The organism is Bradyrhizobium sp. HKCCYLRH3059 (assembly GCF_051168035.1).
Taxonomy (GTDB): Bacteria; Pseudomonadota; Alphaproteobacteria; order Rhizobiales; family Xanthobacteraceae; genus Bradyrhizobium.
Genome location: NZ_JBNPUF010000008.1, coordinates 283,630 through 397,515 on the forward strand (window position 1 = coordinate 283,630; position 113,886 = coordinate 397,515).

Annotated in this window: 101 protein-coding genes and 2 pseudogenes (1 of these 103 only partly in view); 49 read left to right on the plus strand and 54 right to left on the minus strand. The window is 65.7% G+C overall.

Annotated features, from left to right (window positions below; all coding sequences use genetic code 11):
• Positions 1–146 precede the first annotated feature (146 nt).
• Positions 147–446: a hypothetical protein gene (locus tag ACQR13_RS25445; protein WP_315717208.1), complete on the minus strand. Its 300-nt coding sequence runs from the start codon at positions 444–446 to the stop codon at positions 147–149.
• 254 nt (positions 447–700) lie between these two features.
• Here ACQR13_RS25445 and ACQR13_RS25450 point away from each other — a divergent pair, with 254 nt between their 5' ends.
• On the plus strand, positions 701–1,159 hold the full coding sequence (locus ACQR13_RS25450; protein ID WP_315717209.1) for a DUF4279 domain-containing protein: 459 nt from the start codon (positions 701–703) through the stop codon (positions 1,157–1,159).
• 53 nt (positions 1,160–1,212) lie between these two features.
• Here the strand turns inward: ACQR13_RS25450 and ACQR13_RS25455 are convergent, their stop codons facing one another.
• Positions 1,213–2,742, minus strand: a complete 1,530-nt coding sequence (locus ACQR13_RS25455) for a DUF1254 domain-containing protein (protein ID WP_316187346.1) — start codon at positions 2,740–2,742, stop codon at positions 1,213–1,215.
• 357 nt (positions 2,743–3,099) lie between these two features.
• Between ACQR13_RS25455 and ACQR13_RS25460 the strand changes: the two genes are divergently transcribed.
• Positions 3,100–4,359, plus strand: a complete 1,260-nt coding sequence (locus ACQR13_RS25460) for an HlyD family secretion protein (protein ID WP_434863358.1) — start codon at positions 3,100–3,102, stop codon at positions 4,357–4,359.
• 245 nt (positions 4,360–4,604) lie between these two features.
• Entirely contained in the window at positions 4,605–4,982 is a 378-nt protein-coding gene (locus ACQR13_RS25465) for an Ig-like domain-containing protein (protein ID WP_315717213.1), read from the plus strand.
• Between the two features lie 62 nt (positions 4,983–5,044).
• Here ACQR13_RS25465 and ACQR13_RS25470 read toward each other — a convergent pair.
• A pseudogene (locus ACQR13_RS25470) lies at positions 5,045–5,206 on the minus strand (transporter); the annotation flags it as partial.
• Positions 5,207–5,421: 215 nt separating this feature from the next.
• A complete protein-coding gene (locus tag ACQR13_RS25475; protein WP_316159425.1) occupies positions 5,422–5,865 on the minus strand; it encodes a CBS domain-containing protein in 444 nt (147 codons plus the stop codon).
• Positions 5,866–6,604: 739 nt separating this feature from the next.
• Between ACQR13_RS25475 and ACQR13_RS25480 the strand changes: the two genes are divergently transcribed.
• The gene (locus tag ACQR13_RS25480; RefSeq protein WP_316167499.1) at positions 6,605–7,123 is read left to right on the plus strand and encodes a protein phosphatase CheZ; all 519 of its coding nucleotides are present in this window, start codon (positions 6,605–6,607) and stop codon (positions 7,121–7,123) included.
• A gap of 118 nt (positions 7,124–7,241) precedes the next feature.
• On the opposite strand, the gene ACQR13_RS25485 is transcribed toward ACQR13_RS25480, so the two are convergent.
• Positions 7,242–8,399, minus strand: a complete 1,158-nt coding sequence (locus ACQR13_RS25485) for an IS481 family transposase (protein WP_434863359.1) — start codon at positions 8,397–8,399, stop codon at positions 7,242–7,244.
• A 129-nt stretch (positions 8,400–8,528) separates the two neighbouring features.
• Positions 8,529–9,863 (minus strand): dihydroorotase, encoded by a 1,335-nt coding sequence (locus tag ACQR13_RS25490; protein ID WP_315717367.1) that lies wholly within the window; start codon positions 9,861–9,863, stop codon positions 8,529–8,531.
• A 198-nt stretch (positions 9,864–10,061) separates the two neighbouring features.
• Here ACQR13_RS25490 and ACQR13_RS25495 point away from each other — a divergent pair, with 198 nt between their 5' ends.
• From ACQR13_RS25495 to ACQR13_RS25525, 7 genes are all read left to right on the plus strand, one after another.
• Positions 10,062–10,946 (plus strand): YgfZ/GcvT domain-containing protein, encoded by an 885-nt coding sequence (locus ACQR13_RS25495; protein ID WP_315826951.1) that lies wholly within the window; start codon positions 10,062–10,064, stop codon positions 10,944–10,946.
• Between the two features lie 9 nt (positions 10,947–10,955).
• Positions 10,956–11,585 (plus strand): DNA-3-methyladenine glycosylase I, encoded by a 630-nt coding sequence (locus ACQR13_RS25500; RefSeq protein ID WP_316172769.1) that lies wholly within the window; start codon positions 10,956–10,958, stop codon positions 11,583–11,585.
• Positions 11,582–12,199: an HD family hydrolase gene (locus ACQR13_RS25505; protein ID WP_315717218.1), complete on the plus strand. Its 618-nt coding sequence runs from the start codon at positions 11,582–11,584 to the stop codon at positions 12,197–12,199. The genes ACQR13_RS25500 and ACQR13_RS25505 overlap by 4 nt, the downstream gene beginning before the upstream one ends.
• 1 nt (position 12,200) lies before the next feature.
• Positions 12,201–12,440: a hypothetical protein gene (locus ACQR13_RS25510; RefSeq protein WP_434863360.1), complete on the plus strand. Its 240-nt coding sequence runs from the start codon at positions 12,201–12,203 to the stop codon at positions 12,438–12,440.
• Positions 12,437–12,661 (plus strand): hypothetical protein, encoded by a 225-nt coding sequence (locus ACQR13_RS25515; protein WP_434863361.1) that lies wholly within the window; start codon positions 12,437–12,439, stop codon positions 12,659–12,661. Before ACQR13_RS25510 ends, ACQR13_RS25515 begins: the two co-directional genes overlap by 4 nt.
• A gap of 101 nt (positions 12,662–12,762) precedes the next feature.
• On the plus strand, positions 12,763–13,269 hold the full coding sequence (locus tag ACQR13_RS25520) for a tyrosine phosphatase family protein (RefSeq protein ID WP_315717221.1): 507 nt from the start codon (positions 12,763–12,765) through the stop codon (positions 13,267–13,269).
• A 188-nt stretch (positions 13,270–13,457) separates the two neighbouring features.
• Complete coding sequence (locus ACQR13_RS25525; RefSeq protein WP_434863362.1) at positions 13,458–16,139, plus strand: DUF2339 domain-containing protein; 2,682 nt, start codon at positions 13,458–13,460, stop codon at positions 16,137–16,139.
• A 12-nt stretch (positions 16,140–16,151) separates the two neighbouring features.
• On the opposite strand, the gene ACQR13_RS25530 is transcribed toward ACQR13_RS25525, so the two are convergent.
• The 5 genes from ACQR13_RS25530 to ACQR13_RS25550 form a co-directional block, all read right to left on the minus strand.
• Positions 16,152–17,840: a methyl-accepting chemotaxis protein gene (locus tag ACQR13_RS25530; protein WP_315717223.1), complete on the minus strand. Its 1,689-nt coding sequence runs from the start codon at positions 17,838–17,840 to the stop codon at positions 16,152–16,154.
• Positions 17,841–18,499: 659 nt separating this feature from the next.
• Positions 18,500–18,733 carry a DUF6894 family protein gene (locus ACQR13_RS25535; protein ID WP_315717224.1) on the minus strand — a complete coding sequence of 78 codons (234 nt, stop codon included), beginning with the start codon at positions 18,731–18,733 and terminating at the stop codon, positions 18,500–18,502.
• A 176-nt stretch (positions 18,734–18,909) separates the two neighbouring features.
• On the minus strand, positions 18,910–19,578 hold the full coding sequence (locus tag ACQR13_RS25540) for a hypothetical protein (RefSeq protein WP_434863363.1): 669 nt from the start codon (positions 19,576–19,578) through the stop codon (positions 18,910–18,912).
• Positions 19,579–19,692: 114 nt separating this feature from the next.
• Positions 19,693–20,679 (minus strand): acrylyl-CoA reductase (NADPH), encoded by a 987-nt coding sequence (acuI, locus tag ACQR13_RS25545; RefSeq protein WP_434863364.1) that lies wholly within the window; start codon positions 20,677–20,679, stop codon positions 19,693–19,695.
• A gap of 64 nt (positions 20,680–20,743) precedes the next feature.
• The gene (locus tag ACQR13_RS25550; RefSeq protein WP_316200687.1) at positions 20,744–21,991 is read right to left on the minus strand and encodes an MFS transporter; all 1,248 of its coding nucleotides are present in this window, start codon (positions 21,989–21,991) and stop codon (positions 20,744–20,746) included.
• Positions 21,992–22,349: 358 nt separating this feature from the next.
• Here ACQR13_RS25550 and ACQR13_RS25555 point away from each other — a divergent pair, with 358 nt between their 5' ends.
• From ACQR13_RS25555 to ACQR13_RS25565, 3 genes are all read left to right on the plus strand, one after another.
• Positions 22,350–23,948, plus strand: coding sequence for an L-aspartate oxidase (locus ACQR13_RS25555; RefSeq protein ID WP_434863365.1), 1,599 nt, complete (start codon positions 22,350–22,352; stop codon positions 23,946–23,948).
• Between the two features lie 850 nt (positions 23,949–24,798).
• The gene (locus ACQR13_RS25560; RefSeq protein ID WP_434863366.1) at positions 24,799–25,692 is read left to right on the plus strand and encodes a hypothetical protein; all 894 of its coding nucleotides are present in this window, start codon (positions 24,799–24,801) and stop codon (positions 25,690–25,692) included.
• A gap of 152 nt (positions 25,693–25,844) precedes the next feature.
• On the plus strand, positions 25,845–28,190 hold the full coding sequence (locus ACQR13_RS25565) for an ABC transporter substrate-binding protein (RefSeq protein WP_434863382.1): 2,346 nt from the start codon (positions 25,845–25,847) through the stop codon (positions 28,188–28,190).
• A gap of 4 nt (positions 28,191–28,194) precedes the next feature.
• Here ACQR13_RS25565 and ACQR13_RS25570 read toward each other — a convergent pair whose 3' ends face one another.
• The 3 genes from ACQR13_RS25570 to ACQR13_RS25580 all read right to left on the minus strand — a co-directional run bounded on the left by ACQR13_RS25570 (position 28,195) and on the right by ACQR13_RS25580 (position 33,340).
• A complete protein-coding gene (locus ACQR13_RS25570) occupies positions 28,195–29,676 on the minus strand; it encodes a cell wall hydrolase (RefSeq protein ID WP_434863367.1) in 1,482 nt (493 codons plus the stop codon).
• 438 nt (positions 29,677–30,114) lie between these two features.
• Positions 30,115–33,078, minus strand: coding sequence for a pyruvate, phosphate dikinase (gene ppdK / locus ACQR13_RS25575; protein WP_315826960.1), 2,964 nt, complete (start codon positions 33,076–33,078; stop codon positions 30,115–30,117).
• A 106-nt stretch (positions 33,079–33,184) separates the two neighbouring features.
• Positions 33,185–33,340: a DUF3096 domain-containing protein gene (locus ACQR13_RS25580; RefSeq protein WP_012042558.1), complete on the minus strand. Its 156-nt coding sequence runs from the start codon at positions 33,338–33,340 to the stop codon at positions 33,185–33,187.
• 248 nt (positions 33,341–33,588) lie between these two features.
• Between ACQR13_RS25580 and ACQR13_RS25585 the strand changes: the two genes are divergently transcribed.
• Positions 33,589–33,942, plus strand: coding sequence for a DUF1236 domain-containing protein (locus ACQR13_RS25585; RefSeq protein WP_315717233.1), 354 nt, complete (start codon positions 33,589–33,591; stop codon positions 33,940–33,942).
• A gap of 170 nt (positions 33,943–34,112) precedes the next feature.
• On the opposite strand, the gene ACQR13_RS25590 is transcribed toward ACQR13_RS25585, so the two are convergent.
• The 8 genes and pseudogenes from ACQR13_RS25590 to ACQR13_RS25625 all read right to left on the minus strand — a co-directional run bounded on the left by ACQR13_RS25590 (position 34,113) and on the right by ACQR13_RS25625 (position 41,250).
• A complete protein-coding gene (locus tag ACQR13_RS25590; protein ID WP_316175987.1) occupies positions 34,113–34,706 on the minus strand; it encodes a class I SAM-dependent methyltransferase in 594 nt (197 codons plus the stop codon).
• Between the two features lie 2 nt (positions 34,707–34,708).
• A complete protein-coding gene (gene glyS / locus ACQR13_RS25595; RefSeq protein ID WP_434863368.1) occupies positions 34,709–37,027 on the minus strand; it encodes a glycine--tRNA ligase subunit beta in 2,319 nt (772 codons plus the stop codon).
• 3 nt (positions 37,028–37,030) lie between these two features.
• A pseudogene (locus tag ACQR13_RS25600) lies at positions 37,031–37,462 on the minus strand (endonuclease domain-containing protein).
• 285 nt (positions 37,463–37,747) lie between these two features.
• Entirely contained in the window at positions 37,748–38,695 is a 948-nt protein-coding gene (locus ACQR13_RS25605; protein ID WP_434863369.1) for a glycine--tRNA ligase subunit alpha, read from the minus strand.
• 128 nt (positions 38,696–38,823) lie between these two features.
• Positions 38,824–39,015 (minus strand): hypothetical protein, encoded by a 192-nt coding sequence (locus ACQR13_RS25610; protein WP_315717238.1) that lies wholly within the window; start codon positions 39,013–39,015, stop codon positions 38,824–38,826.
• Between the two features lie 105 nt (positions 39,016–39,120).
• Positions 39,121–40,023 carry a S49 family peptidase gene (locus tag ACQR13_RS25615; protein WP_315717239.1) on the minus strand — a complete coding sequence of 301 codons (903 nt, stop codon included), beginning with the start codon at positions 40,021–40,023 and terminating at the stop codon, positions 39,121–39,123.
• Between the two features lie 242 nt (positions 40,024–40,265).
• A complete protein-coding gene (locus ACQR13_RS25620; RefSeq protein WP_315750427.1) occupies positions 40,266–41,030 on the minus strand; it encodes a tRNA1(Val) (adenine(37)-N6)-methyltransferase in 765 nt (254 codons plus the stop codon).
• Entirely contained in the window at positions 41,023–41,250 is a 228-nt protein-coding gene (locus tag ACQR13_RS25625; protein WP_006613556.1) for a DUF2007 domain-containing protein, read from the minus strand. Before ACQR13_RS25625 ends, ACQR13_RS25620 begins: the two co-directional genes overlap by 8 nt.
• 153 nt (positions 41,251–41,403) lie before the next feature.
• Here ACQR13_RS25625 and ACQR13_RS25630 point away from each other — a divergent pair, with 153 nt between their 5' ends.
• On the plus strand, positions 41,404–42,414 hold the full coding sequence (locus tag ACQR13_RS25630; RefSeq protein WP_315717243.1) for a polyprenyl synthetase family protein: 1,011 nt from the start codon (positions 41,404–41,406) through the stop codon (positions 42,412–42,414).
• A gap of 263 nt (positions 42,415–42,677) precedes the next feature.
• On the opposite strand, the gene ACQR13_RS25635 is transcribed toward ACQR13_RS25630, so the two are convergent.
• From ACQR13_RS25635 to ACQR13_RS25645, 3 genes are all read right to left on the minus strand, one after another.
• Complete coding sequence (locus tag ACQR13_RS25635) at positions 42,678–43,580, minus strand: 4-(cytidine 5'-diphospho)-2-C-methyl-D-erythritol kinase (RefSeq protein ID WP_315826965.1); 903 nt, start codon at positions 43,578–43,580, stop codon at positions 42,678–42,680.
• A 162-nt stretch (positions 43,581–43,742) separates the two neighbouring features.
• Positions 43,743–45,539 carry a tetratricopeptide repeat protein gene (locus ACQR13_RS25640; RefSeq protein WP_434841221.1) on the minus strand — a complete coding sequence of 599 codons (1,797 nt, stop codon included), beginning with the start codon at positions 45,537–45,539 and terminating at the stop codon, positions 43,743–43,745.
• A gap of 241 nt (positions 45,540–45,780) precedes the next feature.
• Entirely contained in the window at positions 45,781–47,439 is a 1,659-nt protein-coding gene (locus tag ACQR13_RS25645; RefSeq protein ID WP_316188118.1) for an electron transfer flavoprotein-ubiquinone oxidoreductase, read from the minus strand.
• Positions 47,440–47,744: 305 nt separating this feature from the next.
• On the opposite strand from ACQR13_RS25645, the gene ACQR13_RS25650 reads away from it, so the two are divergent.
• Positions 47,745–48,563, plus strand: coding sequence for a uracil-DNA glycosylase (locus tag ACQR13_RS25650; protein WP_316167476.1), 819 nt, complete (start codon positions 47,745–47,747; stop codon positions 48,561–48,563).
• A 111-nt stretch (positions 48,564–48,674) separates the two neighbouring features.
• Here the strand turns inward: ACQR13_RS25650 and ACQR13_RS25655 are convergent, their stop codons facing one another.
• The 4 genes from ACQR13_RS25655 to ACQR13_RS25670 all read right to left on the minus strand — a co-directional run bounded on the left by ACQR13_RS25655 (position 48,675) and on the right by ACQR13_RS25670 (position 52,970).
• Positions 48,675–50,183 carry a glycosyltransferase family 39 protein gene (locus ACQR13_RS25655; RefSeq protein ID WP_434863370.1) on the minus strand — a complete coding sequence of 503 codons (1,509 nt, stop codon included), beginning with the start codon at positions 50,181–50,183 and terminating at the stop codon, positions 48,675–48,677.
• Positions 50,184–50,392: 209 nt separating this feature from the next.
• A complete protein-coding gene (locus ACQR13_RS25660) occupies positions 50,393–51,247 on the minus strand; it encodes a ribonuclease HII (protein ID WP_316193413.1) in 855 nt (284 codons plus the stop codon).
• A 75-nt stretch (positions 51,248–51,322) separates the two neighbouring features.
• Complete coding sequence (locus ACQR13_RS25665) at positions 51,323–51,772, minus strand: VOC family protein (RefSeq protein WP_315826969.1); 450 nt, start codon at positions 51,770–51,772, stop codon at positions 51,323–51,325.
• Between the two features lie 19 nt (positions 51,773–51,791).
• On the minus strand, positions 51,792–52,970 hold the full coding sequence (locus tag ACQR13_RS25670) for a PA0069 family radical SAM protein (protein WP_434863371.1): 1,179 nt from the start codon (positions 52,968–52,970) through the stop codon (positions 51,792–51,794).
• Between the two features lie 190 nt (positions 52,971–53,160).
• Between ACQR13_RS25670 and ACQR13_RS25675 the strand changes: the two genes are divergently transcribed.
• From ACQR13_RS25675 to ACQR13_RS25690, 4 genes are all read left to right on the plus strand, one after another.
• Positions 53,161–55,578: a phosphoketolase family protein gene (locus ACQR13_RS25675; RefSeq protein WP_316193414.1), complete on the plus strand. Its 2,418-nt coding sequence runs from the start codon at positions 53,161–53,163 to the stop codon at positions 55,576–55,578.
• A 176-nt stretch (positions 55,579–55,754) separates the two neighbouring features.
• Entirely contained in the window at positions 55,755–56,327 is a 573-nt protein-coding gene (locus tag ACQR13_RS25680) for a glycosyl transferase (RefSeq protein WP_316167468.1), read from the plus strand.
• A 64-nt stretch (positions 56,328–56,391) separates the two neighbouring features.
• A complete protein-coding gene (locus ACQR13_RS25685; protein WP_316226369.1) occupies positions 56,392–57,321 on the plus strand; it encodes a bifunctional helix-turn-helix transcriptional regulator/GNAT family N-acetyltransferase in 930 nt (309 codons plus the stop codon).
• A gap of 119 nt (positions 57,322–57,440) precedes the next feature.
• Entirely contained in the window at positions 57,441–57,863 is a 423-nt protein-coding gene (locus ACQR13_RS25690; protein WP_316171363.1) for a hypothetical protein, read from the plus strand.
• A 40-nt stretch (positions 57,864–57,903) separates the two neighbouring features.
• Here the strand turns inward: ACQR13_RS25690 and moaB are convergent, their stop codons facing one another.
• Together moaB and ypfJ are read right to left on the minus strand one after the other, a co-directional pair.
• On the minus strand, positions 57,904–58,467 hold the full coding sequence (gene moaB, locus ACQR13_RS25695) for a molybdenum cofactor biosynthesis protein B (RefSeq protein WP_315739947.1): 564 nt from the start codon (positions 58,465–58,467) through the stop codon (positions 57,904–57,906).
• 9 nt (positions 58,468–58,476) lie between these two features.
• Positions 58,477–59,397 carry a KPN_02809 family neutral zinc metallopeptidase gene (gene ypfJ / locus ACQR13_RS25700; RefSeq protein ID WP_315717256.1) on the minus strand — a complete coding sequence of 307 codons (921 nt, stop codon included), beginning with the start codon at positions 59,395–59,397 and terminating at the stop codon, positions 58,477–58,479.
• Between the two features lie 384 nt (positions 59,398–59,781).
• Between ypfJ and ACQR13_RS25705 the strand changes: the two genes are divergently transcribed.
• On the plus strand, positions 59,782–60,915 hold the full coding sequence (locus ACQR13_RS25705) for a site-specific DNA-methyltransferase (RefSeq protein WP_315717257.1): 1,134 nt from the start codon (positions 59,782–59,784) through the stop codon (positions 60,913–60,915).
• Positions 60,916–60,918: 3 nt separating this feature from the next.
• On the opposite strand, the gene ACQR13_RS25710 is transcribed toward ACQR13_RS25705, so the two are convergent.
• The 6 genes from ACQR13_RS25710 to ACQR13_RS25735 form a co-directional block, all read right to left on the minus strand.
• Positions 60,919–61,947 (minus strand): hypothetical protein, encoded by a 1,029-nt coding sequence (locus tag ACQR13_RS25710; RefSeq protein ID WP_316193416.1) that lies wholly within the window; start codon positions 61,945–61,947, stop codon positions 60,919–60,921.
• Between the two features lie 295 nt (positions 61,948–62,242).
• Entirely contained in the window at positions 62,243–64,774 is a 2,532-nt protein-coding gene (locus tag ACQR13_RS25715; RefSeq protein ID WP_316193417.1) for an HWE histidine kinase domain-containing protein, read from the minus strand.
• On the minus strand, positions 64,771–65,364 hold the full coding sequence (locus ACQR13_RS25720; RefSeq protein ID WP_315826973.1) for a biliverdin-producing heme oxygenase: 594 nt from the start codon (positions 65,362–65,364) through the stop codon (positions 64,771–64,773). The genes ACQR13_RS25715 and ACQR13_RS25720 overlap by 4 nt, the downstream gene beginning before the upstream one ends.
• A 161-nt stretch (positions 65,365–65,525) precedes the next feature.
• Positions 65,526–66,146 (minus strand): glutathione S-transferase family protein, encoded by a 621-nt coding sequence (locus ACQR13_RS25725; RefSeq protein ID WP_315750418.1) that lies wholly within the window; start codon positions 66,144–66,146, stop codon positions 65,526–65,528.
• Between the two features lie 870 nt (positions 66,147–67,016).
• Positions 67,017–67,340 carry a hypothetical protein gene (locus tag ACQR13_RS25730; protein WP_316171360.1) on the minus strand — a complete coding sequence of 108 codons (324 nt, stop codon included), beginning with the start codon at positions 67,338–67,340 and terminating at the stop codon, positions 67,017–67,019.
• A gap of 108 nt (positions 67,341–67,448) precedes the next feature.
• On the minus strand, positions 67,449–67,994 hold the full coding sequence (locus tag ACQR13_RS25735; protein WP_316171359.1) for a hypothetical protein: 546 nt from the start codon (positions 67,992–67,994) through the stop codon (positions 67,449–67,451).
• 283 nt (positions 67,995–68,277) lie between these two features.
• Between ACQR13_RS25735 and ACQR13_RS25740 the strand changes: the two genes are divergently transcribed.
• Positions 68,278–69,099, plus strand: coding sequence for a hypothetical protein (locus ACQR13_RS25740; protein WP_316171358.1), 822 nt, complete (start codon positions 68,278–68,280; stop codon positions 69,097–69,099).
• 318 nt (positions 69,100–69,417) lie between these two features.
• Here ACQR13_RS25740 and mutY read toward each other — a convergent pair whose 3' ends face one another.
• Positions 69,418–70,521 (minus strand): A/G-specific adenine glycosylase, encoded by a 1,104-nt coding sequence (gene mutY, locus ACQR13_RS25745; RefSeq protein WP_316171357.1) that lies wholly within the window; start codon positions 70,519–70,521, stop codon positions 69,418–69,420.
• Between the two features lie 125 nt (positions 70,522–70,646).
• On the opposite strand from mutY, the gene ACQR13_RS25750 reads away from it, so the two are divergent.
• The 9 genes from ACQR13_RS25750 (at position 70,647) to ACQR13_RS25790 (ending at position 80,966) form a co-directional block, all read left to right on the plus strand.
• Positions 70,647–71,126: a DUF721 domain-containing protein gene (locus ACQR13_RS25750; protein ID WP_315717265.1), complete on the plus strand. Its 480-nt coding sequence runs from the start codon at positions 70,647–70,649 to the stop codon at positions 71,124–71,126.
• A gap of 118 nt (positions 71,127–71,244) precedes the next feature.
• Complete coding sequence (locus ACQR13_RS25755) at positions 71,245–71,901, plus strand: DsbA family protein (protein WP_315717267.1); 657 nt, start codon at positions 71,245–71,247, stop codon at positions 71,899–71,901.
• A gap of 242 nt (positions 71,902–72,143) precedes the next feature.
• Positions 72,144–75,608: a chromosome segregation protein SMC gene (smc, locus tag ACQR13_RS25760; RefSeq protein WP_434863372.1), complete on the plus strand. Its 3,465-nt coding sequence runs from the start codon at positions 72,144–72,146 to the stop codon at positions 75,606–75,608.
• 64 nt (positions 75,609–75,672) lie between these two features.
• The gene (locus ACQR13_RS25765) at positions 75,673–76,662 is read left to right on the plus strand and encodes a small ribosomal subunit Rsm22 family protein (RefSeq protein ID WP_434844150.1); all 990 of its coding nucleotides are present in this window, start codon (positions 75,673–75,675) and stop codon (positions 76,660–76,662) included.
• A 144-nt stretch (positions 76,663–76,806) separates the two neighbouring features.
• Positions 76,807–77,235, plus strand: a complete 429-nt coding sequence (locus ACQR13_RS25770) for a COG4315 family predicted lipoprotein (protein WP_315750410.1) — start codon at positions 76,807–76,809, stop codon at positions 77,233–77,235.
• 189 nt (positions 77,236–77,424) lie between these two features.
• Positions 77,425–77,982, plus strand: coding sequence for a LemA family protein (locus ACQR13_RS25775; RefSeq protein ID WP_315750409.1), 558 nt, complete (start codon positions 77,425–77,427; stop codon positions 77,980–77,982).
• Between the two features lie 33 nt (positions 77,983–78,015).
• Positions 78,016–79,215: a M48 family metalloprotease gene (locus tag ACQR13_RS25780; RefSeq protein ID WP_315717272.1), complete on the plus strand. Its 1,200-nt coding sequence runs from the start codon at positions 78,016–78,018 to the stop codon at positions 79,213–79,215.
• A 264-nt stretch (positions 79,216–79,479) separates the two neighbouring features.
• Entirely contained in the window at positions 79,480–80,241 is a 762-nt protein-coding gene (locus tag ACQR13_RS25785) for a hypothetical protein (protein WP_009025709.1), read from the plus strand.
• 56 nt (positions 80,242–80,297) lie between these two features.
• The gene (locus tag ACQR13_RS25790) at positions 80,298–80,966 is read left to right on the plus strand and encodes a hypothetical protein (protein ID WP_315717273.1); all 669 of its coding nucleotides are present in this window, start codon (positions 80,298–80,300) and stop codon (positions 80,964–80,966) included.
• Between the two features lie 16 nt (positions 80,967–80,982).
• On the opposite strand, the gene ACQR13_RS25795 is transcribed toward ACQR13_RS25790, so the two are convergent.
• Together ACQR13_RS25795 and ACQR13_RS25800 are read right to left on the minus strand one after the other, a co-directional pair.
• On the minus strand, positions 80,983–81,522 hold the full coding sequence (locus tag ACQR13_RS25795) for an adenine phosphoribosyltransferase (RefSeq protein ID WP_172133418.1): 540 nt from the start codon (positions 81,520–81,522) through the stop codon (positions 80,983–80,985).
• A gap of 135 nt (positions 81,523–81,657) precedes the next feature.
• Complete coding sequence (locus tag ACQR13_RS25800; protein WP_315717274.1) at positions 81,658–83,820, minus strand: anthranilate synthase component I; 2,163 nt, start codon at positions 83,818–83,820, stop codon at positions 81,658–81,660.
• Between the two features lie 1,015 nt (positions 83,821–84,835).
• Here ACQR13_RS25800 and ACQR13_RS25805 point away from each other — a divergent pair.
• Positions 84,836–86,260 (plus strand): tetratricopeptide repeat protein, encoded by a 1,425-nt coding sequence (locus tag ACQR13_RS25805; RefSeq protein ID WP_434841230.1) that lies wholly within the window; start codon positions 84,836–84,838, stop codon positions 86,258–86,260.
• Between the two features lie 62 nt (positions 86,261–86,322).
• Here the strand turns inward: ACQR13_RS25805 and ACQR13_RS25810 are convergent, their stop codons facing one another.
• The 3 genes from ACQR13_RS25810 to ACQR13_RS25820 form a co-directional block, all read right to left on the minus strand.
• A complete protein-coding gene (locus ACQR13_RS25810; protein ID WP_434863373.1) occupies positions 86,323–87,159 on the minus strand; it encodes a DUF3658 domain-containing protein in 837 nt (278 codons plus the stop codon).
• Positions 87,156–87,383: a hypothetical protein gene (locus ACQR13_RS25815; RefSeq protein WP_315750406.1), complete on the minus strand. Its 228-nt coding sequence runs from the start codon at positions 87,381–87,383 to the stop codon at positions 87,156–87,158. Before ACQR13_RS25815 ends, ACQR13_RS25810 begins: the two co-directional genes overlap by 4 nt.
• A gap of 177 nt (positions 87,384–87,560) precedes the next feature.
• Entirely contained in the window at positions 87,561–88,133 is a 573-nt protein-coding gene (locus ACQR13_RS25820; protein WP_315717278.1) for a TetR/AcrR family transcriptional regulator, read from the minus strand.
• A gap of 133 nt (positions 88,134–88,266) precedes the next feature.
• Here ACQR13_RS25820 and ACQR13_RS25825 point away from each other — a divergent pair, with 133 nt between their 5' ends.
• Positions 88,267–88,683 carry a 4-oxalocrotonate tautomerase gene (locus tag ACQR13_RS25825; protein WP_315750405.1) on the plus strand — a complete coding sequence of 139 codons (417 nt, stop codon included), beginning with the start codon at positions 88,267–88,269 and terminating at the stop codon, positions 88,681–88,683.
• 61 nt (positions 88,684–88,744) lie between these two features.
• On the opposite strand, the gene ACQR13_RS25830 is transcribed toward ACQR13_RS25825, so the two are convergent.
• From ACQR13_RS25830 to petA, 5 genes are all read right to left on the minus strand, one after another.
• Entirely contained in the window at positions 88,745–89,797 is a 1,053-nt protein-coding gene (locus ACQR13_RS25830) for a hypothetical protein (protein ID WP_315717280.1), read from the minus strand.
• A 635-nt stretch (positions 89,798–90,432) separates the two neighbouring features.
• Positions 90,433–91,107 carry a dienelactone hydrolase family protein gene (locus ACQR13_RS25835; RefSeq protein ID WP_434863374.1) on the minus strand — a complete coding sequence of 225 codons (675 nt, stop codon included), beginning with the start codon at positions 91,105–91,107 and terminating at the stop codon, positions 90,433–90,435.
• Positions 91,108–91,300: 193 nt separating this feature from the next.
• Positions 91,301–91,633, minus strand: coding sequence for a YnfA family protein (locus ACQR13_RS25840; RefSeq protein WP_316193426.1), 333 nt, complete (start codon positions 91,631–91,633; stop codon positions 91,301–91,303).
• A gap of 128 nt (positions 91,634–91,761) precedes the next feature.
• Positions 91,762–93,834 carry a cytochrome c1 gene (locus ACQR13_RS25845; RefSeq protein WP_315717284.1) on the minus strand — a complete coding sequence of 691 codons (2,073 nt, stop codon included), beginning with the start codon at positions 93,832–93,834 and terminating at the stop codon, positions 91,762–91,764.
• A gap of 60 nt (positions 93,835–93,894) precedes the next feature.
• On the minus strand, positions 93,895–94,425 hold the full coding sequence (petA, locus tag ACQR13_RS25850; RefSeq protein ID WP_315717369.1) for a ubiquinol-cytochrome c reductase iron-sulfur subunit: 531 nt from the start codon (positions 94,423–94,425) through the stop codon (positions 93,895–93,897).
• 280 nt (positions 94,426–94,705) lie between these two features.
• Here petA and ACQR13_RS25855 point away from each other — a divergent pair, with 280 nt between their 5' ends.
• The 5 genes from ACQR13_RS25855 (at position 94,706) to ACQR13_RS25875 (ending at position 97,957) form a co-directional block, all read left to right on the plus strand.
• Positions 94,706–95,191: a tRNA (cytidine(34)-2'-O)-methyltransferase gene (locus ACQR13_RS25855; protein ID WP_316183790.1), complete on the plus strand. Its 486-nt coding sequence runs from the start codon at positions 94,706–94,708 to the stop codon at positions 95,189–95,191.
• Entirely contained in the window at positions 95,188–95,820 is a 633-nt protein-coding gene (queE, locus tag ACQR13_RS25860) for a 7-carboxy-7-deazaguanine synthase (protein ID WP_316193427.1), read from the plus strand. Before ACQR13_RS25855 ends, queE begins: the two co-directional genes overlap by 4 nt.
• A 17-nt stretch (positions 95,821–95,837) precedes the next feature.
• The gene (locus tag ACQR13_RS25865; protein ID WP_315750453.1) at positions 95,838–96,206 is read left to right on the plus strand and encodes a 6-pyruvoyl trahydropterin synthase family protein; all 369 of its coding nucleotides are present in this window, start codon (positions 95,838–95,840) and stop codon (positions 96,204–96,206) included.
• Between the two features lie 103 nt (positions 96,207–96,309).
• Positions 96,310–97,197, plus strand: a complete 888-nt coding sequence (gene hemF / locus ACQR13_RS25870) for an oxygen-dependent coproporphyrinogen oxidase (protein WP_315717287.1) — start codon at positions 96,310–96,312, stop codon at positions 97,195–97,197.
• Positions 97,198–97,228: 31 nt separating this feature from the next.
• Positions 97,229–97,957, plus strand: a complete 729-nt coding sequence (locus ACQR13_RS25875) for an HAD family hydrolase (RefSeq protein WP_315826985.1) — start codon at positions 97,229–97,231, stop codon at positions 97,955–97,957.
• 18 nt (positions 97,958–97,975) lie between these two features.
• Here ACQR13_RS25875 and ACQR13_RS25880 read toward each other — a convergent pair whose 3' ends face one another.
• Positions 97,976–98,890: a LysR substrate-binding domain-containing protein gene (locus ACQR13_RS25880; protein ID WP_434863375.1), complete on the minus strand. Its 915-nt coding sequence runs from the start codon at positions 98,888–98,890 to the stop codon at positions 97,976–97,978.
• 119 nt (positions 98,891–99,009) lie between these two features.
• On the opposite strand from ACQR13_RS25880, the gene ACQR13_RS25885 reads away from it, so the two are divergent.
• The 3 genes from ACQR13_RS25885 (at position 99,010) to ACQR13_RS25895 (ending at position 101,141) form a co-directional block, all read left to right on the plus strand.
• Positions 99,010–99,639: a DsbA family protein gene (locus ACQR13_RS25885; protein WP_315717290.1), complete on the plus strand. Its 630-nt coding sequence runs from the start codon at positions 99,010–99,012 to the stop codon at positions 99,637–99,639.
• Positions 99,640–99,747: 108 nt separating this feature from the next.
• Positions 99,748–100,647, plus strand: coding sequence for an MBL fold metallo-hydrolase (locus ACQR13_RS25890; RefSeq protein ID WP_315717291.1), 900 nt, complete (start codon positions 99,748–99,750; stop codon positions 100,645–100,647).
• Positions 100,648–100,733: 86 nt separating this feature from the next.
• Entirely contained in the window at positions 100,734–101,141 is a 408-nt protein-coding gene (locus tag ACQR13_RS25895; protein WP_434863376.1) for a diguanylate cyclase, read from the plus strand.
• Between the two features lie 10 nt (positions 101,142–101,151).
• Here ACQR13_RS25895 and ACQR13_RS25900 read toward each other — a convergent pair whose 3' ends face one another.
• The 5 genes from ACQR13_RS25900 to ACQR13_RS25920 are packed head-to-tail and all read right to left on the minus strand — an operon-like array spanning position 101,152 to position 104,702.
• The gene (locus tag ACQR13_RS25900; RefSeq protein ID WP_434863377.1) at positions 101,152–101,928 is read right to left on the minus strand and encodes a TSUP family transporter; all 777 of its coding nucleotides are present in this window, start codon (positions 101,926–101,928) and stop codon (positions 101,152–101,154) included.
• Positions 101,925–103,175, minus strand: coding sequence for a CCA tRNA nucleotidyltransferase (locus ACQR13_RS25905; RefSeq protein WP_316187341.1), 1,251 nt, complete (start codon positions 103,173–103,175; stop codon positions 101,925–101,927). The genes ACQR13_RS25900 and ACQR13_RS25905 overlap by 4 nt, the downstream gene beginning before the upstream one ends.
• Positions 103,172–103,435, minus strand: coding sequence for a DUF6111 family protein (locus ACQR13_RS25910; RefSeq protein ID WP_315717295.1), 264 nt, complete (start codon positions 103,433–103,435; stop codon positions 103,172–103,174). Before ACQR13_RS25910 ends, ACQR13_RS25905 begins: the two co-directional genes overlap by 4 nt.
• The gene (locus tag ACQR13_RS25915; RefSeq protein WP_409977949.1) at positions 103,432–104,091 is read right to left on the minus strand and encodes a CoA pyrophosphatase; all 660 of its coding nucleotides are present in this window, start codon (positions 104,089–104,091) and stop codon (positions 103,432–103,434) included. The genes ACQR13_RS25910 and ACQR13_RS25915 overlap by 4 nt, the downstream gene beginning before the upstream one ends.
• 8 nt (positions 104,092–104,099) lie before the next feature.
• Positions 104,100–104,702, minus strand: a complete 603-nt coding sequence (locus ACQR13_RS25920) for a DUF1285 domain-containing protein (protein WP_315757019.1) — start codon at positions 104,700–104,702, stop codon at positions 104,100–104,102.
• 264 nt (positions 104,703–104,966) lie between these two features.
• On the opposite strand from ACQR13_RS25920, the gene ACQR13_RS25925 reads away from it, so the two are divergent.
• The 7 genes from ACQR13_RS25925 to ACQR13_RS25955 all read left to right on the plus strand — a co-directional run.
• Positions 104,967–105,965, plus strand: coding sequence for an AAA family ATPase (locus ACQR13_RS25925; RefSeq protein WP_315717298.1), 999 nt, complete (start codon positions 104,967–104,969; stop codon positions 105,963–105,965).
• A complete protein-coding gene (locus ACQR13_RS25930; protein ID WP_434863378.1) occupies positions 105,965–106,921 on the plus strand; it encodes a DUF58 domain-containing protein in 957 nt (318 codons plus the stop codon). Before ACQR13_RS25925 ends, ACQR13_RS25930 begins: the two co-directional genes overlap by 1 nt.
• Positions 106,918–109,740: a DUF4159 domain-containing protein gene (locus ACQR13_RS25935; protein ID WP_316193429.1), complete on the plus strand. Its 2,823-nt coding sequence runs from the start codon at positions 106,918–106,920 to the stop codon at positions 109,738–109,740. The genes ACQR13_RS25930 and ACQR13_RS25935 overlap by 4 nt, the downstream gene beginning before the upstream one ends.
• 2 nt (positions 109,741–109,742) lie before the next feature.
• Positions 109,743–109,889 (plus strand): hypothetical protein, encoded by a 147-nt coding sequence (locus ACQR13_RS25940; RefSeq protein ID WP_316175826.1) that lies wholly within the window; start codon positions 109,743–109,745, stop codon positions 109,887–109,889.
• Positions 109,886–111,949, plus strand: a complete 2,064-nt coding sequence (locus tag ACQR13_RS25945) for a hypothetical protein (RefSeq protein ID WP_434863379.1) — start codon at positions 109,886–109,888, stop codon at positions 111,947–111,949. The genes ACQR13_RS25940 and ACQR13_RS25945 overlap by 4 nt, the downstream gene beginning before the upstream one ends.
• Before the next feature lie 187 nt (positions 111,950–112,136).
• On the plus strand, positions 112,137–112,508 hold the full coding sequence (locus tag ACQR13_RS25950; protein ID WP_316201122.1) for a DUF2946 family protein: 372 nt from the start codon (positions 112,137–112,139) through the stop codon (positions 112,506–112,508).
• A gap of 157 nt (positions 112,509–112,665) precedes the next feature.
• Positions 112,666–113,886 carry the 5' portion of a TonB-dependent receptor domain-containing protein gene (locus tag ACQR13_RS25955; protein WP_434841390.1) on the plus strand. Its footprint extends 1,107 nt past the window's final position, so 1,221 of the gene's 2,328 nt are visible here — the first part of the coding sequence; it begins with the start codon at positions 112,666–112,668; its stop codon lies beyond the right edge, outside the window.

A 113,886-nucleotide genomic window follows, 5' to 3' on the forward strand; every position in this document is an offset into this window, starting at 1 on the left:
CGATCACGTTGAGACAATACGCAAAATTGCCGTTTCGGCACAGGCGTTTCGTGTAGTTGCGGCGAGCCAGAACGACGGCGTTGCAGACAAGATCGCGCGACTGATTCGCCCGACGGGCTTTCTTGCTTGGCGTTTCTTGCGGCGCTTCAGTCCCAATCCATTCCGCCAATGACGCCAAGAAACCAGCCGCCGATAAAAGCAGCCGTAAGCGCCATGAGATGGATCGTCGCGGAGGGACCAAGTTCCTGGTTGTCTTGAACATGACTGAGTCCAATCAACCCAAGCTCAAAAATTGCCGCGCAGAATACAGGCCAAAGCGCCCGCCGCCGCGCTGCCAGCCGCTGGGCCGGGCCAGCCCCCCGAGCGTTCCGTGATAGAGTCATGGATCGGCGAAGCGACACTACGGCAGTCAAGACGACCACGATCATAAAGGCGATGAAGTACACCGGACATTGTCCTTGGGGCCAACCTTACCGTCTTGAAGGTCACAGGCGAATAGCGCGAACCGGTTTCCTCAACCCTAAGAAGACAGCAAAATACAGCCGAGTCGGAGCGCTGTTCCCGGGCCCCTGCTTCCGGTTGAGCATCAGAAGCAGACCTTCACGCGAAGCCGGCGACCAGATCCGTTATGGGCCGAAGCGGAAATTGACACTTCCAGCTACATACGACTATGCAGGCCGCACTGCCCGTGGAGCTTGCCGTGGCCGACCAATCATCCAACCTCCCAAACTACCGATTCTTTCTGGGACTATTCATTGTGCATCCAACTTTGACTCCGGAAGAAATCAGTAAAGCCCTTGGAATGGAGGCTGACGTCGCTCACTGCGTCGGTGCTCTTCGAAGAACACCAAAGGGCACGCCTCTTTCCGGGACTTATGCTGACACGCGATGGCGACATAGCACGGAACATGTCATTGAAGATCAATGGTTTGCGTCTGAAGTATCGAGGCTGATCGATAAGCTGCAGGCTCACAAAACCTTCTTTGGTGACGTCAAATCAGCCGGCGGAAAGGCAAGTATCGTCATCCAATTCATGGATGGTTTTCTCGCGGATGAATTACCTACCGGGACCCTCGCGCGGCTTGTGGACCTCGACTTGTCCCTGGGGCTGGAATGTTTCGCAGGTATTCGGCAGGAGCTACCGGGGCATCCGCAATGACCGCTTCGGGGCCATAAGCGGAAATGAAGAGGCGAGCTCGGACCTCCTTCTTGCTATATCGGCTCAATCTCGCCGGGACGCCAAGTTTTGTCGAACCACGGCTGAAGCGGGCCGTAGAGGCGCAGGAGCGTGTTCCATCCTTTGCCGGGGATGGTCTGCACCCAGTTGTTCTCCTTCCCAGCCGGAGCCTTGGGCCCGAAATAGACGTCCACTGACCCGTCCGCGTTGACCATGAGTTTCGGGTTCTGGCTGGTTGCGGCTGGCCAACGCTGGTCGGTCTGCAGCATGGAGCGGGTCTGATTGTCGTAGAGGATGACCGACCAGAACTGCTTGACTGGAATATTGGGCGGCAAGTGCAGCTTGTAGTTCTTTCCGCCGTCGAATGGCTTGTTTTGGCTGTCGACGAACGCGGCCATGTACTGCGATCCCTCGCCAACCGACTTGGAATCCATCGCTGGTGTCACGCCGGTCGCGTAGAAGAAGAATGCCGAGTAGGCATCGAGAATACGCGCGCCGTTTTCCTCGAACTTGTAGCCGCCGAAGAAGCCCGTTCGCCACGCGCTGTTGGGGTAATAGTAGCTTTCCTTGATCCGCAACCGGCCATTGATCGCACGGGCGGTCGCATCGCCTACCAGGGCGGCTTCGGTCAGAATTTTTTTCATCCGTGTATCGGGCGCGAAGGGCTTACCCTTGCGGATGCCGACCGATGCGTAGAGGCCGAGTGTGACCGGGTCGACTGTATCGGTCGGCTCCTCCTGCACAACCTGATTCAGATACTCCCAGAAGGGATAATCTCCCGGAGCCAGCGTGCTAAATGCTTTGCCGGAAACATGCACGAAATTGAGTTTCGGCGGATTCGCAGCATCTTTCAGGTGATAGATTTTCGTGTGCTCTTCGACCACGTCGACGCCGGGCTTCGGATCGCCATTGACCAAGAACGAGCGCCACGGAACCCAGACGCTGAACGTCGCCGGCTTCACGACAAAGAAGCCGGTCGGCACCTCGCCGTTGTAGCCGGGCGGCAAGATCAGGTACTTGCCGCCCTGACCCTTGTCCGGACCGACGAGTCCAACATCAGTGACAAAATTATACCACATGTCGTTGATGAGGCCGAGCACATTGGGTGGCACTTCGAGCACCAGAGGCCCGTCACGCAGGTCGAGCCAAAACCAAGTGTACGGCGTGTTGTTGTTCGGGGTGAGAAAAAGCGACTTCGAGTCCATCCTATCCTCGAAGATCGGCACCGTCAGATTGAATGGACCCAGCTCCGCCATTCCCTTTCGATTTGCCAATTGGTTCACTGGAGCTAAGGCCAACAGGTAAGCTTGGACGGCGTGTTGAAAATCCAGATTGTCGTAGAGCCTTTCAACGGTCGCATCGTCGGGAAAGCCGTCGAAGAAGTTCAGCGTCCCAAGGCGGGTCTCTACCTTGTCCGGGATTGCAACGCCCGGCGGTATCGGCGTTTGCATTTTGTATTGCTGAGCGTTGAGCGGAATTGCCGAGAGCGCCACAAGAGACAACGCAGAAACTACTGATGCCGCTAATTTCATGATACGGCCCTTCTTGTCAGATGTTGAATTCATAAAGCATCTCTTCGTAAGTCCCATGATTATCGGGACTTCGTGCAGGGCTACAAATCTCGCAGCTCGCAGAATGACCAATCAACGTCTGCCAGCGCGATTGACCGGGCCACCGCGATTTACCGTCCCAGCACCCACCACCGCCTGTCGTGCAACGGGTCGCGGCCTCAGAACTACGCCCGGCCGTACGACGCAATTGGCTGGATAGCCAACGTATGTGCAGTACACCACAGCGCTGGCTTTCTCAGTGCTCGCGGCTACGAACCCGGTTATCAGCAGCGTAGTCGCTATTGCGATTGAGAGCTTCATTTTCGCCTCCTCCGCCAAAGACGAATAGTTTCATTAGAAACGATCTTCGCGTTGATCCAGATCAACAGGCCAACTCAGAATAATTTGGATGAGAATGTTGCAGATGCTGTTTGCGAGAAGCCGAATCGTCCTTGGCAAACCGCCGTAATGCGGCCGGCTCAATTTTCGGCTGTCTCGCGGCATACGAAGGAGCGAAGCGCCATGGTCCTCGTGATGGTACTCTACATCGTCATGGTCTGGCTCCTGTTCTCGAAGCTGAAGCTTGTGAAGTGGGGATGGGGGGCCGGCACCATCACCGTTGTCATCGGCGCTTTCATCTTGATGGTCTTCCTTGGCCTGTTCAACTCGCTCACGCCCGCCGGCCGCTTTGTCGTGATCTCTAGGGTGGTCGAGGTCACACCCAACGTCTCGGGCCAGGTCGTAAGCATCCCCGTCCAAGTCAACGCCCCGGTGAAGGCCGGCGCCATCTTGTTCCAGATCGATCCGGCACCTTACAAATACAAGGTCAGCCAATTGGAGGCCTCGCTCGCTCAGGCGCAGCAGCAAGTCAAACAACTCAAGGCCAGCTATGATCAAGCCAAGGCGAACGCCGATGCCTTGAAGCAACAGCTCGTCTACCAGACCCAAAGGTTGGCCGACATTCGGAAGCTCGTCGCAACCGGCTCTCAGGCTGAGTTTCGTCTGCAGGACACGCAGGTGCAGTACGACACCGTGCAATACCAATTGCTCGCAGCGGAAGCCGCAGTAGAGAACGCCCGGCTCGCAATGGAATCCGAGATCGGAGGCGAGAATACCAACGTTGCACAACTCCAGGCTCAGCTCGAAAACGCCCGGTGGGAGCTGGATCAGACCACCATTCGGGCAACGGGCGACGGCTACGTCAGCAGCCTGGCACTGGCGGTTGGCGCTCGGGCATTGCAGACGCGTTCCGAGATGTCATTCATCCTCACCAACGACATCACCATTCTCGCGACGTTCAAACCGAACGCCTTCCAAACAGTGAAGCCCGGAGCAACCGTAAAGCTGGTCTTCGACGATAATCCCGGCGAGATATTCGGGGCGCGAATACTCGAAATCCCTCGCGGCATCGGTCAGGGCCAGATCGCGGTTTCCGGCCAATTAGCACGCGTCGGTTCGATCGGTGGCGCTCAGGGCTACCCGGCGACGATCTCGTTGCCAGATAATCTTGACAAGACGCGGCTGCGCCTCGGGATGCCCGGCAGCGCATGGGCCATCGCCGCAAACGCCGGCCCAATCGGAATGATCACGTCGATTCTCGTCTGGATAAGTTCGTACCTCGCATACTTGTGAGACTCTGCGTAGCTCAAATACACCGACGGCTCCGGCGAGGAATCAAGTCTCCGGTCTAATGACCGCTTTGGAGCGGACATATAGCTGTCTGAGCAGTCTTGGGTGCCACAGGAGTTGCGAATTTTCGCCAAGGGTCACACCTTGGCACGCATTTCAGCCAAGTGGGCGGTGTATGTTGATCCTGGTCAATATTGGAAACGCTGGGAGCGCGATCCTATTGTTACTCAAAAACAAGGGAGGCTTTCATGCGATGTTCGACAGCAGTTCTTTTAGCCCTCGTTGCCGCCGCGCCCATCTCGGCGTCGCTCTCGCCAGCGCGCGCAGCTTCGGAGTGTCCAGCTTCCGGAAGCTTATCGGACTGGGGTATCAATTCGACCGGCTACTTCAACGTCGCTTCTGGTGGAAGCTGCCTGTTTCCAATTCGGATAGCGGGCGTGATGAAAAGCTCGAGCATTTCACAGAAGCCGGCTCACGGCACCCTGAAGAAGCTAAATATTTCGACATTCCAGTACACGGCGAAAGCAGGCTACAAGGGCCCCGACAGCTTCGCCGTGACGGCAACTGGCAAGGGACCGACTGCCTCCGGAACGTCGGTGATCACCATGAACGCGACGGTTCAATAGGACTTCCTTTTTCGCCGATAGACAAAGGCCCACTTCCAACCGGAGTGGGCCGCTTTTGTTTAGCCGAGCACGCGCGAACGGAAACCGCCGAGCACGGCGGGCTGACTGAAATCATCGGTAGTCTGCTGGTAGGCGTAGCCGACGAAGCCGACAAAGACCTGCTTCGACAGGAATTGCGATACGCCCCAGTCGAAATGGAAGTCGATGCCGCTCTGGTACTGCGTAGCGGTAGCCTCGCAGACGTGCTGCCACACCTGCCGTCCATCAAATCCCCATAGAGCCTGCCGCACCAGTCCTGCCCACCAAGCGCGGTTTCCTCCCTTGGAGGCTTTCGGACGACGGCCGCCCGAATATGCCGCGCCATCAATCATGCGGCCGGCATCCGAAACCCTTCACAAAAGCAGACATAGGCGGAGGGCGACGGCACCACGTTCGTCCGTCAGCCCCCGGGGCCGTCCTTCATGATGTAGCCCATCAGGTCGTCGACGTTGTGCTCCAGATCCCGGATGATGTTCTTGACGACGTCTCCGATCGAGATCACGCCCACGACCTTGCCCGCGTCCAGCACCGGCAGATGGCGAAAACCACGCTGAGACATCATGGCCATGCAACTGTCCAGCCGGTGGTCCGGCTTGACCGTCACCGGGTTGCCCGTCATCACCTGGCCCACCGGCGTCTGCTTGGCGTCGAGCCCGGGCAGCAGCACTTTGATGGCGCAGTCCCCCTGCGTCACGATGCCGACCAGCGCGCCGTCGTCGATGACGAGCACCGACCGGACCCGGTTGTCGCGCATCTGGCGCAAGGCTTCGACGACCATGTCGTCGGAACGAACATGGATCACGGCGCCACTCTTCTGCGCCAGCGCGCTTCTTACTGTGCTCATCGATGTCCCCTCCTGGACCCCCGTCCTGCCCCGCCTTGATGGTCCACATGGCAGGATAGTCGAAATATCCGGCTTCGTCAGCGCCGCGCCGATGCCGCGCGCCTGGCCGTGAACCGAACGATGATCGGGGTCACAGGCGGCCCATCGATTCCTGGGATTGCAGAGGCCAGGTCGTCCCCGAGAGCGGAACCGTCGGGTGCCGGCAAGAATGTTGCTCGGCAAAACGCAAGTCGGTCGACTGATGGCGGTCAGGTGGAGCGCTCTGGGTCAAGAGGCGGCGTACTGGAATTTCTCCCCCACGTCCGCGTCGTCCCTGGCAGCGGACATTCGCATTCATTTTGGCCGGCCGCGCGCCGCCTGCCTCCTGTCGTGACGCCCGCCCGCTCATCCAGGCTCCAAGCGCTGTCCCCGCGTCGCGGAAACCGACAGCAGACCGAGCTCTGCCCAATGGCCTCCCCCGGCAGCCACGTCGGCTCGGAAACTCTTCACGAAGCAATTTGAAGGCTTTGACGTGAATGAACATGCGCCCTTAACGAAAACCGGCAAAAATAGGTCGCTGATCTTCACCTACCTGACCACAGTACCGTTTCGAGCTGACGTGAAATCTCGATAGCCGCGTCGCGAGCCGGTCACCGCCGAAGCGAAATCCGAAATGCCTTCACAGAAGAGCAGGCCGGGGTTTGCAACTGCCGCGTGAAGAATTGGTAAGGAAACGTTAAGGAAAATTCGGGGATTTCTGATGATTGCGCCGGAAGAAGAGAGATTGCTGAAGACGTACCTGGTCGAGATGTTCGGCCAGATCAGCAGCATGCGGCGCGAACTCGCCGCTCTTCAAGGCGACGGCAAGGGCAGTTTCGCGACGATGACCGACACCCTCGACGCTATCGTCGAGAATACGGAGACGGCCGGGAACGCGATCCTCGAAAGCATGGAGGCGATCGGCGCCAGCGTCGCGAAGTTGCAGAAAGTCAAAGACCCGACTGCCGCAGCGGTCTGCGACGAGATCGTCGACAGCACGAACAAGGTGTTCGAGGCGTGCGCGTTTCAGGACCTCACAGGGCAGCGGATCACGCGCGTGGTCAAGTCGCTGCAGTTCATGGAGGACCACATCAACAAGCTCGTCCGCATCTGGGGAAAAGAGGAGCTGGCGCGGCTGGCCACCGAGCTTGCTGCCCCAAGCGCCCCGGACTTGATGGAGGGCCCGAAGCGGCCGGGCGTGGCGATTTCCCAGGACGACATCGACAAACTGTTCGCGTGAACGACGGCCAGGCGTGATGCCCGCTCCGCGTCATTGCGAGGAGCAGAGCGACGAAGCAATCCAGGGCCGCGCTAAGGACTCTGGACTGCGTCGCTGCTGTTCAGCCCGGAGACATAGCTTACACCTGTTCGGGGACATAGTTGACAGTTTTGGGGTCGCGCAGATCAATCGATGCGATCTGATGTGCGGCAAAGAAAATTCCGAACTTTCCGTCGGCACTGAGTGGCCGGATAGCCAGCCGCTCACCTCGGAAGGCTTGCGGGACTTTCCAGAGCCGCCCCTCGAAACTGACGTAGGCCTTCGTGCTCGACACGGAACGGATGCTCTCACCCTCGTCGTATTCGACGATCGGAAGCCGGTCTGGCATCGCACGTTGGCTCGGTTGATAGCGGCTTGCCGGCACGTCGAAGTTCAAGGCCTCGTGCGGCCGGTCGAGATTGTAGATGGAGCGCCATCCGTCGAGTGCCCGCTGGACATCGGGAAGATCACGGTAGCGCCTGAAGGCAAACACCTCGGCCTTCAGACTACGGTGGAAGCGTTCGTTCTTGCCGCGGCTCTGAGGATGGTAGGGCCGGCTGTGGATCGTTCGAACGCCGAGCTTCAGAAGCCAGACCGTCAACGCGGTCCAGGGGTCTTCGAGGGTAAATCCCCAGGGGCCACCATTGTCGACGAACATCGCATCCGGCAGTCCATAACGGCGGAACGTCGTCTCCAAATGTCCTTTGACCGTAGAGCCGCGCTCGTTGTCACAAGCCGCCAGGCACAACGAGAAGCGGGAGTGATCGTCCAACGCTGTCAGCGGATGACAGGACACACCGTTCTCCAGCGCACTGTGCCCCTTGAAGTCCACCTGCCACAGCTGATTGGGCGCATCCTTCTCGAACCGCGTGTAGGGCTGTCCGGGCGCGCCTGCAGGCTCGACCACTCGATCGTAGCGGCGCAGGATGGTGTGCACGGTGGATATCGCCGGGACAGCTTGACCATCACGCTCAAGACACCGTGCGAGCTTGCGCGCGCCCCAGGCCGGGTGAGCATCGCGCAATGCGACAATCTGCTGCTCGGTCGCAGCCGCGGTGCGCTCCGGACTTCGATGAGGCCGCCGCGACCGATCCGCCAGCGCCGTGTCCCCAGCGTCATGCCGCTGGATCCATTTGTAGCCCGTCTGAGGGCTGATGCCGAACCGCCGACACAGCTCCCGCCGGTTCGCCCCTTCCTGCTTGGCAAGCATCACAAACTCTCGTCGCTGGTCCATGACAGACACCTCTCGCCACGGCATCGCTCGCCCCTCTGCTTGACGAATCGAGCCGATTTTGAAGTGTCAACCATCTCCCCGAACACCCGTCAGCTATGTCCCCGGGCTGAACACTGCGCTCGCAATGACGGAGCAAACTCACGCGCAGCGCCGTTACGGCCGCAGCGTCTCCATGAACCGCACCGGCTCGCCGGTCGCTGGCGTCAGCAGCTCGCCCTGCCACATCACGCGCTGGCCGCGGACGAACGTGCCGACCGGCCAGCCGGTGACGCGTAGGCCATCATAGGGCGTCCAGCCGGCTTTCGAAGCGACCCATTCGTTGGTGATGGTCTCGCTGCGCTTGAGGTCCACGATGGTGAGGTCGGCGTCGTAGCCGGCGGCGATGCGGCCCTTGCGGGCGATGTTGTAGATGCGGGCGGGGCCGGCGCTGGTGAGGTCGACGAAACGTTGCAGCGACAGCCGGCCGGCATTGACGTGGTCGAGCATGATCGGCACCAGCGTCTGCACGCCGGTCATGCCGGAGGGCGAGGCCGGATAGGTCTTGGACTTCTCCTCCGCGGTGTGCGGCGCGTGGTCGGAGCCTAAGATGTCGACGATGCCCTGGTGGACGCCCCACCAGATGACGTCGCGATGATCGGCCGATCGCACCGGCGGATTCATCTGCGCGTAGGTGCCGAGCCGCTCGTAGCACTCCGGCGCCGCCAAGGTGAGATGATGCGGCGTCGCCTCGACGGTGGCGACGTCCTTGTGGTCGCGCAGATACACGATCTCCTCCTTGGTGGAGATGTGCAGCACGTGGATGCGCTTGCCGGTCTCGTGCGCGAGGGTCACGAGACGTTGCGTGGCGCGCAGCGCAGCCTCCTCGTCGCGCCACACCGGGTGTGAGCGCGGATCGTTCTCGACGCGCAGGTCCTTGCGCTCGTTGAGGCGGTACTCGTCCTCGGCGTGGAACGCGGCACGGCGGCGGATCACCTGGAAGATGCGGCGCAGGCTGTCGTCGTCCTCGACCAGCAGCGAGCCGGTGGACGAGCCGACGAACACCTTGACGCCGGCGCAGCCCTCGGCGCGCTCCAACACCGGGAGCTGCTCGACATTCTCGCGGGTGCCGCCGATGAAGAAGGCGAAATCGCAATGCATGCGATGGCGGCCGGCAGCGACCTTGGCGGTGAACGCCTCCTCGGTCACCGTCAGCGGATTGGTGTTGGGCATCTCGAACACGGCGGTGACGCCGCCCATCACGGCGCTGCGCGAGCCGGTTTCAAGGTCCTCCTTGTGAGTGAGACCAGGCTCGCGGAAATGCACCTGGGTGTCGATCACGCCGGGCAGCACGTGCAGTCCCTTGCAGTCGATGATCTCGGCGGCCGAGGCGGCGCCGAGATCGCCGATCTCGACAATGCGTCCGCCTGACATGCCGATGTCGCGGACGCCCTCGCCGTCCTGATTGACCACGGTGCCGGATTTCAGAATGACGTCGAAGCGCGCGCTCATGAAGCCCTCATAGGATTTCATTCTCCTGACCGCCCCAAGACAGATCGATCATGCTGCGCGCCTGCCCATTTGCTGGCCTCCGGTGGCACGCGAGTCTCGATCTTTAGAATGAAGCCACCGCGCGGCGGCGTTTCAGCCTTGTGGTTTATGCCAGGGCGGCTTACGTTTCAGTGCGGCCTGTCGCAAGAGGTTTTTCGGATGAAGGCGACGTTTCTCGACGACCGGGGCGTGGTCCAGGTCAGCGGCGACGATGCACGCAAGTTCCTCAACGGTCTCTTCACCACCGACGTCACCAAGCTCACGCCTGGCGAGGCCCGGTTCGGCGCGCTGCTGACGCCGCAAGGCAAGATCATCGTTGATTTCCTGGTGGCGCAGGTGCCGGCGACGGACGCCGGCGAGCGCTTGCTGCTCGACTGTCCGCGCGCGCTGGCGCAGGCGCTCACCGACAAGCTCAACCTCTACAAGCTCAGGGCCAAGGTCGCGGTCAGCAATCGCTCCGGAGAGCTCGGCGTGATCGCGGTCTGGGATGGTGCCATCGGCGCCACGCCGGAGCCGAGCTTCGTCGATCCGCGTCATGAGCGCCTCGGCGCGCGCGTCATTGCGCCGCAGGAGGCGCTCGCGGAGATCGCCGCACGGCTCGGCGCCGAGATCGTCGATTCCGACGCCTATGAGGCGCATCGTATCGACTGCAGCGTGCCGCGCGGCGGGCTCGACTTCATGTATGGCGACGCCTTCCCGCACGAGACCAACATGGACCGGCTGCACGGCGTCGACGTCGGCAAGGGCTGCTATGTCGGCCAGGAGGTCGTGAGCCGCATGCATCATCGCGGCACCACGCGCACGCGCGCGGCGAAGGTGCTGCTCGACGGGCCGAGTCCCGAGCCGGGCACGCCGATTCTGGCCGGCGACAAGTCGGTCGGCACCATGGGCTCGGCCGCCGCGCAGAAGGGCATGGCGCTGCTGCGCATCGACCGCGCCGCCGAGGCGTTGGAGGCGGGAACGCCGCTCACCGCCGGCGGCCTCGTTCTGCGCATCGCTGATCCCGACGCGCTGCAGGGCGCGCCGAAACAGACGGTCGCCTGAGCCGGTCTCATGGGTCGCGCTGCTGTCGTCCATCCCGATGGCCTGACGCGCTGCCCCTGGCCGGGCAGCGATCCGCTCTATGTCGCCTATCACGACACCGAGTGGGGCGTGCCGGAATATGACGACCGCGCGCTGTTCGAGAAGCTGATCCTCGACGGCTTCCAGGCCGGGCTGTCGTGGATCACGATCCTGCGCAAGCGTGACAATTTCCGCCGCGCCTTCGATGATTTCCAGCCGGAGAAGATCGCGCGCTACGGCGACAAGAAGATCCACGCGCTGATGAACGATGCCGGCATCGTGCGCAACCGCGCCAAGATCGAAGGGACTATTCTCAGCGCGAAATCCTGGCTCGACATCCAGGACAAGGGTCCCGGCTTCTCCAAGCTGCTGTGGGACTTCATGGACGGCGCGCCCAAGGTCAATCAGTTCAAGACCACCGCGAGCGTGCCGGCCTCGACGCCGCTGTCGATCAAGATCTCGAAAGAGCTGGCCGCGCGCGGCTTCAAGTTCGTCGGTCCCACGATCGTCTATGCCTTCATGCAGGCGACCGGCATGGTCAACGACCATCTCGTCACCTGCTTCTGCCACGAGACCTGCAGCGGCAAGCGCCGCGCCCCGCGCCTCAAGCCTCCCAAATGACGACTGACAAGGCCCCGAGCGGGCACGACCGCGTCTGGCAGCGCATGCTGTCCGGCCGGCGGCTCAACCTCATCGATCCCTCGCCGCTCGATGTCGAGATCGCCGACATCGCCCACGGGCTCGCGCGTGTCGCGCGCTGGAATGGCCAGACCACCGGCGCGCACATCTTCTCGGTCGCGCAGCACACGCTGCTGGTCGAGACGGTGATGCGCGCGCGCAAGCCCAACATCGATGCGAAGCTGCGGCTCGCCGCGTTGCTGCACGATGCACCGGAATACGTCATCGGCGACATGATCTCGCCGTTCAAGGCGGTGCTCGGCGACGGCTACAAATCAGTCGAGAAGCGGCTGCTCGGGGCGATCCACATCCGCTTCGGGCTGCCGGCGGAGATTGCTCCGGAGATCGAGCGCCAGATCAAGGCGGCCGACCGCGGCGCCGCCTTTCTGGAGGCGACCCGGCTGGCCGGCTTCTCGGAGAGCGAGGCGAAGAAGCTGTTCGGTCGCGACCCCGGCCTGCCGGACGCCACCGTGACGGACTATCTGACGCCCTGGAGCGCGGCCAAGGCCGAGAAGCAGTTCCTGACCCGCTTCAACGCGGTGCTGGGGGCATGCTGAGATGCCGCTGACGCCGGACGAGCGCCGCAATGAACGGCTGAAGCTGGCCGCCAACTGGGTCAACACGCTGGCGACGGCCATCGTCACTGCCGGGACGTTCGTGCCGCTTGCCCAGTTCGTCTATGGAGTGCTGCCGCCCAGCACCCCCTCGGGCCTGATCTACGGGTCGGGGGGCGTTTGCATTATCACCGGAGTGCTCATACATTTGCTCGGTCAGTGGATCCTGGGAGGTCTTCGATGACCACGCACCAGCTCGTTGCCCTGAGCTTTCCGCTCCTGACCGCCTTGGCCGTCGCCATCGTGGCCCTGTTCGTGCGCCGTCCCTGGTCCGAGAAACCGGTCGAGATCGCCCCCCAGAACCGTGAGCGGGTGCTCGATCATCTCGAACGGCTCAACGCGGAGATCGAGGGCAAGGCCCATCTGGTCCGCCAGGAGCTGCGGCAGCTCAAGAACACGCGCTGAGGGCTGTCGGCGCACACATGCGCCAGCCCGACGGCTGACATCCAAAACGCGCTTTTGCCCTTGTGCCCCCATTCGTATAATCGGGCGCTCAAAGGCTCGCCATGATCCACGTCTGCTCACTCGCCGCCCTGCCCGAGACCGTGCGCCTGACCGGCGCCAGCCACGTGCTGACCATCATGGCCAATGTCGAGCAGGTGCGGCGACCGGAGACGATCCGCCCCGAGAACCATCTGCGGGTCTCGGTCGACGACATCACCGAGCAGCTTCCTGGCTTCATGGCGCCGAGCGAGGATCACGTCGCCCAGGTGCTGGAGTTCGTGCGCGGCTGGGATCGTGCGGCGCCGCTGGTGATCCACTGCTATGCCGGCATCAGCCGCTCCACGGCGAGCGCCTTCGCCGCGGCCTGCGCGCTCAACCCCAATCGCGACGAGCTCGATATCGCCTGGGCGATCCGCCAGGCCTCGCCGATCGCCTCTCCGAACCGGCTGATCGTCAGCCTGGCCGACAGGGCACTGGGCCGCCAGGGGCGCATGGTGCGCGCGCTGGACGCGATCGGGCCCGGCGCCATGATGGTCGACAGCGCGCCGTTCCGGATTGATCTGGACTGAGTTGCGGCGCTGCGTAGCCGCGTACCGGTGCGCTTTGAACTTATGTTCCACGGTTTGACACAGAGGGAACGACGGCCATCGTGCGGCCCGCCGGAGCGGTTGGCCGATTCGCCGGGGTCCGCAAGGGCTCGCAGCTTCCCTCCACCCGTGACGCCTCCCGGCGGCATCGATTTCAGGATTCCCGCGTGATGTTCGATTGGCCCCTGGATTGGATCGCCCTGCTGGTGGCGTTCGCGGCGCTCGCCTTCGCGCGCCGGACCTCCGACCGATTGGCCGAGGTGCAGGCACGGCTGGCCAAGCTCGAGGCGACACGCCCGATCGCGGTCGCGCCGGTGGTCGCGCCGCCGCTCAGCCCGCTTCAGGAGCCCGCTGAAGCCCCGCCAATGCCGCCCCCATTGCCGGAGGTGACCGAGGCTACCCTGCAGCCGGCGGCGATGGCGAGCGATGCAGCGGCCGAACAGCCGCCGCTCGCGTCGCCGCCACCCGTGCCGCAGCCCGCGGCCGGCTTCGAGGAGCGCATCGGCACCCGCTGGGTGGTGTGGATCGGCGGGCTGACCCTGGCGCTCGGCGGCTTCTTCATGGTGCGCTACTCGATCGAGGCCGGCCTCGTCGGCCCCGAGGTGCGCGTCGCGCTCGGCGCGCTGTTCGCCGCCGCGCTGCTCGCGGCCGGCGAATGGACACGGCGCAAGGAGAGCATCTCGCAGATCGCGGCGCTGCCGATCGCCAACATTCCGGCGATGCTCACCGCGGCCGGCACGGCGGTCGCCTTCGCCACCATCTACGCGGCCTACGCGCTGTACGACTTCCTGCCGCCCGCGATCGCCTTCGTGCTGCTCGGCATCGTCGCGCTGGGCACGCTGGCGGCGGCGCTGCTGCACGGCCCGGCGCTCGCCGGGCTCGGCCTCGTCGCGGCGTTCACGACGCCGGTGCTGGTGTCGACCGGCGAGCCGAACTACTGGGCGCTGTACATCTACCTCGCCATCGTCACCGCCGCCGCGTTCGCGCTGGCACGCGTGCGGCTGTGGCGCTGGCTCGCGATGACCACGATCGGGCTGTCGTTCCTGTGGACCTTGCCCGGACTCGACGCGGGCGTCGAGACGGTGGCGCCGCATGTCTTCCACGTCGCGGCTGGTTTCGCGCTCGCCGCGCTGATCGTGGTCTGCGGCTTCATGTTCGGACCCGCCGCCGAGAACGACGAGGTCGAGCCGATCTCATCCGTCGGCCTGGCGTTTTATCTGCTCGGCGCCATGCTGGTCGTGCTGGCGAGCTTCCATGACGGCCTGGCGCTGATCGGTTTCACGGTGCTGGTCGCGGCGACGCTGGCGGTCGCCTGGCGCGCGCCGAGCGCCGTCGGCGCGGTGGCCGCCGCCGCTGCGACCGTGTTCCTCGTGTTCGCCGAATGGGCGCTGCGCGACAATCCGGACCTGCTGGTGCTGCCCGGCGGCGCGCTGCCCGGGATGGGGCCGAACCCGCTCGGCGCGTCGGTCACGTCGCATCTGGTGACGGCCGCGATCTTCGCGCTGGGCTTCGGCGGCGCCGGCTTCCTGGCGCAGGGCCGCGCGCACAACGCCGTCGTGCCGGTGGTGTGGTCGGCGGCCGGCGTGTTCACGCCGCTGGCGCTGCTGGTCGCGCTCTATGCGCGCATCGCCCATCTCGACCGCTCGATCCCGTTCGCGATCCTCGCCGTCGTGCTCGCCGCCGGCTTTGCCGTCGCCACCGAGGCGCTGACGCGGCGCGAGGAACGTCCCGGCCTCAGTGCCTCGATCGCGCTGTTCGCGACCGGCACGCTGGCCGCGCTGGCGCTGGCGCTGACCTTCGCGCTTGAGAAGGGCTGGCTGACGATCGCGCTGGCGCTGATGTCGCTCGGCACCGCCTGGATCTTCGAGAGCCGGCCGATCCCGTTCCTGCGCACGCTCGCGGCCGTCTTTGCCGGGCTCGTGGTGCTGCGCATCGGCCATGATCCGCGCATCGTCGGCGCCGATGTCGGCACCACGCCGATCGTCAACTGGCTGCTGTGGGGCTATGGCGTGCCGGCGGCGTCGTTCTGGGGCGCGAGCTATCTGATGCGCCGCCATGGCGACGACGCGCCGCTGCGCGCGGTGGAGGCCGCGGCGATCCTGTTCACGACCCTGCTCGCCTTCCTGGAGATCCGCCACGCCGTCAATAACGGCGACATGCTGGCGGTGCCGTCGCTCGCCGAAGTGGGACTCGACGTCTGCGTGGCCCTGGCGCTGGCGATCGGGCTGGAGCGGCTGCGGGAGCGCAGCGGCAGCATCGTGCACAACATCAGCGCCGTGATCCTCACCGGATTCGCCGGCGGCGCCACCGTGCTCGGCCTGCTGCTATTCGAAAACCCGATGATCTCGGACGTCGCGATCAAGGGCGGCCTGCTCAACATCCTGATCCTGGCCTATGCGTTCCCGGCGGTACTGATGCTGCTGTTGTCCTACGCGGTCGCAGGCCGCCGTCCGCCGGCCTATGGCAATACGCTGGCCGCGGGCGCACTGATCCTGGCGCTGTCCTATGTCAGCCTCGAGATCCGCCGCATCTATCACGGCCCCGATCTGACGGCAGGACCGACCAGCGCCGCCGAGCAGTACACCTATTCGATCGCCTGGCTCGCCTTCGGCGTGATGCTGCTCGGGATCGGAATCATCGTGCAGTCGCAGCGCGCGCGCCTGGCATCCGCCATCGTGATCGCGCTGACGATCCTGAAGGCCTTCCTGGTCGACATGTCGGCGCTGACCGGCGTGTGGCGCGCCCTGTCGTTCATCGGCCTCGGGCTGGTGCTGGTCGCGATCGGCTGGCTGTACCAGAAGGTGCTGTTCCGACGGCAGCAGCAGGCGCCGCCGGCTCAGCCGGCGGCGTAGCGCCACGTCGGATTAGGCTGCGCGCACCGACTCCAGGAACGACGCCACTTCACGCTTCAGCCGGTCGCTGTCCGAGGCCAGCGATTGCGCCGCGGCCAGCACGTGCGTGGAAGCCGTACCAGTCTCGGTCGCGCCGCGCTGCACGTCGACGACGTTCACGGAAACCTGCTGCGTGCCCTCCGATGCCTGCTGGACGTTGCGCGAGATCTCCTGCGTGGCGGCGCCCTGCTCCTCCACGGCCGCCGCGATCGCCGACGAGATTTCCGACAGCCGCTCGATGGTCGTGGAGATCGCCCGGATGGCGCCGACCGATTCCTGCGTCGCGGCCTGGATGCCGGACACCTGCTGGCCGATCTCGTCGGTCGCCTTGGCGGTCTGCTCGGCCAGCGCCTTCACCTCGGAGGCGACGACCGCAAAGCCGCGGCCGGCTTCGCCGGCGCGCGCCGCCTCGATGGTCGCATTCAGCGCCAGCAGGTTGGTCTGGCCGGCGATCGTGTTGATCAGCTCGACCACGTCGCCGATGCGCGCCGCCGCCTTGCTCAGTTCGCTCACGCGATCATTGGTCATGCGCGCTTGGTCGACGGCCTCGGTGGCCATGCGGGCGGATTCCTGCACCTGGCGGCTGATCTCGGTGATCGACGACGATAGCTCCTCCGTCGCGGACGCGACCGACTGTACGTTGGTCGAAGCCTCCTCCGAAGCAGCCGCAACCGCGGTCGAGATCTCCTGCGAGCGCGTCGCGGTGGATGACAGCGCGCCGGCGGAATGCTCGAGCTCGGTCGAGGCCGACGACACCGTCTGCACGATCTCGCCGATCGTCGCCTCGAACTGGCGGGTGATATTGTCGACGCGCCGGCCGCGTTCGATCTTGACCTCGGCATCGTGTGCCGCAAGCTCGTCGGCCTCCTTCTTGGCGATCAGCGCCTCCTTGAACACCTGCAGCGTATCGGCCATGGCGCCGATCTCGGTCGGCTCGCCGCGATGCGTCACCTCCGCGCCGAGATCGCCCTTGGCGAGCTCCTGCATCGGCTTGATGATCGACGCAATGCCGGACGAGACGTTCTGCACGAGATAGAAACCGACGGCGACGCCGGCAATGACGGCCGCGACAATGATCGACACCACCAGCCAGATCGCACGCGTGAAGCTCTCGGCTGCCTGCCGCGTCGCGTTGTCGGCACCCTTGTTGTTGAACTCGATGTCCTGGATGAAATACTTGTCGGCGTCGCGCGCGATCGCCGCGGCCGATTTTTCCAGCATTTCGGTGGCTTCGCGCGGGATCTTTCCGACGCTCTTGTTGGATTCGTCCATCACCTGCTTGACCGCGACGACATACTTCTCCCAGGACTGCACCCAGTTGTTGTAGATCGCCCGTTCCTCGGCCGAGGTGATCATCGGCTCGTAGGTCTTGCGGTCCTTGTTGATCGTCTCAAGGATTCCGTTGACGCGCTTCTCCGCGCCCTGCTTGGCCTCGGCCGTCTCCGACATCACATGCGCGCGCAAGGCGATGCGCAGCAGATTGATGTCGGCGCGCAGCTCGCCGATCGCGCGCACGCTCGGCAGCCAATTGGTGGCGATGTCGACCGTGTTGGCATTGATCGACTGCATGCTGGTGACGGCGAGCACGCCGAGCCCGCACATGGTGACGAGCATGAAGGCGATGACCGATATGATCTTCGTACGGATGGACATCTTTGACACGGAGGACCCCAGCTGACTGCGTGGTTCGGCCGCGTTCTGCCAGCGCCAAAGACGGCCCGAACATCCAGGTCTGCGCTGCGCTGCGCGGTCGAGGTCAGAGGATCAGAGGGCTCCGAAAAATCCGAACCCGCATGTCGTCTCTGCCGACCTCATTGGGCGCGAAACAGGCTTATCAGAGGTTAATGCTGGAACCGTAAGATTACTGACAATGCCCATAAAATGATGGCGCGCAGGGATGACACGGTACCGTGAAACCGGCCACCGCCACACCTGGTCTCCCGATACCGCTGAAGGATCGCGTCGAAGCAAGACCTTTGGAGCGCGCACGGGGCAAAGGACGATTGCCGCCACGACCTGCGCCGGCAGGCGGCAGCACCGGAAGACGCTGATCACCGCGCGGATGAATCCGGAGATGAGGTGGGCCGGGCCAGGACCGACGTTCGGCAGCATCACAAGCGACTGAGCACGAGAAGCGTGACGGAGATCGGCGGCGCCGGGGCACGACGCGGAGCCTAGGCCGAACTCCATCAATCCCGACTGACGTGCCCGAGGCGGACGCAGACTTCATCAAAAGGCGCCTGCGCGCAGAAGATTGCCGCCACGGCAAACCGGACTCGAATCCGACGGCCAGCGGCGCAATCCCCCCGGACAGCTAGACCTCAGCCGACCGCTTCGGACACCAGGCGAATCCGGAACACCGGCTGCTTGGCTTCGTCGAGCAGCTCCATCTGCCACTCGGCCCCCTGCTGCAACGACCTCGAGATCCCGCCGATCAGGTCGGAGCAGACAGCCGTCAGCTCGTTCCAGGCGGTTTCCCGGTTGGCGAACTCATAAGGCTGATCAGCCGCGCCAGAATAGCGGCCCTGGCTGATCCGGAAGAAATAAAGCGACATAACGACCCTTTCTCGTGGGCCACCCCCCTGGTTGCAAACTGCACACGAGTCGCTACCGAGGCATGAATTTGAGATTCCGTACGACTACGGCGCAATGACCACTAACGTGCGGTCAGCTCAAAATATTACTCTATGATAATAGGGAACCGGTTTTTCAATGATCGGTGAACTAACAACTAATCGGTCGAGCGACGCAGCTCCGGCGCCGCATCCGACTTCGCGTTATCGGATTTGGTAATTTCAGTCTTCGCGTTTTCGGCCTTCATGTTCTCCGTCTTGGAACTTTCCGCCCTGGCGGCCTTCGCAGCATCTGCCTTCAAGGGGTCCACCTTGCTGCGTTCCACCCGCGGGGTCTCGACCCGTACCGCAACTTCGGTGTGGGAGCCGTCAGCCGCGGGTCCAGCAGCGCGTGCGGCGCGCGGCCGCGCCACGGCGCGCGCCATCAGCATGGTGGCTCCGCCCTGGTGCTGGAAGTCGCAATAGGCGAAGGCGCCGAGCCCGGAGACCGAACCGCGGAAGCTGCGATCGTCCTTCTTGTCGAGGTTGAAGCACGGTTCGAACGGCATGCCCTTGATGGCAGCGCAGACATTCTGGCCGCGAATCTGCAGGGTATTGCCCGGCAGGCGGATGTGACGCACCGGCCCCGAGCCGGAGAACTGCACCGCACCGGCCGCGCCCATGTCGTCAAGAATGCGGCCCGCGCCACGGGTGCCGTCGACGCAGGTGAAGGCGAACACCTTTCCGGCGACGAATTTGCGGGCCTCGTCGGCTGTCATCGACCCCGCCATCGCAGGACCAATCACGGCACCGGCAGTCACGGTCCCCAGCAATATACGCGCGAGCATGCATCAAACTCCCACTTAACCCCACGCAGCGGGTAAGGCGGTATCTTTACCCCATGCTTACCATACCAACCATGGCAACAATGGAGCAGCATGGTTTGAAAAGTCTGAACGTCCTCAGGATATTCTTACCACCGTACGGCCGCGGACCTGGCCGGCGAGGATCTGCGGCCCCAGCGACGCCACCTGGTCCAAGGCGATTTCGTGAGTGATTTCAGCTAGTTTTGCGCGATCCAGATCGGTCGCGAGGCGCTGCCAGGCCGCCTTGCGCGCCGGCAGCGGGCACATCACCGAATCGACGCCGAGGAGGCACACGCCGCGCAAAATGAACGGCGCCACCGACGTTGGCAAATCCATGCCGGAAGCGAGGCCGCAGGCGGCGATGGCGCCGCCATATTTGGTCATCGCCAGCAGATTGGCGAGCGTATTGGAGCCGACGCTGTCGATGCCGCCCGCCCAGCGCTCCTTCGCCAGCGGCTTCGCCGGTCCGGACAGCTCGTTGCGGTCGATGATCTCGGCGGCACCGAGCGACTTGAGATAGTCAGCCTCGGCCAAGCGGCCGGTCGAGGCGATCACATGGTAGCCGAGCTTGGCGAGCACAGCCGTCGCCACCGAGCCGACGCCGCCGGCCGCGCCCGTCACCACCACCGGCCCGCTCGCCGGCGTCAGCCCGTGCTTCTCCAGGGCGAGCACCGCAAGCATCGCGGTGAAGCCGGCGGTGCCGATCGCCATCGCGTCCCGGGCCGACAGCCCCTGCGGCAGGCCGACCAGCCAGTCGCCCTTGACCCGCGCCCTCTCGGCATAGGCGCCGAGATGGGTCTCGCCCATGCCCCAGCCGGTGCAGATCACGGCATCTCCCGGCTTCCAATCGGGATGGCTGGACTGCTCGACCGTGCCGGCGAAATCGATCCCCGCGATCATCGGGAAGCGGCGCACCACCGGCGCCTTGCCGGTCAGCGCCAGCCCATCCTTGTAATTCAGCGCCGACCACTCGACCTTCACGGTGACGTCGCCGTCCATCAGTTCGGCTTCATCGAACTGCGTCAGCGTCGCAGTCGTTCCCTTGTCCGCCTTGTCGATCCGGATCGCCTTGAACGTTCCCACAGCCGCACTCCCTGCACTTTCTTCGTCTCGCGCCATGTTTAGCCGATCGGATCGGCCGCGCAACTCACGTCGCGGGAACGGCGCGCGCCACCGGCTTCTCGACGATCGGCAGGTTGATCAGCGCCGACAGCACGCCGAACAGGATGGAGAGCCACCAGATCGGGGTATATGAGCCATAGCGCTCGAACACGAGGCCGCCGAGCCAGACGCCGAGGAAGCCACCCACCTGGTGGCTAACGAAGGCGAAGCCATAGAGCGTGGCGAGCCAGCGTGTGCCGAACATGATCGCGACCAGCGACGAGGTCGGCGGCACCGTGGAGAGCCAGGCGAGCCCGGAAACCGCGCCGAAGGCGATCGCGGAAGCCGCCGTGACCGGGAACGAGATGAAGGCGAGCGTCGCCAGCGCACGGGTGAAATAGATGAAGGACAGGATGTAGCGCTTCGGCAGCCGGCTCTGCAGCCAGCCGACACTGAGCGAGCCGATGATGTTGAACAGGCCGATCGCCGCGATCACCCAGCCGCCAACCTGCGCCGAAAGGCCGCGATCGACCAGGAACGCCGGCAGGTGCACGGTGATGAAGGCGAGCTGGAAGCCGCAGGTGAAGAATCCGAGCACCAGCAGCACGTAGGAGCGGTGGCCGAACGCCTCCATCAGCGCGGTCGTGAACGACTGCTGCTCGGCCTCCGACGGCTTGGCCTCGGCTGCCGGCGGCGTCGCCACGGCGAGCGACAACGGCACGATGAACAGCATCAGCGTTGCGAACACCATCAGCGCGCTCTGCCAGCCGAACTGGTCGATCAGCGCGACGCCGAACGGAGCGAACAGGAACTGGCCGAGCGAGCCGGCCGCGGTGCCGGCGCCGAGCGCGACGCCCCGGCGCTCCGGCGGCAGCAGCTTGCTGAAAGCCGACAGGATGAGATTGAACGAGCAGCCCGACAGGCCGAAGCCGACCAGCACGCCGGCGCCGATGTTCAGCGACAGCGGCGAGCTGGAATAGCGCATCATCAGCAGGCCGCCGGCATAGAGCAGCGCGCCGACACAGATGACGCGCATCACGCCGAAACGATCGGCGATCGCGCCGGCGAGCGGCTGACCGAGTCCCCACAACAGGTTCTGCACCGCCACCGCGAGGGCGAACACGTCGCGTCCCCAGGCGAATTCACGGCTCATCGGCTGCACGAAGAAGCCGAGGCTGGAGCGCGGACCGAAGCTCAGCAGCGCAATGGCGCAGCCGCACACGATGATGACCACCGGTGTGCGCCAGCCCTGATTGCGGGACACCGTACCGAGATCGCCTGCCTGTACCGACATCAGTGTCCTCCCCTGCCGCGGTCGCCGTCCGCCGCGCCTCTCCGGTTAATGCATTTGCATTGAACTCCCAAGCTCAAAAGCGGAACCCAGTCATGAAAAATTTCGATGCGGCGGCCAGCCATGAGCAGGTGTCATCCGAAGCGAGTTCCGGCAGCGGAACTCGCTCATGCGTCTTTGTCCCCGCGCGAAAACGTCCTGATGCGCGAGTCGCAAACGACGATTCATCCTGTGCGGGAGCGATCTTCAGAACGGCCGCTATTTGTCGCCAAACACCGATAAACAGCGAAGGAAGTCTCTGAAGAAGAACTAACAGGTACCGCGGTACACATGCGCACGGAATGTGGAATTTGGACAGCACATGGACCACGATCAGATCGAGACATCCGGCCACGTCGTGATCGTCGGTGCCGGAGTTGCCGGACTGTTCTGCGCGCTGAAGCTCGCCCCGCAGCCGGTCACGTTGATCTCCGCGACCTCATTGGGTGAGGCCTCGTTCGGCACGACGATGCAGGCCGACATCGCCGCAGCGGTGTCATCCGGCGACAGCCCCGATACCCATGCCGCCGACATGATCGCTGCGGGTGGCGGCCTGGTCGACGCGACGGCGGCGCTGGCGCTCGCGCGCGATGCCTCGGCTGCAATCGAGGACCTGGTCCGTCTCGGCGTGGCATTCGATCGTGATCACGGCGGCAGGCTCGCGACGTCTCGTGCGGCTGCGCACGCCGCGCGACGGATTCTCAGCGTTCGCGGGGACTTCACCGGACAGGCGATCATCACCGCGCTGTCGCAAGCCGTGCGCGCTACGCCCTCGATCCGCATCATCGAGGGCCATGTCGCCGACGCGCTGCTGACGGAAGACGGCGCGGTGCGTGGCCTGCAACTGCGGCCGACCGATGACGACGCGGCCGCGCCGATGCTGATCGCGGCGCCGGCAATCGTGCTGGCCACCGGCGGCATCGGCCGGCTGTTCGCGGCGACCACGAATCCGCCGCACGCCACCGGCATCGGCCTCGCCATCGCCGCGCGCGCTGGCGCGGTGATTGCCGATCCGGAGTTCGTGCAGTTTCATCCGACCGCGATGATGACCGGTCACGATCCGGCGCCGGTTGTGAGCGAGAGTCTGCGCGGCGCCGGCGCGATCCTGATCAACCGGCGCGGCCAGCGTTTCATGCTGCCGCGCCATCCGCTGGTCGATCTTGCCCCGCGCGACACGGTGGCCCGCGGCGTCATGGCCGAGATCATCGCTGGACGCGGCGCTTTTCTCGATGCGCGCGACGTGCTCGATGACGACGTCGCCGAGCGCTATCCGATGCTGCATCGGGCCTGCGTCGCCGCGGGGCTCGATCCGACCCGCCAGCCGATTCCAGTGGCGCCGGCGGCGCATTTCCACATGGGCGGGATCGCGGTCGACGCGCAGGGCCGCAGCTCGATCGAGGGGCTCTGGGCGGCAGGTGAAGTCGCCGCGACGGCAACGGATGGCGCCAACCACATCGCCGGCAACGCGCTGCTCGCGGCGCTGGTGTTCGCCCGGCGGATTGCCGACGACATCTCCGGCCGGACGTTGACCGCGTCCTCCACCCTGCAGCACGTTGCATTCGCCGATCCGGCCGGATCCTGCGCGGGCGCAGCGAAGGTGTCGCTGCGCGAGATGATGACGAGCCAGCTCGGTGTCATCCGCGACGAGGAGAGGCTCGCCGAGGCCATCGCCGCGATTGCCAGGATGGAGCGCGACGCCGGCAGCCCGAGGCTGCGCAACATGGCGAGCGCCGCGCTGCTGATCGCCACCGCGGCCTGGAGCCGGCGCGAGAGCCGCGGCGCGCATTGCCGCGCCGACTGCCCCGCGGAGAATCCGAGTTTCGCGCAGCGGACGATGACCACATTGGCCGTTGCCCGCGAGATCGCCGACGAGCTCGCGGCACGGCCGACGGCGCGGCAGTCGCGGCCGTTGAGCGCGTAGCAAGAGCTGATCCGACTGCGTCACGACGGAGCTCGGCAGTCGCGTTTTCACCGTCATTCGTGATCACCGTCATTCCGGGTTCAGGGCCTGCGGCCTTGTCCCGGAATAACGGTGTTCATGACGAAGCAGCCATCGTCGCCCAATACAGATATTACGACTCGTTGTTATTTGCTGCCTCGCCGGTATTTGGGGGCAGGCACGATGTAATTAGTGCGTGCCGTGTCGGCCGCGTGCATCCCTTGATCCGCGGGCGCTGGACGAACAAATCGGCCGTACCGTTGCGCTGGTGCTCGTAGTCATCACGCGCACGATCTGAGCGGCCCTCGCCAATGAGTTGGACGAGGCCTTTCGTCGAAGCAGATCACCGGCTGACGCTGATGCGACTCGCCGCACGGATCGAGCACATCCTCTACGCGCGCGACTAATTCGCATCGATCTGTGGGTATACGCCACATGCTCCTGCGCCATGGTTTCAGATCGTTCTCGGCCAGACGCCGCCGCACTATCTCGTGCGCCCCGGCGCCGACGGCATTTACCAGCACCAACTAAATGGCTGGACAGGTTCGCCATGATTTCGGCAAAAGAACCGCGGAACCTGTACAAATAAGAAAAAGAGATGGTCGAAATTTAGCGGTGCTCAAGTAGTAGCGCGCGTTTTGTCCGTCCTGCTGACGAGGAAATGGGAATTCACGGCTGCCAGATCGCCGATTCACCGCTTGGCATGGCCATAGATTCGGTCATCGGTCTCGCCGCCGGTTTGGAAGCTGAGTCGCCGAGCAGAAAGGCGCCAAACGGTCCAGGGAGTGTTGCGGGGCGACGCGATGGCGCGTGTCCGCAGGAGTAGTTGAGGATGAGTTCCTTATTGCGGAGTAGCGGATCGCGGATCACCGTGGGTGATGCGCAGAGCGAACGTTGGCGCCCGGCAAAGCCTGCCGCTTTGTCCAACAGCCTCGCGCATGCGACGTCTGAGCCTGATGAGGATGCGGCCACCGATCTCTCCCGGCCGTGGTGGCAAACCGCTTCAGCGGTTGACGATGCGCCGATGCCAATGGCGCCAGCAGAAGCGGACCGATCCTGGCAGATCCCTTCACTCGATCCCGTCGTGATGCCTCCACCTCCGCCCGAACGGCTCGAATTCGATTCTGTTTTCCGGTTCGGTGCCGCAGCGGCCGCGCTTGCGTGCCTCGCGTTCTTTGCGGTGCGCATCATGGAGGCTCCGAACATTGAAACAGTTACGAAGTCTGAAGCGACCGCTTCATCGTCTCCCCGAAACTTCGGGACGGCGGGGAAATCGAAATCCGATGACGGCCAAGCATCGCTGGACGCCGCGGCGCACACGATCGGACGGGCCGATTCGATCGTGGCGTCGGTCCCGATCGTCAAGCCGGCTCCGGGCGGAGGCGAGACCCCGCAGTCAATTCCGCCGAAAGCATCTCGGACCATCGCGACCAGGAGCCCTGCACCGGCGGCCGCGTCTGCGCTGACCAAGAACGAGATCAGCGAAATGCTGAAGCGCGGACGCGATCTCATCGGCGCGGGCGACGTTGCGAGTGCCCGCCTGATCCTGGCGCATGTCGCGGAAGCGGACGCCGAAGCATCACTGACGCTGGCCGGCACCTATGACCCCGCGATCTTGTCCAGCCTGAAAGCCGTTGGCGTCGCGCCCGATCCGGCCAAGGCCCGCGCCTGGTACGCGAGAGCCGCCGAACTCGGGTCACTCGAGGCTCGACGGCGGCTCGAGTGACCCGGGCTTCGAAACCGGGTGATCCAGCGCGGTCTCACGCCGGTCGCTGCGCAGGAATTGCGGCGGGGCGCGGACCGCCGGATCCTGGTCGATGGTGTCGTGCGGGCGACGCGCGTCCCCGCAAAGTGTTGTGTTGCGTGATGAGGTCCATGATGGGAATGTTTGATCGTCTGTTGCAACCGGCCTTGTCGTCAGCGCCCCGTGGTCCTCGGCTGCTTGGCGCGCCGGGTTCTCCGACCGTGGCGTTGCTCCTCGTGCTTGCCGCCGTGCCAGGCCTGGCGCGTGCTGCCGAGGGCGAGATCCGGATCGGCAATACCACGCCCTACAGCGGGCCGGCGGCCGCCTACGGCAGCGTGAGCAAGGTCATCTCCGCCTATTTCCAGAAGGTGAATGACGAGGGCGGGATCAGGGGCCGCAAGATCACCTACATCTCCTATGACGACGGCTATAATCCGCAGAAGACGATGGAGCTGACACGACGGCTGGTGGAGGAAGACAAGGTCGACGTCATCTTTGCGAGCGTTGGAACAGCGACCAGCGCGGCGGTGCGGCCTTATCTCAACGCGAACAGGATACCGCAATTGTTCGTCGGCTCCGGCGCCTCGATCTGGGATCAGCCTCGCGACTATCCTTGGACCATGGGAGCGCAACCCAGCTACCAGATTGAAGCTCATATTCACGCGCAATATCTGCTCGAGCAACATGCCGGTGGCGCGCGCATCGGTGTGCTTTATCAAGACGACGAGTTCGGCAAGGACTATCTGAAGGGTTTGAAGGACGGGCTCGGCGGCAAGCTGCCGATCGTCGCGGAAGCGGCTTACGCGGTCACCGATGCCGACATCAATCAGCAGATCGCGAAGCTGAAGACCGCCGGAGCCAACATCCTGGTCGACGTCAGCACCCCGAAATTCACGGTGCTCGCGATCCGCCGCCTCGCCGAGCTCGGCTGGAGACCCGAGCACATCATCCCCACGGTTTCGGATTCGGTTGCCACCGTGCTGCAGCCTGCAGGCCTGCAGAACGCGGAAGGACTGCTTTCCGCCACCATCCTGTACGAGGGCGGTGTGCAGGGCGGCGATCCCGGCTTCGCCGAGTGGTCCGCGTTCATGGATCGCTACGCGCCTGCGATCAGCAAGAACAACAGCTTGGGAATCGTGGGCTACGCGCTTGCCAACCTGATGGTTGCGGTCCTGCGCAATTGCGGCGACGACTTCTCCCGCGACAACATCATGAGGCAGGCGCGTTCCTTGAAGGGGACGCCAATTCCCATGTTGATTCCCGGGATCGTCGCCAATACCAGCGCCAGCGACCACGCGCCGATCGAGCAGATGCAGATGAAGCGTTTCGTCGATGGCCATTGGGAACGGTTCGGGCCTGTGCGCAGCGGAATCGACCCGGGTGCGGTCAGCGATTCCTTCAAGGCGATCTTCCGCTATGCCTCGGCCAAGCGCGATCTCGCGAGCCAGCTCAACGCCAATACGGTGAGCCTGATGACGGGCTCGTATGGCAGCACCTATTCCCAGATGGGCGCCGACGTCGCCTCGGTCCTCAATGACGGCATCAACCTGCGGGTCATGCCGGTCCTCGGCAGCGGCTCGGTTCAGGCGGTGGCCGACATCCTCATGCTCAAGGGCGTTGACGTGGGAATCGTGCGCAAGGACACGCTGTCCTATCTCGAACGCAAGGACTTCGCGAGCAACATCCGCAATCAGCTCGTCTACGTCACCAAGATGTTCAACGAGGAAATGCATGTTCTGGCACCGCGATCGATCCGCACCATGCGGGAGCTCGACGGCAAGACCGTTGCGGTCGACCTGCCGGACGGCAGCACCTTCGTGACCGCGATCAACGTGTTCGAGCGGCTCGCGATCAAGCCGCATCTGCTCTATATCGAGCCGCGCATCGCGCTCGAAATGTTGCGCAAGGGGGAGATCGACGCGATGATTGCGGTCGACGGCAAGCCGGTGCCCTGGCTCAGCCAGATCACGGATGCCAATCTGCATCTCGTCCCGGTCGGCTACGACAAGACCTTGCGCGAGGATTACCTTCCATCCAAGCTCACCGCGGACGACTACCCCAACCTGATCTCCAATTCCGAGTCGGTGGAAACGATCGCAGCAGAGGCAATCCTGGCGTCGTATAATTGGCAGCCGGGAAGCGACCGCGATCGCCGGCTGTCGCTGCTGGTCGAGTCGCTGTTCTCGCGCATGTCGCAGCTGCAGCGGCCTCCCTTCCATCCGAAATGGCAGGAGATGGCGCCGCGCGCGCCGGTCGCCGGCTGGACCAGGTTCCGGGCCGCGCAGGAATGGCTCGATGGGACGACACGGATTCCGGCCGCCACTACGGCCACCGTTAAACCGTCGAAGCCGGTCGCGGCCGCCGCACCGTCCCCGCGCATTCCTGTCACGGCAAAGCCGGCGGCCGCAACGCCGCCGGACCAGGCGCGCCAGACCGAGTTGTATCGCCGCTTTCTCGAGTGGAATGCGACGCGTCGCTAGATGATTAGCGCCGCGTCCAGTTCGGATTGCTCTCGGCCTCGCTCTTGGCGGCCTCGGTGAGCTCGGCCGAAATGGCCGCGGTCTGCTGCGGCGTTCCCCAGCTCGGCGCATCGCTGCCGTCGCCCCACTTCTTCGGCCGATAGAAGGTGTGAACGCCGAACTTGTACATGCGCTTCATCTCGGCGACCCAGGACGGCCGCACCCAATAGGCATGATAGTGGGTCGATTTGCCGACTTCCGGCAGCCAGATCAGCCCGTCCAGCATGGCCTTCGCGATCTTCCTGGCGCGATCCCACATCTCGGGCTCGCGGATCACATCCGGATTGTTGTCGCAGGCGAAGGTGAACTGGCAGGCGAAGTGGCGGTATTTGTTCTGGTAGACGACGCCGCACACCGTCGTCGGATAATAGCCGGAGAACGCCCGGTTCAGCACGACCTGCGCCACGGCCATCTGGCCGCGCACCGCCTCGCCGCGGGATTCGAAATAGATCGCTTCGGCAAGGCACTTCTCGGACTTGAAGCGCGCCTTCTCGTCCGTGAGCCCCAACCGTTCGGCCGGAGTCCTGTCGCGCTGATTGTCGGCGTTGACCTCGCCTTTCGGCGCGATGCTCTCGCCGCCATTGCCGGCCTTGGCCGCATCGTCCGCCGGCGATGACAGCACCGCCATCGGCTTGAGGTCCGGATCCGGCATCACGATCAGCGGCGCCTCGCCCGGCAGCCATGTCTCCATGGTGCCGGCAGCACCGCCCAGCGACGACGTGCCGAAATAGAGGTTGGACGTCTTGATGTTGAGGCCGTCATAGCTGACGGCGCCGTCCACCCGGATTTGATCGGCTGCAGGCTTCAGTTCGCCCGATGGCTGGATCTCGGACTTCGCCGCGTCGTACTGCACGAGCGGCGGCGCGCTCAGCGCCTCCTGCAATTCGGGATCGAGTGCAGAACGCTGCGAGAGCGGCGCCTGCGGCGGCGCTTCCGTCGTCTTGGCGCCGAACACCGAGGAATTCGAATCCGGTTGTGTCGATGGCGTGGGTGCGGGCTCGGAGGGCGCCGGCTCGACGGGCGCGGCCGATTCGGTCGGCTGCGCCGACGGCGTCGGGGGACGCACGACGAGACGATCGCCCTTCAGTGTGCGATCGACCTTGGGAAAGTCGGAGGCCTGATAGCGCGGCGGAACCTGCAGCGCCGGATTGCGCGGCGTCGATCCGGTGATGTCGAGATCGCGCCCATCGAGGCTTGCGAGGCGGATGCTCACCGCCTGCGGCGCCGAGGTTCCGATCGGACGACTGAAACTATAGGTGGCGAGCTGAATGGAGGCCGCAGCCGAGAACACACGCTTCTGCCAGCGTTCGGCGACGCCCGGCTGGCGGGCGAGCAGAGAAGCGATGTCTTGATACCCGGTCTCTGTCGGCATCAGAGCGAAGACGCAGAGACCGAGTCCGAAGGACGCAAATCGCGCGCCCTTCGGATCGGGACGCAGAACTAACATCGATACGCTCAACGCAACGCTTACTGGATCGACCGAACGACAGTGCTTCCGTGCAATTCGATCTTCTCTCTTCGTATCGGGTTTAGGTTGCCGAGGAGTTAATCCGCGTTGCAATTGTGAAACAGGCAAGCGGGGAAGTTGCAGAGCGCCGAGCGATCGAGATGCTTGGTAAACGGCGCACCGACGAGAACGGGTGAACATTCAGTCAACAGATGCGGTGAATGAAAATCATCTGCACATCATGAGGCGGAGTGTTCCATCGGCCTGCGACGTTCGCTCTCTCCACTCGTCATTCCGGAGCGCCCCCGGAATGACGGCAGTGGTGGAGAAGAAGTGCACCTTGCGTCACGTGCGCGCCGCATCGCGACGAACCCTCACCAATGAAAAAGGCCGGCAACATGTGCCGGCCTTCGTCAGATCAGATCGATCGCAGCAGGATCAGGCTTGGCTCGCGATCTCCTTGCCGAGCGCGGATTGCGCAGCGGCCAGGCGGGCGATCGGCACGCGGTAGGGCGAGCACGACACATAGTTCATGCCGACCTTGTGGCAGAACGCCACCGAGGCGGGATCGCCGCCATGCTCGCCGCAGATACCGACCTTGAGGTTGGGTCGGGTGGCACGGCCGCGCTCGACGCCGATCTTGACCAGCTCGCCAACGCCCTCGCGGTCGATCGAGATGAACGGATCGATCTCGAGGATGCCCTTGGCGACGTAAGCGCCGAGGAAGCTGCCGGCGTCGTCGCGGCTGATACCGTAGGTCGTCTGCGTCAGATCGTTGGTGCCGAACGAGAAGAACTCGGCGGCCTCGGCGATCTGGCCGGCCATCAGGGCTGCGCGCGGCAGCTCGATCATGGTGCCGACCTGGTACTCCAGCTTGGCGCCGGTCTCGCGGATCACGGCCTGCGCCATCGCGTCGATGCGCGCCTTGACCAGGTCGAACTCGGCCTTGGTCGCGATCAGCGGCACCATCACCTCGAGGCCGACGGCCTCGCCGGTGCGCTTCTCGGCCTCGACCGCCGCCTCGAAGATCGCGCGCGCCTGCATCTCGGCGATCTCCGGATAGGCGATCGCGAGACGGCAGCCGCGGAAGCCGAGCATCGGGTTGAACTCCGACAGCTCGCGGGCGCGATCGGCCAGGCGGCGCGGATCGGTGTTCATCGCGCGCGCGACTTCCTCGACCTCGGCCTGGGTGTGCGGCAGGAACTCGTGCAGCGGCGGATCGAGCAGACGGATCGTGACGGGAAGCCCCTTCATGATCTCAAACAGCTCGACGAAGTCGGCGCGCTGCATCGGCAAGAGCTTGGCGAGCGCGGCGCGACGCTCCTGCTCATCCTCGGAGAGAATCATCTCACGCACAGTGCGGATGCGGGTCTCCTCGAAGAACATGTGCTCGGTGCGGCACAGGCCGATGCCCTCGGCGCCGAACTTGATGGCGGTGCGCGCATCCTCCGGCGTGTCGGCGTTGACGCGCACGCCGGTCTCGCGCACGGCGTCCGCCCAGCCCATCAGGGTGCCGAACTCACCGGACAGCTCCGGCTCGATCATCGGCATGCGGCCGGCCAGCACCTGGCCGACGGAGCCGTCGATGGTGATGACGTCGCCGGTCTTGAAGGTGCGCCCGCCGATGCTCATCGTGCCACGGCCGTAGTCGACGCGGATGGTGCCGCAGCCGGAGACGCAGGGCTTGCCCATGCCGCGCGCGACCACGGCGGCGTGCGAGGTCATGCCGCCGCGCGTGGTCAGGATGCCCTCGGCAGCATGCATGCCGTGGATGTCCTCCGGCGAAGTCTCGATGCGGACCAGGATCACCTTGCGACCGTCGGCCTGCAGCTTGGTGGCCTCGTCCGAGGAGAACACGATCTCGCCCGATGCCGCACCGGGCGAGGCCGGCAGGCCGGTCGCGACCACATCGCGCTTGGCGGCGGGATCGATGGTCGGGTGCAGGAGCTGATCGAGCGAGGCCGGGTCGACGCGGAGCACGGCGTCGTTCTCCGAGATCAGGCCCTCATTGGCGAGTTCGACCGCGATGCGCAGCGCCGCCTTGGCGGTGCGCTTGCCGCTGCGGGTCTGCAGCATCCACAGCTTGCCGCGCTCGACCGTGAACTCCATGTCCTGCATGTCACGGTAGTGCTTCTCGAGCAGCGTGTAGATCCGCGTCAGCTCCTTGAACGCGTCGGGCATCGCGACTTCCATCGACGGCTTGTCGGAGCCGGACTCGACGCGGGCGTCCTCGGTGATGTCCTGCGGGGTGCGGATGCCGGCGACGACGTCCTCGCCCTGCGCGTTGATCAGGAACTCGCCGTAGAGCTTGCTCTCGCCGGTCGAGGGATTGCGGGTGAAGGCGACGCCGGTGGCCGAGGTGTCGCCCATGTTGCCGAACACCATGGCCTGGACGTTGACGGCGGTGCCCCAGGATTCCGGGATGTCGTGCAGCTTGCGATAGGTCACCGCGCGCGCGTTCATCCAGGATGAGAACACCGCGCCGATGGCACCCCACAGCTGGTCGTGCGGGTCCTGCGGGAAGTCCTTGCCGGTCTCGTGGGCGACGGCGTCCTTGTACTTGCCGACCAGCATCTCCCAGTCCTCGGAGGAGAGGTCGGTGTCGAGCTGATAGCCCTGGGTGTCCTTGAAGCTGTCGAGGATGTCCTCGAAATGATGGTGCTCGAAGCCGAGCACGACATCCGAATACATCGTGATGAAACGGCGATAGCTGTCGAAGGCGAAGCGGCGGTCGCCGGACAGCTGTGCCAGCGCTTCCACCGTCTGGTCGTTGAGGCCGAGATTGAGCACGGTGTCCATCATGCCCGGCATCGAGGCGCGGGCGCCGGAGCGCACCGAGACCAGCAGCGGGTTCTCCGGATCGCCGAATTTCTTGCCGGTCAATTTGCCGATGTAGTCGAGCGCCTTGTCGACCTGCGACTGCAGCTCCTTCGGGTAGGTCTTGTCGTTGGCGTAGAAGTAGGTGCAGACCGAGGTCGGGATGGTGAAGCCCGGAGGCACCGGCAGGCCGAGATTGGCCATCTCGGCCAGATTGGCGCCCTTGCCGCCGAGCAGGTCGCGCAGGCCGGCCTTACCTTCGGCCTTGCCGTCACCGAAGGTGTAGACCCACTTGTTCGGCTTGATCGCGGTGACCGCGCTCTTGGCCGGGGCCTTGGCGGCCGACGCCTTCGCGGCCTTGGCGACCGGCTTGGCAGCCGTTTTGGCCGGCTTCTTCGGAGCGGTTTTCACTGGCGCTTTCGGTGCAGACCTGGGCGCGACCTTGGCCGGGGCCTTGGCCACGGGCTTCGACGCCGTCTTGAGCGCCTTGCGCGGTGGAGCGAGTGCTGCGGTCTTGGCCTTGCCGGGCTTGGAAGGCTTTGATTTCGCTGTAACTTTCTTAGACTTCGCTACCGCTTTGGCCATGAGGTGCTTCGATCCGCAAATGGGAGGAGAAATCGCGCGCCTTACACCACTTTGGGCGCTGCGGCGCAAGCTCGGGGGTTCCCGACCTTGGGACTAGAACCTGGGACTAGAAGTGGAGCCACTTCAGCAGGCCCATGCCGATCAGGCCGTTCAGGATGAGGAAGATCGCGACGATCAGGTTCAAGAGGCGCGGCATGATAAGGATCAGGACGCCGGCGATCACGGACATGATCGGCGAGATATGGGCAACGGTCAGGGTCATCGACGAGCTCTGAATGATTGAAGGACGAGGCTGGGGCGATTCGATTTGGCCGGACTTTATCCTGGCCCATCGTGGCGGAATAGGAGACGCACGGCACGAGTTCCGGTTCCCCCACCGCTGGATCTGCCGCAAAAATGCCGCCGGTTCCACGTGGCGTTGCGCGGAACGATGACCTGTTGCCGGCATTGGGAGCAGATGCCGGCGCGCGCCGGTCTCTCTCAGCGATCAACAGCTCAGGAGTCCCGTCCATGCGAACCCATCTCACCCTTGCCGCCCTCGTGGCCGCACTCGTGATTCCGGCGGCCGCACAGGCGCAATCCTACACCACGGGCGTCGGCCGCAGCGTCGTGGTCGAGGAGGACGCTCCAGTGATCACGGTCGAGCGACGGCCGGAGTTTCGCGAATATGTCGTCCGCGAGCGTGTTCCCAACTATGTGATCCCCGATCGCGTCGTTGTTGGCACCGTGCTGCCAGAGTCCGGTGTTACATATTACGACGTCCCGCAGCGCTTCGGTGCGACACCTTACCGTTACACCGTGGTCAACGGCGAAACTGTTCTGGTCGAACCGCGATCCCGGCGGATCATTCAGGTTGTTGAGTAGTTATAGAGCTGCATTTGGTCGCCAACGCCCCCGCAAGCGGCCAGATGTGAAAGGCCCTGCCCGGTTCCCCCCGCCGGGTGGGGCTTACTTTTTTCGCCGTCATCGCAAGCGTCGCGACGCGATCCAGGGCGACCGACGCCGCGTGCTGTGAGCCAGGGCGCAGTTTGCGCTCAGGCAGCCGTCTTCACCACCAGGCGATGGATGACCTTGCCCGAGGAGGCGCTGACCACATCCTCGTCGAGCAGGCTCGTATCAGCTTCAAAGAGTGCGCGGATGGTTGCGAGGTCGACCACCGCATAGAGCCGGCCGTGGGCATCGCGCTGATCGGCCCGCTCCGTCACCCGCCAGCTCAGATACAGGACGCCACCGGGCTTCGTGATCGCGCGCATCCGCCGCACTGACGGCACCACGTCGCTGCGATCGAGATGCATCAGCACGGTCTCGCACAGCACGTTGTCGAAGCTTGCATCTGCGATGTTGGCGAGAGCGGGCAGTTCGGCACGCGTGAACGACGCGTTCGGATAGCGCGTGCGCGCTTCAGCCAACAGTCCCTCCGACGCGTCGAAACCTTCCGCAGGATACCCGTTGGCATTCAGCCAGCCGACCTCGCGGCCGCTGCCGCAACCGACGTCGGCGGTGCGGCCACCGGCGATGAAGAAGCGGAGGATGATGTCGTGCAGATCGGCCGGTGCCGGCTGCGCGTGCCAGTCGGCGGCAAACGCCGCCGCCCCATGATCATAGGCGGCGAGCGTCACACGATCCATCCTCAGCCCTCGATCTTGGAGAAGTCGGCAACGGCGCGCGTGGCGCTGCGGATTTCGTTCAGGAGCTTCAGCCGGTTTTCGCGGCTCTTGGCGTCGTCGTCATTGACCTTGACCTTGTCGAAGAACGCATCGACCGCCGGCCGCAGCTTCGCCATCGCGCGCATCGCTGCGGCGAAATCCTCCTTGGCGACGGCTGCACCCGCTTCCGCAGAGACCTCGCCGATCGCCTTCGCCAGCGCCTTCTCCTCGTCGAGCTTGTAGAGCGCGGCATCGGGCGCTCCGTCGAACTTGCGCTTGTCCTTCTTCTCCTCGATGGCGAGGATGTTGGACGCGCGCTTGGTGCCGGCGAGCAGGTTCTTGCCGTCGTCCGTCTCGAGGAATTTTCCGAGCGCCTCGACGCGGCGCACGACCATCAGCAGGTCATCCTTCATCTCCTCTTCCGGCGGAGGCTCACGATCCAGGGCCTCCTGGCTGCCGGCTGCTTCGATGAGATCGAGTTTGGCTGCACCACTTCTCACGGCATCCGACCGCCACCAAGGGGAAGGTGATGTCGCGAAAACGGCATCGACAAGATCGTGCCGGGCGCCTTGCTCACGAAGTTGCACTTTCAGACGGTCGGCGAAGAATGAGATGAGATCGACAACTGCCACTGGGACGCTGCGTCTACCAAACGTTTGCGCATCCACCCGCACAACAAACGTAGTGAACCCAGGCTTCTCACTACTCTCCACCTGCTTCACTTCGTTCCCCACTTCGCGCGCGCGAATTGCCGTAGCCAGTTGGAAAAACCAAGGCCCGCAGATACTAGCGAGGTGAAGTCGGAGATTATTTTCCAAGATGATCCGGATCACACCTAAAGCCGCGCGACGCAGCGCATACGGGTCCTTCGATCCCGTCGGCTTTTCTTTGATCGCCCAGAATCCGACCAGCGTGTCGAGCTTGTCGGCGAGCGCCACGGCCACCGATACCGGATCGGTCGGCACGCGATCACCAGGTCCCTGCGGCTTGTAGTGCTCCTCGCAGGCTGCGGCGACGGAGGCGTCCTCGCCCTGGGCCAGCGCGTAGTACTTGCCCATCAGCCCCTGCACTTCCGGGAACTCACCGACGACCTCGGTGAGCAGGTCGGCCTTGGCGAGCTTGGCGGCGCGCGCGGTCTTCGCAGCATCGGCGCCGACCAGCGGCGCGATCTCAGCGGCGAGCTTCTCGATGCGGGCGATGCGTTCGGCCTGTGTGCCGAGCTTCTCGTGGAACACGATCTGCTCGAACTTCGGCAGGCGGTCCTCGAGCCTCGTCTTCAGATCCGTCTCATAGAAGAACTTCGCGTCCGACAGCCGGGCGCGGATGACGCGCTCGTTGCCGGCGATGATGGTCTTGCCGCCGTCGGTCGCCTCGATGTTCGCGGTCAGGATGAACTTTGGCGCCAGCCCGCCGGTCTTGGGGTCGCGCACCACGAAGCATTTCTGGTTGTTGCGGATGGTGGCGCGGATCACCTCGCCGGGGACCTTCAGATACTCCGGATCGAACGAGCCCATCAGCACCACCGGCCATTCGACCAGGCCCGCGACTTCGTCGAGCAGCACGGGGTCCTCGACCAGCTCATAGCCTTGCGCAAAAGCGAGCTGCTTGGCGTCGGTAACGATGGTGTCCTTGCGCCGGTCAGGATCGAGCACGACCTTGGCGTCGAGCAGCTTGGCCTCATAGTCCTCGAGGCGGCGCACCGAAATCGGCGACGGCGACATGAAGCGGTGGCCGAATGTTGTCTGGCCCGCCTCGATACCGTCGACGGCGAAGCTGACGACATCGGGCTCCTCGGTTTCCAGGCCGAAGGTCGCCGTGATCGCGTGCAGCGGGCGCACCCAGTTCAGCGCGCCCGGCTTTTCCGAGCGCTTGCCCCAGCGCATCGATTTCGGCCAGGGGAAGGTCCTGACGATCACCGGCAGCATCTCGGCGAGCACGTCGAGCGTGGCGCGGCCGGGCTTCTCGATCAGCGCGACGTAGAAGTCGCCCTTCTTCGGATCGCGCTGGATCGTGGCCTCCTCGATCGAGGACAGGCCGGTGGCCTTGAGGAAGCCTTGGATCGCGGCATCGGCGCCGCCGACGCGCGGGCCCTTGCGCTCCTCCTTGAGATCAGCCTGCCGCGCCGGGATGCCGTGCACGGTCAGCGCCAGCCGCCGCGGCGTCGCGAACGCCTTGGCCCCCTCATAGACGAGGCCCTCGGCGACGAGCTTGTCGGTCACCATGCGGCGCAGATCGTCGGCCGCCTTGGCCTGCATGCGCGCGGGGATTTCTTCGGAGAACAGTTCGAGGAGAAGATCAGGCATATCTCAAGTCTCTCTGCACGAAGAACCACCCTCCCCTGGAGGGGGAGGGTCGCCTGCCAAGGGCAGGCGGGGTGGGGTGACCGCGATCTCCGTGTGAATGGCTTCGAGCACCGCCTCAGTCCTGGTCATAACGTCGTTGTTCCAAAATCGCAAAACGCGATAGCCTTCCGAGTTGAGCCAGCGCGTCCGGGCCTGGTCGCGCTGGATGTTCGCATCCTCTCCGTGCTGCGAGCCGTCCACCTCGATGATGAGGCGACGGGCCAGGCAGGCAAAATCTGCAACGTAGGGACCGATGACGACCTGTCATCTGAAATGGGTCCCTTCGATCTCGAGGCGCCGCAGGTGACGCCACAGAATGTCTTCGGCCGCCGTCGTGTTTTCGCGCAGCCGTTTCGCGGTTCGGCGTTTGAAGTCGCTGATCGGCCGTTTGCCCATCTGGCACCTTCACCCCACTCCGCTCGCCTGCGATCAATCCTCCACCAAGTGAGGGTGATCACATCTTCCACCCACCAGCGCAGTGCCACCCTCCCCTGGAGGGGGAGGGTCGATTGCTCATGCGCAAGCATGAGCAATCGGGGTGGGGTGACAGTCTATCCATCATCAACAGTGCCCGAGCCGAGAGATCACCCCACCCCGGCACGCATCTCGCTTCGCTCGATCGCGTGCCGACCCTCCTCCTCCAGGGGAGGGTGAAGAGTCACTTCCCGCGTCGATATTGACTCAAACTCCCGCCCCGCCCGCTTCCGTATGCAGCCAGGCCTCGCCGCAGGCCTTGGCGAGCTCGCGGACGCGCAGGATGTAGCTCTGGCGCTCGGTGACCGAGATGACGCCGCGGGCGTCGAGCAGGTTGAAGACGTGGCTGGCCTTGATGCACTGGTCGTAGGCCGGCAACGCCATCTGATGCTCCCGGCGGTTACCCAGCTTTGCATTTTCTTGCCAGCCTGCGGCGAGATATTTGCGGCACGCGCCCTCGGCCATCTTGAACTGCTCGAACAGCATGTCGGTGTCGGCATGCTCGAAATTGTGCCGCGAATATTCCTGCTCGGCCTGCAGGAAGACGTCGCCATAGGTGACCTTGGTGTCGCCGTCGCGGCCGTTGAAGTTGAGGTCATAGACGCGGTCGACGCCCTGCACGTACATCGCCAGGCGCTCGAGGCCGTAGGTGAGCTCGCCCGCGACCGGCGCGCATTCGAAGCCCGCGACCTGCTGGAAATAGGTGAACTGCGACACCTCCATGCCGTCGCACCAGCACTCCCAGCCGAGCCCCCACGCGCCCAGCGTCGGGCTCTCCCAATCGTCCTCGACGAAACGGATGTCGTGCACGGCGGCGTCGATGCCGATCGCGCCGAGCGACTTCAGGTACAGCTCCTGAAGGTTCGGCGGCGATGGCTTCATGATCACCTGGAACTGGTAGTAGTGCTGCATCCGGTTGGGGTTCTCGCCGTAGCGGCCGTCCTTCGGCCGCCGCGACGGCTGCACGTAGGCGGCATTCCACGGTTTCGGCCCGAGCGCGCGCAAGGTCGTCGCCGGGTGGAAGGTGCCTGCCCCCATCTCCATGTCGTAGGGCTGCAGGATCACGCAGCCCTGCTCGGCCCAGAACCGTTGCAGGGCCAGGATGAAGCCCTGGAACGAACGTTCGGGGCGCATGTGCGGAGGCAGCGAGTCCATCGTCGATATCGGTCTTTCGCAGGCGTCGGAAAAGCGCGCGGACCGTATCGGCGGGACCATCAGGAATCAAGGCAATAGGGTCTCCGAACGGCGGCGACGTGCCGTCGTTCGAAGATCAGCGGCTCGCGTCAGCCCGGCCGGTAGGCGCCCGTGACGGGATCGCGGCGCAGAGTCTTGATCTCGGCAGCCTGTGCGGCCTCGGCGACGCGCGACAGCCGCGCCTCTTCGAGCTCGCGGTTGATCTTCTGCGCGGCCTTGTAGGCCCAGCGAACCACGGCAAGCCCGCCCAGCATACCCGCGAAAGCAACGAACGGCGGCATTGGTCGATCCTCGTTCATGAACAGAGCCACCCCGAATCCCATTGTCGCCGATCCCGGTTCCCCCCGCAATCCGGATTGCGAGGGGCGAAATGGCGCGCCCCCAGTCTAGAACCCAAAGCGGGCCCAGATCGCCCGGGTTTCGGCCGCGGAGATCACCTCCTCGGCCAACCCCGTCCAGCCGAATCCCAGGCTGCCGGCGCCCGCGGCGCGGCGGCCGAGCAGACCCGACAACAGGCCGGACGCCGGCGCCACGACAGGCGTTGCAACCTTGTCGCCGAAGCGGGTGCGCAGGACGGCGCGGAGGTCGCCGATGGCGTCCGCCAGCCCCAGCGTGACGGCGCTGTCGCCGGCCCAGTACTCGCCGGTGAACAGCACATCGTCGGCGCCCTTCAGCCGGGTCGCGCGGCTCTCCTTGACCAGCGAGATGAACAGCGCGTGGATCTCGCGCTGGATCTTCTTCAGCCGCGCCACGTCGTCGGGATTCTCCGGCAGGAACGGATCGAGCATCGCCTTGTGCTCGCCGGCCGTATACAGCCGGCGCTCGATGCCGATCTTCTTGATCAGGTCCTGCAGCCCGAACGAGCCGCCGACCACGCCGATCGAACCGAGGATCGAGGACGGATCGCAGAAGATCTCGTCGCCGGCGCAGGCGATCATGTAGCCGCCGGAGGCCGCGACATCCTCGACGAACACGAGCACCGGCAGCTTCTTCTCCGCCGCGAGCTGACGGATGCGCAAGTAGATCTGGCGCGACTGCACCGGCGAGCCGCCGGGCGAATTGATCACCAGCGCCACCGCCTTGGCGTTGCGCATGGAGAAGGCGCGCTCCAGCACCTTGGCGACGCCCGCAAGCGTCAGGCCCGGCCGCAGCGGCGTCACCGCGCCGATCACGCCGGACAGGCGGACGACCGGTACCACCGGTACGCCGCGCAGCCGCGCCGGAAGCAGCGCCTTCAGCCGATCGAAGAGCCCGGCTGCATCGCTGGGTTGTGTCAAATTGTCCACCATCCTGTTACCTCGGATTAACCACTTTTTATCGCGCCGCTGCCATTCAAAGGGCTGGAACGAGCCTTGCAATCTCCTGGGCAATCGCACGGCGAGCCAAGGTGCAGAGTGCGGCGGAGGAATCCATGAAGGTCTACCTGTTGATGCTGCTGATCGGTACTCTATTGACTGCGATCCGGTTCACGACGGTAACCGAACGCCAGTCCGAAGCTCAGACGCAATAACGCCCGACCACGACCAACCGTTCAGGGGGTGCTCAAGGCCAGCGCCCCCTGCCCCGACAGCACCCGCACGGCCTCGTCATTCGGCACGCCTGCCGCCTCATTCAGCACCACTCCGGCGAGAAGCTGGGTCGGCGCCCGCCCTCCCTTAACGGCCCTGACCAGGATACGGATCGCCGGCTTGCCCGCTTGGCCGTGAACCGGTTGAACGGCAAGACTGCCGAAGCCGCGCGCCAGCGCCGCGACAACCCCGCTCAAACCATCGGCCCGCCAGATCAAGGTCAGCACGCCACCGGATTTCAGCATCCGCCGCGCGGCATGCGTCCAGATCTCCAACGTCGTCGCCGTTGCCATGTGCGCGGTCGCGCGCGCGGCGTCGGGCGAGGCACGGTGACGCGCGGCATCGTGGAACGGCGGATTCATCAGCACGACGTCGACACTGTCGGGCCCGAGCCCTGCGGCCGCGAAAGCAGCCGCGTCCGCGGCGACGTCCAGCACCACGACCTCCGCGGGCAAGGCATTGGCGCGTGCGTTGTCGCGCGCGAGGCGCGCCAGATCCGGCTCGCGCTCGACCAGCGTCAAGCCGAGACCGCCCACGCGCCGGGCCAAGGCCAGCCCGGCCGTCCCCACGCCGGCACCGAGATCGACCACCCGCTCGCCCGAACGCGCGGCCGTCGCCGCCGCCAGCAGGATTGCGTCGTGGCCGGCGCGATGGCCCGTCGTGGGCTGCCGCAGCCGCAATTGGCCGCCGAGCACGGCGTCCTCGGAGATGTCGACAGCGTCACTCATCAGGGCGCAGCTCATGCGCCAGCCCGGCGTCGGTGAGAAGCCGCCGGGCCTGGAGATTGTCGTCCTCATGCACGAGGATCCGGCGCGGCAGGATGCCGAGCGAGCCCTCGATGATGCTCATGTTCTGATCGAGGACGAGGTGATGGATGTCGGCGCCATCGAGCAGCGCCCCGATCGCCGAAACCAGCACGATATCATTGGTCCGAACCAATTCCTTCAATCGTTATGTCTCCATGCGGGCTTGGGTCAAGAAGGGCTTGGGTCAAGAAGGGCTTCGGTCAACCAGGCTTGGGTCAAGGTTCCGTGTCTGCCCTTGCCGCCTGCGGCCGCAGTTTCTATTGTCGTTTCGAGCATAGCAAAATCGGAGACCAGAGTGGCGGTTATCGTACCTTTCGAGAGTCCATCGGGAGCCTCCATCGATGGGCTGGTCGCGCTGGTCGCAGCCGACATGGAACGGGTCAACGCTACGATTTTGTCGCGCACCGGCTCGGACGTCACGATGATCCCGGAGGTCGCAAACCACCTGATCTCCTCCGGCGGCAAGCGGTTGCGGCCGATGCTGACGCTGGCGATGGCGCATCTCACCGACTACACCGGCGACGGTCACGTCAAGCTGGCCGCGGCCGTCGAGTTCATGCACACGGCGACGCTGCTCCATGACGACGTGGTTGACGAGAGCGAAATGCGCCGCGGCAAATTGTCGGCGCGCATGCTGTGGGGCAACGAGGCCAGCGTGCTGGTCGGTGACTTCCTGCTCGGCCAGGCGTTCCGCATGATGGTCGAGGTCGGCTCGCTGCGTGCGCTCGACATTCTCTCGGCCGCCGCCGCCACGATTGCCGAGGGCGAGGTGATGCAGCTTGCCGCCGCCAAGAACACTGCAACCACCGAGGACGAATATCTCGCCGTGATCCGCGGCAAGACCGCCGAGCTGTTCGCCGCGGCCTGCGAGGTCGGGCCGGTGCTCGCCGATCGGCCCAAGGCCGAGCAGACCGCCTCGCGGTCCTTCGGCATGAATCTCGGCATCGCCTTCCAGCTCGTCGACGACGTGCTCGACTATGGCGGCAAGGCCGCCAAGCTCGGAAAGAATGTCGGCGACGATTTCCGCGAGGGCAAGATCACGCTGCCGGTGGTGCTGGCGTTCCGCCGCGGCAGCGACAGCGAGCGTGCCTTCTGGATCAAGGCGCTGGAGCGCGGCGAGATCAGCGATCACGATCTCGACCATGCGATCGGGCTGATGAACAAGCATCGCGCCTTGGAGGACACGATCAGCCGCGCGCATCACTACGGCGCCATGGCCGTCGACGCGCTGGCGCTGTTTCCGGCGTCACCGATGAAGACCGCGCTCGAGCAGGTGGTGGCGTTCTGTTTGGCCAGGTCGCATTAGTTGGCGAACCTGGGCCTGCCCTTCGTGATGTCATGCCCCGGCGCAGGCGGTGTGCGTTAATGCGCCCTCGCCCCTTGTGGGAGAGGGCATGCAGGACAGAGCAACAAGCTCGCTTGGGTGAGGGGTATGCCTCAGCAAGCGCGGCGTCCGCGGACAGATGCCCCTCACCCAACCCAGTACGTGGATGAGCCGGCGATGCCCTCTCCCACAAGGGAAGAGGGCGCTGTATCGGGAAGCCGCTCGCCGCTAGTAAGTAATTACGACTAACTCAACGTCCCCGCATGCACCCACCATTCGGGGTGCGCGACGGCGATCTCTGCGCCGGCGGCCTTCGCCTCGACCTCGCTGCCGTAGATCGCAAAGCATGTGGCGCCAGAGCCGGACATGCGTGCCAGCAGCACGCCTGAGCTCGCACGGAGAGCGTCGAGCACGGTGCCGATGATCGGCTGCACCTTCAAGGCTGGCGGCTCGAGATCGTTCTTCACCTGGTCGAGCGCGGCGCCCCAATGGGCGATGGTGGCACCGGCCTTCGGCCAGGACGGCGCCGTGAGAACATCCGTCACGCCGACCAGCAGATCGCCCGGCTTGAGGCCGAGCGCCTGGAACACGTCCTTGGTCGCCACCGGCACGCGCGGATTGATCATCACGCAGGGCAGGACGGGAAGCGCGAGCGGCTGCAGGTTCTCGCCGACGCCGGTCATGGTGCAGGCGCGCGAGGGCACGCAAACCGGCACGTCGGCGCCGGTCTTCAAGGCTACCGCAGTGAGGCGCGGGTCGTCCAGCGACAGGCCATTCAGCTTCGCCAGCAGCCGCAGCGCCGCTGCGGCATCGGCCGAGCCGCCGCCGATGCCGGCGGCGACCGGCAGCACCTTCTCCAGCGTGAAGGCGCCAAGCTTCAGGCCCGGAACGGCCTCCGCAAGCAGCCGCGCCGCCTTCAGCACCAGATTGTCCGTGGTCTCGCCGCAGGCCTCCGCGAGCGGCCCGGTTGTCGTCAGCCTCAGCTCCGGGCCCGGCACCAGCGTAAGCTGGTCCGCGCAGTCGGCGAAAGCAACGACGCTTTCGAGATCATGGTAGCCGTCGACCCTGCGGCCGACGACCCGCAGGGTCAGATTGACCTTGGCGCGCCCCTGCTCCTGCAGCGCACCGGTGACCGTGGACGCCAACATCGGCGCAATGCCCCCAGCATGTTCGGTGGCGGATCCGGTATCGCGCTCGGCCAGCGGCCGAAACGAACGTGGCCGGCACCGCCACACGCTTCATCAAAATCATCCGGGCTCCCCGGCAAGCCGAGGAGCCCGTGATGGCTCTCACCTCGTGATCAGGGCGACCTAGCCGCCCTTGCCGTCGTCCTTCTTGGCGTCGGACGGCGTGTCCTTGCTGTCGTTGCTCGCCGCGGCCGGCGCTGGATCGTCGGTCAGGCCGTTCTGGATCTTGGCCTCGATCTTCGGCAACTCCTCGGCCTCGGGCTTCAGGTCGCGGGCATGAGCCCACTGGAACTTGGCTTCCAGCTTGCGGCCGATCTTCCAATAGGCGTCGCCGAGATGGTCGTTGATGGTCGGATCCTCGGGCTTCAGATCGATCGCGCGCTCGAGGTTCTTCACCGCCTCTTCGTAGTTGCCGATGCGGAAATAGGCCCACCCGAGCGAATCGACGATGTAGCCGTCGTCCGGGCGCTGTTCGACCGCGCGCTTGATCATCTTCATGCCTTCGTCGAGATTGACGCCCTGGTCGATCCACGAATAGCCGAGATAGTTCAGCACGTGCGGCTGGTCGGGCTGCAGCTCGAGCGCCTTGCGCATGTCGGCCTCGGCCTTCGGCCACTGCTTGGAGCGCTCGAGACAGATGCCGCGATAATAGTAATAGACGCTGTTGGCCTTGTCGTTGTTGGCGGGCAGCGAATCGACGCCGAGCGAATAGGTCTTGGCGCAATCGGCGAACTTCTTGCGGCCGCGCTCGATGTTGCCGAGCGCCATGATCGCCTCCAGGTCCTTCGGATCCTGTGCAATCACGTCCTTGAGGATCTTGATCGCCTCGTCGCTGCGGTCGGCGCTGTCGAGATCGGTCGCCAACTGGATCTGCGCATTGCGCTTCAGCGGCGAGCTCGCCGGCACCCGCTCATAGACCTTGATCGCCATCTGCGGCTTCTTCACCGTCTCATAGAGATCGGCGAGCGACAGCAGCGCCAGCGGATGACTCGGCTGCAGGTGCAGCGCGAGCTGTAGATAGACCAGCGCCAGATCCTCGCCGCCGCGGCGGCTCAGCGTCGCGCCGATGCCGTACAGCGCCTCGGCGGCGCCAGCCTGCGGCGAATCGACCAGCGAGGGCAGCTTCTTGCCGGCCTTGGTGTCGCGCAGCCCCTCCTGCACCAGCGGATGGCGCGCGAGCTTCTTGTCGAAGGCTTCATAGATCGCGGTCGCCGCCGCCGCATCCTTGTTGCGCGACAGCCAATGCGCATAGGCCTCGGTGATGCGCAGCATCGAATCGTCGAGCTTGTAGGCGCGCTCGAACCGCGTGCCGGCGTCCTTCTCCTTGCCGGCCAGCTCCAGGATCATGCCGGCATGAAGATCCTTGAACAGCGGATACCATTCGGGACCGGTCAGCTTGTCGATATTGGCGACGGCGGCCTTCGAATCGCCCGCGCCCGCCGCGGCCCACGCCGACAGCAGGGTGGCGACGAGATCGGTGATCGGCCCGCGCACCGACTGGTTGATGTTGGTCTGGGCGGCAGCGTATTTCTTCTGCTTGATGTCCTGCACGCCGACCACGAGACGCGCGATGCGGTTGGACTTGTCGATCGTGAGCACGCGCTCGGCCAGCTTCACGGCCTCGTCGATATCGCCATCGGCGACCGAGGAGATGAAGGCGCGGTCGAGCAGCTCGTTGTTCTTCGGGTCGCTGCGTAGCGCCGAGCGGTAGAACGCCGCCGCCGAGGCCGCGTCGCGCTCGACGCTGGCGTGGCGGGCCGCCAGATAGCTGCCCGACGTGGTGAGCGACTTCAGATCGACGCCGGTCGGAAATTTTGCGGCGTTGTCCGCAGGATGATCCGGCGTCTGGGCCAGGACGGCACCGGGGATCAGCAAGGCAGAAACGGCAATTGCGGTCCAGCGATTGCGAATTGACAACATCACGGTGCGCTCTGGTTGTTGGAAATGACGGATCGGTACGGACACGAACCCGATCGGCAGCTCTTCAAGGCGCCGACAATGCCGCGTTTGGCGGCCAACCGCAAGGATCTGCAGGATATTCGGGTCAGCCGGGAGCCCCTTTGGCGAAGGTGACCTGCGTCAAACCGCGCCAGTATGGCCGTATCGTGGCCGGCTGCCCTCCCCGGAGCAGCCGACTCACGCAATCGTGCGTTATACGAGGCTACATCGCCTCGTAGTTCGGCCCACCGCCGCCTTCCGGAGGAACCCAGGTGATGTTGCCGTTGGGATCCTTGACGTCGCAGGTCTTGCAGTGGACGCAGTTCTGCGCGTTGATCACGAAGCGCGGGCTGGTGCCCTCCTCGACCCATTCGTAGACGCCCGCCGGGCAATAGCGGTTGGACGGCCCGGCATAGACGTCGTGCTCGGAGCTCTTCTGCAGCGCCATGTCGGCGACCTTCAGATGCACCGGCTGGTCTTCCTCGTGATTGGTGTTCGACAGGAACACCGAGGACAGCCGGTCGAAGGTCAACTTACCGTCCGGCTTCATCGCCGGCTTCGGCTTGTGCGCCTTGGCGGGATCGAGCGTGGCGCGATCGGGCTTGACGTGCGACTGGGTGCCAAACAACGAGAAACCGAGCGTGTTGCACCACATGTCGAAGCCGCCGAGCGCGACGCCGAGCACCGTGCCGAACTTCGACCATAGCGGCTTGACGTTGCGAACCTTGAACAGATCCTCGCCGACTGGCGAGCCGCGCCAGGCGTTCTCGTAACTGACCAGCTCGTCATTGGCACGGCCGGATGCGAGCGCGGCATTGACGTGCTCGGCCGCGAGCATCGCGCTGCCCATCGCGTTGTGCACGCCCTTGATGCGCGGCACGTTGACGAAGCCCGCGGCGCAGCCGATCAGCGCGCCGCCGGCGAACGACAGCCGCGGCACCGACTGGTAGCCGCCCTCGGTGATCGCGCGCGCGCCGTAGGCTAGCCGCTTGCCACCCTCTAACACGCCGCGGATCGAGGGATGGGTCTTGAAGCGCTGGAATTCCTCGAACGGCGACAGATAAGGATCATCGTAGTTCAGGTGGACGACGAAGCCGACCGCAACGAGGTTGTCGTCGTAGTGATACAGGAACGAGCCGCCGCCGGTCTTCATGTCGAGCGGCCAGCCGAACGAGTGCTGGATCAGGCCCTTCTGGTGCTTGGCCGGATCGATCTGCCAGACTTCCTTGAGGCCGATGCCGAACTTCGCCGGCTCGCTCTTGGCGTCCAATGCGAACTTCGAAATCAGCTGCTTGGACAGGCTGCCGCGCGCGCCCTCGGCGAACAGCGTGTACTTGCCGAGCAGCTCCATGCCGCGCGTAAACGAGGCTTTCGGCTTGCCGTCCTTGCCGATGCCCATGTCGCCGGTGGCGATGCCGCGCACCGCGCCCTGCTCGTCATACAGCACCTCGGTGGCCGCGAAGCCCGGATAGATCTCGACGCCGAGCGCCTCGGCCTTGCGCGACAGCCAGCGGCAGACATTTCCGAGCGAGCCGATGTAGCAATGATGGTTGTCCATCAAGGGCGGCATCGCGAAGCCCGGCAGCGAGATCGCGCTGCTCTCGGTCATCCAGAAGAACTTGTCGACCTTGACCTGGGTCTTCAGCGGGCAATCCTCGTCCGACCGCCAGTCGGGGATGAGCTTGTCCAACGCCGCCGGATCGATCACCGCCCCAGACAAAATGTGCGCGCCGACCTCGGAGCCCTTCTCGACCACGACGATGTTGAGGTCGGCATTGAGCTGCTTCAGCCGGATCGCGGCAGTCAGGCCCGACGGGCCGGCGCCGACGATGACGACGTCGAACTCCATGGATTCGCGCGGAGGTAACTCTTCGGTGCTCATGTCTCTCAATCTCAGGCCCGGCCGGTGCAGTGGATTTGACCTTTGCATCCCCCTGGCGCGTGCAAAGGTCAAACCCGGAGCTGCAACAGCAACAATGACTTAACTAGGGTTCCTGGAGGCGCCGGCGGTTCGCTGATGGGCTGGTCCTGAGGGGGAGCGAACGCTGGCGCCGGAACACTAGGGCGTTCCGTCCCTTTTTTGGGTTATTCCAAGCTCTTGTTTCCGATTTTTCGGGGCAGGACAACCACCGAAATGCATTCCGCCATGCGCCGAGGCGGCGTACATTGTTGCCACGATCGATCATGATGACCCCCGAGCCCCTCCCCGACGTCCGCCAACTGCTCGCCTTCTATCTGGAGGCCGGGGTCGATTGCGCCTTGGCCGACGAGCCGATCAACCGGCTGGTGGAGCCTGAGGCCGCATCCCCTGCCGCTCCTGCCGCCCGTCCGGCGGCGGCGCCGCAAGCCGGCCGGCTATCCGCGCCGGCGATCATTGCGCCGCGCGGCGAACCGCCGCCTCCGCCGGAAGCGGCCGTCGCCTCGGCCCGCGAGGCGGCGCTGACAGCGCCGACCCTGGAGGCGCTGCGCGAGCTCCTGGAGACTTTCGACGGTTGCGCACTGAAGCAGACGGCGTCGCGACTGGTGTTCGCCGACGGCAATCCGCAGGCGCGCATCATGCTGGTCGGCGAGGCGCCCGGCCGCGACGAGGACATCGAGGGCCTGCCATTCGTCGGCCGCTCCGGCAAGCTGCTCGACCGCATGATCGGCGCGATCGGGCTCGACCGCAGCAAGGTCTACATCGCCAACGTCATTCCCTGGCGCCCACCCGGCAACCGTACGCCGACGCCGCAGGAGACGCAGATCTGCCTGCCGTTCATCCGCCGCCAGATCGAGCTGGTCGATCCGGACGTGCTGGTGACGCTCGGCAACCCGTCGACCCAGGCGCTGCTCGGCACCACCGAGGGCATCATGCGCACGCGCGGCAAATGGCGCGACTACGACACCGGCAAGCGCACCATCCGCGCGATCGCCACCTTCCACCCGGCCTATCTGTTGCGCTCGCCGTCCTACAAGCGGCTGTCCTGGCAGGACCTGCGCGCGATCGCGAAGGTGATGGCGGTCTGAGCCGAACTCTCTCCGCGTCATTGCGAGCGAAGCGAAGCAATCCAGAATCCCGCCCAAGCCTCTGGATTGCTTCGTCGCTTCGCTCCGCGCAATGACGGCTTATGGAAAGCGCTACGGTCCCTTCGGCCGCACGATGGCCCAGCCGATGCGCAGCACCGGCTGGCGGCCATTGATCAGCCAGTCGAAGCTGCGCGGCACCTCCGGCACCAGCCCAGGAAAGCGCTGGGCGATCTCCGGCGGTGGGGTGCCGACCGTGTCGGAGGCGCGCCATACCACGACGCCGCCACTCTCGGCGAATTTGGCCGGCATGACCCAGGGCGTCCGCTGCGGGGTGGCATCGAGGAACAGATGCGCGCGGCGGCGGCCGAGCGCGACCAGGCTGGCGAGTTGCGGATCGCCGGCGACCGCCTGCAGCGGCTGGTTGGTACGGCGCTCAAAACTCTCGACGAAGAAACGGGAGATGTCGCGGGCCGGCATCGCCGTCGCGACCTCGCGGTCGCCGAGCAACGGCAGCACCACAGCGCTGCCCGCCGCGAGGATGGCGGGCGCGGCGATCGCAACCGCCCAGACCAGGCGCAGCAGCCGCTGCCGCCGCAGATAGATCAGATCACCCGACGCGACCACCAGGGCAAGGCCGACCATGGTCAGGGTCACGGCAGTGCCGCCGAACACGGTCGAGAGGCCGAACAGGCCGGCGATCAGACTGCCGGCCAGCGCCGGTGCAATCGCGAAGCAATAGACGAAGTCGCGCGCGAGCGGCGGCACCGAGCGGCGATAGATGATCGGCGCATCGGTCTCGCCGCGATTGATCCAGCCGGCGTCGAGCAGCACCAGCAGCAGCACGGCCGAGATCGCCAGCAGCAGCCCCCCCGCCAGCGCGAGCCAATGCCAGGCGCGCGCCGAGAGCTCGGCGAGAACGGGCAGCGCCGGTAAGCCTACACTGTCGGAACGCAGCACGAAGATGAGATAAGGCAGCGCCAGCGCCACCACCACGAGCAGCGCGAACAGCGGATCGAACGAGCGCAGAACGCGGCGGCCCTGCGCGGTCGAGACCACGAAGCCCGCGATCAGCAGCAGCAGGCCGGCGGCGGCCGGCGTGGTCAGCAGCAGCAGGCCGGCCTCGATCGACCAGGCAAACCAGGCGTTGCGCCGGCCCTCGCCGAGAATCCGCCAGCTATGCAGCAGCAGCAGCGCCCAGAGCGGACGCGCCAGCACCTCCGGACCGAATTCCAGCGTGGGCGCACCGAACGCGGTGATGGTCATGGTCAGCAGCACGGCAAGCACCGCCTGCTGGCCGCCGACGATCGCCGCCGCCAGGAGATACATCACCCACAGACTGAGCGCCGAGCACAGCACGGCCAGCACGTAGACGCCGAGCAGATGATTGCCGGCAAGGCGATAGGCGACGTCCGACAGCCAGAACGACAGCGGCGGCCCGAGATCGGTGCCGACCTGGTACTCGCGTCCGAACGCGATGGTGGTGGCAAGCTGGCCGGGCGGGCTGCGATAGAACAGCATGGCCACGCCGAGCCACATCAGGGCCTGGCACAGCACCACGATGACGACGACCAGCCGCGGCCTTGCGCGGATCAGTTCGACAACCAGGGACGTGAAACGCATGAACGGCTGGATCGCTTGGCTGAATCGCTGAGGACGTCGAGGAGGCCGGCAGGACCGTCGCTCATCCGCAGCAGCCTCGCTGTCCGACGCCCGCAATCGATACCGCACGATCGGGGCGCACAACACCGCCCCTGCTGCGAGGAGTGACACTTCGTGCTGGCTGGCTAACCAAAACTATTAAGACCGCGGCGACCGCGAGGCAACCTGCATCAGACCCCGACCGAGATTTCAGTGGATGTCACCACGGTCACCTCGGCAAACAAATCCGGCTCCGGGACGTCGGTCCACGGCTGATGCTTGCGCCGGGCGGCCACGACGGGTGCGAACAGGCTGCGATGATGCACCGACGGTCCGAGCCGGTCCAGCGCAGCGAGGTGCTCCGGCACGGCATACCCCTTGTGCTGCTCGAAGCCGTAGCCGGGGCAATCCTGCGCCAGCGCGCACATCAGCCGGTCGCGCGTGACCTTGGCGACGATCGAGGCGGCCGCAATCGACATCACCAGGCCATCGCCGCCGATCACCGCCTCGCAGCCGCAATCGACGTCGATGCGGTCGCGGCCGTCGACGAAGACGTGCTTCGGCGCCTCGGGCAACGCCCTCACGGCGCGCGACAGCGCCCACAGCGAGGCCCGCAGGATGTTGTCGCGATCGATTCGCGCCGGCGAGGCGACAGCCACCGCGAACGCCGACGTCTTGCAGATCTTGTCGAACAGCGCCTCGCGCTGCTCCGCGCTCAGCCGCTTGGAGTCATCGAGGCCTTTCGGGATGCGCGCGGGATCGAGAATCACGGCCGCGGCGACCACCGGACCGGCCAGCGGCCCCCGTCCCGCCTCGTCGCAACCGGCGACCGGCCAGATGCCCTGCTTGAGCAGCGCTCGCTCCCGCCGGAAGCTCGGCGGCGCCACCGCGATGACGCCCTTGCCGAGCTTGGCGGCCGACCTGCCGGCAGCATTCGGGGCGACAGGCTTGGTTCCGGCCTTTGCAGGTGCGCTCTTCGCCACGGCACCGTTCGTCGCCTTCGCCCTGCCCGGCTTTTTTGACTGATCGCGAATCATGGCCGGCATGGTGCGGAACGGCCTGCGGCGGCGCAACCCCGAACGGACCTCATTCCCCGCTATTCGCCCCTCGCCGGCGACCGACTACGACGGCAGATGCACTCGATCATCCTCGCCGACATCAATCCCCGGCGCGATCACCACTTCCCAGACATGACCGTCCGGATCGGAGAAATAGCCGCTGTAACCGCCATAGTCGGTTCGTTGCGCCGGCTTCAGCAGCATCGCGCCTTTCTCCACCGCCGACGCGAGCGCCGCATCGACCTCGGCCTCCGAGCGGCAGTTCCATGCCAGCGTCACGCCGCGGAACGCCTGGGGGCGCGGTGCGTCCGGCACGCCCGCATCATCGGCGAGCGCGCCCCACGGGTACAGCGCCAGCACCGTCCCGCCGGTCTCGAAGAATGCCACGGCCTCTCCGGTCGCGCGGAATTTTCGGGCGAAGCCGAGCGACGTATAGAAGGCGATGCTCCGCCGCATCTCGGATACACCGAGTGTGATGACGGTGAACCGCGGAACGCTCGCTTGTGCGCTCATCAACTGCTCTCCGCACGCTTCAGAACAGGCTGAGTTGCTGCCCGCCGCCCTTCGGCCGGACGAAATGATCGGTCGTCAACTTGGTCCGGCGCTTGTTCAGGCCGAGCTTTTCGCAGGCGATCTCGAAGCGGCGGCCGATCATCCAGGCCATCGGGCCTGTCCCCTTCATTCGCGTGCCCCATTGCGAGTCGTAATCGCGGCCGCCGCGCATGTCGCGGATCAGGGTGAAGACGTGGCGGTAGCGGTCGGGATAATGCTCGAGCAGCCATTCGCGGAACAGGTCGCGCACCTCCAGCGGAAGGCGCAGCAGCACATAGGCCGCCTCCTTGACGCCGGCATGGGCGGCGGCATCGAGGATGCGCTCGATCTCGCTGTCGTTCAGCGCCGGGATCACCGGCGCCACCATCACCGTGGTCGGAATGCCGGCCCTGGACAGCGCCTGCAGCGCCTCCAGCCGTTTCGACGGCGTCGAGGCCCGCGGCTCCATGGTGCGCGCCAGCTTCGGATCCAGCGTGGTCACGGAGATCGCGACCTTCGCCAGGTTCCTCTTGGCCATCCGCGCCAGGATGTCGGCATCACCCATCACCAGCGCCGACTTGGTCACGATCCCGACGGGATGGCCAACCTTTTCCAGCACCTCGAGGATGCCGCGCATGATCTTCCGCTCGCGCTCGATCGGCTGATAGGGATCGGTGTTGGTTCCGATCGCGATCATCCGCGGCTCGTAGCCGCTGGCCGCGAGCTCCTTTTCCAGGAGCGCGGGCGCATCCGGCTTCACGAACAGCTTGGATTCAAAATCAAGACCAGGCGACAGCCCGAGAAACGCATGGGTCGGCCGCGCGAAGCAGTAGACACAGCCGTGCTCGCAGCCGCGATACGGGTTGATCGAGCGATCGAAACCGATGTCCGGCGAGTCGTTGCGGGTGATGACCTTGCGCGAGGTATCGGTCGCGACCATGGTCTTGAATGGCGGCAAATCCTCGAGACTCTGCCAGCCATCGTCGAAGACGACGCGAGCCTCCGCTTCGTAGCGGCCGCTCGCATTGGATTGTGCACCCCGGCCGCGGCGCCGGCCCCGTTCGATGGCGACCGCGAGTTCGGGGAAGTCGTTTTCCGGGCCAGATGAAGGCGCGCCCACCGGCTCGGAGGGCACCGGGACCGGCGGGCGCTTGAGGGCATGTGAAGATGCTCGGCTCATGGCCAAGACATAGCACACAAAAAGAACAATACAAGAACAAAAGAGAACAATGTCTCGGAACGGTTCTGGAGCCAACCAAGGCCAACCATCACATTCCCGTTCTATCCTTCGCAGCGCACTGGAACGGAATGGTGCGGCGTTACTCTAATGCACTTCCCGCAAGCGCGAAGCGGACGGCAAGCGAGGTTCCATGAACATCACGTCTTCCCATCAGACCAAAACGGCCGACGATCTCGACCTGCTCGATCGCTATTGGCGCGCGGCGAACTATCTCTCGGTCGGGCAGATCTATCTGCTGGACAACCCGCTGCTGCGCGAGCCGTTGAAAGCGGAGCACGTCAAGCCGCGCCTGCTCGGCCACTGGGGGACGACGCCCGGACTGAATTTCATCTACGCCCATCTCAATCGCGCCATCCAGGCGCAGGATCTCGACGTCATCTACGTGTGCGGTCCCGGCCATGGCGGCCCCGGCATGGTCGCCAACACCTATCTCGAAGGCAGCTACAGCGAGATCTATCCGGACATCACGCGCGATGCCGATGGCCTGCGCAAGCTGTTCCGGCAGTTCTCCTTCCCTGGCGGCATCCCGAGCCATGCCGCGCCCGAGACGCCGGGCTCGATCCACGAAGGCGGCGAGCTCGGCTACGCGCTGGTGCACGCCTATGGTGCGGCGTTCGACAATCCCGATCTGATCGTGGCCTGCGTGGTCGGCGACGGCGAAGCCGAGACCGGGCCCCTCGCCGCATCCTGGCATTCGAACAAGTTCCTGAACCCGGCCCATGACGGCGCGGTGCTGCCGATTTTGCATCTCAACGGCTACAAGATCGCCAATCCGACCGTGCTCGGCCGCATGGGCGATGCCGAGATCAAATGCCTGTTCGAAGGTTACGGCTACGAGCCGCTGTTCGTCGAAGGCGCGGAGCCGAAGGCGATGCATCGCCAGATGGCGGACGCGCTCGATGTCGCGCTCGCGAGCATCCGCTCGATCCAGCAGAATGCGCGTCAGTCGGATGCAACGATCCAACGGCCGCGCTGGCCGATGATCGTGCTGCGCAGCCCGAAGGGCTGGACCGGGCCGAAGGAGGTCGACGGCCTCAAGGTCGAAGGCTTCTGGCGCGCCCATCAGGTGCCGATCACCAATCCGCGCGGCAAGCCCGAGCATCTCGCGCTGCTCGAAGCGTGGATGAAAAGCTACGAGCCGGAAACGCTGTTCGACGGCCACGGCCGGCTCGTGCCGGAGCTGCAGGCACTGGCGCCGAAGGGCACGCGGCGCATGGGCGCCAACCCGCATGCCAATGGCGGTCTGCTCAAGCGCGAGCTCAGGCTCCCAGACTACCAGCATTTTGCGGTCGAGGTGTCCTCTCCGGGCCAGACCATGGCTGAAGCCACGCGCGAGCTCGGCAAGTTCCTGCGCGACGTGATCACGCTGAATGCAGAGACACGCAACTTCCGCATCATGGGCCCGGACGAGACCGCCTCGAACCGGCTCGATGCCGTATTCGAGGTCACCGAGCGGGTGTGGATGGAAGGCATCGAGCCCTACGATGTCCACCTCGCCCATGACGGCCGCGTGATGGAGGTGCTGAGCGAGCATCTTTGCCAGGGCTGGCTGGAGGGCTATCTGCTCACCGGCCGCCACGGCCTGTTCTCCTGCTACGAGGCGTTCATCCACATCGTCGATTCGATGTTCAACCAGCACGCCAAATGGCTGAAGGTGTCACGCGAGCTGCCGTGGCGGCGCCCGATCGCGTCGCTGAACTATCTCCTGACCTCGCATGTCTGGCGGCAGGACCATAACGGCTTCAGCCATCAGGACCCCGGCTTCGTCGACCTCGTTGCCAACAAGAAGGCGGACATCGTCCGCATCTACTTCCCGCCGGACGCCAATACGCTGTTGTGGATCGCGGACCACTGCCTGCGCACCTACGACCGCATCAACGTCATCGTTGCCGGCAAGCAGCCGGCGCCGCAATGGCTGTCGATGCAGGAGGCGGCGACGCATTGCGACGCCGGCATCGGCATCTGGTCTTGGGCCGGCACCGAGCCCGCCGACGAGGAGCCCGACGTGGTGATGGCCTGCGCCGGAGATGTCCCGACCCTGGAGACGCTCGCAGCCGTCGACCTGCTGCGCAAGGAATTGCCCGACCTGAAGATCCGTGTGGTCAACGTCGTCGACCTCATGACCCTGCAGCCGAAGCAGGACCATCCGCACGGCCTCAGCGACCGCGACTTCGACAGCCTGTTCACCACCAACAAGCCGGTGATCTTCGCCTATCACGGCTATCCGTATCTGATCCATCGCCTCACCTACAGCCGCACCAACCATGCCGGCATGCATGTGCGCGGCTTCATCGAGGAAGGCACCACGACGACTCCGTTCGACATGGTCGTGCTCAACGAGCTCGACCGTTTCCACCTCGCCATCGAGGCGATCGAACGCGTGCCCGGCCTCAGCGTGTCGGCGGCCCATGTGAAGCAGAAATTCCGCGATGCGCTGATCGAGCATGCCCGCTACATCCGCGCGCATGGCGAGGACATGCCGGCGATCCGCGACTGGGTGTGGCCGAACAGCGCCGGCGGCACCACGCCGACGCAGGCAGGCGACTGAGCCAGTCAAGCGCGAGCTTCAGCAACACGGCACCTTGAAATAGCACCGTTCGGGCGCGGCCCCGAACGGCGCGGCCAGGTGCGTGCTGCAAAATTCCGCAGCGCAGCGGGCTGATTTGGCTATGACAAGATGATAACAGTCAAGCCGGAGGCGCGACAGATAGCGATGCCAGTTTCATGCTGAGCGTGATCATTCCGACCGAAGGTGTCGAGCAGACCGCCGTGGCCACCCTGTCCGCGCTGGTGCCGGGCGCCGCGGCCGGTGTCGTCACCGAGGTGCTGCTGGTCGATCGCTCGCCCGATTCCAGCGTGATCGAGCGGGTCGCGGACGTCGCTGGCTGCCACTTCATGAAGTTCGAGGGCTCCCAGGCCGCGGCCCTGGCTGCAGGGGCCGCCAGCGCGCGTGCGCCCTGGCTGATGTTTCTGCCCGCCGGCGCGATGCTCGATCCCGGCTGGATCGATGAAACCATGCAGTTCGTCCAGAGCGTCGCCACCGCCGGCCGGCCGCGCGCTGGCGTCTTCCGCTATGCCCGGTCTCCCTATGCCGCAATCAGCCTGCGCGACCGGCTGCGCGCGGTTGCGCGGGTCCTGGTCGGGCCGCTCGGCGACCAGGGTCTCTTGATCGCCAGGGATCACTACCGGCAGCTCGGCGGATACAAGCCCGACCACAAGCGCGCCGAAACGCGGCTGCTGCGTCAGCTCGGCCGTTCCTCGCGGACGATGCTGCGCAGCCGGATCGTGATGGTGTAGCGGCACGACAATACTTGCCAAAGTCAATCAATTGGTTGACAATGGCAAATATTGGAGGTGCCCCATGAATTCCGCCCCAGCCGACGGCCAGGTCGCCGCCATCCGCGCGTTCAACCGTTTCTACACCAGGAAGCTCGGCGCGCTGGACCAGCATCTGCTCGACAGTCCGTTTTCTCTGGCCGAGGCGCGTGTGCTCTATGAACTCGCACAGTACGACGCCATCTCGGCCAAGGAGATCGGTCTCTCGCTCGGCCTCGATGCCGGCTATCTCAGCCGCATCGTCCAGAGCTTCGACGAGCAGGGGCTGATCACCCGCACGCCTTTGCCAACCGATCGCAGGCAGCAGCAGCTCGGCCTGACCGCAAGAGGCCGGCAGGCCTATGCCAAGCTCGACCGCAGCTCGCAGAAGGAGATCGCGGCCATGCTGGCGCCGCTGGCGCCATCCGTGCGCGACCGGCTGGTCGGTGCAATGACGACGATCGAGACCGCCCTGGAGCCGCAGCAGCCGGGCCGCTCCCCAGTGCTGCTGCGCAGCCATCGCCCGGGCGACATCGGCTGGGTGGTTTCACGGCACGGCGCCGTCTACGCCGAGGAATATGGTTGGGACGTCTCGTTCGAGGCGTTGGTCGCCGAGATCGGCGCACAGTTCATCAGGAGCTACGACCCGGCGCGCGAGCACTGCTGGATCGCCGAGCTTGCGGGCGAGCCGGTCGGCTCGATCTTCCTGGTCAAGGGCAGCGACGAGGTCGCCAAGCTGCGGCTGCTGCTGGTCGAGAAGAAGGCCCGCGGTCTCGGCGTCGGCCGGGCCCTGACCGAACAATGCATCCGCTTCGCGCGCGAGAAGAACTACAGGATGATCGAGCTGTGGACGCAAAGTATTCTCACCGCCGCGCGCGACATCTATGCCCGCGCCGGGTTTCGCAAGATCGCCGAGGAGCCGCACGCCATGTTCGGCGTCCCGCTGACCGGCGAGACATGGCGGCTCGAGTTGTAGCCGGGCAGCTCGTGCAGCAACCGCCGGTAGGCCGAGATCACCTCCACAACAGGCTGCGCATGCCGATTGCGAAGTTCCCGCGCGCCGGTACTATCCCGCCAAACAGGGCGGGAGCAGTGATGGAATCGATGGTGCGATCGAAGCTTGCGGCGCTTGTCGCGCTCGCGGGCCTGTTTGGGGTCGAGGCCGGGACGGCGGCTCGCGCCGCGCCCAAAGGGCGCGCAACGGTCGCGATTACGCGCACGACGGACTTCCTCTATCTGGCGGCTCCAGCGGCGATCGAGATCAACGGCGCCAAGGTGGCGAGCCTTGGCCGCGGCGAGAGCTACAGCGGCTCGATTGCGCCCGGCGCCACCACGATCACAGTGTCGACATGGTCCTCGCCGGGCTCGTCGAACATTCGTTTCACCGCCGTGCCTGGCAAGACCTACCGGATGGTCGTGGGACCGCGCGGCCAGAATTTCGCGGCCAGCATGATGGGCGGCCTCATTGGCGCGGCCATCGAAGGCGGCGGCGCTTTCGAGATCGTACCCACGAAGTGAGACGCGCGATGGACGCGCGCCGCGTCGTCGTCCCGTGGCCCTATGCCGTCGCGCCCTGCGCCTTGGGCCGGCGCAGATGCTCGTCGAGCCGCGGCATGATCTCGACGAAGTTGCAGGGTCGCGTGCGGTAGTCGAGCTGGGCGGCGAGGATGCCGTCCCAGCCGTCACGGCAGGCCCCCGGTGATCCCGGCAGGCAGAAGATGTATGTCGCGCCGGCGACGCCGGCCGTGGCCCGGCTCTGGATCGTCGACGTCCCGATCTTGGCGTGGCTCAGCATGTGGAAGGCGATCGAGAAGCCGTCCATGCGCTTCTCGAACAGCGGCTCGATCGCTTCCGGCGTGACGTCACGGCCGGTGAAGCCGGTGCCGCCGGTGGTGATGACGACGTCGACGCCGGGATCGGCGATCCACGACTTCACCACCGCGCGAATCTTCTCGACGTCGTCGGTGACGATCTCGCGCGCCGCGAGCCTGTGGCCGGCAGCGGTCAGGCGGTCACTCAGGGTGGTACCGGACTTGTCGTCGGCAAGCGAACGCGTGTCGGACACCGTCAGCACGGCGATGTTGAGGGGAATGAAGCTCTTGCTCTCGTCGATCGCCATCATCGCGTCTCCCTACAGCGAACTGGCGCTGAACGTATTGCAGGCCTGCACCGTGCCCTGCTGGTAGCCGATCATGAACCAGCGTTTGCGCTGCGCGGCGGAGCCATGGGTGAACGAATCCGGCACCACGCGTCCGGTCGCCTTCCGCTGCAAGGTGTCGTCGCCGATCGCCGAGGCCGTCGTCAGCGCGGCGTCGATGTCGCCCTCCTCGAGGAAGCCCGGACGCTTCTTGGCCTCGCGATTGACCCAGACCCCGGACAGGCAGTCGGCCTGCAGTTCGACCTTGACCTGCAGCGCGTTGGCTTCGGCCTTGTTGTCCGACTGCTGCTGCATCCGCGTCACGCGCGGCAGGATGCCGAGCAGGTTCTGGATGTGGTGCCCGGCCTCGTGCGCAATGATGTAGGCCGCGGTGAACTTGCAGGCGCTGCCCGAGCAGCCCCGGAAGCGCGTCTCGACCTCGCGGAAGAAGTTGGTGTCGAGGAAGATCTGCCGGTCCGGCGGACAGTAGAACGGCCCCATCGCCGACTGCGCCATGCCGCAGCGGCCGCCATTGGTGCTGTTGCGAAACAGCACGATCTTGGGCCCGGTGTAATTCTGGCCGCTGGCCTGGAAGATCTCGCTCCAGCGGTCGTCGATCTCGCCGAGCACGCCGGCGATCATGTCGCCCATCTCGTCCTTCGGCGCGCCGGTCTTGCCGGGCGAGCGCCGATCGGCCTGCTGGGTCGGTGCGCCGCCGTGGCTGAGCATCTCAGCGCCGCCGATCAGGATGCGCGGATCGATGCCGAAGGCGTAGCCGATCAGGCCGAGAACGATGATGGTGCCGATGCCCAGCCCGCCGCCGCCGATCGGCAGACCCATACCACCGCCCATCCCGCCGCCTTCGTCGCGACGGTCATCGATGTCGTCGCTGCGACGGAAATCATCGTAACGCATGGGCGGCCTTTCCTCACGATTCTTGCGCGGCTCTGCGCGAAATGCCTAACGCGGCAAACAGGTAAAATTTCCACTGTGTTAATCAATAACCCGGCCGGCAAATTTTGCCTAGCGCCGCCGAAAAAACTGGGCCGCGCCGAACCTCGATCGGCTGCACTCGCGCGCGACCGGCGCGAAAAACCCATCGCAATCGGCGTCTTGCGCAGAGACCATCGTGTATCGACGAACGGAATTCGTCGCCGGTGCGCGTGATGAATGCGTGCGCATCGATGCGAATAATTTTCCGGGTTAAGTCCATTTTTACTTTGCCGGGTCAATGTGTGGGCAGTCGGTTGTTAGGTCCCGCGTCGCCGACAGCGTCGCCTGAGTCAGAGTTCTTGAGTCATGGTAGAGTCGCGTCGCGGGGCGTCTGCAAGGGCGCCCCGCACTAAATTTCAGACCCTCGAAGAGCAACGAATCATCGTCGGCGACTGCGTCGCCGAGATGTCGAAACTGCCAGGCGCATCGGTCGACCTGGTGTTTGCAGATCCTCCGTACAATCTGCAGCTCAAGGGTGAGCTCAAGCGTCCCGACGAATCGCAGGTCGATGCGGTCGACGACGATTGGGACAAGTTCTCCTCGTTCTCCGCCTATGACGACTTCACGCGCGCCTGGCTGCTCGCCGCGCGCCGCCTGATGAAGCCGAGCGCGACGATCTGGGTGATCGGCTCCTATCACAACATCTTCCGCGTCGGCGCGATCATGCAGGATCTCGGCTTCTGGATCCTCAACGACATCGTCTGGCGCAAGTCCAACCCGATGCCGAACTTCCGCGGCCGCCGCTTCACCAACGCGCACGAGACCATGATCTGGGCCGCGCGGGACGAGAAGGCGAAGGGCTACACGTTCAACTACGAAGTGCTGAAGGCCGCCAACGAGGACGTCCAGGCGCGCTCGGACTGGCTGATTCCGCTGTGCACGGGCGAGGAACGGCTGAAGGACGGCGACGGCAAGAAGATCCATCCGACGCAGAAGCCGGAAGGCCTGCTGGCGCGGGTGCTGCTGTCATCCTCGAAACCCGGCGATCTGGTGATCGATCCGTTCAACGGCACCGGCACGACCGGAGCCGTGGCAAAACGCCTCGGCCGCCGCTACATCGGCTTCGAGCGCGACAAGGTCTATGCGAAGGCGGCAGAGCGGCGCATCGCCGCGGTCGAGCCGCTGCCGGAGGCAACGCTCGCACCGTTCATGACGGCGCGCGAAGCGCCGCGCGTCGCCTTCTCGGAGCTGATCGAACGCGGCATGATCGCGCCCGGCACCAAGCTCGTCGACTCCAAGCGCCGCCACGGCGCACTGGTGCGCGCCGATGGGGCCATCATGCTGGGTGACAAGGTCGGCTCGATCCACCGCATCGGCGCGGTGGCGCAAGGCCTGCCGGCCTGTAACGGCTGGACCTTCTGGCATGTCGAGACCAAGGGCGGCCTCAGGCTGATCGACGAATTGCGCGCCGAGATCCGCTCCGAGATGTCCGCCGCCTGACGCTCAGGAATTCCGGCGTTCCTGTCCGGAATAGCGCGCCAGCAGGTCTTCGACCTCGTACTGCTCATCGTAGCGAGCGTCGTCGCGCGGCACGACCGAGACCTGCGCTGTCGACTGCGACGATTTACCCCTGCGTCCCGCCAGGGCCGGATAGTAGCTGTCCACCGGCGGCAGGTGCATGCGATCGAGCTCGGGCTCCGTCGGCCAACGCGTGACGCGCCGGGCGGCCACCGGCTCGATGCGAAGCTGCCGCCTGCTCCGGGCGCGCGCAAACAGCACGCTGATCGAGAAGCCCGCGATCGCGACTGCGCCCAGGAAAGCAAACATCCGCGTCTTGGACGCATCATCCCCGGACATGCCGATCGTCACGGCCGGCGACGCATCCGCAGCGGCCAGCGCCGGCGTCGCGGGAGCAGCCGCTTCCGCGGCGCTGGTGTCGCTGGCGGCCGCGAGCGTGTAGGAGGACGCGCGGGGCGCGGCGGGCTGCGCCGCTGCCTGCAGCGTGCCGGACTGGTCGGGCCAACGCGTCGCAACAGCAGATTCGTTCACAGCCGCGCCGACCGGGTCGGGCGCAGCCGCCGCCGGCGCTGACGCCACGGGCGCCGGCGCGACGACCGGTGCAGGCGCGGCCGGAAATGCAGCAGCCGACGGAAAGGCAGACGTCGCCGCCACGGTCGGTGTCGAGGACACGACCTTCACCTCATCGGCGGCGTCCTTGGACGACGATTGGATCTCGGCACGTGCATTTGCCGCGGTCGACGAGAGCTGAGCCCGTTCCTTCTGCGAGGCGAGCTTGCGCGTGACCAGCGACGCGCCCTTCGCTTCGCGATCGTCGTCGCGCAGATACCAGCACTGCTTCTTGGTCGCGCGATCGATGCGATAGAACCAGTGCTTCCCCGCCGGCGTCCCCGCAGGCTTTGCAAGGCATTCGTCTGCAGCCGATGCCGGTGTAAACTCGATTGTCGTCGCAGCCGCTCCCGCCAGCACGGCGACAGCAACGCACGGCAACAAACTCGTCGTTCGATTCGTCATCAGACCTCCGACGATTCAACGCGCCCCCGCTGCGCCGTTTCGGCGATGACTTCGTTCGGAATAAGGCTGCGGAGGTTCCATTTGTCGAAACAATGTTAGAACAGCGGTGTCCTTTGGATGCGTTCTAATATTTTTGGGCTGTTTTGTCGCAGCAACAGTGGGAATAGTCGATGATCTGTCTCCCGTCGTGCGTTGTCGCGCTCATGTGCAACACGCGGATGTGAGAAAACCCAAGACTGCAATCATAAATGCCAATCACCGCGACGCGCAAAGCCGACCTTGATGCGCGTGCGACTCATTTGATCTTCGTCAATGCCTTCTCGACGACTTCGCGCGTGTACGGCTTCTGAATCACCGGCATGTCGGACAGCTCCGCCGGAATCGGCGCACGCTCGCCATAGCCGGTCGCGAACAAGAAGGGCACACCGAGTTCCTTCAGCCGGTGCCCGACAGGCAGGCTGCTTTCCGCGCCGAGGTTGATGTCGAGCAGTGCGAAGCTCGGCACCGCGCGCTCGATCGACTTCAGCGCCTGACTGACCGACGCCGCGGTGTCGATGTGCCGCGCTCCCAGCTCGAGCAGAATCACTTCGGCGCCCATCGCGATGATCAGATTGTCCTCGACGATCAGCACCGTACCGGACAGGCGCGGCGTGTCCTCTTCCTTGCGCTGGTGCCTGGAGGGTGCCCCCGTCATCGCCGGCACCATCTGGACGAAATTGGCAGGGATCACGAAGCGCGCCTGCACGCCGAGCAGGTCGAAGCGGATCTCGGCGTCGCCCTTGAGGTCGAACGGCACCGAACGCTCGATGATGGTGGTGCCGAAGCCGCGCCGCGACGGCGGCTGCACCGGCGGCCCGCCGCTCTCCTTCCAGTCGATGACCAGGCTCGCCCCGGGATCGAGCCGCCAGATCACCTGCACCTGCCCTGTGGAGTCGGCGAGCGCGCCGTATTTCGCTGAGTTGGTCATCATCTCGTGCACGACGAGCGCGAGCGTTGCGAACGCCTTGGGGTCGAGCGCGACCTCTGGACCTTCCATGCGCACCCGTCCGGCCCTTGAGCCGAGATAGGCGCCAGCCTCCGATTCGAGCAGATGGCGGAGCGCGACGGGGGCCCAATTCAGGTTGGTGATCTGGTCGTGCGCCCGCGCCAACGCCTGGATGCGGCCGCCGAGCACGGACGCGAACTCCTCCACCGAGGTCGCCGTGTCCTTGCTCTGCGCGACGAGGCCACGCACGAGACTGAGGATGTTGCGGACGCGATGATTGAGCTCGGCGATCATCAGCTCCTGCCGCTCCTGCGCGCCGCGGCGCTCGCGCGCGGCGAGCTCGGAGAGTTGCAGGATCACTTCGAGCAGCGTGACGCGCAGGCTCTCGGCGATGCGCAAATCCGCCGCCGTCCACGGCTTCGACTGGCCGGCCACCGTCTGCTGCCACAGCTCGAAGCTCTTGCGCGGCGTCAGGCGGGAACCGTTCGGGCCCTCGGCATAGCTCTTATTCGGATCGCCCGCCCAGTTGACCGCGCGCAGCACCTCGCGGCGGAAGAAGATCAGGCAGTCGCGCGGCGTGCGCGAGATCGGAATGGCGAGGAAGCCGGCGGCGCGATCGCGAAATGCCTCGCCCGCCGCGTAGACCTTGGCAATCTCGGCGCTGGCGCAGATGCGGCCGGGGGAGGTCCGGTTGATGAAGCCGATGAGGTCCTGCACCTCCTCTTCGGTCGGCGTCTCGCCGTCGAGCGTGATCTCGTCATCGGACCACACGGCGATGCCGTCGCACTCGATCATCTGGCGATAGTCGGCGACGAACTCCAGGATCGCGCGCTTGCTGTGGGCCTGCGCGGCCGCGCGCTCGATCAGCCGCTCCTGGATCTGATGCGCGCGCGTCTCGTAGGCGATGTCGGTCTCGCGCTCGCGCGCCTCGAGCAGCCAGGAGTACATCTGACCGAACAGCTCGGCCGCAGTGCGCTTCTCGAACGACAGGTGATGCGGCGCATAATGATGGCAGGCGAACAGGCCCCACAGTTTGCCTTCGCGCAGAATCGAGACCGACATCGACGCGGCGACGCCCATGTTGCGGAGATACTCGATGTGAATGGGGGAGACCGCGCGCAGCACGCTCATCGACAGGTCGAGCAGTCCGGCATTGTGCGTCGGCGTCGACAGCAGCGGCGCCGGCGCCGCGTTGATGTCGGCGATGATCCGCAGCCAGTTGCGCTGATAGAGCTGCCGCGCCTGCTTGGGAATGTCCGAGGCCGGATAATGCAGCCCGAGGAACGGCTCCAGGCCGGAGCCCGCGACCTCGGCGATCACCTCACCCGAGCCGTCGGGATGAAACCGATACACCATCACCCGATCGAAGCCGGTCAGCAGCTTGAGCTGGCGCGCCGCCTCCTGCGCCAGGTCCATCATCCCCGCCGTCTTGCGGATGCGGCCGAGCATCAACCGCACCAGCTCGCCGGAATTGACGCCGGGCTCGATCAGACTGGGCTCGGCCTCGACGACGAGATACGCACCGGAAAAGTGGATGGCGAGATCGAAAAGCTTGCCACGGCCCTGCAGATCGACGCCGAACACGCGCTCGACCGCATCGGGGCCGCTGAGATAGTCGACCCTGGCGCGGATCGCGGCCGCGGCCGCCTCCGAGAGCACGGCGTCGAGCGGCCGCTGCAGCAGCCAGCCGATATCGCCGCCGAGAAAATCCGGCGCGTTCTCCGAGGCCATGCATATGGTGAAGTCCGACACCAGCGCCAGCAGGAAGCCAAACGGCTGAACCGTCCCGGGAACATGGATAGGCTCGCGATCGCAATTGGTGAGGTTGACCGGCTCGTTCATGCTGCTGCCATCGCCTTCGCAAACATCGCGAACGCTTCGCGTGCACTCACGATCATCCTGACTTCCTCGTCGGCCGTCGTCCGCGCCTGCGCGAGTTGCGACAGGAAGCTGCTCCACAAGCCCTGCCGCGCGCCATGGCCGAGATAGCGCGTCGCGCGTCTCACCCGCGGATCGGCGGAGGCCGCGACCATGCGCAGCAGATAGGCTGCGCCGAGCCGAGATCCCTCGAGTACGTAGAGCGTGCCGAATACGCCCGCACGGTCGAGCGAGAGTGCGGGAAGGTCCATCGGAATCGGCACGGCACCGAAATCCGCGAGATCGCTGGCGATCGCCTGCGATCGTCGGCGCTGCGGCCAGTCCTCGATCAGATCATCCACCCCGGCCTGATCGAGCGCCGCCTCCAACGGCAGCAGCGCGGCTGCGCTGGCCTGCAGGAACCGGCGATAATGAGCCGTCGTGGTGAGATCGAAATGAACGAGCCCCTCATCCAGCGCGCGGTGCGCCGAGGCCGTCGCCGCCTTCAGTCTCTCGCGGATGCTCTCGGTGCCGGTCACGCGCAAACGGTCATCTGAAACGGCAGCCGGCAACATCAAGGGGTCCCAGAAAAGGAGATCGGTCGCAGGCGCGCCACGGCTTCCTGCAACGTCGATGGCCGGATTTGGGTTCCAGCTTCGCGCGGCTATTTTTTCCGCTCTCCCGATGCGCCATGCTGGCGGGCGCTGTTCCGACGCCATGGCCTCGAGGATGGCCGTCAGCCCGCCAGCTCGGCCAGCGCCTTCTTGACGGCCGGCCGCCCGGACATGCGGCCAAAATGGTCGGCGACCTTCGGGAAGGCGTTGATGTCGACGCCGTCGCCTTCGAGCCATTGCGCGATCGTGAAAAGATAGGGATCGCAGATCGTGTACTGCTCGCCCATCACCCACGGGCCGCGCAGCATCTTCTGCTCGATCAGCGCGAAGCAGGCGCCCATCGTCTCCGGCACCTTCTTCTTCATGTCGGCGAAGGAGGACTCTTCGGTGGCCCAGCGATAGCCCCGCATCTTGTGCGCGTGGGCGATGTGGACCGTCGAGCAGAGATAGCTGTTGAAGGACTGCACCTCGGCAAAGGCGAAGACGTCGTCGAGCGGCGCAAGCCGCGCTTCCGGAAAGCGCTGCGCGATATAGGCGAGCATCGCCGGCGTCTCGGTCAGGACGCCCTGCTCCGTCACCAGCGCCGGCACGCGCCCCTTGGGATTGATCGCGAGATAGTCCGGGCTGTTCTGCTGGTTGGTCTTGAAGCTGAGCTTCTCGGCGACGTAGTCGGCGCCGGTCTCGGCCAGCGCGATGTGTGAAGCGAGCGCGCAGGTGCCCGGCGCGACATAGAGCTTGAGCATGGTGATCCCTGACAGATGATATCCGACCCTATCTGCACCGGTCCGGACCGTCCACCCCTGGCCGCCCGCGTGCGCCGTCATGGGCGATCTGCATTCTGCGGGCCGCGTGCTCGACCCGCGCGGATCCGGACACGACCCATGCCGATCGATGGCGATGCGACGACAGACATCCCGATGAAGGACATGAGCTCACCCTCTCGCGGCGCGCCGCGCCCGAGGTGTTGCCGAGAAGGACCCTCGCAAATGAGGAGGGCGCAGGGAATGCCGGGCGCTGGCCGCAACCCATGGCCCGCCTGCAGAAAGATAAGCAGGCGGCAGTCACCACAGGTCCAGCCGGTCATCCGGCATTCCCTGCGCGATGGGCTTCCGTTTTATACGTGATCTCCCCGGGGACCGGCTGTCTTGCCCCCGTCACCGGCGGATCATCATCACCGCCCGCTTGGCATCAGCATCGGGATGCCAGGACCACACGATTTCAACGTCCGCGAAAGGCCCCGCACCCGAACCACGACGGCAAGCCGCCGCAGCTCTGCACGAGGCCGGTCGACGTCGCTCGTCCTGACGACGCCGTCGCAGCCACCGCATCCCGCCCCGCGTGTCGTGACGACGCGTACGCCCCTCCTGCCGGGACGGAACGGCATGGATAAGACACCTGATTTGGGGGTGGAGTCAAGAAATATTCTGAAAAACGGAAGTCGAGCCTTGGGACGGGACGAAACGGCATCGGGAATGGCGGGCAAGGTCAGCACATTCTGCGCGTTGATGCGATCAGCACCGACCTGCACGACGCAGCCTCTCGTCGGTGCTGCTCGCTACCGAAGATTTTATGCACGGTCACCGTAATACTGCGTAATCCTGGAGTTGGGAAAGTCAGTCGGGGCCCCCTTGAGTGATCCAATCCTCGATGATCTGGATCTGATCATCCGGTATGAAAGGGCCTCCTTTCGGCATGCGTAACGCAGGACTGTCGATGCCTGTCCGGAGGTCGACCACCAGATTCGCGGCGGCTCCGTTTTGACCGATGACTTCCGGTTGAATGAGATGCTTTCCGTGACCCGATGCCGCGAGAAGGTTCGCCTTGGTGTCCCATTTGAAGGTCGCGCCGTGGCCCTTCAGATGGGCCGGTCTGCCTTTGGCCTGCACCCAGGTCGCCATGCCTTGCTCAAGAATGTCTTTGACTTGTTCAAAGCCCATTTTTGCCTCCTTTCGTCATTTCGAATCGATGACAAACTTCGAAAATATGTGGCTGAGGTTCAGCTTCTTTGGTCGCAGAACGACATTGTCGGCGGCATCCGTCACCGCCTACGTATCGTGACAGCTAAAGCAGTTGACGAAGCTATTCTGCGTGAACGACTCCATGGCCATGCTGGAGAGCCCGTCTTCGCCCGCGACGATTGCGGCGGGATCGTCCGTATCCATACCAGCCGGATTTGCAATCGGCATGTTCGCAGTCAGGAGCTTGGGCTTATCCATCCAGATCGCGCCCACGAGCCGATAATTGCGTCGCGGGTCGTTGGGAGCATTTTGCACGAACAGCGACGTCATGGACTTGTTCAAATCCGCAACATCTCCGTCCTCATCCGTACCCGTTACGACCGATTTCGACCCGGGAAACATCCGATAGACGGACGTTTGGACCGGCTTCCCTCCGCTAAGGAATGTTTGGGAGTTTTCGTCGAACGAAGACGCCATCGCGGCGTCCGACAGGAATCGATTGGCCGCCGACGAGCGCAGAGAAAAATTTCGGCGCTGATCGCGACTATTGGCAGCTTGATTGTTACGCCGATGTGCGGCAATTTTCAATTGTATTTTTAGATGGGGGTCTAAAATGTTTCGTTCCTTAGTCATTACTGCCGTTCTGATGTGTAGCCTTTCAAATTCGGCTCGTAGCGACACGATCCTCTGTCCCCGGCAAAAGGAGCCGACCTGCCAAGACATTCTTCCCGCTCAAGAGATGAACTGCGAACGGTCATTCTGCAATGTCGCCAAAAACTCCGACAACGGCCGTACGTCGTGTCTTTGGACTTGCGCTGCGCGCTTCGATAATTTCAGTATCAACGGTGTCCCTCTTCAATCGCTCCTTGATGCACTGAAGAAGTCGCAGCAACAGCAGTGACGCGGAGCAGACATCATGAAGCGAACGAGCATGACCGCTGTGGTGGCGGCAGCATTGTCCATGAGCTTGGCCGGCTGCGGAACTTACATACCGCAAATGCAGGAGGCTTGGGAAACTTCGCGTACGCCCGTGCTTACCGCAGGCGGCGATCTTGAATTTAAAATTCGCGAGAAAATCTACTGCGATATCGTTCAAGCAGTGCACGACAACGATTCACTGCTGCCTAGTCGATGGGGTGTGCAGACAACGGTGGATCTTCAGGTGGACGAGACCGGCGCCCTGAACCCCGGAATTTCCTTCATCGAACCTCTCGCGGACAGTCAATCACGTTCGCTCGGCCTCGGCGGTACGCTCTCTTCCCAAGGTACGCGCGAAGACAAATTTGGAAACTACTGGAATCTCGACAAGCTTCGGAATTTTCCCGGCGGCACGTGCGCTCAAGACCGTCCATCATTTCACGGTTCGTCCTTCCTCCTCGAGAGCCAATTGGGCATCTCGGAATGGCTGCGCGACCGGCTGCAATCCGAACTAGCGCTCCCGTCCTCGGCATTGCCCAAGGACGCCGGCGACACGTTCAAGCAAGACGTGCTGTCCTATCACGTCAAGTTCGTGGTGATCTCTTCCGGCACGATCAACCCGGTCTGGAAACTCGTCCGGTTTTCCGCCGGCGACGGGTCCACGCTCGGATCTCTGAACCGTACGCGGACCCATGATCTTCTGATCACATTCGGGCCCGCGTTCAAGCCCGGAGGCGCCAACGTCGCGTTGCTCTCGCACCAAGCCCAGGAAATCGGTATCGCGGTCTCGAACGGCAATCGGTCGTTGGCGCCGCGATAGACGCTTTCCAAAGGTGGTCCGAAATCCATCTTCGAAGTCGCACACGCATCACCACAACAACGCGGTCGGCGGACGCGGTAGGCGCTTTTTTCGATCGAGCCGATAGGCTCTTCGGGCCTCTTCGCGCTTTTGAAAGTGGGCTATCAGGAAAGATCGCATTTCGAGCTTTACGATCGTGAGGAAATTGGAGGCTAGGGTGTGGAGGCTAGGGGGCCCGCACGACAGCTCTGCATGAGCTGTGTGGCGTAGGGCGCGCCTTTGCCCGCCCTACGCCACACAGCTCACGGAGGGCCTTCAGCCTCCATCACACGCGTAGCTTCAATCCCCAAGCCCGTGCGCGACGACCTTGCGCATCACGTTGGGCAGCGCCTCGCCGTCCAGCGTCGCGATCGGGACCCAGCGCATGCCCTCCGGGGCGCGTGTCCGCGCCGGGACCCGCGCGGTATAGACCACGAGCTCCAGCGGGAAATGCGTGAAGACGTGGGTGACGACGCCGAGCCTGCGGTGCCAGCGTTTCACGCCGGCCAGCTCCGGCGCCTGGGCGAGCGCGTCGGCATCGTCCTGGCCAGCGAGCCATTCCGAGCCGGGAACCTCGGTCATGCCGCCGAGCAGGCCCTTTGCGGGGCGGGAGCGCACCAGCAGCTCGTCGCCTCGGATGACGACGAAGGCGGCGCCGCGACGGAGCGTGCCGGTCTTCTTGGCGGCCTTGCGCGGGAACGTCTCCTGGTCGCCGCGCTCGCGTGCGGCGCAGTCCTCGCTCAAGGGACACAGCGCGCAGGCCGGCTTCTTCGGCGTGCAGATGGTGGCGCCGAGATCCATCAGCGCCTGCGCGCTGTCGCCGGCGCGCGACGGCCCGAGCAGCGTCGCCGCCAGCGCCTGGATCTGCGGCTTGGCCTGCGGCAACGCCTCCTCCACCACGAACAGCCGCGAGACGACGCGCTCGATGTTGCCGTCGACCGGCATGGTCAGCCGATCGAACGCGATCGCGGCAATGGCCGCCGCGGTGTACGGACCGATGCCGGGCAGCGCGCGCAGCCCCTCCTCGGTGTCCGGGAACACGCCGCCATGCTCGCGCAGCACGGTGACGGCACAGGCATGCAGGTTGCGCGCCCGCGAATAATAGCCGAGGCCGGCCCACATCCGGAGCACGTCGTCGAGCTCGGCGCTGCCGAGCGCGGAGACATCCGGCCAGCGCGCCAAAAACTTCTCGAAATACGGCCCGACCGCCTTCACCGTGGTCTGCTGCAGCATGATTTCCGACAGCCAGACGCGATACGGATCGGAGCGCTGCCCGGCCGGCGCGCGCCACGGCAGCCGCCGGCGGTGGCGGTCGTACCAGGCGAGCAGTTGTGCGGGGCGCTCGGCGGAGCCGCGATTCTCTGGTCGGCTCTTGCGCTTGGAAGGAAGGGCTGATGACACCATTGGCTTAATCTAGTACGTCAGGAGCGATCGTCGCCCGCTGGACCGCCGTCTCGTCTGCGGCATCCACGGCTTTCTTCGAGCCCAGGCGGCTCGGACGGGCGGCAGACCACGAGAAGCCTGCATCGATGGCAAAGCCCGGCCGCCTCACCGCAAAACCGCTGTCGCTCATGATGGGCGACGTGCTGACGGCCGCCTATGCCAAGCAGGGCTTTGCCGCGCGCGAGCTGGTGACGCGCTGGCCGGAGATCGCGGGGCGCGAGATCGCCGAGCACGCCCAGCCGCTGAAGATGCAATGGCCGCGGCCGGTCGAGGGCCAGCCGCAGGAGCCGGCGACGCTGATTTTGCGCGTCGAGGGGCCGATGGCGCTGGAGATCCAGCATTCGTCGGACGTGATCCTGGAGCGGGTCAACCGCTTCTTCGGCTGGCACGCGGTCGGCAAGCTGGCGCTGCGCCAGGGGCCGCTGTTGCGCCCCCCAGTGAAGCGCCGCCCGGTGCCGCCCGATCCGAAGACGGTCGCGAAGGTCGCGCAGACCCTGACCGCGATCGAGGACGACGCCCTGCGCGACGCGCTGGCCCGCCTGGGCGCCGCCATCAAGCGAAATTGACGCTGACGCTTTGATCCCCATTTGCCGCCCGGCATTGCCTCCGGGTGGGTTTCAAGCTAGCGAAAAGCCGAGTTACGAGCGTTTCAGGCGCGAGATGCGCCCATTTCGGAGCAGAGCCTTGATCATCACCCGCCGCGCCTTCACCGCTGCCCTGTCGCTGACCGGCCTCGCCGCTCTGGCCGGCTTCTCCCCGCTGCGGCTGATCTCGGACGCGATGGCGCAGAGCGCCGCCGATGTCGCCAAGCCTCAGTCGTTGCCCGACATGGCGATCGGACCGGCGGACGCTGCGGTGACCATCACCGAATATGCCTCCATGACCTGCCCGCACTGCGCGGCGTTCAACGCCACCGTGTTCCCGAAGCTGAAGGCCGAATACATCGATACCGGCAAGATCCGCTACATCTTCCGCGAGTTCCCGCTCGACATCAAAGCCGCCGCGGGCTCGATGCTGACGCGCTGCATCGCCAAGGACGACGCGCAGAAGTATTTCGCGGTCACCGACATGCTGTTCCGCTCGCAGAACGACTGGGTGGTGAAGAACACGACGGAGACGCTGACGCGGATCGGCAAGCAGGCCGGTCTCAGCCAGCAGCAGGTCGAGGCCTGCCTCAAGGACCAGGCGTTGCTCGACAAGATCGCCGCCGACCAGAAATATGCGAGCGACATTCTTAAAGTCGATTCGACGCCGACCTTTTTCATCAACGGCGAGAAGATCAAGGGCGAGGCTTCGATCGAGGAGTTTCAGAAGAAGATCAACCCGCTTCTGAAGAGCTGATTCGAATCACTGAGTCATCAAAGACACAGCGCGGCCCCTCAATGGGCCGCTTCTGTTTCGTGGGCCGTTCGCCACGAGAAAGCCTTGGAAAAGCAGGCCCGGCGGGTTGCCCTGGGGACCAGCCCTCGCCATTGTCCCGCCCTCAGAATGAGGCGCCAGGGCGACTCAGTCCACATTGACATTGCCTTCCATGGTATTGTCGGGGCTGGGAGATTCGTCTCCCGCCAACAGAGAATCTGTGCATGAAACTCACGCGTCTTCGTCTTCACGGTTTCAAGACGTTCGTCGAACCGACTGACTTCGTGATCGAACCCGGCCTCACCGGCGTCGTCGGTCCGAACGGTTGCGGCAAGTCGAATCTGGTCGAGGCGCTGCGCTGGGCGATGGGCGAGACCTCGCACAAATCGCTGCGCGCCGCCGACATGGACGCTGTCATTTTCTCCGGCTCGAACACGCGGCCGTCGCGCAACCACGCCGAAGTGGTGATGACGATCGACAACAGCGATCGCACCGCGCCGGCGGCCGTGAACGACCGCGACATTCTCGAGATCTCGCGCCGCATCGAGCGCGAGGCGGGCTCGGTGTATCGCATCAACGGCCGCGACGTGCGCGCCCGCGACGTGCAGATCCTGTTCGCCGACGCCGCCACCGGCGCGCGTTCGCCGGCGCTGGTCCACCAGGGCAAGATCGGCGAGATCATTCAAGCGAAACCTGAGCAGCGCCGCCGCGTGCTGGAAGACGCCGCCGGCGTCGCCGGCCTGCATGCGCGCCGCCACGAGGCCGAGTTGCGGCTGAAGGCGGCGGAGACGAATCTGCTGCGCGTCGAGGACGTCATCGGCCAGCTCTCCGGCCAGATGGAAGGCCTGCGCAAGCAGGCGCGGCAGGCGATCCGCTACCGCGAGGTCGCGGCCAAGGTGCGCAAGGCCGAAGCGACGCTCTATCATCTGCGCTGGATGGGCGCGCATGCCGACCTCAACGACGCCGCGCATGTGCACGATGTCGCCGTGCGCGAGATGGCGGAGCGGACCCGCGAGCAGGCCGAATCGGCCCGCATCCAGGCGATCCGCTCGTCGCATCTGCCGGCGCTGCGCGAGGCCGAGGCCCGCGCCGCCGCGACGATGCAGCGGCTGAAGAATGCCCGCGATCTGCTCGACCGCGAGGAGGTGCGCGCCAAGGAGCGCGTTAGCGAGCTCGATCGCCGCCTGATGCAGCTCACCGCCGACGTCGCGCGCGAGCAGCAGCAGAACCAGGACGCGCAGGTCGCGCTGCAGCGCCTGGAGACCGAAGACGCGGAGCTGAAGGAAGAGATCAAGGCGCGCGTCGAGATGCGCAGCGGCGTCGACGAGCGCGTCGCCGAGGCCGAGGCTCTTCTCGCTGAGACCGAGCGGCAGTTCACGGAGCTGACGACGCAGCTCGCCGATCTCACCGCACGCCGCAACCAGCTCGAGGCCAACGTCCGCAGCCACCGCGAGCGTCTGGCCCGGCTCGACCAGGACATCGCCAATGTCCGCGCCGACGAGGAGCGACTGGCGCAGGAGACCGCGCATCTCGGTGATCTCGACACGCTAGCGGCGTCGCTCGAAGCGGCCGAGGAATCCGAGGCGCAGGCCGAGGCCGCGGTGCAGACCAACGAGTCGGCGCAGGCCAATGCGCGGCAGAAGCTCGAAGCCTCGCGCGCCCCGCTCGCCGAGGCCGAGAAGCGGGTGCAGCGGCTGGAGACCGAGGCGCGCACCATCTCCAAGATGGTGAACAGCGAGACCAAGAATCTGTGGCCGCCGATCATCGACGGCGTCACCGTGGCCAAGGGTTATGAGAAGGCGCTCGGCGCCGTGCTCGGCGACGACCTCGATGCGCCGGTCGACGCGTCCGCGCCGATGCACTGGACCGTCGCCGGCGCCGAGGTCACCGACCCCGCGCTGCCCGATGGCGTCGAGCCGCTCGCGGCCTATGTGCAGGCGCCGCCGGAGCTGTCGCGCCGCCTGGCCCAGATCGGCGTGGTGTCGCGCGACCGCGGCGCTCAACTCGTTTCTCAACTCAGGACCGGCCAGCGGCTGGTGTCGCCGGAAGGCGACGTCTGGCGCTGGGACGGCTTCATCGCCGCCGCGCATGCGCCGACCGGCGCGGCCCGGCGCTTGGCCGAGCGTGCTCGCCTGATCGATATCGAGGCCGAGCTCGAGCAGGCGCGCATCGATGCCGCCAACAAGCGCCAGGCGCTGGAGAGCGCCGAGGCCGAGGTGAGGGCCGCGACCGCCGCCGAGAGCGCCGCGCGCGAAGCCTGGCGCGCCGCGCAGCGCGAGGTGAACGCGGCGCGCGAGCGCCACGCCAATGCCGAGCGCGAAATCAATCGCCATTCGGCGCGCAAATCGGCGCTGGTCGAGGCCTCGACCCGCCTCGCCCATGACCGCGCCGAGATCGCCGAGCTGCACCAGAATGCGCTGGAGGCGATCGAGGAGCTGCCGGCGACCACCGAAGCCGATGGCCGGCTGGCGGCCGTGCGCGCCGAGATCGAGGCCAAGCGCCGCGCCGCGGCGCAGGTGCGCGCTGAAGCTCAGGCATTGGCCCGCGAGGCCGAGCTCGCCGACCGCCGCGTGCAGGCGATCATCAGCGAGCGCAACGACTGGTTCAACCGCATCCGCGGCGCCGGCTCGCAGATCGCCACCATCGAGGCGCGCATCGCCGAGGTGAAGGACGAGCGCGCCGAGCTCGACAACGCGCCGGAGATCTTCGCCGAGAAGCGCAGCGCGCTGATCGACGAGCTCGCCATCGCCGAGGAGGAGCGCCAGGTCGCGGCCGACGCGCTCGCCGAGGCCGAGACTGCGATGGGCGACACCGACCGCGCTGCGAAAGCGTCGCTGGAAGCGCTGTCCAAGTCGCGCGAAGCGGCCGCCCGCGCCGAGGAGCGGCTGGAGAGCGCCAAGCGCCGCGTCGGCGACGTCGAGCGCGAGATCCACGACATGCTCGAATGCGAGCCGCAGGCGGTCGCGGCGATGGCCGAGATCGGTCCGGACACGCAACTGCCGCCGCTGCACGAGATCGAAGAAACCTTGGAGAAGCTGCGCCGCGACCGCGAGCGGCTTGGCGCCGTCAACCTGCGCGCCGAGGAAGAACTCACCGAGGTCGAGGGCTCGCACACCGCGCTGACCACCGAGCGCGACGACCTGGTCGAGGCCATCAAGCGGCTGCGCCAGGGCATCCAGAGCCTCAACAAGGAGGCGCGCGAGCGTCTGCAATCCTCGTTCGAGACCGTCAACGACCACTTCAAGCGGCTGTTCACCGAGCTGTTCGGCGGCGGCGAAGCGGCGCTGCATCTGATCGAGAGCGACGATCCGCTCGAGGCCGGTCTCGAGATCATCGCCAAGCCGCCGGGCAAGAAGCCGCAGACGCTGTCGCTGCTGTCGGGCGGCGAGCAGGCGCTGACGGCGATGGCGCTGATCTTCGCGGTGTTCCTCACCAACCCTTCGCCGATCTGCGTGCTGGACGAGGTCGACGCGCCGCTCGACGACCACAACGTCGAACGCTTCTGCAACCTGCTGCACGAGATGAAGGGCTCGACCGAGACCCGCTTCATCATCATCACCCACAACCCGATCACCATGGCGCGCATGAACCGGCTGTTCGGCGTCACCATGGCCGAGCGCGGCGTGTCGCAGCTCGTCTCGGTCGCGCTCGACGAGGCCGTGAAGATCCTCGACCAGCAGGTGGCTTGATCTTGCTCCGTCATTCCGGATCGCCCGCCCGCGCGGCGGCCGGACTGACGCGTGGAGAGGACCGATGATCTCTCCTGATCTGCCCGCCGCGCTGAAGGCGTCCCTCGAAGCCATGCTGCACGGGCAGTCGCGGCAGGATGCAGCCGCCCGGGCGGCCCGCATCTCGGCCGCCTACCGCAGCGGCGGCAATTCCGGAACGATCACGAGCGACGCCGACGCCATTGCCTATGCCACGGTGCGAATGCCGGGGACCTACGCGGCGGTCGTTGCCAGCCTCAATGCCGTGATGCAGGCGAGCCCGGACTTCGCTCCGGCCTCGCTGCTGGATGTCGGTGCCGGACCAGCGACCGCGAGCTTCGCTGCGGCGGAAGCGTTTCCGCTGCTGACCTCGTTCAACGCCGTCGATTCCAATCCAGCGTTGCGCGGGCTGGCGCTGACGCTCGCTGACGACACGATGCGCCTCCGCGACCTCTCTTATGCGCTGGGACCGGCGCGAGCGCTGCTCGATCGTGCCGGAAGGGCCGATCTCGTCATCGCCAGCTACATGATCGGTGAGCTGACGGATGCCGAGCGCTCTGCGACCGTCGACGCGCTGTGGGCCAGGACCGGCGATGCGCTGCTGATCGTCGAGCCCGGCACGCCCGCTGGCTATCAGCGCATCATCGCCGCGCGTGACCGCCTGATCGCAGCCGGGGCTCATGTCGCGGCGCCCTGCCCGCACGCAGCGCCGTGTCCCCTCGTGGCACCGGACTGGTGCCACTTCGCGCAGCGGCTGGCGCGGTCGCGGGCACATCGCGAACTGAAAGGGGCTGACGTCCCGTTCGAGGACGAGAAGTTCAGCTTCGTTGCCCTCACCCGCAAGCCAGCAACGCATCGGCCCGCCGCGCGCGTGCTGGCGCCGCCGGCGGTCACCAAGGTCGGGGCAACCGCGAAGCTGTGCCAGGCGGATGGTGCCGCTGGCGTCATCAGCGTTCCCCGCCGCGACAAGCCCGCCTTTGCCGCCGCCCGCCGGTGGGACTGGGGCGACGGCGTGGAGCGGCCGCCACGGCCGTAGATACCGTCGCGGCCGCAGATGGTTAACGACAGGTCGTGTTAGTCTCTCATTTTCGCGATTTCGCGAAACCCGAGAGAAATCGCTGCTTGCTACGGTGAGCTGCAACAGGCGCTGGATGCGCTGCTCACACGGGAACGCGTTTCGATGTTCAGGACGATGATGATCACCGCCGCGCTGCTGGCTTCGGCAGGAACGGCCCTGGCAAACGGCCACGGTGGTGGATCCTCGGCACCGCCCCCACCGAAACAGGAGGGCCCGCCGGCCAAGGCCATCGTCGGCAAGAACGGTCCCGTCCTGGTCGACCCAAAAGGGATGACGCTCTACTATACCGAGCGCGACAACACCGGGAACAAGTCGACCTGCGACGGTGCCTGTGCCGAGAAGCGGCCGCCGCTGATCGCCCCCGACAACGCGACCGCCAGCGGCGACTTCACCGTCATCACCCGCAGCGACGGCAAGAAGATGTGGGCCTACCGCTACCGGCCGCTCTACACCTCGCAGCTCGACAGCGTCCCCGGCGATATCAAGGGCAACGACCCCACGCAGCAATGGCGGGTCGCCCGTCCCTATTGAGCCCTGCGCATCGTTGCCTCCGACGCCAATTCGGTCGCCTGGGCGTCCATCGAACGGACCGGCCAGGCTCAAGCGACTTGAACGGGCACCCCCCGTGATGCGACCAATGCACGCCGGTCCACCTGCGGACCGGCGGCGCCGTCGCGTGTCGGCCGCCTCGTTCTCCCGCCCTCTCCCTCGGAGCCCGTCATGTCCGGCTGGATCGTCCTCGGCATCATCGTCATTCTCGTGCTGTTCGCCCTTGGCGCCTACAACCGGCTGGTCGCCCTCAGCCAGCGGGTCGGCCAGGCCTTTGCCGACATCGACGTCCAGCTCAAGCTGCGCCACGACCTGATTCCGAATCTGGTCGAGACCGTGAAGGGCTACGCTGCGCATGAGCGCGGCACCCTCGACGAGGTCATCAAGGCTCGCAATGCGGCGATGTCGGCGCAGGGCCCGGCCCAGGTCTCGGCCGCCGAAGGCCAACTTTCCGGCGCACTCGGTCGCCTGATCGCGCTGTCCGAGGCCTATCCGGACCTCAAGGCCAACGCCAACTTCCAGCAGCTCGCCGGCGAGCTCTCCGACATCGAGAACAAGATCGCCGCCAGCCGCCGCTTCTTCAACAACGCGGTCCAAGAGTATAATACCGGCATCCAGCAGATGCCCGCCGCACTGTTCGCCGCGACCTTCGGCTTCACGCGCAAGGAGTTCTTCGATCTCGGCGCCAGCCGGACCGAAGTCGAGGCCGCGCCGAGCGTCAAGTTCTGATCCCGCGCCCTCCGCGCTGAAGGGTCCGACGCCATGGCCGCCTACGGTCTCTACACCCACATCGCATCGAACAAGACTCGTTCGGTGCTGCTGCTCGGCGGCCTGTTCCTGCTGATCTACGTGCTGGTGTTCGCCGGCGCGCTGATCGCGGAGGTCATGATCAACGGCAATGGCAGTGTCGCCTATTACATGAACGCGGCCACCCGCGACCTGATCAGGGCGCTGCCCTGGGCCACGCTGGGCGCGGCGGCCTGGATCGTGATCGCCTATTTCTTCCATCAGAAGATGATCGACGCGGTCACCGGCGGGACCGCGGTGACGCGTCAGGAGCAGCCGCGGCTGTACAATCTGCTCGAAAACCTCTGCATCTCGCGCGGCATCACCATGCCGCAGCTGAAGATCATGGACAGCCCGGCTCTGAACGCCTTCGCGACCGGCCTGAACCCGCGGCAATACGCGGTCACCGTCACGACCGGCCTGCTCGACGCGCTCGATGACCAGGAGATCGAGGCGGTGCTCGGCCACGAGCTGACCCATATCCGCAACGGCGACGTCCAGCTGATGGTCGTGGCCGTCATCATCGCCGGCGTGGTCGGCTTCTTCGGTGAACTGTTCTTCCGCCTGTTCACCAACATGAGCTGGGGCGGCGGCTGGGGTCGCTCGTCGTCGTCGTCCTCCTCGTCCGACTCCGACCGCAAGGGCTCCGGCGGCGGGGCCATCATCGTCGTGATCATCGCGGTGGTGCTGATCGTGGTGGCCTGGCTGCTGTCCCAGGTGGTCAAGCTGGCGCTGTCGCGCACCCGCGAATACCTTGCCGATGCCGGGTCGGTCGAGCTGACCAAGAATCCGGACGCCATGATCACCGCCCTGCGCAAGATCGAAGGGCGCGGCGAACTGCCCGGCGCCACCTCCGCCGTCATGGAATTGTGCGTCGACAATCCGCGCGAGGGCTTTGCCGACCTGTTCGCCACCCATCCCTCGGTCGATGCCCGGGTCCAGGCGCTGATCAGGTTCGCCGGCGGCCATGATCCGGGCCCGATGGCGCTGCCCACGGACGAGGCACAGCCGGACGACACCGGCGCCAACGCGACCGAAAGCGACGCTCCGCCACCGTTGCCGTCCGGTGGTCCCTGGGGCCAGGCCGATGGCCCGGCCCCGCCATCTGGCCAGGGTCAAGCCGCTCCCCAGGGACCGTGGACCACCCCCGCGACCGGTCCCTGGGGCCGGCACTAGTCGCCGCCTTCGCCGCGGAATTCAGCCGCCAATCCCGTGCGACGGGCAATTGTCCTGCCATTCGCTTGCAAGTGCTTCCTCGCCGGCTCGAACGCCCGGGCCGGAATGCCTCCGATTGCTCCAGCCTGTTGCGGCGAAGGCGCAAATTTCCCCGGTCCCGTGCTGCAATGAATTTGAATTCTCCAGCGTTTCTGCCATGTTCGCGCCCAAAGCAGAATGCAATGCGCCGGCCCCCTGGCCGGCCTCAGGGCTGAAGGACTTTCCATGGCGAAACCGGCAGTGGTTGTGGTGGGTGCGGACAAGGGCGGGGTCGGCAAGACCACGGTGTCGCGGACGTTGCTCGATTATTTCAGCGCCAACAACGTCCCCACCCGGGCGTTCGACACCGAGCATCCGCGCGGCACCTTGAAGCGCTTCCACCCGGAGATCACCGAGATCGTCGACATGAATTCGACGCCGGACCAGATGAAGATCTTCGACACCCTGAGCGCGGTGGCGCCGTCGGTGACCGTGATCGACGTCCGCGCCGGCCTGATGTCGCCGACGCTCGCCGCGCTGCGCGACATCGGATTCCTCGACGCCGCCCGCTCCGGCCAGATCACCTTCGCGGTGTTCCACATCCTGGGCTCGTCGATCGCCTCGCTCGACGAGATCGCCGAGACGGCGAGCTACATGATCGGCGCGAAATATTTCCTGGTGAAGAACTTCATCAACAACACCAGCTTCTTCGAGTGGGACCAGTCGACCTACAATTCCTACTTCCACCGCATCAAGGACGCGACCGAGCTGACCATCCCGAAGCTCAACGAAATGGCGTTCGAGCAGGTCGAGGTCGCCTCGGTGCCGTTCCTCAAATTCGTCGCCAACAAGGGTCCCCGCGACGAGGCCGCCAACTACTCCTTCGTGCTGCGCGGCTATGTCCGGCATTGGCTCGCCAACGTCTGGAGCGAGTACGACCGCATCAAGCTGACCGACATCGTCGGCTCGACCAAGGCGGCGGCGCCGCGGCCGGCCGGGGAAAAATAGCAGCTCCGTGAAGGATGGGACTTTATCGCAACCGCATTTGACCTGATATAGGTCGGATGCCCGCGACGCCTGTCTACATCGTCTGCTCGCCCCGGCCGCAATCCGGGAAGACGCTGCTTGCGCGGGTGCTGAGCGAGTTCCTACTGCTGAAGAACGGCCAAGTGCTCGCCTTCGACGTCACCTTGCGCGAGCCGTCGCTGCTCGACTTCCTGCCGCAGATCACGGAGACCGCGACGATCGAGGACACCTACGGCAAGATCCAGCTGATGGACCGGGTGATCCTCAACGACGGCATCCCCAAGGTGATCGACCTCGGCTACTACTCGTTCGACGAGTTCTTCAAGATGTCCGAACAGATCGGCTTTTTGAAGGAGGCCGCGCGGCGGAACGTGGTCCCGATCATTCTGTTCTGCGCCGAAGGCGACCGGGTCTCGATGCGCGCCTACGATGCCCTGCGGCGCCAGATCCCGAAGCCCCAGCTGATCGTGGTCGAAAACGACCACGTCCTTCGCGAGGAGCTCCCCGACCTCTACAGCCGCAGCAAGCATCTGCACATTGCCGCCCTGCCCGCGTTCCTCAGAACCTATATCGAACGTTTTTCGTTCTCCTTCACCGGCTACCTGCGCCAGGAGAAGGACCCCTCCACCGAGCTCTATCAATGGATCCGGCGCAACTACTATGCGCTGCGCGAGATCGAGAACGAGCTTCTGATGCAGCGGTCCTGACGCCGCCGCGCGCTTCTCAGTGCCCTTCGAAGGAGATCAGCGTGCGCACGGGCACGTCGAGCGCGCGCAGCTTGGCGGCGCCGCCGAGATCCGGCAGGTCGATGATGAAGCAGGCCGCCACCACGGTCGCGCCGATCTGGCGCAACAGCTTCACCGCGCCCTCGGCCGTGCCGCCGGTGGCGATGAGGTCGTCGACCAGGATCACGCGCTCGCCGGGCTGCACCGCGTCGACATGCATCTCCATCTCGTCGGTGCCGTATTCCAGCGCATAGGACATGCTGACCGTCTTGTGCGGCAGCTTGCCTTTCTTGCGGATCGGCACGAACCCGGCCGACACCTGATGCGCCACTGCGCCTCCGAGGATGAAGCCGCGGGCCTCGATGCCCGCGACCTTGTCGATCTTGGAGCCGGCCCAGGGATGCACCAATTCGTCGACCGCGCGGCGGAACGCGCGCGCGTCCGCCAGCAGGGTCGTGATGTCCCGGAACAGGATGCCCGGCTTCGGATAGTCCGGAATGGTGCGGACGGTGTTCTTGATGTCCAGATCGAACGTCATCGTGCTCTCATTGCCTCGTTTGGCCGTGACCGCGAGGAATTCATCATTGCGAGCGAAGCGAAGCAATCCAGGGCCGCGAAAACAACTCTGGATCGCTTCGTCGCTCACGCTCCTCGCGATGACGGCAACCACCTCTCACCCCGGCTGATTGAGCCGGAACGCATTCTCCACGATCCTCAAACCCACGGCATCGCCGAGTGACATCAGCGATTCCGGATGGAACTGCACGCCGCCGACCGGCAGCGTCTTGTGCTCGATCGCCATCGCCACGCCGTCCTCGGTTGCCGCCGTGACGGTCAGCACCTCCGGCATGCTGTCGCGCTCGACGAACAGCGAATGATAGCGGCCGATGACGATCTCGTTCGGCAGGCCCTGCATCAGGCGGCCGCCGCGCACCTGGACCCGCGAGGGCCTTCCATGCGCCGGCTGGGCAAGCTGGCCGAGCTGGCCGCCGAAATACTCGCCCATCGCCTGCACGCCGAGGCACACGCCGAAGATCGGCAGCTTCTTCGCGAGCGCAGCGTCGATCGTCGTCGAGATCTTGAAGTCCTCGGGGCGGCCTGGCCCCGGCGACAGCACGATCAGATCCCAGCTTCGTTCGGCGAGCATCTTCAGCGCGTGGACATAACGCACCACGGTGACGTTGGCGCCGACCTGGCGGAAATAGTCGGCCAGCATGTGAACGAAGCTGTCGTCGTGATCGATCAGCAGCACGTTCTTGCCGGAGCCGGTGGCATCCGGCGCGGTCGACGACAGCGGCTTCGGCGGATCGCCGCGCAGCGCCTGGAACAGCGCCGCCGCCTTGACCTGGCACTCACGATCCTCGGCTGCGGGATCGGAATCGAACAAACAGGTGGCGCCGACACGGACCTCGGCGAGCCCGTCCTTCATGCGGATGGTGCGGATCGTCAGGCCGGTGTTGATCGAGCCGTCGAAATTCACCGCGCCGATGGCGCCGGCATACCAGCGCCGCGGCGAGCGCTCATTGTCCTCGACGAACTGCATCGCCCACAGTTTTGGCGCGCCGGTCACGGTCACGGCCCAGGCGTGGGTCAGGAAGGCATCGAGCGCGTCGAAGCCCGGCCGCAGCATGCCCTCGACGTGATCCACCGTGTGGAACAGTTTCGAGTAGGTCTCGATCTGCCGGCGCGCCAGCACCTTGATGGTGCCGGGCACGCAGATGCGCGCCTTGTCGTTGCGGTCGACGTCGGTGCACATGTTGAGCTCGAACTCGTCCTTCTCCGAGTTCAGGAGCTGGCGGATCTGCTCGGCATCGCCGATGGCGTCGCGGCCGCGGGCGATGGTGCCGGAGATCGGACAGGTCTCGACGCGACGGCCGTCGGAGCGGACGAACATCTCGGGTGAGGCCGAGACCAGGAACTCGCCGTCGCCGAGATTCATCAGCGCGCCATAGGGCGACGGATTGATCCGGCAGAGCCGCTGGAACACTTCCGCCGGCGAGCGCTCGCACGGCTCGGCAAAGAGTTGGCCGGGCACCGCCTCGAACAGGTCGCCGCGGGCAAACGCGGCGCGGGCCTTCTCGACCGTCGCCTGGTACTCGCCGGGCGCGTGATCGGCAAACCCCTGGCGCGGCTCCTTGAGATAGATGCTGGCGTCGGTGTCGCGCGACAGGCCTTCCGTCGACTGTCCGTTCCAGGAAAAATCATAAGACAGCACGACGCCGCGGCCGGTGGCGCGGTCGTAGGCCAAGAGGCGATCCGGCACGTAGAGCACGATGTCGCGCTGGTCCTTCTCGCGCGGCCGCTTCTGCTGGAGGTCCTCGATCTGGAACACGAGGTCGTAGGCGAAGGCGCCGAACAGGCCGAGCAGCGGGTCGTCATTGGCCGAGAGCGCCGCGATCATCGCCCGCACCAGCGACATCACGCTGGCGCGCCGCGTGCGCTGGTCCTCCTCGACCGGGGCCGGGCCGCGGACGATGTGTCCAGCGAGCCGCGCCGGCGAAGCTTCGGTGATGACCACACAGGGCTCGCGCAGCGTGTCCTTCAGGAACGCGATCAGCACCTCGCCGCGGCGGTTCAGCGCCTGCAGGGTGAAGTCAGTGCCCTTGGTCTCCAGCACCAGCGGCGGATCGGCGAAGCCGAGGTCGAAACTCTCGTAGCGGCCGGGCACGGTCGTGCCCGAGGACAGCACCACGCCACGGCGGCGGTCGAGCAGGTTGATCAGGTCATCGAGCCGGCTGGCGCCACCGGAAAACTGCTCGACGGCGCGCGTGATCGCGAGCCCGCTGGAGGTGCGGTAGTCGCTGCGGGCCGGAAGGGCGAAAACGGTCCTGTTCATGGGGTCCTCTTGGGCGTCCTCTTACGGAATTTGCCGAGGAAACGCCACACAGGACCAACCGGAAGCCGCCGCTGCGTGGCGGCCCCTCTGCGATCTCATGTCAAACAAATCGCACCGGCCACCTTTTACAAGGTGCGCCACCAGAGACGGGCTGGGCGGACAAGGGTGCTCATGGGGCGGAACTGACCACGGCGGGCAGCCGGGGTCAAGGGCGGCGGGGCCACAAATGGGGGTGTGATGCCTCAGCCGATCAACAGAGGCGCCGCGGGCCGGCTGCCCGATACAGCGCCCTCGCCCCTTGTGGGTCCCCTTGTGGGAGAGGGCATGTGCGGCCCATCCGCTAACGCGGTTGGGTGAGGGGTCTCTCTCCGCAGCGGCGCTTGCAGAGGCATACCCCTCACCCAACCGAGCATGCCGCTCTGTCCTACATGCCCTCTCCCGTAAGGGGCGAGGGCGCAATAATACGCACCGGCGAGCGGAAGGCACTGGCGCCGACGAGAATGACAAAGGAATATGCAGCAGCATTCTCGCGACACATGATGCCCGAGTGATGATCATCAATTCCGCCCTCCAAGTCGAGGGCGCAGGAAAGGCCGGGCATCGGCTGATGCCCGTGGCCCGCCTGCAGCAAAAAAAGCAGGCGGCAGTCACCACAGGTCAGCCGGACGACCGGCCTTCCCTGCGCGATGGTCTGACGGCTTATACGCACTCTCCCCGGGGACCGGGCTGTCTTGCCCCCGTGACCGGCGGATCATCATCACCACCGGCGCGGCCTCAGCGTCGGGAGGCCAGGACCATGCGACTTCACCGTGCGCGCCCGCCGTTCGTCCGCACGACGTCTGCCATGCTGCGACGTGACACGCCCACCGCATCTCCACCCCGCGTGTCGTGACGATCGCGATACGCCCCTCGTGCCGGGGTGGGACGGAGATATCAGAGCACGAATTCCGAAAAATAGAAACAAGAATGTTTTTTGGCGAAGGACTGGACAGGGCAAATCAGCTTGAGGCGGCTGATGAATTTCGCGGGGCGGCGCATGATCGACCAGCCCGGCACGGAGATCATCGGCAGAGCGAATATCCGAATTGCCGGGCATGCAGTGCCCGGTCTATGCTGCATCGTCTCCCTTGCTGAAGGCATTCGTCCTTTGCGACGCCATCCCCTGGCCTTGCCCGCCATGCTCCTCTTTGCCGCGGCGACGGCGCCCGACGTTGTTGCGCAGGGCGAGCCGCCACTGGCCTGGTGCCTGGACCGCCGTTTCCCGGCCGACCAGCGGATCGAGAGCTGCACCTTCGCATTGCAGTCCGATCGATGGTCCGGACAAGATCAGATCCACGGCTATTTCAATCGTGGCAATGCGTACTATGAGAAACAGGAGTACGACCGCGCCATAGCCGATTTCACCGAAGCGATCAGGCTCGATCCCTCCTACCCGGCGGCCCGCAACAATCGTGGGTTCGCCTACGCAGGCAAAGGCGACTACGATCGGGCGATTGCAGATTATGACGAGGCGATCAAGCTCGATTCGAAGAAGCCGCTCTACTACTACAATCGCGGCTTGGCCTACTTCTCGAAAGAAAATTATGATCGGGCGCTCACGGACTTCAATCGAACGTTGGCGCTGGACCCCGAGCAAGCCAAGCCCTACGTTGATCGCGGCGCAGTCCATGTTCTGAGGAACGACTTCGATCGCGGTCTCGCAGATATAGACGAGGCGATCCGACGCGACCCGACTGACGCCACCGCATACACCCTTCGCGCCGCCGTGCATAAACACAAGAAGCAGTTCGACCGCGCCATCGCCGACTACAGCGCTGCAATCAAATTCGGCCTGACGCCCGCGAAAGCCCTTAACGCCCATTTCAACCGAGGGATCGCGTATTTCGAAACAGGTGACATCGATCACGCCATCGCCGATTTCGACGAAACGATCAGGCGCGATCCGGGTCACGTTCTTGCCCATGTCAATCGCGGCATTGCATATGACGATAAGGGCGATCACGACCGTGCCATCATAGATTTCGGCGTGGCGATCAAGCTCGAGCCGCAACACGCGAAAGCATACATGAACCGCGGCGCGGCCTACGACAAGAAAGGCGATCATGATCGCGCCATCGCCGATTTTGACGAGGCTCTGAGGCTTAATGGCAAGCTTGCAGAGGCCTTCAACCGTCGCGGTATCGCCTACGACGACAAAGGGGATCACGACCGGGCCATCGTCGACTTCGATCAGGCCATCAGGCTCGATCCGAGCTATGCCGATGCCTACAACAATCGCGGCCTCGCCTACAAGGAGAAGGCGGACTACGATCGCGCGATCGCCGACTTCGACGCGGCCATCGCCCTGGCGCCGGATTTCTCCGAGGCCCAAGGCAACCGGGATGCGGTTCGCGAGCTGAAGAAGAGCCGCGGGGCTGCAATGCCGGCCCCGGAACGTTAGACGGGTCCGCGGCTGATGCGGACGCGGCGCTGGGTCCGGCCAACCCGGCTATTCCTGACGCGTCATGCGCAGCCGCCCGCTAACCGCAACTCACTGCGATGCATATCGAACAGGTCGCCACGAGACTCGAGGCAACCTGCTGCTACGAGCGCACGGGCGCGCGCGAACAACTCGATATCGCCCGTCTGCAGCACAATCGTCCCGGTTTCGCAAAGCGCCTCCCCGATAATGCTCGCCGCCTTCTGCCAGTCGGCCGTGGCAAATGACAGCAGCACCGAATCGAAGAACGAGATCGGCGCTGACACCAATTCGCCGTCGCGAATGACGCGCAACGGCGCGTTCTCCGCTTTGAGGCGCGCCCAACGTTCTCGGCAGGCATCACGCCGGCTTGGCGACAGAACGGTCCGCAGATCCCACAGTGCATTGTCGCGAATTGTCTCCGGCGACACTAAACCCAGGCTGACGGCCAGCCGTGGCGCCTTCGGCCCTGTCTCCCCTGCCCGCACGACTGTGTCGGTGAGATCGACGATCTCGATCGGCTCATCGCCGAGCCGCCACAGGAGTTCGAGGAAGCCGGCATATTCCTGGGTCGATCGCCGCGTGAACCAGGCGATCCGTCGGTTGTTGCTCGAGAGTGCCTCGTCCCAGAACGATGTTGCCTGGCCGCCCACCTCTTCCCAGCCTGACACTTGCAATTCCTGGTCCATCCAGGCGGTTCGCAGCTCCGGGTCGGGTGGATTGATCGGACCAAAGCTCAGGCTGTCGGCAAAGCCAATCACGCGGTCGCTGCGCCCAGCCTGCTGGAGCGCAGCGCGCAACGTGCCTGCAGCGGACATGTTGAAGACGACATGAAGGATCGCGTGGGGAATTGTTATCTCCCTTGCCAGACGTGCGTTCACGTGGGGCGAGTCACGATGACGCTTCCCTCGCGCCCCATCGCCGCGCGAGCTTGCTGAAGCGCACCGATGACTCGATCGAGCTCTTCGGCCGCCATGAAGACCTCGATGTCGCCGTCCGTCCTCAACGACAGCGACAATCCAACGCTGCTGCCGACGACGCGAACCAGCACGCATGCGTCGTCGCCGGACGACTTGTCGACGAACGTGATCGGCTCGGTGCTCATGCGGGATCCAGGATCATCTGATAGGCCATGCTAGCAGATATCGAAACGTCGTTGGATTCGACATGCCGCCAAACTGGCGGTGCGCTCCCCTCCCCCTTGCGGACAGGGGAGCTCACTGGCGTTGGGGCGAGCGGCACCTCACAACTTGCGAAGCCGAGCGCTCGCGCGGCAGCGGCTCTACAGCAGCGCCAGCGCGGCTTGTTTGAGGTGGGCGGCGATGGCATCGCGGGCTTCGCGTGAGCCGACGCTGCGCGCCATCGTCACCCCTCCCGAGAGGATCGCCATCAGCGACCAGGCCTTTTGCAGCCGAGCTTCATCGGTGCTCCCCTGCAGCCCCTTTGCGATCTGCTGCGCGACCCTTTCGAGCGCGGTGCCATAGGCGGCCTTCGTTTCCTCGCTGGCGCGCGTCACGTCCGGCGTCAGGCTCTGCAGTCCGCAGCTCGAGTCCAGGATGCAATGGAGACGTTCTCCGAGATAGAATGCGATGAACGCCTCGGCCCAGCGCGCTCCCATCTGCTGCTGAAGACTCGCAATGCCCGTCCTGAGATCGTCCAGCCCGGCCAACGCGGCGGCTTCGAACGCGGCGTCCTTCGACTTGAAGTGACCGTAGAACGCGCCGGACGTGACCCCGGCTTCCTTGGCGAGGCCGTCGACGCCGATGCCGCCATAGCCAAGCCGGCGAAAGCCGCGCCCCGCGGCCTCCAACAACTTCGTCTTTGCTTCCTGCTTATGCTCGGCGTGGTACCGCATCTGGCGCCTTCCATAGCGATCGTTATTTCATGCTTGACTGATAACGATCGTTATTCTATTGGTGGATCACGGTCGTTATATAATGACCGCCGTTCCCCGGGACAACCGCCCTAGGGCGAGCACAGGAGGAGTCATGCCGATCAGTCTCACACTCACCGAAGGCGTCATCGCTGCCGACCAGGCGCCGATCGCCGTTGCGCGGATCACGGAATCGTTCCTGAGACACCATGGTCTGGCGGGCAACAGGATCATGGCGGCGAACGTCACGGCCCATCTGAACATCCTGCCGAAGGGCCATACCTTCGCCGGCGGCACGCCGGTCGATGGCGCCTGGATCGAGACCAAGACGCCGTCATTCGCGCTCGCCAGTCACGAGGTCCAGACGGCGTTCTTCGGCGAAGCCACCGACATCCTGCATGACCTCTCCGGCGGGGCGCTTGCCAGGGACCGGATCTGGTCCAACGGCGTCCACGCCGTGGACGGCACCTGGAATCTCGACGGCAGGCCGATGACCAACGACGCGCTCGTGGGGGCCATCACCGCAGGATGACCACGGTCGTCACGGCCGCTACCGCATTGCGCGGCGGCGGCCGTGATTGAATGCCGACCGCTCACGTCCCCGGCTTCACCAGCCCCAGCTCGGCGAACTTCATCTCCGTCGCCACCACCGCGTTCTCATACACCTCGCCGCGCTCGACGAAGTAGTTGAAGTAGCCGGCCGGCGTCTCCGGCTGGATCTCGACCAGCTCCACGGTCTTGTATTTCGGATCGGTGATCACGCCGCTCGCGATCAGGTCGTTGATGCGCTTGAGCGCGTCGACCTCGGCCTTGTAGCCGACCGAGAACCACATCTCCGTGGTCCAGTCCTGCACCTCGAACCAGTTGGCCGGCGCCTGGCCCTGCCACCCCTCGGCGAGCGGGCGGACGGCAAAGACGCGGTCGAAACCGTGCAGCTCGGAGATGATGCTGGCGCGGTGATAAGCGCCGTCCATCTGTCCCTGGGGCAGCTTGGTGAAGCCGTAGAGCGACAGCCACAGCGCGGCCTTGACCGCCTCCGGCGTGATCGGGCGGATGGCGCGCTCGGCCAGCACCTCGGAGGCGTAGCGCAGGTCGCGCTTGGCCGCCGATTGCCGCGCCTTGACGGCATGGGCGTTGGGAACCGACTTCTCCGCCGGCAGCAGCGCCCGCGCCGCCTCGTTGCCGTAGAGATAGCCGGTGCCGGTCTCGGGATCATAGGTGTTGAACACGACGCCGACCGACGTGGCGTTGAGCGTCTCCGCCGCGTGCGCGAAGTCGGCCTCGCTCCGCACCGGGACATATTGCTGCGCCGGCCACAGCCGGTCGGCGAGGGCGTTGAACGGGCCGTCACGCCAATCCGGCCAGGAGACGAAGCGCGCCAGCGCCTCGGCATAGGCGGGACGAAACACCCCGGGATAGCCGAACATCACCGTGCGCAACTGCGACGCCGGATCCCGGTGGCGGTCGGAGGACATCAGCTCGTTGCGCAGATCGAGACCCTGAAGCCACGCCGACAGCACCAGGATCTGGCCGGACGTCGCGGTGACGAGATCCGGCGTCACGCCCCAGGCGCGGGCAGTGTCGAGGAAGCCGGCGCCATGGGCGTTCAAGCCGCCCAGCCCGGCCAGCGCAAAGGCCACTCGCACGGCTTTCTCCATCAGCAGAGGGACCGGAGAACGCTACCTCAGATTGTTTCGGCGACGCAACCGACGGCGAGACGCGGCGAATTCGAACATCGAACGAAGCGACGCGCTTCGAACATGATCAATGCTCAGATCTCCGCGGGATCCCGGTGATTCGCCGAAACGTGACGGCGCCAAGCGACGAAAAGCTGCAGCCGGCGGCTGTGTGGTGCCTCACAACCTCATGTTGCGCGCGTGCACGCCGCCTCGGGTATCGACCCATGATTGTCGCAACCCAAAAAAGTTACATAACTTGGCTGTGCGCGAGGGCAACACTGTTGTCTATCTGCAATAGTGTGGCAATGATTGGTTAACCATATTGAATTACCTTGGTTAACATGGCCCGCGGCAAACAGCCTTCAGTGTCGCATGCGCTCCCGAAGCAGCCGACGCTGCTCGATTGCTTCCTCGAAGCGCAGGCAAAGCGGACGAAGCGTCGACGGCGCTCCGCCGACGCAGTGACCAGCGCCGACCCCTTGGCTCCTTCAGACGACGCTCCGACTCTTGGTGAGGCCGAAGCGCCCTCGGCCGAAACCAAGACCGCCCGCGCGGTTTGAGTCCGCACGGCGCGGTTTGGAACCGACGCGCCGGCCCTCAGCTCAGCCGAGGTGCTTGTGGAAAAACGCCGTGGCGCGGCCCCAGGCGAGCTCGGCGGCCCTGCGATCGTGCACGGTCATGCGCTGCTCGTTTACGAAGGCATGCTCGGCATCGTAGCGATAGAGCTCGAGCGACTTGCCGGCGGCCTTCATCGCCTTCTCGAAGCCGTCCACCAGCGCCGGCGTGCACCAATCATCCTTGTTGGCAAAGTGGGCCTGCAGCGGGATCTTGACGTCGGCCGGCTTCGCCGCCTGCTCAGGCGGAATGCCGTAGAACACGACGCCGGCGGCGAGCTCGTCGATCTTGGTCGCGCCGATGATCGTCACCGCGCCACCGAGGCAGAAGCCGGTGAGGCCGACCTTGGCGCCGTTGCGCGCCAGAAATTGCGCGGCCCCGCGCACGGTCTGCGTGGTCGCGTCCATGAAGTCGAGCGAGTTCATCTCCCGGCCCGCCGCATCCGTATCGTGATAGGGCACCACCGTGCCCTTGTAGAGATCGGGCGCCAGCGCGTTGAAGCCGGCGAGCGCGAAACGATCGCACATCCCCTTGATCTGGTCCTGCAGGCCCCACCATTCCTGGATGACGACGACGCCCGGCGCATCGGCCTGCGCGGCCTTGGCGAGATAGCCCTTGGCCTCCTGGCCATCGGGGCGCTTGAAGCTGATCAGTGTGCCCATGTGTTCCTCCGCAGGTTTTGTTGGAAGCTGAGGAGCGGGGTTTACCGCAAATGCGCGTCCGGCGCGACGGGAGGCGATCGGGTTCGCTGCAACGTGAGAGGATTCGTAGCCCGGATGAGCGCAGCGACATCCGGGGTCCTCGCCGGCACTGTTGCGATCCAGGATGTCGCTGCGCTCATCCGGGCTACGGGCGCTAGACCGGCATCGCGCGCGGCGCGAACAGGATCACGGCCATGCCGGCGAGGCAGATCAGGGCGCCGGCGGCGTCCCACGGATCGGGGCGATGGCCCTCGACCAGCCAGCCCCATAGCAGCGCCGCGGTGATATAGATGCCGCCATAGGCGGCGTAGGCGCGGCCGGCGAGCGGGCTGTCGGCCACGGTGAGAAGCGTCGCGAAGCCGGCGAGCGCGACCATGCCGGGCAACAGCCATAGCGGCGACTGCCCGAGCCGCAGCCAAGCCCAGAACGCGAAGCAGCCGCCGATCTCCAGCACGGCGGCGCCGGCGAAGGCGAGAAGTGACGGCATGGGCGAACTCCGTTTTCCCGGCTGCGCCGCGGACAAGGCCTCCCCTGGCCCGAGCCCAACTAACACAGGGACAACAAAAAAGCCCCCGGAGGGGCTTTTCGTTTTCATCAGACGTTTCCGATCACCGCTCAATGCGCGGCGGCCCAGACCCGCTTCTTGGTGAAGTACATCAGGCCGGCGAAGATGATCAGGAAGATGAACACCTGATAGCCGAGGCGCTTGCGCGCTTCCATGTGCGGCTCGGCGGTCCACATCAGGAAGGTCGCGACGTCGTGGGCATACTGCTTCACGGTGGCCGGCGAGCCGTCGTCGAACGTCACCTGGCCGTCGGACAGCGGCGGCGGCATCTTGATCGCATGCCCGGGGAAGTACTTATTGTAGTACGAGCCGTCCGGAATGGTGACGCCGTGCGGCGGGGTTTCTTCATAGCCCTGCAGCAGCGCGTTGATGTAGTTCGGGCCCTGCTCCTGGAACTGGGTGAAGAAGTCGATCAGGAACCAGGGGAAGCCGCGCTTGTAGGAGCGCGCCTTGGCCATCAGCGACAGGTCCGGCGGGGCCGCGCCGCCATTGGCGGCCCGTGCGGCCTGCTCGTTCGGGAACGGCGACGGGAAGTAGTCGGCCGGCCGGCCCGGACGCTCGAACATCTCGCCGGCGTCGTTGGGACCGTCCTTGATCTTGTACTCGGCCGCGAAGGCGGCCGCCTGCGCCGGCGAGTAGCCCGGGCCGCCGGGCTCGGCGAGATTGCGGAACGCCACATATTGCAGCGAATGGCAGTTCGAGCAGACTTCCTTATAGACCTTGAGGCCGCGCTGCACGGCGCCGCGATCGAAGGTGCCGAACGGACCGGCAAACGACCACTTCGCCGAAGGCGGGTTCTCCTGGCCTTCGCTGGCACGGGCGTCGCCCATGCTGCCGGCGAGCAGCGACACCGCGGCGACCAGCGCGATCACGGTCGAGACCATCGGCGCCGCCTTGCGGCCGGACCTGGCCAGCACGTCGTCAGCGATCGAGTTCGGCAGCGGGCGCGGCCGCTCGATGCGCGCGAGCAGCGGCAGCACGATCAGGAAGTAGGCGAAGTACAGCACCGTCAGGATGCGGCCGAGCACGACATAGACACCCTCCGGCGGCTGCGCGCCGAGATAGCCGAGGCCGATGCAGACGACGACGAAGATCCAGAAGAACTGCTTGCCGAGCGGACGGTACTTGTTGGAGCGGGTCTTGGCCGAGTCGAGCCAGGGCAGGAACACCAGCACGATGATGGCCGCGAACATCGCGATCACGCCGGCGAGCTTGTTCGGGATCGAGCGCAGGATCGCGTAGAATGGCAGGTAGTACCATTCGGGCACGATGTGCGCCGGCGTCACCGCCGGGTTGGCCGGGATGTAGTTGTCGGCCTCGCCGAGATAGTTCGGCATGTAGAAGATGAACCAGGAATAGAAGATCAGGAAGCAGGCGACGCCGAAGAAGTCCTTGATCGTCGCGTAGGGCGTGAACGGCACCATGTCCTTCTCGGTCTTCGGCTCGACGCCGGCCGGGTTGTTCTGGCCAGTGACGTGCAGCGCCCAGACGTGCAGCACGACCACGCCGGCGATCAGGAACGGCAGCAAATAATGGAGCGCGAAGAAGCGGTTCAGCGTGGGATTACCGACGGAGTAGCCGCCCCACAGCAGGGTCACGATGCTCTCGCCGAAATACGGCACGGCCGAGAACAAATTGGTGATGACGGTCGCGCCCCAGAAGCTCATCTGGCCCCACGGCAGCACGTAGCCCATGAAGCCCGTCGCCATCATCAGGAGGTAGATGATGACGCCGAGGATCCAGAGCACCTCGCGCGGCGCCTTGTATGACCCGTAATACAGGCCGCGGAACATGTGGATGTAGACGGCGAGGAAGAACATCGACGCGCCGCAGGCATGCATGTTGCGCAGCAGCCAGCCGTAGTTCACGTCGCGGACGATCAGTTCGACCGACTTGAAGGCGAGGTCGGCATGCGGCGTGTAGTGCATCGCCAGGACGACGCCGGTCACGATCTGGATGCCGAGCATCATCGAGAGGATGGCGCCGAACGTCCACCAATAGTTCAGGTTCCGCGGCGTCGGGTAGGCAATGAAGGACGAGTGGACCAGGCCGATGATCGGAAGTCGTTGCTCGAGCCACTTCAAGGCGGGGTGGCTCGGCTGGTAGTCAGAAGGTCCACTCATGATGCGTTCCTGAAGAAATTATCTTGCACGATCGAGCGTGAGCTCAAGACGAACGTCTGCTCAGCCGATCTGGATCTTGGTGTCGGAAACGAACTGATAGGGCGGGACGGGAAGATTGAGCGGCGCCGGCCCCTGGCGGACGCGACCGGAGGCGTCGTACTGCGAGCCGTGGCACGGGCAGAAGAAGCCGTCGTAATTGCCTTCATGGGCGATCGGGATGCAGCCGAGATGGGTGCAGATGCCGATCACGACCAGCCACTGCTCGTGGCCGTCCTTGGTGCGGGACTGGTCGGTCGCCGGATCCGGCAGGCTCGACACCGGCACCGCGCGAACCTCCTCGACCTGCTTCTTGGTGCGGTGGGAGATGTAGATCGGCTTGCCGCGCCAGAACACCTTGATGTCCTGTCCTTCGGCGACGGGCGCGAGATCGACCTCGATCGGCGCACCGGCCGCGATGGTCGAGGCATCGGGATTCATCTGGGAGATGAAGGGCCACAGGGCGGCCACAGCACCGACAGCCGCGGTAGCGCCCGTGGCGACGAAAAGAAAATCCCGGCGTGTCGGATGATCCGCAGTAGACGCTGTCACGATTCCAACCCTTTCTTCGTTGCAGCCGGTGGAACCGCCCCGCTCGACGTCTTACGATCTCGACCTTGGAGATCACGTGACCGGGAGATCCTGCCGGCGCCCGCGTCCCCCGCGGCGGCAGAAAACGGCTCGCTCCACCGCCCCTGGGGAACAAGCCGTCCAGAATCGTTCTATTGGCACCCTTGCGATACGAGCGCAAGCCCGCTATCGGCCCTGCAGCACGCCATGCACCAATTCCCGCTTCGGAAGCGGACTTTCCGCCTCAGTCCTAAGACCAATTCGCATGCAGATCGCGCTCTATCAGCCCGACATTCCGCAGAACACCGGAACGATTCTGCGCCTGTGCGCCTGCCTCGGGCTCGCGGCCCACATCATCGAACCGGCGGGCTTTCCTGTGTCCGACCGGCAGTTCCGCCGCGCCGGCATGGACTATCTGGACCAACTGAATTGGCGGCGGCACGATTCCTGGAGCGCGTTCGAGGCCTGGCGGTCCGCAGAGGGCCATCGCCTGCTGCTGCTGACGACCAGGGCCGCGACCTGCTATCTCGACTTCAGCTACGGCGCGGACGACATCCTGCTGCTCGGGCGCGAGAGCGCCGGCGTGCCGGACGGCGTGGCGGCGGTCGCCGATGCGCGGCTGCGGATTCCGCTGCAGCCGGGGCTGCGCTCGCTGAACGTGGCGATGGCCGCGGCGATGGCCGCCGGCGAGGCGCTGCGCCAGACCGGACAATTCGTCCAATTGCAATCCGCACAAGGAGCCGGAGGGTGAGCTACGCGGTGAAGGAAATCTTCATGACCCTGCAGGGCGAAGGCGCCCAGGCGGGCCGCGCTGCCGTGTTCTGCCGCTTCGCCGGCTGTAACCTGTGGAGCGGCCGCGAGGCCGATCGCGCAACCGCGACGTGCCGGTTCTGTGACACCGACTTCGTCGGCACCGACGGCACGCTGGGCGGCCGTTATGAGACCGCCGCAGCGCTGGCCGAGGCCATCGGCGGGCAATGGACAGGCGGGGCCGCCGACCGCTATACGATCCTCACCGGCGGGGAGCCGCTGCTGCAGGTCGATGCCGACCTGATCGAGGCGCTCCACGCCCGCGGCTTCGCGGTCGGGGTCGAAACCAACGGCACGCTCATTCCGCCCGACGGGATCGACTGGATCTGCGTCAGCCCGAAGGCCGGCGCCGAGCTGAAGCTGCGGCAGGGCCACGAGCTGAAGCTGGTCTACCCGCAACACGGGGCCGAGCCGGAGACGTTCGCGGGGCTTGCCTTCGAGCGCTTCTCGCTGCAGCCGATGGACGGGCCCGAAGCGGCCGCGAACACGGCGCGCGCCATTGATTACTGCCAGCATCATCCGGAATGGCGGCTCAGTCTGCAGACGCACAAGATGATCGGCATCAGGTAGGGATTGTGACTGACACGATGTGGGAATTGACCAAGTCGTTCACCTTCGAGGCCGCGCATACGCTGCCGATCACGACGCTCGGCGAAGCCAGCCAGGAGATCCATGGCCACTCCTTCCGCGCCGAGGTGACGGTGCGCGGCGATGCGACCCATCCCGAGACCGGCATGGTGGTGGATTTCGGCGTGCTGACGCAGCGGCTGAGCGAGATCCAGGCCATGCTCGACCACAAGTTCCTGAACAAGATCGAGGCGATCGGGCTGCCGACGCTCGAGAACCTGTCGCGCTTCATCTATGAGCGCGTCCGCTCGATCGGCCATGTCACCAAGGTCAGCGTCCACCGCGACAGCTGCCGCGAGACCTGCACCTATTTCGGTCCGCAGGGCTGATCGATTGTGGTAGGACCGAACCGTAGCGACAACAGCGCTGTCACCTCCGGCTGTCATGGACGCTTGACGGCAGGGTGAGCGCCAATGTGCCAGGGGAACGTCCATGACCACCGCCGCCATCGAGGATCGCAAGGCCCGCGCCCGCGCCTGGTTCGAGAGCCTGCGCGACCAGATCTGCGCGGCGTTCGAGCGGCTCGAGGACGAGGCGCCGGCTGACCTTTATCCGCGCACACCGAGCCGGTTCGTCCGAACGCCGTGGGAGCGCACCGACCATGCCGGCGGCCCGGGCGGCGGCGGCGTCATGAGCATGATGCACGGCCGGCTGTTCGAGAAGGTCGGCGTGCACTGCTCGACCGTGCATGGCGAGTTCGCCCCGGAATTCCGCAGCCAGATTCCCGGCGCCTCGGAAGACCCGCGGTTCTGGGCCTCGGGCATCTCGCTGATCGCGCATCTGTGGTCGCCGCACGTGCCGGCGGTGCACATGAACACGCGCTTCGTCGTCACGACGAAAGCCTGGTTCGGCGGCGGCGCCGACCTGACGCCGGTGCTGGACCGCCGCCGCACCCAGGAGGACGCGGATACGCTGGCCTTCCACGCCGCCATGAAGGGCGCCTGCGACGCCCATGCCGCGGTGGCCTCGTACGACAAGTACAAGCGCTGGTGCGACGAGTACTTCTATCTGCCGCACCGCAAGGAGCCGCGCGGCATCGGCGGCATCTTCTACGACCATCACGATTCCGGCGACTGGGAGGCCGACCTCGCCTTCACCCAGGATGTTGGCCGCGCCTTCCTGAAGGTCTATCCCGAGCTTGTCCGGAGCAATTTCAGCAGCCCCTGGACCGCCGCCGACCGCGAGGAGCAGCTCATCCGCCGCGGCCGCTACGTCGAATTCAACCTGCTTTACGACCGCGGCACCACATTTGGGCTTAAAACCGGCGGCAATGTCGACAGCATTCTGTCCTCGATGCCGCCCGAGGTGAAATGGCCCTGAAACTCGATTTGTTGAACCGCGTAGATTGATCATGACCGCCGCCCTGCCCCGCGCCATGCTGATCGACATGGACGACACCATCCTGTCGGCCTATGGCCGTCCCGAGATCGCCTGGAATATCGTCGCCACCGAGTTTGCCGACGAACTCGCGCCGCATACGCCGCAGGCGGTGGCCGCCGCGATCCTGGCCTCGGCACGCAGCTTCTGGTCGGTCGCCGGCGCCGAATGGCGGATGAAGCTGATCCAGGCGCGGCAGGAGGTGGTGAAGGACGGCTTCGCGGCGTTGACCGCCGCAGGCCCGGCGCTGCCGATCGAGCTTGCGATCCGCATCGCCGACCGCTTCACCGCCTATCGCGACGAGCAGATGTTCATCTTTCCCGGCGCGCACGAGGCGATCGACGCATTCAAGGCGCGCGGCGTCAGGCTGGCGCTCGTCACCAACGGCGAGGCCGGCCAGCAGCGCGCCAAGATCGAGCGCTTCGCGCTGGCGCACCGCTTCGACCACATCCAGATCGAGGGCGAGCACGGCTTCGGCAAGCCCGAGGAGCGCGCCTATTGGCACGCGATGGAGCGGCTCGGCGTCGGCCCGGAAGACACCTGGATGATCGGCGACAATCTCGAATGGGAGATCGTCGCGCCGCAGCGGCTCGGCATCTATTCGATCTGGATCGACGTCCATGGCGACGGCCTGCCGGAAGGCACCGACGTCAAGCCCGACCGCATCATCCGCTCGTTGACCGAGCTGGTGCCGGCGGGCTAGGCCCGCGCGGCGCCGGCGTCACTTCGCGCGCCGCGGACCTCCGGCGACTGCGCGCTTGTGCGCCTCCATCAGCATCGCCACGAAGGCCGTCACCTTCGGTGGACGAAAGCGCGCCGCTGGGAACACGGCGTGGATGCCTCCGGACGGCAGTGTCCAGGACGGCAGGATGGCCACGAGGCGGCCGGCCGCGAGATCGTCCCTGATCAGGAAATCGGGCAGCACCGCCAGGCCGCCGCCGGCCAGCGTCGCGGCGAGCACCGCCGGCGTGGTGTTGATGGTAAGCGTCTGGCTCATCTCGACGCTCTCGCGCTCGACGTCGCCTTTCATGAACTGCCAAGTGAGCGGCTCCCTCAGCGCGGCATTCGCAATGAACGGCAACGCGGCGAGGTCGCGCGGATGCGCGACGCGCCTGACCACGTTCGGCGCGGCCACCAGCAGCTGCCGGAAGCTGCCGACCCGGCGGGTCTGCAGGGCGGAATCGTCGAGCCATCCCACGCGGATCGAGAGATCGATCTGGCTGGCGACGAGGTCGATCTTGCTGTCGGCGAGGATCAGCTCGACCCGGCAGGCCGGATAGGTCCGCGAGAACTCGGTTGCGATCGCGGCGAGCGTGCAGGTGCCGTAGTCGTTCGGCGCGGCGATGCGCAACAGTCCCATCGGCTCGGCGTTGCTCTGCGCCAGCTCGGCCAATGCGCTCTCGGCCTCGCGCAGGATGGCAGCACAGCGGGCATGCAGCAGGCGACCGGCTTCCGTCGGCTCGACCCTGCGCGTGGTCCGCACCAGCAGGTCGGTCCTGAGCTCGCGCTCGAGCTGGGCGACCTGCTGGCTGACCACGGCTTTGGTGATCCCGAGCCGATCGGCCGCGCGGGTAAAGGACGCTGCGTCCACCACGGCCGCGAAATAGACGAGGCGGTTGAGATTGATCGCCTCCATGCCGGCGGCTCCTTCTATTGTCCATTAACAGCATACAGTCTGTCTCATTATGCTGTATTTATGGACAAACGAGAACCCGCTATCTCGGCGCCATGCCGCTCCAAGACAGGGTTCCGGAAATGCGACTGACCTATCTGTTCGACCCGCTCTGCGGATGGTGCTACGGCGCCGGCCCGGCGGTCGAGACGCTCGCCGCCCACGACGCCATCACGCTCGAGCTGCTGCCCACTGGCCTGTTCGCCGGCCGTGGCGCCGGCAGGATGGATGCGCAATTCTCCGAATATGCCTGGAGCAACGACCAGCGCATCGCCAAGCAGACCGGCCAGCGTTTCACCGACGCGTACCGCACCCGCATTCTCGGCGCGGGCGGCGCCTTCGATTCGACAGCCGCATCGCTCGGCCTGACGGCGGTCCACGTCACCGACCCCGGCCGTGAGCTCACGGTCCTCAAGGAGCTGCAGCTTGCGCGCTACGTACACGGGCAGGACATCGTGAGCGTCGCGGGCGTCGGCGAAGTCCTTCGAGCGCTGGGCCTTGCGAGCGCCGCCGAGCGGATGCTGGCCCGGGATCACGCGCTGGTCGAGGCCTATGGCCGCCGGCTCCAGACCGCGCATAGCTTGATGCGACGCTACGGCTTGTCCGGTGTCCCGGCCCTGCTGGCGGGTGACGGCGAGCGGCAGAGGCCGCTGCCGGGCAACGCCTTGTACGAACCGCTCGACGGCCTGCTCGCACAACTCGGAGCAGCCTGAGCCGCTCCGTACTCGATGCCTGGCACAATCCACCCAGCCGTCGCACACGGCCGGAGCGCCGCCTGCTGCCCGGCCTCATCGTTTTATCACTCCAAGGAAGAGACTGACATGCCGACACGGAGACAGATCATGACGACAGCGATTGCAGGGACCGCCGCAGCCATTCTCGGTGCATCGGACAGCGGCCGTGCCGCTGGCAGCAAGCTGGTCTGGACACACTTTCCCGCCGGCCCGAACGGCTTCTTCCGCGCGCCCGTGCTGCTGAGGGGCCCCACCGAAGCACTGCTGATCGACGGTGGCTTCAACTATCCGGACGGCCGCGCGGTGGCGGCCGCAATCAAGGCGAGCGGCAAGACGCTGACGGCCATCTACATCAGCCAGTCGGACCCGGACTACTACTTCAGCCTCAAGCCGATCCGCGAGGCCTTTCCCGGCGTGAAGGTGATCGCCGCCACGGCGACCATCGAGGCGATCAAGGGCAATGTCGAGAAGAAGCTCGCCGTCTGGGGCCCGCAGCTGAAGGAGAACGGCCCGCAGACGATGGCCGACATCGTTCTGCCCGAACCGTTCGATGGCCCGTCGCTGTCGGTCGATGGAGAGACGATCGAGATCGTCGCCGCCGAGGGGCTGGCCAATCGGCGCTATCTCTGGGTGCCCTCGCTCGCAGCCGTATTCGGCGGCGTCATGATCTTCTCGGGTGTCCATGTCTGGACGGCCGACACCCAGAGCAAGGAGCAGCGCGCAGCCTGGATCGCGACCCTCGACAAGATCGCTGCACGCGCTCCGACGGTGGTGGTCGCCGGCCATGCCGTGGCGGACGCCGCCACCGACCTGTCGGGTGTTCGGCACACCAAGTCCTATCTCATCGCGTTCGAGGAGGAGCTCGCCAAGGCCAAGGACGCCGCAGCCCTGAAGGCCGCAATGGAGGCGAAGTTCCCCGGCCTCGGCATGGGCGTGGCCCTCGACATCGGCGCCAAGGTGGCGAAGGGCGAGATGAAGTGGGGCTGATGCAGGCCGCGGCCACATCAGGCTGACATGACAGAAGCGCCGGCCCGTCAGGACCGGCGCTTCGGCCTTTCGTGGATGGCCGCGTCGTGCCTCAGGCCGGGCGCTCGGCGACGTTGGGACGCCATTTGATCAGGCGGCTCTCGACGAGGTCGAGCAGCGCGTCGATGCGCGCGGAGGAGCTGCGCGCCCGCGTCGAGGCGCTCAACATCAGCTATGGCGTGGGCATGCTGCCGCGGGTGACGATCTCGGTCGGCGTCGCCGCCTATCCCGAGGCCGGCCTCGATCTGACGGAGATCCTGCGCGTCGCCGACGGCGCGCTGTACCGTGCCAAGCACAAGGGCCGCAACCGTGTCGAGCTCGCCTCCGGCCGCATGGTGCCGCCGCTCGACGAGGTGACGAACCGGGCCGTCGCCGCGCTCGATGCCATCGTGGCACGCGCCGAGACCGGCACCATCACGCCATCCGATCGGGACACGGACCAGCAGGTGGCTTGACGCCGGAAGGCTACGCCGCCGGCAGCAGATGCCGCACCGCCGGTGCGATCATCACGCCGCCGCCGGTGATGACGGCGGCGTCGAGGATGGCGGCGTGGATGTGCACCGGCATGCGGGCGACGAAGGCCTTGGCGAGGAACGCGCCGGGCACCGCGACCGCGCCGATCAGCAGTGCGAACGCCAGGACCTGCACGGTGACCACGCCGGCCAAACCAAACACCGAGATCTTGATGACACCCGTGGCCACCGAGATCATCGCGTCGGTAGCGATGACCGCGGCGCCTTCGAGTCCGGCGGCCATCAGCAGCGACAGCAGGATCACGCCGGAGCCGGAGGTGCCGCCGACCAGCACGCCATAGCCCACGGCGCCGGCAGCAAGCCCGCCATTGCCGATCCTGACCTCGCGCTTGCGCAGGATCCGCCGCAGCGGAACGCTCATGATGAGCATGGTGCCGATCACGAACGCCGCGCCGGCATTGGTCAGCCGCGTGTAGCCGTAGGCGCCGAGCGCCGTCGTGAGCGCGGCTGCCGCGATGACGATTCCGGCGCGCGTACGGTCGGCATGGCTGATATAGGCGACGACGCGGCTGAGATTGGTGAGGATCGCCGAGATCGCGATGATCGGCACGACCGGCTCGGCCCCGACCATCGGCACCAGCACGAGCGGCATGAGAGCGCCGGTGCCGTAGCCGGCGAGACCACCGATGATCGAAGCGAACAGAGCGACGGCAGCGACGAGCAGGAGTTGCAGGAGCGAGATGTCGGCAAAGCCCGCCAGAAAATTCATGAACGTCCGTCGCGGTTGACGCGCGCCGCCGCCTGATCGGCGATCGCGTTCAGCGATGCCTCGTCGAGCGGGAAGTCCGCGGCTAACCAGGCATCCTCTGCGAGGGTGAGCACATGACCGAGAAGCGGCCCTTCCGCAACCCCGCGCGCGATGAAATCGGCCGCCTTCAACGGCAATTTCGGCGGCGTGAAGCGCTGCGGCAACAGCGCACGCTCGCGCCAGCGCCGGTCGTCGCGATCGCGCGCCCGCGCCCAGCCGAGCATCAGGCGGTCGCGATAGACGGTCTCGCCGAGACGATACAGCAGACGCCGGACTCGCGCCTCGTCGGCGGAAGCGAACCGCCACCAGCGATGGCCCATGCCGTCGAGCGCCTTGGTCTCGGCGTTGGAGAGCTTCAGCCTGACGCCGAGACGGCGCGCATCCTCGGTCACGGCGACCGCGAGCGCCGCGAGACGGCGGACCGGGCTCGGCGAAAGCTCCAGCTCGCGCTCGATGCCGATCATCGCGGCGAACGGACCGAGATAGGCGACGCCGCCGAGGATCGCCGTCAGCAACCCGCCATCCGCCATCGCCGTGACCGCGCCGACCGCGCCGTCGGTGACGAGCAGCTTCAGCATCTCCATGCGCACGCGCTCGGCTGACAGCGTGGCGAGCCCGGCACGGCCGGCGATGCAGGCCTGATAGCCCTCGCAATCGGGGGCGCCGTGACCGAACGCCGAATGGATGCGGAAGAAGCGCAGGATGCGCAGATAGTCCTCGGCGATGCGCTGGGCGGGGTCGCCGATGAAGCGCACGCGGCGCTGGGCGATGTCGGCGAGGCCGCCGACGTGATCATGCACCACGCCGTCCGGCCCGACGGAGAGCGCATTGATGGTGAAGTCGCGCCGGTGCGCGTCGCCGACCCAGTCGCGGCCGAACTCGACCTTGGCCTTGCGGCCGAAGGTCTCGGTGTCCTCGCGCAGGGTCGTGACCTCGAACGGATGGCCGTCCAGCACCAGCGTCACGGTGCCGTGGTCGATGCCGGTCGGCACGCTCTTGATCGACGCCGCCTTGGCACGCCGGAGCACCTCCGCCGGCAGCGCCGTGGTCGCGATGTCGATGTCGCCGATGGCGATGCCGAGCAACGCATTGCGCACGGCGCCGCCGACCACCCGTGCTTCCTCGCCATCGCAATTGAGCAGCGCGAGCACGCGCGCGGCGGGACCGGACGAGAGCCAGGGCGCGTGCAGCACCCGCGCGTCGATCATTTCTCGACCCCTGGAACGAGCCTGCCGTTCTCGACATGAGCGGGGACGTAGGTCGAACGCGGCGGCGCGCCGGAGAACTCGGCGAGCAGGACCAGACTTGCAATCACCAGCACCAGCGCCGCCACCGTCAATTTTGTGGTCAGATGAAAGGGCCAGTTGGCCGGCACCAACAGCCCCGATTTGGTCGCGAGCAAGAACAACACATAAACCGCAAAAGGAATGAGGAAAATTCCGATTTCCGTCAACACGCCACGGATCATGGCCGACCGATCCGCTCGTACAACACCCGAAGGATGCCCGCTGTCGCGCCCCATATGTAGCGCTCGGCGAACGGCATCGCGTAATATGAGCGCTCCATGCCGCGAAACTCCTTGGAATGCAGCTGGTGATTGGCGGGGTCCATCAGGAAGGCCAGCGGCACCTCGAAGGCGTCGTCGACCTCGCCCTCGTTGATCTTGAGCGTGAATCCCGGCCGCACCCGCGCCACCGTGGGCAGGATGCGGAAGCCGAAGGCGGTGCCGTAGACGTCGAGATAGCCGATCGGGTCGACGAAGCTGCGGTCGAGCCCGATCTCCTCTTCGGCTTCGCGCAGAGCGGCATCGAGCGGAGAGGCATCGGTGACGTCGATCTTGCCGCCGGGAAAGGCGATCTGTCCGGCATGGCTCGAGAGGTTCGGCGAGCGCTGGGTCAGGAGGACGGTCGGCTCGGGGTGGTCGACCACCGGGATCAGCACCGCCGCGGGGCGGATCGGCTGCTCGCGGGAGATGATCTCGAGCATGCGGTCGGTGCCGGAATCTCCACTGGCCGGAATGACGTCCGGATCCAGCAGGGCCTGCGGAACATCGAAGCGCAGCCGCGCGCGGCCCCGCGCGAAGAAATCGGCCGAACTGAGTTCAGCGGTCCTGTTCCTCACCATGGGCTGGTTCAAAGCGCCGCCCTCACCTCTTCTGCGTCGGCCATGGGGAAGAACGCGCCGCCCGACCCCACGCCGAACATCACACGACCATCGATCATCCGCTCCTCACCCATGTCAACAAGCTCGTAGTACAGCGCCCGCGTCACCTTGGCCCAAAGATCGGCTCGCACATGCAGATAGGGCGTCAGGCCGCCGCTCTCGCCGGGCTCGAAGCGCAGCCGGTGCTCGGCATCGCACGCGACCCAGTCGTCGACATTGGTGCGGAAATGCAGCAGCGGCCCGCGCGCATCGCTCTCCGTCCGCATTTCTACGGCCGTGAAGGGGGCATCATCGACGCGGATGCCGACCTTCTCCACCGGCGTGACCAGAAAATAGCGGTCACCCTCGCGCTTGAGGATCGTTGAGAACAGCCGCACCAGCGCCGGCCGCCCGATTGGCGTGCCCATGTAGTACCAGCTACCATCACCGGCGATTCGCATGTCGAGATCGCCGCAGAATGGCGGATTCCACAAATGCACCGGCGGCAGCCCCTTTGCCGATGTGCCAGCCTGCGTTGCCGCCGACGTCAGCCGATCGAGTCCGTTGTCGGTGGTCTGCCCTTGCTTCGCCATGGTTTGCCTTGAGTTTGCGTCCACCTTGGCACGATTGGTGCAAGATTCCATCGCCGTCGTCTGTGCAAAAGTTCCTGGCGGCCCTGCAGGTCATGTAAGGTCGCCATAACGTGATGCCGTCAATACCCCGTAATGCCGATAATATGGGGATAGTTTAACTCAACGAATACAGCGCCTTCGCATAGGTTGGCATCCGCTTCCCGGCAAACTGGAGCGGAACGTCCGTCCGAAAGTTCAAGATGCGGGGCAGAAGGAGCGACGGAAATGGCTGAGAGTGCCGAGAAGCTCGAGGATGCGATCGTCCGGTCGGCCGAACAGGTCTCCGGCCAGATCCGAGCGGCAAAGGATGCGATCTCCGGCGTCATCTTCGGCCAGGACCGCGTGGTGGAAAACACGTTGGTGACCATCCTGTCCGGCGGCCACGCGCTGCTGATCGGCGTCCCCGGCCTCGCCAAGACCAAGCTGGTCGAGACCTTGGGCGTGACGCTCGGCCTCGATGCGAAGCGCATCCAGTTCACGCCGGACCTGATGCCGTCGGACATTCTGGGCGCTGAGGTGCTGGACGAAAGCGCCGGCGGCAAGCGCTCGTTCCGCTTCATCGCCGGCCCGGTGTTTGCGCAACTCCTGATGGCCGACGAGATCAACCGCGCCAGCCCGCGCACGCAGTCGGCGCTGCTGCAAGCCATGCAGGAGCAGCACATCACGGTTGCAGGCGCCCGCCATGACCTGCCGAAGCCCTTCCACGTGCTCGCGACCCAGAATCCGCTGGAGCAGGAAGGAACCTATCCGCTTCCCGAGGCTCAGCTCGACCGCTTCCTGATGGAGATCGACGTCGACTATCCGGATCGCGATGCCGAGCGCCGCATCCTGTTCGAGACCACCGGCGCCGAGGAGAGTGCCGCCAAGGGCGCGATGACGGCCGATGCGTTGATCGCGGCCCAGCGCCTGGTGCGGCGGCTGCCGGTCGGCGATTCCGTGGTCGAGGCGATCCTGTCGCTGGTGCGCTCGGCGCGTCCCGGTCCCGAGGCTGGAGAGGCCGGCAAGCTGATCGCCTGGGGCCCCGGTCCCCGCGCCAGCCAGTCGCTGATGCTCGCGGTGCGCGCCCGCGCGCTGCTCGACGGCCGGCTCGCGCCCTCGATCGACGACGTGCTCGATCTCGCCGAGCCCGTGCTCAAGCACCGCATGGCGCTGACCTTCCCGGCGCGCGCCGAGGGACGCACCATTCCGGACGTGATCCGGCAACTGAAGAGCCGGATTGGCTGATGGCCGCAGCGACAGGGCACGCCGACAAGGAGATTCTCGCGATACGGCGTGCCGATGGCGAAAGCCGGACGCTGGCATCGTCGCTGCCGCGGCTGGTGCTGGAAGCCCGGCAGATTGCCGCCAACGTCATTCATGGCCTGCATGGAAGGCGCCGCGCCGGCTCCGGCGAAAGCTTCTGGCAGTACCGCCGCTTCGTCTCCGGTGAGCCGTCGCAGCGCGTCGACTGGCGCCGCTCCGCGCGCGATGACCATCTCTATGTCCGCGAGCAGGAATGGGAGGCCGCGCACACGGTGTGGATCTGGCCGGACCGCTCGCCGTCGATGGCCTTCGCGTCGAAGGGCGCGCGCGACAGCAAGCTCGAGCGCGCCCTGATCGTGACCTTCGCCCTGGCCGAGTTGCTGGTCGCCGGCGGCGAACGCGTCGGCATTCCCGGCCTGATCAATCCGACCGGAAGCCGCAACGTGATCGACCGCATCGCGCAGGCGATGCTGCATGACGAAGCTGTCAGGCCGAGCCTGCCGCCGTCCTTCGTCCCCTCGGCGCTCGCCGAGATCGTCGTGCTGTCGGATTTCTGGTCGCCGATCTCCGAGATCAGCACCATGCTGGCCGGCCTGTCCGCGTCCGGTGCACACGGCACGATGGTGCAGGTGGTCGATCCGGCCGAGGAGACCTTCCCCTATTCGGGCCGCGTCGAGTTCGTCGAGCCGGAAGGCGGCGAGGTGATCACGGCCGGCCGCGCCGAGAGCTGGGCGCAGGACTACGTCGCCCGCGTGGCGCTGCATCGCGACCAGATCCGCGCCGAGACTGGCAGGCTCGACTGGCTGTTCACAACCCACACCACCAGCCGCTCGGCCGCCGAGCTGCTGCTGTTCCTGCATGCCGGCATGACCACGGCCAAAGGTAGCGCGCGCAGCGGTGTCAAAGTGGGCGCTGGCCCCGGAGGGCTCGGCGCATGATGGGCCTGCCGCTGTCGTTCGCCGAACCGCTGCTGCTGACCGGTCTCGTCAGCCTGCCGGTGCTGTGGTGGCTGCTGCGGGTGATGCCGCCGCGGCCGCGCCGCATCGAGTTTCCGCCGACCCGGCTGTTGTTCGACATCACACCCAAGGAAGAGACGCCGTCGCGCTCGCCCTGGTGGCTCACCCTGCTGCGGCTGGTGGCGGCGGCGCTGGTGATCTTCGCCGCAGCCGGTCCGATCTGGAATCCGCGCACCGAAGCCGTCGGCAGCAAGGCGCCGCTGGTGCTGCTACTCGACGACAGTTGGAGCGCGGCCGCAAGCTGGGACACGCGCATCAGGGCCGCCGACGAGATCATCGCCAACGCCGATGCCGACCGCCGCGGCGTCGCGCTGCTGCCGCTGTCGGAGCCCGCGCGTGACCTCACCTTGATGCCGGCCGGTGCTGCGCGCGTCGCGCTGCGCCAGATCGCGCCCAAGGCCTACACGACCGAGCGCGCCGATGCGCTGCCGCAGCTCGATCGCTTCCTGAAAGCGACCGGCGATGCCGAGATCATGTGGTTCTCCGACGGCGTCGATCCCGGCCGCGGCAGCGAGTTCGTGGGGGGTCTCGCCAAGACGATCGGCGACCGCAGCCTGACCGTGTTCGAAGGCGGCACGCCCTCGCCGCTGGCGCTCGCCGGCGCCGAGAACGCGGCCGCCAAGATGACGGTGAAGGTGCTGCGGGCGGATCTCTCCGTTCCGGGCGGCATCGTGCGCGCGCTCGATGCCAAGGGCTCGCCGCTCGGCGAGGCACAGTTCAGCTTTGCCGCCGGCGCGCACGACGCCGAGGCGAGCTTCGACCTGCCGGTCGAGCTGCGCAACGACATCACCCGGCTCGAGATTGCGGGCGAGCGCTCGGCCGGCGCCGTGCAGTTGCTCGACAAGCGCTGGCGCCGCCGCGCCGTCGGCATCGTCTCCGGCGCCACCAGCGACACCGCGCAGCCGCTGCTCGCACCGACCTTCTATCTCACCCGCGCGCTGTCGCCATTCGCCGATCTCAGGCTGGGCGATCGCGGCGCCCCGCAGCAGGTCATCACGCAGTTCCTCGACCAGAAGGTGCCGATGATCGTGATGGCCGACGTCGGCACGCTGTCGCCGGAGCTGCGCGACCGTCTCAACGGCTGGATCGAGAATGGCGGCGTGCTGGTGCGCTTCGCCGGCCCGCGCTTGGCGCAGGGCGACGACGACCTCGTGCCAGTGAAGCTGCGCCGCGGCGGCCGCACCCTGGGCGGCAGCCTGACATGGGAGAAGCCGCAGCACCTGGCCGCGTTCGCCGCCGACGGCCCGTTCGCCGGCATCACTGTCCCGAAGGACGTCACCGTCAACCGCCAGGTTCTCGCCGAGCCCGACGCCGTGCTGGCGACCAAGAGCTGGGCGTCGCTGGAGGACGGCACGCCGCTCGTCACTGGTGAGCATCGCGGCAAAGGCCTGATCGCGCTGTTCCACGTCAGCGCCGACATGCGCTGGTCCGATCTGCCGATGTCCGGCGCCATGGTCGAGATGCTCCGCCGCATCGTCGACATGTCCGGCTACACCTCGACGCCGGGCCCAGGTCCCGCGGGTGAGACCGCCAAGGCCACGCTGGCGCCGCTGCACATCCTCGACGGCTTCGGCGCCTTCGGACCGCCGCCTTCGACCGCCAAGCCGCTACCGGCCGATTTCAACGACCGGGCTTCGCTGGATCATCCGCCCGGATTCTATGGCCCAGCCGAGGGACCTACCGCAGTGAACACGCTCAGCCCCGCCGATCGCATTCTGCAGCTCGACACGGCAGCGCTGCGCGCCAACCGCGCCAGCTACACCACCGCCGAGCCGCGCGATCTCCGGGGCATCCTGCTGTCGACCGCACTGCTGCTGTTCCTGATCGACGCCGTCATTGTCGCCCTGCTCGGCGGCGTGCTGGCCGCGTTGGCAAGACGACGGCGTGCGGCCCCCGCGGCCATCGCGCTTGCGGTGCTGGCAACCGGCGCCCTGCTCGCGGTCGCGATGCCGGCGCCCGCACGCGCCGACGCCGCCAGCGATGATTTCGCGATGCGCGCAGTGTCACAGACGCGGCTTGCCTATGTCGTGACCGGCAATGCCGACGTCGATTCCATCGTCAAGGCCGGGCTGACCGGGCTGACCTTGTTCCTGGCGCAGCGGACCGCGCTTGAAGCCGGCGATCCCGTCGGCGTCGATCCCGCCCATGACGAGCTTGCCTTCTTCCCGCTGATCTACTGGCCGATCGTGCCGGGCGTGCCGAAGCCGCCGCAGGACGCGATCAACAAGATCGACGCCTACATGAAGCAGGGCGGCACGGTGATCTTCGATACCCGCGACGCCGTCGAGGCTCCTCCGGGCGAGAACGGCGCGCAGCAGACCCCGGGCATGCAGTCGCTGCGCGAGATCCTGTCGTCGCTCGATGTGCCCGAGCTCGAGCCGGTGCCGCGCGAGCACGTGCTGACCAAGACGTTCTACCTGCTGCGCGACTTCCCCGGCCGCTTCACCGCGGGCCAGACCTGGGTCGAGGCGCTGCCGAAAGATGAGGACGAGGACAGCGCCTCCCGTCCGGCGCGTGGCGGCGACGGTGTCTCACCGATCATCATCACCTCCAACGATCTCGCCGGCGCCTGGGCCATCCGCCCCGACGGCCAGGCCATGCTGCCGATGGTTCCCGGCGAGCCGCGGCAGCGCGAATTCGCCTTCCGCGCCGGCGTCAACATCGTGATGTACACGCTGACCGGCAACTACAAGGCCGACCAGGTGCACGCGCCGGCGCTGATCGAACGGCTCGGGCAGTGACAATGCGCGTCGTCGCTCTCGATATCGCAACAACAATGGTTGTCATGGCCGGGCTTGACCCGGCGATCCACGAGCAGCGACGCACGCTGCGCGACGTGGATGCCCGGCACGAGCCCGGGCATGACGACAACTGCGAGTTTGCCTCATGAACTACGGCATCGCGTTCACACCTCTGGTTCCGCCGATCGTGCTGTGGCTTGCGATCGGCGCAATCGTCGTCATCGCCGCGCTCCTGTTGCTCGGCCGCTCGCGTTCGGCCTGGATCCGCGTCACCGCGCTGGCTTTGATCGCGCTCGCGCTGGCCAATCCGCAGTTCACGCGCGAGGACCGCGAGCCGCTGAGCTCGGTCGCCGCCGTCGTGGTCGACAAGAGCCCGAGCCAGAATTTCGGTGACCGCAACAAGCAGACCCAGGCGGCCCAGGAGTCGCTGGTCGACAGCTTGAAGAAGATCAAGGGCCTCGAGGTCCGCGTCGTCGATGCCGGCCAGGCCGACGGCGAGACCGACGGCACGCATCTGTTCAGCGCGCTGACCTCGGCGCTGTCGGACGTCCCCGTCGATCGGGTCGCGGGCGCCTTCGTGATCACCGACGGCCGCGTCCACGACATTCCCGGCAACGTGGCCGCACTCGGCTTCCAGGCTCCGCTGCAGGCCCTGATCACGGGCCAGAAGGCCGAGCGCGACCGCCGCATCGCGATCACCGCCGCGCCGCGCTTCGGCATCGTCGGCCAGCCGCAGACCATCAGCTTCCGGCTCGACGACCAGGGCGTCAGCGGCGCCAGCGCGAAGGTCGTGATCCGCCGCGACGGCGAGGTCATCAGCGAGCGCACCTTGACCAGCGGCCAGGCCGCCAATGTCGACGTCGACGTCAAGCACGAAGGCCAGAACATCGTCGAGATCGAAGCCTCGCCGCTCGACAACGAGCTGACCCTCGTCAACAACCGCGCGGTGGTCTCGATCGATGGCGTCCGCGACAAGCTGCGCGTGCTCTTGGTGTCGGGCGAGCCGCATTCGGGCGAGCGGACCTGGCGCAACCTGTTGAAGTCGGACGCCAGCATCGATCTCGTCCACTTCACGATCCTGCGGCCGCCGGAGAAGCAGGACGGAACCCCGATCAACGAGCTGTCGCTGATCGCTTTTCCGACCCGCGAGCTGTTCCAGCAGAAGATCAACGAATTCCAGCTGATCATCTTCGACCGCTATGCCCGCCAGGGCGTGTTGCCGATCGCCTATTTCGACAACATCGCGCGCTATGTCAGGAATGGCGGCGCGGTGCTGGTCTCGGCCGGCCCGGACTACGCCTCCAACACCAGCATCTGGCGCACACCGCTCGACTCGGTGCTGCCCGCCGAACCGGTCGGCGTCACCGAGAAGCCGTTCTATGCGCATCTATCCGACGCCGGCAAACGCCATCCGGTGACGCGCGGCCTCGAAGGCTCGGGCTCTGAGCCGCCGCACTGGAGCCGCTTCTTCCGCACCGTGGAGACGCGCAATGCGGTCAGTCCGCCGGTCATGACCGGCGCCGACGGCAAGCCGCTGCTGCTGCTGTCGCGCTTCGGCGCCGGCCGCGTCGCGCTGCTGCTGTCCGACCACATCTGGCTGTGGGCACGCGGCTACGAGGGCGGCGGACCGCATCTCGACCTGCTCCGGCGCATGTCGCACTGGCTGATGCAGCAGCCGGATCTCGACGAGGAAGCGCTGCGGCTACAGATTCAAGGCAAGGATCTCGCCGTCATCCGGCAGACGATGGGCGACAGCGTCCCGCCGGTGACCGTGACCTCGCCGTCGGGCCAGACGCGTGAGCTCACTCTGAGCCAGGGCGATCCCGGCGAATGGCGCGCGACCCTTCCCGCCAACGAGCTCGGCCTGTGGCAGGCGACCGACGGCACCTTGAAGGCGCTGATCAATGTCGGCCCGACCAATCCCAAGGAATTCTCGGAGGTCACCTCGACCACCGAAACCCTGAAGCCGCTGGCACAGGCGACGGGCGGCGATGCCCGCCGCATCGGCGACGGCTCGGGCATCGACATGCCGCGCATCGTCCCGGTGAGGTCATCGACCTTGTTCAGCGGCGACGGCTGGATGGGCGTGCGCATGCGCGATGCCAGCGTGGTCAAGGGCGTCGGCGTGCTGCCGATGTTCGCCGGCGTGGTCGGCCTCTTGCTGCTGCTCGGCGCGCTCGCCGCGACCTGGGTGCGCGAGGGACGCTGACACGAAGACACAAGCACGCACCACCGCGACGCGCCACGTGGCGCGAAGGGCACAGCGACGGGGATTCCGACCACCGTTGCAGTGCACTGATTGACAGCTGTGAAGCTCCCTTGCGATGTTATATTGTAACAAAGGCTGAGCCTCTCAGCCGAACGGGGTGGCCTATTCATATGAGCCAGAGCTGGCGATGAGCTGGTTTCGCGCGAACATCAAGGATGTCTCGCGGCTCGCGCTGCTGGCGCTGGTGCTGCAATTCGCGCTCGCCTTCGGCCATGTGCATTGGCTCGCCGGACAAGCCCGGGACGGCGGCGGCATCTCCATCGCCGAGCGGCACACTGGTCCCTCTCCCGCTGACCAAGATCCCGATCAACAGCCGTCGCCGGATGGCTGTGCCATCTGCGCCGTCACGGCGATGGCGCAGTCGATCCTGCTGTCACCGGCGCCAGTTCTGACGCCTCCTGAAGCGGTCGCATTCCGTCTGCCCGATGCGATCACCGCCACTGTCGCGGCTGTCGTCGTCGACACCGCCTTCCAGCCGCGCGCTCCTCCCACCGCCTGATCTGAGCTGCTCGAAACGCTGCCCTGCGCGCGAGCGCACGGCGGCCGCGTGAAGGAATGGTCCGTCGCACGACGACGGCAGGCGCATCCCGCCGGCAACGAAAGACGTGGGACGCCTGATCAGGATCAGGAAGTGAAAGATGTTGTCGAGAGCCTTGATGTCGGGCTGCAGCGCCGCAGCCATGTTGTGCGCTTTGGGTGCGCCCGCGCGCGCTGACGATCCTGCGAAGCCGGCGGCCGAACTGCCCGAGGTCACAGTGACCGCACCGAGCCCGATCCGTGCCCGCAAGCCGGTGGTGCCGCGGCCCAATCCCGCCCCGCGCGTGGCCCGGAGCGGCCCACACACGCCGGCGCCCGCGCGCGAGGCACAGACCGCGCCGCCCCCGCCGCAACAGGGCGTGCTGCCTGTCGTCACCGACCAGTTCGCGACCGTCACCGTGGTGCCGAACGAGGAACTGCGCCGCTCCGGCGCCGCCACGCTCGGCGACCTTCTCAATTCGAAACCCGGCATCACCGGATCGAGCTTCGCGCCGGGCGCATCGAGCCGGCCGATCATTCGCGGCCTCGACGTCAACCGCGTCGGCATCGTCGAGAACGGGCTCGGCGGCGGCGGCGCCTCGGATCTCGGCGAGGACCATTTCGTGCCGATCGATCCGCTCACCAGCGACCAGATCGAGGTGGTCCGCGGCCCCGCGGCGCTACGCTACGGCTCGACCTCGATCGGCGGCGTCGTCAGCGCCACCAACAACCGCATTCCGCAGGCCCTGCCGACCTGTTCGACCGCGCCGTTCCAGACCTATGGCCTGCCGGCGAGCGCTCCGGCCGCGGGCAGCGCGCCCTGCGTTACCGCGGAAACGCGCAGCTCGTTCAGCTCGGTCGACCGCGGCGTCGAGGGCGGCGTGCTGCTCGATGCCGGCGGCGGCAATTTCGCGCTTCATGCCGATGCCTACGGCCGCAAGACCGGCGACTACTCCATTCCCGGCTATCCCTATCTGTTCGACCAGACCCGCCCGGTGAACGGCCGACAACCGAACTCCGCCGCGCAGAACGATGGCGCCTCGATCGGCGGCAGCTACTTCTTCTCAGGCGGCTTCGTCGGCGCCGCGATCACGCAGACCGATGCGCTCTACCACATCCCCGGCATTGGCGGCGCCGACAGCCGGACCCGGATCGATGCGCACCAGACCAAGATCACCGCGAAGGGCGAGTATCGCCCGGACTCCGCGGCAATCGACGCGATCCGGTTCTGGGCCGGCGCGACAGACTATCGGCACAATGAGCTCGGCCTTGCAGCCGTCACCGACCCGACCACCGATGGCGTGCGCCAGACCTTCACCAATCGCGAGCAGGAAGCGCGCGTCGAGATGCAGATGATGCCC

What these genes read in the sequence shown, in the direction of transcription:
- ACQR13_RS25455 (WP_316187346.1), bottom strand. Translation starts at nt 2,742, where the DNA reads ATGAATTCAACATCTGACAAGAAGGGCCGTATCATGAAATTAGCGGCA.
- ACQR13_RS25465 (WP_315717213.1), top strand. Translation starts at nt 4,605, where the DNA reads ATGCGATGTTCGACAGCAGTTCTTTTAGCCCTCGTTGCCGCCGCGCCC.
- ACQR13_RS25475 (WP_316159425.1), bottom strand. Translation starts at nt 5,865, where the DNA reads ATGAGCACAGTAAGAAGCGCGCTGGCGCAGAAGAGTGGCGCCGTGATC.
- ACQR13_RS25480 (WP_316167499.1), top strand. Translation starts at nt 6,605, where the DNA reads ATGATTGCGCCGGAAGAAGAGAGATTGCTGAAGACGTACCTGGTCGAG.
- ACQR13_RS25485 (WP_434863359.1), bottom strand. Translation starts at nt 8,399, where the DNA reads ATGCCGTGGCGAGAGGTGTCTGTCATGGACCAGCGACGAGAGTTTGTG.
- ACQR13_RS25490 (WP_315717367.1), bottom strand. Translation starts at nt 9,863, where the DNA reads ATGAGCGCGCGCTTCGACGTCATTCTGAAATCCGGCACCGTGGTCAAT.
- ACQR13_RS25495 (WP_315826951.1), top strand. Translation starts at nt 10,062, where the DNA reads ATGAAGGCGACGTTTCTCGACGACCGGGGCGTGGTCCAGGTCAGCGGC.
- ACQR13_RS25500 (WP_316172769.1), top strand. Translation starts at nt 10,956, where the DNA reads ATGGGTCGCGCTGCTGTCGTCCATCCCGATGGCCTGACGCGCTGCCCC.
- ACQR13_RS25505 (WP_315717218.1), top strand. Translation starts at nt 11,582, where the DNA reads ATGACGACTGACAAGGCCCCGAGCGGGCACGACCGCGTCTGGCAGCGC.
- ACQR13_RS25510 (WP_434863360.1), top strand. Translation starts at nt 12,201, where the DNA reads ATGCCGCTGACGCCGGACGAGCGCCGCAATGAACGGCTGAAGCTGGCC.
- ACQR13_RS25515 (WP_434863361.1), top strand. Translation starts at nt 12,437, where the DNA reads ATGACCACGCACCAGCTCGTTGCCCTGAGCTTTCCGCTCCTGACCGCC.
- ACQR13_RS25520 (WP_315717221.1), top strand. Translation starts at nt 12,763, where the DNA reads ATGATCCACGTCTGCTCACTCGCCGCCCTGCCCGAGACCGTGCGCCTG.
- ACQR13_RS25525 (WP_434863362.1), top strand. Translation starts at nt 13,458, where the DNA reads ATGTTCGATTGGCCCCTGGATTGGATCGCCCTGCTGGTGGCGTTCGCG.
- ACQR13_RS25535 (WP_315717224.1), bottom strand. Translation starts at nt 18,733, where the DNA reads ATGTCGCTTTATTTCTTCCGGATCAGCCAGGGCCGCTATTCTGGCGCG.
- ACQR13_RS25540 (WP_434863363.1), bottom strand. Translation starts at nt 19,578, where the DNA reads ATGCTCGCGCGTATATTGCTGGGGACCGTGACTGCCGGTGCCGTGATT.
- ACQR13_RS25550 (WP_316200687.1), bottom strand. Translation starts at nt 21,991, where the DNA reads ATGTCGGTACAGGCAGGCGATCTCGGTACGGTGTCCCGCAATCAGGGC.
- ACQR13_RS25555 (WP_434863365.1), top strand. Translation starts at nt 22,350, where the DNA reads ATGGACCACGATCAGATCGAGACATCCGGCCACGTCGTGATCGTCGGT.
- ACQR13_RS25560 (WP_434863366.1), top strand. Translation starts at nt 24,799, where the DNA reads ATGAGTTCCTTATTGCGGAGTAGCGGATCGCGGATCACCGTGGGTGAT.
- ACQR13_RS25565 (WP_434863382.1), top strand. Translation starts at nt 25,845, where the DNA reads ATGGGAATGTTTGATCGTCTGTTGCAACCGGCCTTGTCGTCAGCGCCC.
- ACQR13_RS25570 (WP_434863367.1), bottom strand. Translation starts at nt 29,676, where the DNA reads ATGTTAGTTCTGCGTCCCGATCCGAAGGGCGCGCGATTTGCGTCCTTC.
- ppdK (WP_315826960.1), bottom strand. Translation starts at nt 33,078, where the DNA reads ATGGCCAAAGCGGTAGCGAAGTCTAAGAAAGTTACAGCGAAATCAAAG.
- ACQR13_RS25580 (WP_012042558.1), bottom strand. Translation starts at nt 33,340, where the DNA reads ATGACCCTGACCGTTGCCCATATCTCGCCGATCATGTCCGTGATCGCC.
- ACQR13_RS25585 (WP_315717233.1), top strand. Translation starts at nt 33,589, where the DNA reads ATGCGAACCCATCTCACCCTTGCCGCCCTCGTGGCCGCACTCGTGATT.
- ACQR13_RS25590 (WP_316175987.1), bottom strand. Translation starts at nt 34,706, where the DNA reads ATGGATCGTGTGACGCTCGCCGCCTATGATCATGGGGCGGCGGCGTTT.
- glyS (WP_434863368.1), bottom strand. Translation starts at nt 37,027, where the DNA reads ATGCCTGATCTTCTCCTCGAACTGTTCTCCGAAGAAATCCCCGCGCGC.
- ACQR13_RS25605 (WP_434863369.1), bottom strand. Translation starts at nt 38,695, where the DNA reads ATGGACTCGCTGCCTCCGCACATGCGCCCCGAACGTTCGTTCCAGGGC.
- ACQR13_RS25610 (WP_315717238.1), bottom strand. Translation starts at nt 39,015, where the DNA reads ATGCCGCCGTTCGTTGCTTTCGCGGGTATGCTGGGCGGGCTTGCCGTG.
- ACQR13_RS25615 (WP_315717239.1), bottom strand. Translation starts at nt 40,023, where the DNA reads ATGGTGGACAATTTGACACAACCCAGCGATGCAGCCGGGCTCTTCGAT.
- ACQR13_RS25620 (WP_315750427.1), bottom strand. Translation starts at nt 41,030, where the DNA reads ATGAGTGACGCTGTCGACATCTCCGAGGACGCCGTGCTCGGCGGCCAA.
- ACQR13_RS25635 (WP_315826965.1), bottom strand. Translation starts at nt 43,580, where the DNA reads ATGTTGGCGTCCACGGTCACCGGTGCGCTGCAGGAGCAGGGGCGCGCC.
- ACQR13_RS25640 (WP_434841221.1), bottom strand. Translation starts at nt 45,539, where the DNA reads ATGTTGTCAATTCGCAATCGCTGGACCGCAATTGCCGTTTCTGCCTTG.
- ACQR13_RS25645 (WP_316188118.1), bottom strand. Translation starts at nt 47,439, where the DNA reads ATGAGCACCGAAGAGTTACCTCCGCGCGAATCCATGGAGTTCGACGTC.
- ACQR13_RS25650 (WP_316167476.1), top strand. Translation starts at nt 47,745, where the DNA reads ATGACCCCCGAGCCCCTCCCCGACGTCCGCCAACTGCTCGCCTTCTAT.
- ACQR13_RS25655 (WP_434863370.1), bottom strand. Translation starts at nt 50,183, where the DNA reads ATGCGTTTCACGTCCCTGGTTGTCGAACTGATCCGCGCAAGGCCGCGG.
- ACQR13_RS25660 (WP_316193413.1), bottom strand. Translation starts at nt 51,247, where the DNA reads ATGCCGGCCATGATTCGCGATCAGTCAAAAAAGCCGGGCAGGGCGAAG.
- ACQR13_RS25665 (WP_315826969.1), bottom strand. Translation starts at nt 51,772, where the DNA reads ATGAGCGCACAAGCGAGCGTTCCGCGGTTCACCGTCATCACACTCGGT.
- ACQR13_RS25670 (WP_434863371.1), bottom strand. Translation starts at nt 52,970, where the DNA reads ATGAGCCGAGCATCTTCACATGCCCTCAAGCGCCCGCCGGTCCCGGTG.
- ACQR13_RS25675 (WP_316193414.1), top strand. Translation starts at nt 53,161, where the DNA reads ATGAACATCACGTCTTCCCATCAGACCAAAACGGCCGACGATCTCGAC.
- ACQR13_RS25680 (WP_316167468.1), top strand. Translation starts at nt 55,755, where the DNA reads ATGCTGAGCGTGATCATTCCGACCGAAGGTGTCGAGCAGACCGCCGTG.
- ACQR13_RS25685 (WP_316226369.1), top strand. Translation starts at nt 56,392, where the DNA reads ATGAATTCCGCCCCAGCCGACGGCCAGGTCGCCGCCATCCGCGCGTTC.
- ACQR13_RS25690 (WP_316171363.1), top strand. Translation starts at nt 57,441, where the DNA reads ATGGAATCGATGGTGCGATCGAAGCTTGCGGCGCTTGTCGCGCTCGCG.
- moaB (WP_315739947.1), bottom strand. Translation starts at nt 58,467, where the DNA reads ATGATGGCGATCGACGAGAGCAAGAGCTTCATTCCCCTCAACATCGCC.
- ypfJ (WP_315717256.1), bottom strand. Translation starts at nt 59,397, where the DNA reads ATGCGTTACGATGATTTCCGTCGCAGCGACGACATCGATGACCGTCGC.
- ACQR13_RS25705 (WP_315717257.1), top strand. Translation starts at nt 59,782, where the DNA reads ATGGTAGAGTCGCGTCGCGGGGCGTCTGCAAGGGCGCCCCGCACTAAA.
- ACQR13_RS25710 (WP_316193416.1), bottom strand. Translation starts at nt 61,947, where the DNA reads ATGACGAATCGAACGACGAGTTTGTTGCCGTGCGTTGCTGTCGCCGTG.
- ACQR13_RS25715 (WP_316193417.1), bottom strand. Translation starts at nt 64,774, where the DNA reads ATGAACGAGCCGGTCAACCTCACCAATTGCGATCGCGAGCCTATCCAT.
- ACQR13_RS25720 (WP_315826973.1), bottom strand. Translation starts at nt 65,364, where the DNA reads ATGTTGCCGGCTGCCGTTTCAGATGACCGTTTGCGCGTGACCGGCACC.
- ACQR13_RS25725 (WP_315750418.1), bottom strand. Translation starts at nt 66,146, where the DNA reads ATGCTCAAGCTCTATGTCGCGCCGGGCACCTGCGCGCTCGCTTCACAC.
- ACQR13_RS25730 (WP_316171360.1), bottom strand. Translation starts at nt 67,340, where the DNA reads ATGGGCTTTGAACAAGTCAAAGACATTCTTGAGCAAGGCATGGCGACC.
- ACQR13_RS25735 (WP_316171359.1), bottom strand. Translation starts at nt 67,994, where the DNA reads ATGACTAAGGAACGAAACATTTTAGACCCCCATCTAAAAATACAATTG.
- ACQR13_RS25740 (WP_316171358.1), top strand. Translation starts at nt 68,278, where the DNA reads ATGAAGCGAACGAGCATGACCGCTGTGGTGGCGGCAGCATTGTCCATG.
- mutY (WP_316171357.1), bottom strand. Translation starts at nt 70,521, where the DNA reads ATGGTGTCATCAGCCCTTCCTTCCAAGCGCAAGAGCCGACCAGAGAAT.
- ACQR13_RS25750 (WP_315717265.1), top strand. Translation starts at nt 70,647, where the DNA reads ATGGCAAAGCCCGGCCGCCTCACCGCAAAACCGCTGTCGCTCATGATG.
- smc (WP_434863372.1), top strand. Translation starts at nt 72,144, where the DNA reads ATGAAACTCACGCGTCTTCGTCTTCACGGTTTCAAGACGTTCGTCGAA.
- ACQR13_RS25765 (WP_434844150.1), top strand. Translation starts at nt 75,673, where the DNA reads ATGATCTCTCCTGATCTGCCCGCCGCGCTGAAGGCGTCCCTCGAAGCC.
- ACQR13_RS25770 (WP_315750410.1), top strand. Translation starts at nt 76,807, where the DNA reads ATGTTCAGGACGATGATGATCACCGCCGCGCTGCTGGCTTCGGCAGGA.
- ACQR13_RS25775 (WP_315750409.1), top strand. Translation starts at nt 77,425, where the DNA reads ATGTCCGGCTGGATCGTCCTCGGCATCATCGTCATTCTCGTGCTGTTC.
- ACQR13_RS25780 (WP_315717272.1), top strand. Translation starts at nt 78,016, where the DNA reads ATGGCCGCCTACGGTCTCTACACCCACATCGCATCGAACAAGACTCGT.
- ACQR13_RS25785 (WP_009025709.1), top strand. Translation starts at nt 79,480, where the DNA reads ATGGCGAAACCGGCAGTGGTTGTGGTGGGTGCGGACAAGGGCGGGGTC.
- ACQR13_RS25790 (WP_315717273.1), top strand. Translation starts at nt 80,298, where the DNA reads ATGCCCGCGACGCCTGTCTACATCGTCTGCTCGCCCCGGCCGCAATCC.
- ACQR13_RS25795 (WP_172133418.1), bottom strand. Translation starts at nt 81,522, where the DNA reads ATGACGTTCGATCTGGACATCAAGAACACCGTCCGCACCATTCCGGAC.
- ACQR13_RS25800 (WP_315717274.1), bottom strand. Translation starts at nt 83,820, where the DNA reads ATGAACAGGACCGTTTTCGCCCTTCCGGCCCGCAGCGACTACCGCACC.
- ACQR13_RS25805 (WP_434841230.1), top strand. Translation starts at nt 84,836, where the DNA reads ATGAATTTCGCGGGGCGGCGCATGATCGACCAGCCCGGCACGGAGATC.
- ACQR13_RS25815 (WP_315750406.1), bottom strand. Translation starts at nt 87,383, where the DNA reads ATGAGCACCGAGCCGATCACGTTCGTCGACAAGTCGTCCGGCGACGAC.
- ACQR13_RS25820 (WP_315717278.1), bottom strand. Translation starts at nt 88,133, where the DNA reads ATGCGGTACCACGCCGAGCATAAGCAGGAAGCAAAGACGAAGTTGTTG.
- ACQR13_RS25825 (WP_315750405.1), top strand. Translation starts at nt 88,267, where the DNA reads ATGCCGATCAGTCTCACACTCACCGAAGGCGTCATCGCTGCCGACCAG.
- ACQR13_RS25835 (WP_434863374.1), bottom strand. Translation starts at nt 91,107, where the DNA reads ATGGGCACACTGATCAGCTTCAAGCGCCCCGATGGCCAGGAGGCCAAG.
- ACQR13_RS25840 (WP_316193426.1), bottom strand. Translation starts at nt 91,633, where the DNA reads ATGCCGTCACTTCTCGCCTTCGCCGGCGCCGCCGTGCTGGAGATCGGC.
- ACQR13_RS25845 (WP_315717284.1), bottom strand. Translation starts at nt 93,834, where the DNA reads ATGAGTGGACCTTCTGACTACCAGCCGAGCCACCCCGCCTTGAAGTGG.
- ACQR13_RS25855 (WP_316183790.1), top strand. Translation starts at nt 94,706, where the DNA reads ATGCAGATCGCGCTCTATCAGCCCGACATTCCGCAGAACACCGGAACG.
- ACQR13_RS25865 (WP_315750453.1), top strand. Translation starts at nt 95,838, where the DNA reads ATGTGGGAATTGACCAAGTCGTTCACCTTCGAGGCCGCGCATACGCTG.
- hemF (WP_315717287.1), top strand. Translation starts at nt 96,310, where the DNA reads ATGACCACCGCCGCCATCGAGGATCGCAAGGCCCGCGCCCGCGCCTGG.
- ACQR13_RS25875 (WP_315826985.1), top strand. Translation starts at nt 97,229, where the DNA reads ATGACCGCCGCCCTGCCCCGCGCCATGCTGATCGACATGGACGACACC.
- ACQR13_RS25880 (WP_434863375.1), bottom strand. Translation starts at nt 98,890, where the DNA reads ATGGAGGCGATCAATCTCAACCGCCTCGTCTATTTCGCGGCCGTGGTG.
- ACQR13_RS25885 (WP_315717290.1), top strand. Translation starts at nt 99,010, where the DNA reads ATGCGACTGACCTATCTGTTCGACCCGCTCTGCGGATGGTGCTACGGC.
- ACQR13_RS25890 (WP_315717291.1), top strand. Translation starts at nt 99,748, where the DNA reads ATGCCGACACGGAGACAGATCATGACGACAGCGATTGCAGGGACCGCC.
- ACQR13_RS25900 (WP_434863377.1), bottom strand. Translation starts at nt 101,928, where the DNA reads ATGAATTTTCTGGCGGGCTTTGCCGACATCTCGCTCCTGCAACTCCTG.
- ACQR13_RS25905 (WP_316187341.1), bottom strand. Translation starts at nt 103,175, where the DNA reads ATGATCGACGCGCGGGTGCTGCACGCGCCCTGGCTCTCGTCCGGTCCC.
- ACQR13_RS25910 (WP_315717295.1), bottom strand. Translation starts at nt 103,435, where the DNA reads ATGATCCGTGGCGTGTTGACGGAAATCGGAATTTTCCTCATTCCTTTT.
- ACQR13_RS25915 (WP_409977949.1), bottom strand. Translation starts at nt 104,091, where the DNA reads ATGGTGAGGAACAGGACCGCTGAACTCAGTTCGGCCGATTTCTTCGCG.
- ACQR13_RS25920 (WP_315757019.1), bottom strand. Translation starts at nt 104,702, where the DNA reads ATGGCGAAGCAAGGGCAGACCACCGACAACGGACTCGATCGGCTGACG.
- ACQR13_RS25925 (WP_315717298.1), top strand. Translation starts at nt 104,967, where the DNA reads ATGGCTGAGAGTGCCGAGAAGCTCGAGGATGCGATCGTCCGGTCGGCC.
- ACQR13_RS25930 (WP_434863378.1), top strand. Translation starts at nt 105,965, where the DNA reads ATGGCCGCAGCGACAGGGCACGCCGACAAGGAGATTCTCGCGATACGG.
- ACQR13_RS25935 (WP_316193429.1), top strand. Translation starts at nt 106,918, where the DNA reads ATGATGGGCCTGCCGCTGTCGTTCGCCGAACCGCTGCTGCTGACCGGT.
- ACQR13_RS25940 (WP_316175826.1), top strand. Translation starts at nt 109,743, where the DNA reads ATGCGCGTCGTCGCTCTCGATATCGCAACAACAATGGTTGTCATGGCC.
- ACQR13_RS25945 (WP_434863379.1), top strand. Translation starts at nt 109,886, where the DNA reads ATGAACTACGGCATCGCGTTCACACCTCTGGTTCCGCCGATCGTGCTG.
- ACQR13_RS25950 (WP_316201122.1), top strand. Translation starts at nt 112,137, where the DNA reads ATGAGCTGGTTTCGCGCGAACATCAAGGATGTCTCGCGGCTCGCGCTG.